Raw genomic sequence first — 115,343 nt, 5'->3', positions numbered from 1 at the left:
GTACCGCAGGTTCAGCTCATGAAACTGCTTCCGCACGCCGATCATGGCCAGCGCGTTCTTGACGACTGCGGACATGTTCCCCGGTTTCCTGTTCCTGCAGCAGATGAGACCTGATACCCGGCACAGTTTGTTCTTCCCGCCGGAAATTCAGTATAAAGGTGGGCCTGTCCCGTTCCGGCCATGGTAGCCCGGCAGCGCCGCAAAAAGTGTCCTTGGTGAAAGGTATAATACGAACAGTTGTTGCATCGAGGTGCATCATGGGTGTGCGAGCAAAAAGTTCGGGGGGATTTTGGAAGCATCACGGGTAGCAGTCATCGTCGAGGATGACCGCGACATACGGGACCTTATCGAGGCTGTTCTGATTCAATCTGGCTTCGAGGTCCATGCTGCCGCGAGCGGTGAAGAAGGCGTGCATGCCGTGGAGAAACATGACCCGTCCATCGTCACTCTGGATCTTGGCCTGCCGGATATGGACGGGTTCGAAGTAGCCCGACGGATCCGTCTCTTCAGCGATAGCTACATCATCATGCTCACCGCACGCGCCGAAGAGCTTGATACCTTGCTGGGGCTGGAATCCGGCGCCGATGACTACATCACCAAACCCTTCCGCCCGCGCGAACTGCGGGCCCGCGTCGCAGCGATGCTCCGTCGGCCACGTATGGGCGACACTGGTGCGTCTCCCATGGGGCAGACACCGGTGCCAGCCGCCCCGGCCAACGGATCAGAGCAGCCGGAAAGCAATGGCCAGACTCAGATAGCCGAACCAGCGACTAATGGAAACCCGCCCGGCACCTACTTGCACAACGGGCTTCTGCTGAACCACCAAACGCGAACTACCGAGGTCAACGGCCAGGAGATTGAGCTCACCCGCACCGAATTCGACCTGCTCCACGCGTTGATGGAAAGCGGGCGAGTGGTGCGCACGAAGACGGACCTTGTGCGCCGGCTGCGCTACGAGGACTATGACACCGGCTCGTTCATCAGCGACGCCGATATGCGCGCTATCGAAGTCCACATCGGTAATCTGCGCAGGAAACTGGGCGATAACTCGCGTGAGCCGCGGTGGCTGGAGACCGTTCGCGGAGTCGGTTACCGGCTAGCCCCCAAGACTCTCCGCTAACCGACCCCGCTGTATCCGGGCGTCTGGCTTTGCCCTCCCACGCCGGAGTATCTGACGCCGTTCAGTTCCTCTGACGCTCTGCTTTTGCTTCCAGGTAGTCCAGCCGTAGCTGGGCCATGGTGGCGCGACCACACGCAGTGATTTCTTCCAATAGGCTCAACGTGCAGGAAGTCCTGATGTCCTCGCCCAGACGAAGTAGCATCGCTTGCAGGTTTGCTGCCAACTGGGACAGCCTGCCGGCGCCGGCCATCGCACTGGATACCTTCAGGCTCAGGACCACGTCCATGGCAGCCTTTGCATCAGAAGCCTGGATAGCCTGGCATAGCCGCGCATGTCGTTCGTCCCAAATGCAGATGAAGTTCCGGACGAATGACCGGCATCTCTCTTCATCCTCAAGCTCAGCCGCCAGCTGACGCAGCGTCTCCAGAGAGACTAGCGGCGCAACTTTCGGCATACCGCTACCGCCCTTCTGCCAGTCAATTGACCGCCCGCACTTGTTCCCTGACCCTGTAGTTCGCTACGAGGATCATCGTGCCTTGCCATACTCAGGATGCACGGCAAGAAAGACTCAAGATCGGCTCAAGATTGCTTGACGTGCAAACTTCCTCCAAATCTTGAGGAAATCTTCCGGTTTTCTTTCATGTTCCCAAAAGCGATTCTTGAGCCAGCCCTAGCAAGGTGAATTAAGTCAGCAATAAAACGAGTGTTGGGGCTAAACATGAACAAGATGACAAAGGGTGCGATTGCGACCGGGGTGGGAGTAGCACTGCTTCTCGGAGGCGGCGGAACTTTGGCCGTGTGGAATGACAGTGTGGGCACCGACGCGGGGACGATCACCGCGGGCAATCTTGATCTTGAAGCGAGGAGCGGTGTCTGGACCTCCGCACACGACCCGAGCACAGAAATCGATGTCAAAAGCTACAAGGTGGTTCCAGGAGACGTCCTGACCTACACCCAAACACTAGACGTGACACTAGCTGGTCAGCGGATCAACGCTGTGATCGAGGTGATTGGGGATACAGTCACGGACTTTGAGGCGTCAAACATCTCTGTACGGAATCTACAACTGTCGGATTCTGACGGAAACCGGATAGCACAAATAAAGAAATCCGGCGAAGTTACGGCGTCGGCGTCGTTTAGGTTCAGCCCCAAAACCGGTGACGAGCTGGGTAAAGGCCGAGACGATGTCGAAGCCGTTTACGACTTCAGCAAGGTCCAGTACAAACTCAGGCAGGTAGCACCGTAGTAGCGCTCGAGTTACTCGGCCGGCATAGGAACTGGGCCGTAACACCTCTCTCGCGTAAGGGACATCAACATGGGGACCAAGTCCATAATGAAGGCCAGTGCTCTCCTCGCTGCCGCCATCGTGCTTGGCTTCTTGACGGTCCAGGGGACCTATGCGCTGTGGAACAAGATGGTGCCGGTGGGGGCCGGCACCATCCAAGCAGCGGATTTCCGTGTGAGCCTGACTGATCTGAGCACTGGCGTTCCGATTGATATGACAGACAGCGCCGGGACTTCAGCGCTGGTGTCTTTGAAACCAACCGGCAGTCCTTCGCCAGGGAAACCTGCGTATGCAGGGGTCAGGATCTCTAACGTCACAAATGCTGGCTCGGATTTCGCGGTCCGGGCCAGCACCGGCGACGTGAGCATTACCAATGTTGCGCCCGGCCTCTCGGGGCTGCTGTCAGTCAACATGCAGGCCGTGCCGATCGAAAAAACGAACTGCTCAGCGGAAGACTTTGCCGGCATATCGTCCTCGGGCTCTGCCACTGCCACCATCAGCAAGAACAGCTCAGCTGTTTTTTGTTTTCAGATCCTCATGACCGGGGACGCGCCAGGTGGCGGTTCGGCTCGCGTCGACGTCCCCATTATTGTGAACCAGCTCTGAACGGAACATCATGACAGCCACCTATGTTGAGGCGAAGCCACATCAAATAAAGCACTTCCTCGGCAAGGCCATAGGCTTCGTGGCGCTCTGTCTGGCCCTGCTTGCGGCCGGGACTCTGATCGTCATCCCCGCAGCTACGGGCTCACAGCCGTATACCGTACTGACGAATTCGATGGCTCCGAAGTATCCACCGGGCACATTGATGATCGTGAAGCCAGCCGACTTCGGTTCCCTGAGACTCGGCGACGTCATTACCTATCAGCTAGACTCCGGGAAACCAGAAGTCATCACACACCGAATCGTGTCCGTCGGGGCAAATCAGGAAGGCGATCGGACTCTCATCACGAAGGGCGACAGTAACTCTGTCGAGGATGAAGTTCCAGTCCAGGAAGTTCAGGTCAGAGGAAAACTTCTATACGCCGTTCCGTACGTGGGGTGGGTATCCAACTGGATGGAAAGCGGTAATCGTGACGGCCTGGTCAAATGGCTGGCTGTAGGGCTAATCGCTTATGGAATGTACAGTATTGCTCGCGGTACCCGGGACTCCCGCCGAAAGAAGAAAGCATCTTGAGCGCTCAGGGCGGGCCATTGCCTTATCGCCTTCGACGGATGCCGGGCTTTAAAGGCGCCGCTGTCGTGTTCTGCCTGGTTGTCCTCATGGGTCTTGGCGGAACATGCGCCGTCGCAAGGTGGTCCCAGTTAGCGACGGTAGGCATCGAGATTGTGACCGAAAGTTGGTCTCCAACTTGTACGGTCTCCACTGACGGAACGACGTTCACGATTCAGTGGGCACAAGTTCCGGGAATTGAGTACGTCCTTGAGGCCGTCTGGATGAACGGCGAGGGGCATGCACCACCTGGTCAGCAGAAGCCCTTCGATTTTGTACCGATAGATTCCGGAACTGGTCTGATGACACTGCAGCTAACACAGTCGGATCTTGACTTGAAGAGCGGCTGGAGGGTTCGCGTGACAGGTGGATCTGCCGGGGAGGAAATGTTCGTCTTCAACCTGACTCAATCCGGAGGAACCGGAGCATGCGCGTAGGAGCTTGTCAGCCAACTCAGTTGGGATCTAGCTGCGGCCCTCGCCCTCAAACACGTCGGGGATGCCGTCCTGGTCGGTGTCCGCCGTCTCGATTTCCTCGACCTTGCGGTAGTGGCGGTTGCGGGCACGCAGGATGACGGTGGCGGCCAGCGCGGAAACCAAGGATCCGGTCAGCACCGCCACCTTCGCGTGGTCGTGATGCTCGGAGCCGAGGGCGAAACTAAGGTCGTTGACTAGCAGCGATACCGTGAAGCCAACGCCAGCGAGAATCGCGATGCCGAAAACGTCGATCCACTTCAGGGTCGGGTCCAGATTGGCCTTGCTGAGTTTGGTCAGGGTCCAGGTGGTCAGCATGATGCCGATCGGCTTGCCGACAAACAAGCCGAGGATGATGCCCAGGGCAACGGTATCCGTGAGGGAGGCACCGAATCCATCCCAGCCGCCCAATGCGACGCCGGCGGAGAAGAATGCAAACACGGGAACGGCGAAGCCCGTGGAGAGCGGGCGGAAGCGGTGCTCCAGCTGCTCGGCCAGGCCCGGGCCAGCATCCGGGCCGCCGTCCTTTTTGCTGCGCAGCACCGGCACCATGAAGCCCAGCAGCACGCCGGCCACGGTGGCGTGCACACCGGAGGAGTGCATCAAGGCCCACGTGATGATGCCCAGCGGGAGCAGGATGAGCCACGCCGCGATGTGGTTCTTAGCGAAGAACTTTGCGTACTTCTGCGTCAGGAACGCGAACAGCGCCAGCGGGACAAACATCAGGAGCAGGAACGGGACGTGGACTTCTTCGGTGTAGAAGAAGGCGATGATGGCGATGGCAATGAGGTCATCCACCACAGCCAGGGTGAGGATAAAGATGCGCAGCGCGCTGGGCAGGTGCGAACTGATGACGGCGAGTACAGCGACGGCGAAGGCGATGTCCGTAGCCGTGGGAATGGCCCAGCCACGCAGCGCCTCGGGGCCGGCTGCGAGGTTGACGATCACATAGATGAGGGCCGGAACTGCCACGCCGCCGAAGGCCGCGGCGATAGGCACGATTGCTCGGCTGGGGGAGCGCAGGTCGCCTGCGACGAATTCCCGTTTGAGCTCAAGTCCGGTGAGGAAGAAGAAGATCGCCAGCAGACCGTCGGAAGCCCATTTCCCGATGCTCAGGTCCAGATGCCAGGGCTCGTAGCCGATCTTGAAGTCGCGGATGTCGAAGTAGCTGTCCGCGGCGGGGGAATTGGCCCAGATCAAGGCTGCCACCGCGGCAATCAGCAGCATGATGCCGCCGACGGTTTCCTTGCGCATCAGATCGCTGAGCCGGACGTATTCCGGATAGCTGCCGCGGCTAAGAATGGTCTTCTTGCCGTTTCCGGGGGCGGGGTTAGTCACTGGTTCTCCAGACGATTCTTGACATCACGGACGTACACGACGACCAGACTTCCCGTCACACCGTGAGCCAGTTTACATCCCAGCACGTGAGGTGCGTCATCTGTTACTAACTCAGCAGGACACTGCAAACGACCGGGACGAATGGCAAGCTGCGGGGCAAATTGACTTGCCTTAACGAGCTGAGCGCACAGCCTAGCTGTAGGTGCCACCGGGTTTTCGGCCAGAGCCGAGCACCGGAGTTCTCCTGCAACCAAAGGCTGTGCGCCCAGGTGTGTGGGGCTGTGAAGCCTGGACTTAGCGGGAAGTGTTGAGTTCTTCGTGCGAGTCCGAGCGCCCAAGGATTTCCTTGGGGATGAAGAATGCGAGGGCAAAGAGCAGCAGCCCGATGCCGAAAGCAGGAATGGCGCCGATCTGGGGCTCCAGGCCAAAGGCGACCAGGCTGGCGCAGAAGAGAACCATCATGATGACGAAGGTGATGATGTTGCTGACCAGGTGGCCTTCGCCGGAATGGGAACGCTGCTTGGGGGTTGCCATGGAACTGATTCTCCTCGTTGATGCCGTGCTAAAAGAAGTGCCCAAAATTGAGCGGATTAGTATGCGGAAGTAGCTTGCTCACCGTTAACAATAGCCACTGATGAGCTCGCTCCAATTCTCGTGGCACCGGCTTCGAGCATCGCGCGGGCGTCCTCGAGTGAACGGATGCCCCCGGAAGCCTTGACTCCGAGCTCCGGACCGACCGCCTTGCGCATCAGAGCAATGTCTTCAACGGTTGCCCCGCCGCCGCTGAAACCGGTGGAGGTCTTCACGAAATCCGCGCCCGCCTCGGCCGCGACCTCGCAGACCAGGGTCTTCTGTTCGTCGGTGAGGAAATGTGTTTCCAGAATGACCTTCAGGGCTGCCCCGCCGGCGTGTACGGCATCGGCGACGGCGGCGACGTCCGTGTACAGCGAGTTGCGGTCATTGGCGCGGGCTGCGGCGATGTTGATCACCATGTCGATTTCGTCCGCGCCGTCCAGATTGGCACCGCGGGCCTCGTAGACCTTCACATCGGTGGGAGTGGCTCCGAACGGAAATCCGACGACGGAGCAGGTCTTTACACCGGAACCCTTGAGCGTGCTGTGCACCAGAGCAGTCCAGAGCGGGTTGGTGCAGACCGAGGCGAACTTGTGCTCCACGGCCTCCTTGCACACGGCAAGGATGTCTTCGCGGGAAGCGTCCGGCTTGAGCAGCGTGTGGTCAATGTAGGAGGCAATCCCGGACATAGTCACTCTTTCGACGGCTTGTTCTGGAGCTCCCATCTTTGCATAGAAGCACTGCCCCCGCATGGGTCCCGGCGAGTCGCCCGCGATGGCGGTGAACCGGTGCTCCGGCAGGCCGGAAACGGGCGTGCCGGTAGGTTCCAGAGGCGAACACGTGGTGAGATATTGGGATGACACCTACCGCGGACTCACCGGCCGGCGGCGAGCCTGGCCCTGTGGCGCTGGTCGCGGGATGTTCCGACGCGCTGGCGGGCATCCCGGCGGCGCTGCGTGCAGCGGGCATCTCGGTGGCGGACACCGCCGGGGTTGCGCGAGCGGCACCGGATGTCGCCGTCGTTGCCGTGGGTCCGGATGGAAACGGAGCCGACGTGCTGGCCGGGCTGTCAGCCGAATCCGCCGAAGGAACCGGCGGACACCTGCCGGTCATCCTGCTGGCCGGCGAGGGCATGTCCGCGGAGGAAATAGCGGCTCTGGACGTCGCCGATTTCCTGATGGGACCTGCGCCGGAACAGGAACTGGTCCTGCGGATCCGCACCTTGCTGCGGCGGACCAAGCAGCAGCAGCGCCGGCGCGAGTCTACCGCGCAGTTGCGCCAGCGCACCCGGGCGATTTCGGCGGCAATCCGTTCATCAAACGACCCGCAGTTCATGGCCGAACAGGTGATCGCCGGTCTGAGTGAGACTTTCGGGGCCGACCGCAGCTGGATCCGAACTTTCGGCGACGAACGCGTCCCGACGCTGGAAATGGGCTGGGACAGCGACGGCATCAGTGCCTCCGCACCCGCCCTGCCCACGGAGGAGGCCGAGCGGCTGGCAGCAATGCTGTGGGAGGAGGAGACGGTCCTGGCCGTGCCGGACCACGACGGCGCGGAGTTGCCCGATTTAGAATCCTTGAACACAGCGGCCGGCAAAGACGGGCTCAAGACCTCCGTAGTGGTGCCGCTTGGCCACGGCGGTAAAGCCTTCGGGCTGCTCTGGCTCGCCGGAATAGCCACCGCCCGCGAATGGGCGCCGATCGAGCTGTCGCTGATCCAGCACGTCGCCGGTAACCTCGCCCACGGCCTGGTGCAGGGCCAGCTCATCACCGCCCAGCGGCAGGTGCTGAACCGGGTGCGCGAACTGGACCAGGCCAAGAGCGAATTCGTCGCCACGGTCAACCACGAACTGCGCACCCCGCTGAGTTCGATCATCGGCTACCTGGACATGATCATGGACGACGGCGTGGGCGAACTTCCGCACGAAACAGCCAGAATGCTCGAGATTGTGGATCGTAATGCCCACCGTCTGAACGGCCTCGTTGAGGATGTGCTCACGCTCTCCAGAAGCGACGCCGGAAACATCCAGCAGTCCATCCGGCCGGTCAGGCTCTCCGCTTTACTGCAGTCCGTCCTCAGCACGCTGGCGCCTGCGGCAGCGGCCGGCCGGATTGACTTGAGCCTTCGGGAGCCGGCTTCGGACGTCCAGGTGGACGCGGACCACGAACAGCTGGAGCAGGTGTTCGTGAACATCATCTCGAATGCGGTGAAGTTCACGCCCGCCGGCGGCAGGGTCATCGTCGACATCAGCAGCAGCGTGAGCGACGCCGGGATCCCGCGGGCCTGCGTCAGGGTACGGGACACCGGTATCGGCATCCCGCCCGACGAGGTGCCCAAGCTGTACGGCCGCTTTTTCCGTGCGTCAAATGCCACCGCCGCAGCCATCCAGGGCACGGGGCTCGGCCTGTCCATCGTGCAGGACCTGGTGCACCAGCACGGCGGGGAACTGCACATTTCGTCCCGGCTGCATGAAGGGACCACGGTCTCCGTCCAGCTGCCTGCGCGTCGCTGAAAGCGCAACCGTCTGAGGTAGCGACTGAAGGTAAAGGTTTCACATAAACTGGTGACGTACGTTGCCACGTCGAAGGGGAACCCATGGACTCCGCACCCGTTGAGGACCCGCGGCTGCAGCAGTTGGTCGAGGGTGTCGTCAAGCTGGCCGCGGGCGATCTCAGCGCCAGGATCCAGCCTTCCGAGGAACGGGATGATATCGACGCCGTCATCACCGGCGTCAACCTGCTGGCCGAGGAGCTCCACTTCATCTACTCGGACCTCGAACAGCGCGTCGAGGAGCGTACCGCGGCGCTGATCGAGGCGCAGTCCAAGCTGCAGCGGATGGCGATGACGGATGCGCTCACCGGGCTGGCCAACCGCTCGACACTGCGTGACCGGACCCGGGAGGCGCTGGCTGCGGCCGAGGGCGGGAAACGAGCGCCTGCCGTGCTGATGCTGGACCTGGATTCGTTCAAGCCGATCAATGACAGCCTCGGCCACAGTGCCGGGGACGAAGTCCTGGTGGAGGTGGGCCGCCGGCTGTGCTCGGCCGTCCGGGACACGGACACGGTGGCCCGGTTGGGCGGGGACGAGTTCGCCATTCTCATTCCGGAGGCCACCAAGCAGGATGTCGAAGCGATTGCGGACCGCGCGCTGCGGGCGCTGCAAAGCAGCATCACTGTGGGCACAGTGAACGTTTGGGCGATGGCCAGCATCGGGGTGAGCATCGGCGCCGAGGGGACATCGGCCGCGTCCCTGCTCCGCGATGCCGACGTTGCCATGTATGAGGCCAAATCGCGCGGCCGGAACAACGTCCAGGTCTTCCACCCGTCCATGCTCCATGCCACGCAGCAGCGCTCGCGCACAGCCGCCGAGTTGCGCAACGCCATTGAGAACGGTGAACTGCTGCTGTACTACCAGCCCGTAGTGGAGCTGGCGACCGGCAGGATCATCGGCATCGAGGCGCTGGTCCGCTGGGTGCATCCGACCCGCGGCATGATCATGCCGGAGAGCTTTATCCCGGTGGCCGAGGAAACCGGGCTCATTGTAGATCTGGGCAGGTGGGTCCTGCAGGAGGCGCTGCAGCAGCTTAAGTCTTGGAACGACGTCGTACCCTTGCCTTCGCAGCTCAAGCTCCACCTGAATCTTTCGGCAGCCGAGCTGATGCGGAACGACCTGCTGGAGGACATTGCAGGGTCGCTGGAGCGGCATGGCATCGACCCGGGGCGGCTGGTTTTCGAGATCACCGAGACCGTCCTGATGACCAGGGAAACCGAAGAGGCGCATGTGCTGGGAAAAATCCGTGGACTGGGCGTCGGGCTGCAGATCGACGACTTCGGCACGGGTTATTCCTCCATCAGCTACCTGCGCTCGCTGCCCGCCGACACGGTGAAAGTGGACCAGTCCCTGATCGAGGGGATGGACAACGACGCCGGTCAGCAGACCTTCGTGGCGGCCGTCCTGCAACTGATCGCGTCGGCCGGGCTGCAGGCCATTGTCGAGGGCATCGAGACGGCGGAGCAGGTTGCCCAGTTGCGCCGGCTGGGCTGCCGCTTCGGCCAGGGCTATTACTTCGGCAGGCCCGTCCCGGCGGAAGAAACCGTGGCTTTACTCAATTCACCGCTGCCGTCTGCGTAAGGTAACTTCATGCCAAATATCTGGGACTCGGTTCTGCTGCTCCCCAAACTTGCCCGTCTGGCTTCCCGCGTACCCAAAAATCCGCACCATGCGTGGGAAAACTATTGGGCGGGCATCACCCGCACCGGCAAAGACGGCGAGGTCCTGTGGGACGCCGCCGCCGAGTCCGAGCGTTTGAGCTATCTGGCGCCCATCAAGGAGCACTTTGATCCGGCGTTGCCGGTGGTCGACGTGGGCTGCGGCAACGGCACCTTCACGCGGTGGCTGGCCTCCCTGTTCCCGCAGGTGCTGGGCGTCGACGTTTCCGCCAGCGCCGTCCGCCGTGCCCAGGCCGAGGCCGAAGCGGAAGATATCCGCGATGTGGAGTTCGCGGCGATGGACGCGGTGGCCGACGGCGCCGGGGACCTGCTGCGCGAGCGGCTTGGCGGCTCCGCCAACGTGTTCCTCCGCGGTGTGCTGCATGTGCTCAAGCCGGAGGAACAGGCACGGCTGGCGGCGAACCTGCACACTCTGGTGGGGGAGCAGGGCCGCGTGTTCCTCGCCGAAACCAACTTCCAGGGCAACCGGTTCCAGTACGTGGGCCACCTTGGAGCCACCCGCCGCGGCATTCCACATCCGCTGCGGCGGGCCATCGAGGGGTTGCCCATGCCCGGGCACTTCGGCCAGCCGGAACTGTCCGAGGTCTTTCCATCCTCGGAGTGGCAGCTGCTGGCTGACGGGCCAGCGGTCATCGAAGCGGTGGCGATGAAACAGGACTCGGTGACGGAGCAGATTCCAGGCTACTTCGCCGTCCTGCAGACCAACTGAACCCTGGACCTCACTGCCGCCGCTGATGCGAGTGGGGCTCAATTTACAGAGCGGACATCAACGCGCAATCCGTCCGGGACACCGTCTCCGTAGCGTTGCTTTACATCAACGAGCAACGGAGGAAACATGTCCTACGTCAAACCGGAACAGGCAGTCGAGGCAGCCGTCGCGGCGGGCAAGGCCAAGGCCGAAGCAGGCAATCTGCAGTTGCTGATGCGCGGGGTTCTCGGCGGGGCGATCCTGGCCTGCGCCACCACGCTGGCCCTGGCTGCGGCCGGCCAGACCACCGGAATTGTCGGTGCGTTCATCTTCCCGCTCGGCTTTGTGATCATCGTCATTCTCGGCCTGGAGCTGGTAACCGGCGCGTTCGCCCTCATCCCGCTGGCGGTGTACCGGAGGCAAGCCACGGTTTCGGACATGCTGCGCAACTTCGCCGTCGTCATCCTTGGGCACCTGGTCGGTTGCCTGGGATACGCGGCGGCCTATGTCGCGGTGATCACCCGGATGGGAACCTCCGACGCCGATCCGATGATCGCCACGCTGGTCAACCTCGCGGAGGCCAAAACGCTGGCGTACGCAGAACTGGGCAGCGCGGGGTTTACGCTCGTGTTCATCAAGGCCGTCCTGTGCAACTGGATGGTCACGCTCGGGGTGGTCCTGGCGATGACCTCCACCTCCACCGGCGGCAAAATCCTGGCGATGTGGCTGCCGATCACGTGCTTCTTCGCCCAAGGCTTTGAGCACGCGGTAGTGAACATGTTCGCGATCCCCGCGGGCATGATGCTGGGCGCCGACGTGGGTGTGGGGGACTGGTGGCTGTGGAACCAGGGACCGGTGCTGCTCGGCAATTTCGTCGGCGGCATGCTGCTGACCGGGTTCGCGCTCTACCTCGCACACCTGCAAACCCCCGCTGTGGTGCCGCCGCTGGAGCTGCAAGAGGAGCGGGGGAACGGGCTGGCGGAGCAACTGAGCGAACTGGAGGAAGAACTGGAAACAATGGCATCCGCCCAGGGCGAGCCGGCCAAACACTGACGCGGCTGCGCGGCTCAGCCGCGTCCGGGCCCAGCCTCGTCCTCGCCGCCGCGCCCAGCAGTGTCCTCGGCTTCCCTGGCCTCCTCCTCGGCCTCTTGCCGGTGCTGCTCGAGCTTTTCCTCGGCCTCGCGCCGCCGCTTCGCCACGGCCCGCGGGTCGTCGACGGGCAATGCGCCGTCTGGCTTGGCAGGCCCGGCATGTGAGCTCCTGTCATGCTCCCGGCGGCTGTAACCCGAGGTTTTCGGTTCGTTTTCGTTCATGTGCGCATAGTTCCACATTCGTTACGCCGGCAAAAGGGCGTGTGCATAGAACGAGAGGTGGTCTCTGACTCCGGGCCGTTCGCGGCCGGGTGCTCCCGGGGCTCCGCGCGGTGTCGGCCCGGCGCACCCGGAGTCAGAGCTTTTTGCCGGCCAGGAGCTTGGCCGCCGCTGTTCCCCGCGCACCGGCGCAGTTCTTCGTGTAGGTGCCGAAGATGAGTTTGCTGTTCACACCCATCCTGAAGGCCATGCAATCCGCCGCCTGTTCTATCCCGCCGGTACCGGTGGTTTTGTAGATCTTGTTCAGCTTGGCCCGCAGCGTGCCCTGCTGCGACGGCGGGTAGAGGCTGAACTCGCGGATGTGCGCGCATTCGTGCAGGGCCGCATATTTCAGCAGGTTCCCCGCGGGCCGGCGGGCTACATTCATCCGCAGCGACGTGCTGTAGGTGTAGCTGCGCAGCCGGTCCTCTTCCAGGATGATCACGTTGGGGCAGTATTTCTTGACTTGGTTGTAGACGGTCCTCTTATAGCCCTTGTACGACCTGGGGTTCTCGTGCCGCAGCGTGACGTGCTTCGATTCCCACCGGGCTTCCTTGCCGCTGGCGTTGACCACCAGGCGGTACTTCTTCTTGACGGTGGCCGCGGTGTGGGTGGTCCGCACGGTGGCAGCAGTGGAGCCGGTCTTCCCGGCCTGCTTCTTCCACGTCAGCTTCTGTAGCGTGATCCACTTGCCGTTCCGCGATTCCTGGAGCACACCAGTCCGGTTGGTCTTGATGTTCTTCAGGACATACTGCTGTGAGAAGCGTTTATAAGAGGCGACGTACCCGCCGGCATTGCTGAACAGCGCCTTCGAGTTCGAGCTTCCCACGGCGATCACGGAAGTAGCAGGCGGGGCGGCGTTCGCCGGCGCCGCGGGAAGCATCACTCCCACGGTGAGGGCACCGGCAAGCAGGGCAGTCGAGCAGCGTTTCACATCGAGATCCTTCTCGAGTGACGGACAAGACCCTACTGCCCCGCTGAAGGAACTGCCCGCGAATGATTATGGATGAGTCTCCATCGTCGATGCACCGCAAACGTGGGTCAACGCCCCAATAATGGGGGCCCGATTTTGAGTATTCCGGGGTCAGCCCTGTACTGCCGGCTCCTGCAGCACCCAGAAAATGGCGCCGTGCGGATCCTGCAACATGGCCATCCGCCCCACGCCCGGAATGTCCACCGGTTCCCGCAGGACCGTACCGCCGCCCTTCTGCGCAATAACGACGGCGGCGTCCGTGTCTTCGGTGCCGAAGTAGACCTCCCAGCGCGGAGACTTGTCCTCGGTCTCGGGCTCCTTGAAACCCGCCACATACATTCCCGCGGCCTTGAGCATGGTGAACGTGCCGCCGTCGACCTGCTCCTCGTGTGCCTCGCCGCCCAGCACATTGAGGTAGAACGGAACGGCGTGGTCCCAGTTGTCGGCTGCCAGTTCGTGCCAGACGATGGTACCAGGCTCGTTGATCAGTCCGGCGCCGGTGTGCTGCCCGGACTCCCACAGCAGCAGCGGCGTCCCGACACCGTCCTCGATGGCGGCCATGCGGCCGGACCCGGGGACGTCCGTGGCCGGCATGACGATGAGCCCGCCGGCCGGAATCACTTTCTCCAGCGTGGCATCAAGGTCATCGACGGCAAAGTAGGTGTTCCAGGCCGTCGGCACTCCCGCTTCTACTGCTTCCGGGGTCTGCCCGGCAATGGCGGCGACGGGAACGCCGCCGATCGTGGCCGTGGCGTAGCTGCCCTGGGCCGAACTGGTGCTGTCCGTGTACTGCCAGCCGAACAGGGCGCTGTAGAACGTCTTGGACGCACCCGGATCCGGCGACTGCAGGTCGACCCAGGCCGGGGCACCCTGCGGAAACTTCTCGACTGTGCTCATGGCTGCTCCTATGATCGGGCGGCTGATGTTGCAGTTCCCGGCCAGTCTAACCGCGCGCACGGACAGGATGATGCCGGAAGGATGACAGCGGTCTGCCGCTTGCCTTGGGAAGCGCAGAAGGTGGGGCGGACGCACACCTATCTTTCCGCCGTCGTGCGTGATAGCAAGGAAAGTAACCTTATTATTCAATGCAGGCGCGGCTGTGCGTGTTGTAGCGCGTGGGCGCACAGACCCGGGCGCCTGCCGGACAGGGAGGCACATCATGGCAATTCAGCGTGACCTGATCATCGGCGGAAAGCACGTTGCCGCCGCATCCGGCAAGACCACGGAGGACATCAATCCCTACACAGGCAAGCCCTATGCCACGGTGGCTGCCGCCGGTGTGGAGGACATGACCCGCGCCGTCGACGCCGCCGCCGGCGCCTTCGATCAATGGGCGGGCATGGCACCCAGCGCACGGCGGAAAATCTTCCTGCGGGCGGCCGACCTCCTCGAGGAACGCGCCGAAGACGGCGTCTCCCTGATGGCCGGCGAAGTGGGCGGGGTGCGGAGCTGGGCGCTGTTCAACATCGGCCTGGCCGCGAACATCCTGCGCGAAGCGGCGGCAGCGACCACGGCTCCGCAGGGCGATGTGCTCGCCACGGATATGCCCGGAGCGTACTCGCTGGCTGTCCGGCAGCCGTTCGGCGTGGTGGGTGCGATGTCGCCCTGGAATGCGCCGTTCATTTTGGGCATCCGGGCGGTAGCGGTTCCGCTGGCGGTAGGAAACACGGTAGTGCTGAAGCCGAGCGAGGACGCGCCGCTGTCCTGCGGACTGTTCCTGGCCGACGCGATGCTTGACGCCGGGATCCCCGATGGGGCGCTGAATGTGGTGACCAATGCGCCCGAGGACGCGGCCGACGTCGTTAGCACCATGATCGCCGACGAGCGCGTCCGCTGCGTGAACTTCACCGGTTCCACCGCCGTGGGCCGGAAGATCGGCGTGCAGGCGGCCGAGCACCTGAAGCCTGCGATTCTGGAGCTCGGCGGGAAGAACAGCCTGGTGGTGCTCAAGGACGCCGATCTGGACTATGCGGTGAACGCCGCGGCCTTCGGGTCCTTCATGAACGCCGGACAGATCTGCATGTCCGTGGACCGGGTGGTGGTGGACAAGAGCCTGGCGGCCGAGTTCACTGAAAGGTTCGCGGCGAAGGTCTCCGGGTTGCCGACCGGTGATCCGACCGACCCGGAGACCGTGATCGGGCCGGCGGTCAACGCGAAGTCCGCGCAGCGCCAGTACAGCCTGATCGACGACGCGCTGGCCAAGGGTGCAACCGCGGTGGCCGGCGGCCACAAGCTGGAAAACTCGCTGGTTCCCGCGACCGTGCTGACCGGGACGACACCGGACATGAAGATCTACCACGATGAGATCTTCGGCTCCGCGACGACCGTGCTGGAGGCCGACAGCCCCGAGCACGCGGTCGAACTGTCCAACGACACCAAGTACGGACTGACCGCGGGCGTGATCACCGAGAACATCCACGAGGGCCTGAAGGTGGCGCAGCGGCTGCGCACCGGAATTGTCCACGTGAATGACCAGCCGGTGGCGGACGAGCCGATGGCCCCGTTCGGCGGCGTGCAGAACTCCGGTTACGGCAAGTTCGGCGGGCAGGCCGGGATCGATTCGTTCAGCGAGGTGCGCTGGGTGACGATCCAGCAGTACGGCCACGCGCAGTACCCGTTCTAACGGCAAGTGCCTCTTCTTCTTTCGGTTAGATAACGAGTGAAACGAATGATCGGTAAATCCTTCCATCAACCTGTCCGGCAGGGTAAAGTGTGCCTGTTGTCACTATGAGGATAGTGAACTATGACTCCCTGGAAAGGGGACAAAATGCCGCATGAGGTGGCGATGCTGCGTACCGGCGAGTCGGTGGCCACAGGGCCGTCCGACAGCACGTTGGAGCTTGGCGAATTTCTTGGCGCCCACGGGGAATGCCTCCTGCAGGAAATCCAAACCCTGCTGGCGGAACTCGACGGCAAGGTCACCCGGTACACCTGGCTGAAGTCTTCCCAGGACGCGCCGAAGGAACAGCGGGCCGAGAACATGCGCTCCCTGGCGTTCATGCAGACGGCGTTGGAAGACATCACCGCCACGTTGGTCGGCATTTCAGTGAGTTCCCAGAGCGGTCCGGGCCTGGAAACTACCGGCAAAGTCTCCAGCTGGGGCTGAGCTTTCCTTTAGTTGGCGTCTAGTCCGTCCGCTGGAGGCACGGGCTAGACGTTGAGGCGGTAGCCGCGCTTGATGACGGTAGCTACCAGCGACGGATCTGGCAACGCCTGGCGGAGCCTGCTGATCGCCATGTCGAGCGCGTGCTCGCCGGGTGCTTCGGGCAGACACTCCTGCAAGGCCTCGCGCGGCAGGACTGCTCCACCGGCGGCGGCCAGCGCGCGGAAGATCGTCAGGGGCGTGGGGGACAGGTCTACCCGTTCGCCATCCAGGATGACCGAGCGGCCGCGGATCTCAAGCTCCCCGAGGGCCGTGTTGAAGCGTTGGATCTGATTGCGGGACAGGTGCTCCACCACCAGCCGAATGAGCGCGCCCATCCGGTACCGCTCCGGCATGATCGGCCGGACGCCCGCATCCTCCAGTGGCTTGGCAGTGACCGGTCCCACCGCGGCGGCAACGACGTCGTGCTTGAAGGCGGCGACGAGCGCGTCAAAGAGACTCAGCTCATGCGCGGTGCTCCACAGGGCGTCCACCGCCGGGGCACTGGTAAAGGTGACCACGTCCAGTTGCCGGGCAATGACCGCCTCGATCAGCCGGCCTACCTTGCCCTCGGCACCCTCCGGCTTGATCCAGCGGTAGGGAGTGACAGTCAGGACAGTGGCGCCGGCGTCGCGCAGCCGGGCCAGCTGTTCGGCGTCGGTATAACCGTGCAATTGGATGGCGACGGTGAGCCCTTCCACCCCTTCTTCCAGCAGCATGTCCACCACTGTGGCGGTGCGTTCGTCGTGACTGATGCCGGCATCGTCGAGTCCGGCCGCCCGCACTGCGCCGCGAGCCTTGGGACCGCGGACGAAGATCCGCGACGTCGCGAGGATGTCCATCAGGTCCTCGCCCAGGCCGTGGGCGTCCGCAGCCTCGCACCAGCGGCGCATGCCGTAGGCCGTGGTGATCAGGGTGATGTCGGGGCGGGCGTTGAGAATGGCGGCAGTGTCCTGCATCAGCAGATGGTCTTCCTCCACCGGGGCGATCCGCAACGCGGGGGCATGCAGGACCTGGGCGCCGCGACGTTCCAGCGCTGAGATGAGGTCCTCGGCGCGGCGGTCGGAGGTGACGCCGACGCGGAAGCCGGCCAGGGCGTGCGCGTTGGGCAGCTCCGCCACGTTGCGGAGTCCCTGGTCCGGCGGTTGGATAACGTCCTGGCCGGGAGCGGGAGCGGGGGCAGCAGCAGCGGTGCCCATCATGCTCCCAGCGTGTCGGCGAGCTCGGCCAGCTTGCCGGCGGTCTCTTCGCAGCCGTTGGCCAGCCGCACCACTTCACCGATGACCAGGATGGCCGGCGGTTTCACTCCGGCTGCCCCAGCGGCCGTGACGATACCGGTCAGGGTGGAGATGGTGGTGCGTTGCGAATCGCTGTAGCCGCGCTCGATTACTGCTACCGGCATGTCCGCCTTCATCCCGGCGCGGCGCAGTCCGGCGGTGAGCTGGGGCAGGGTTCCGACACCCATCAGCACCACCACGGTTCCGCCGAGACCGGCGAGGTGATCGTATTCAGCGTCGGCCAGTGGGGCGTGCCCGGAAACAACCGTGAACAGGCGGCTGACTTCGCGGTGCGTCACCGGAATGCCGGCGGCGGCCGGGACCGAGATGGCGCTGGTGATACCGGGGACCACGGTGACCGGGACATTGGCCTTGGCGCAGCTGATGACTTCCTCGCCGCCGCGGCCGAAGACGAACGGGTCGCCGCCCTTAAGCCGGACCACATTGTTGCCCTCCTGAGCGGACTCGATCATCAGCCGTTCGATCTCGCGCTGCGTGACTTTATGGTGCCCGGGGCGCTTGCCGACGTCAATCAGCTCGGCCCCCGGCGCGTACTCGGCCAGGTTCCGGTGCGGGGCCAGCCGGTCAAAGAAGACGACGTCGGCCTCCCGCAGTACCTGCCATGCCCGCACCGTCAGCAGGTCCTCGGCACCGGGACCGCCGCCTACCAGGGTGACCTGGCCGCCGGGTGCTGCGGCTTCCTCCCGGGACAGGAGCAGCCCCCGCCGGCGGCAGGTTTCCGGCAACGCCGACCACCGGATGTCGCCGTCGTCAATAGCCACCACCAGGGCTACGCCGTCGAGCATTTCCGGCTTGTAAGCAGCGGGGGAGGACAAGGTGCGGACGGTGGCACCGGCGGCACGGTAGCGGCGGACGGCACGCCGCGCAGCCTCGGGAGCGCCGGAGACGAGGACCGTGTAGCCGGTCAGATCCGTATTCGTGAACATAAGGCTTCTCCTTCAGGGGCGGGCGTGGGCGGCGGTTACTGTGCAGTGCGGACAGGGATCGAGGAGCCGAGCAGCACCGGGCCCCCGCCGGCGGCTGCAGCGGCACGTTCGTCCTCGGTTGCGGGGCGGATCATGCCGCGCTCGCTGACGTTGGAGATCGAGTTGTCCTGCTGATCCGGCGCGTTCACAAACGAGCGAAAACGCCGCAGCCGGTCCGGGTTTTTCAGCGTAGCGGCCCACTCATCCTCGTAGTTATCAACGTGACGTGCCATTGCTGCCTCGAGGTCATCAGCGATCCCGAGGACGTCATTGATGACGACGTCCTTGACATGTTCGATGCCGCCGTCCAGGTCTTCGACCCAGCGTGCCGTGCGCTGCAGCCGGTCCGCCGTGCGGATGTAGTACATCAGGTAGCGGTCGATGTATTTGACCAGCGTTTCGTCGTCCAGGTCCTTGGCCAGCAGCTGGGCATGTGCCGGGTTAGCCCCGCCGTTTCCGCCTACATACAGGTTCCAGCCGTCCGCCGTGGCGATCACACCGACGTCCTTGCCGCGGGCCTCGGCACACTCCCGGGCGCAGCCGGAAACGCCCATCTTGAACTTGTGCGGGGCACGCAGTCCCCGGTAGCGCAGCTCCATCCGGATGCCCATCGCCACCGAGTCCTGCACGCCGAAACGGCACCAGGTGGAGCCGACACAACTCTTCACATTGCGCAATGCTTTGCCGTACGCCTGGCCCGACTCGAAGCCCGCTTCCACCAGTTCCTTCCAGATTTCCGGCAGCTGCTCCAGCCGGGCGCCGAACATGTCGATCCGCAGGGCGCCGGTGATCTTGGTGTAGAGCCCGTACTTCTCCGCCACGCGGGCGATCACGCCGAGCTTCTCCGGGGTGATTTCGCCGGCGGGGATACGCGGGACCACCGAGTAGGTGCCGTTCTTCTGCATGTTGGCCAGTGCACGGTCGTTGGTGTCCTGCAGCGTGCCGCGGCCGCCGTCCAGGGGGTATTCGGTCAGCTGCGACGCGAGGATGGAACCGATGGCGGGCTTGCAGATGTCGCAGCCCAGCGGGGCACGCGTTGCCGTGGTGCCGTCCTCGAGCTCCAGTTCCACCGGAGTGCCGAAGCGCAGGAAGATCTCCTCGGCACTGGTCAGCTCCAGGGCGCGTACGGCTTCGAAGAGCTCCGCGCGGGAGAGGGCGAAATGCTCGCACAGGGCTTTGGAAACCGTGATGCCGTTCTTAGTCAGCTCGGTTTCGAGCAGCCTCTTGAGCATCGGCACACACGAGCCGCACTGGGTGCCGGCGCGGGTGCAAGCCTTCAGCCCGCCGAGGTCCTGCACCGGGTCCTGGCCCTTGCAGGCGCCGCAGCCGTTGACCGCGTCCCGGATGGAGCCGGCCGCCACGTTGTTGCACGAACATAGGATCGCGTCGTCCGGCAGCTCTGTGTCCGGGGCGTCCCCGCCGCCGGCAGCGGAGAGGTACGCGCCGGGTTCGGCGGGCAGCTCGCGGCCCAGCAGCGGGCGCAGGCTCTGGTACGGCGCGGCGTCGCCAACGAAGATGCCGCCGAGCAGGGTCTTGGCATCGTCGGTGGTGACGATCTTTTGGTAAACGCCCCGGGCCGGATCCGCGTAGACGATTTCCAGCGCGTGCTCGGTCGTGGCAAACGCGTCGCCGAAGCTGGCCACGTCCACGCCGGAGAGCTTGAGCTTCGTGGCTGTGTCGAAGCCGGCGAAGGTGGCCTGCCCGCCGGACAGCCGGTCCGCGACGATCTCCGCCATGGAGTTCGCCGGCGCCACCAGTCCTACACACAGGCCGCCGAAGTTGGCGACCTCGCCCACGGCCCAGATATTCTCGACGTCGGTGGCGCAGGTTTCATCGATCACAATGCCACCGCGGGCGCCCATCCGGAAGACGGGAACGAAGTCCTCATCGCCCAGCTCCACAGGCGTGCCAGCAGCCCGGCTGGCGGCCTCCTCGGCTTCGGCCTTGGCGCGGTTGTTGATGGTGCGCGCCAGTTCGTCGCGTGGGCGGACACCGATGGATACCACCACCATGTCCGCCGGGATGATCCGGCCGTCCGCCATTTCGACGCCGGTGACTACCGGTTCGCCATCCGCGCCGGGCCCGGCCAGGACGGCCTTGGGGAAAACGCCGCCATGGACTTCCAGGCCCTTTTCGGCGACGAGCCGGCCCATGGCCTGGCCCGCGCCCTCGTCCAGTTGCGTGCCCATCAGCCACTTGCCGCCGTCGATAATCACCGGCTTTGCGCCGAGGCTCTGCAGCCCGGCCGCCGCCTCAAGTCCCAGCAGCCCGCCGCCGATGGTCACCGCGTTGATGGTGCGGCCGTGCTTTTTGGTCAGCTCGGCGACTTGTTTGTTGATGCCCCGGACATCCTCCAGCGTGCGGTACACACTGGTGTGCTCGCTGCCGGGGATGGGCAGGGTGGCGGCGTTGGAGCCGGTGGCCAGCACCAGTTCGTCGTACGGGTGGCGGCCGCCGCCTGCCGTGATGACTTCTTTGGCGGCCAGGTCCAGATCCACCGCACGTGCCCCGGTAACCAAGGTGACGCCGTCGTTCTCCCAGAGGTTATTGTCGCCCAGCGTGAGGTCCACGTCCGTCTCGGTCAGCGCCTTGCTCAGCGCCACGCGGTCGTACGGCAGGTGGACTTCCTCGGTCAGCACGGTGATGGCCGTCCGGCCGGCGGCGACGGCGTTCCGGGCGCACATAGCCTCGACGAAGCGGTGCGCAGCGGGGCCGCCGCCGATGACCACTATCCGGCGCGATGCAGTGGATCGCGGTGCAGTGGATTCCAACTGGTTCATGGGCCTACCTCTGGTTAGGGTGCAGTTTCCTGGCGCCGGCCTGAGAGTCGTGGACTGCTTGAGTCTCTGCGGACCGCAGATTCCGGAGCGTTGCGTTCCAGCCTAGGAGCCCGCCGTTGCGCCCTAATTTCCCTGCTGTTTCCCGCAGTTGACTTTTCCCTGGCCATTTCCGGGGGAGAACGTGAAGAATCCGAAATCTGCCCGAAACATACGACGGCGGGGCGTCGCCTTCCGCTCAATTTGGCCGTTCGGCACGGCGGACCGGCGCATCACAAGTGCCTTTCCGGGGCGGTGAGAAGCGTTTTACCAAGCCGAAACAGGGCCGAGGGCCGGCTGAAACACGGGCTCCGTAGCGTGGTAGCCATCGACAACCGATCCAACACCGAACGGGGTTCATGATGACCGTACTTACTGCTCCCGAGATGCACCTTGCCGCGGATGCCCTCGACTGGCACACCGTCTGCCGCGTTGCCGATCTGGAAGTTGGCTGGGGCGAGGCCGCGCTGATCGACGGCGAACAGGTGGCCCTGATCAAGGTTTCCGCCAGCGAGATTTACGCGGTTGCCCACCGCGACCCGGCCACCGGCGCCCACGTCATGGCCCGGGGGATCGTCGGCAACAAGGGCTGGCACCGGACCCTCGCGTCGCCCCTGCATAAAGAGGTCTACGATTTGTCGACCGGGGAGTGCTTCACCGATCCCGCCTTGTCCCTGCGCGTCTACCCGGTCCGGCTGCGCGATGGCATGGTGAGCGTTGGACTGCCGGCCCGCGCCGCCGTCGGAATCGCCGCATGACTGCCGCCGGTGTGCTGAGCAACCTCGACTGTGAACCGTGGGGTGGATTGGTGGATGTTCACGCCGTGAAGTTGCTGGTGGCGGCGTCCCACGGCACCAGTTCGCCGGCCGGCCAGTCAGCCATTGGCAACCTGGTCCGTGCCGTGGCCCGGAGCCGGCCGGACTTGAGTGTGGCGGAGGCATTCGTGGACGTGCAGCAGCCCGACGTTCCGACCGTGCTGCGCGGGCTGGCCGAACACGCACGGATCGTGCCGCTGCTGCTCTCCGCCGGCTACCACGTCCACGTTGACCTGGACGAGGCCGCCGCCGGAAACGACGGCGCATCGGTGACCCGTGCCCTTGGTCCGGACCAGCGTTTGGTCAAGGTCCTGGCCCGCCGACTGCAGGAAAGCGGTCTGAGGCGGGGCGACCGCGTCATCCTCGGTGCGGCCGGCTCCACCGATGCGCGGGCCGTGGCCGACTGCGAAACTACGGCGCGCATGCTGGGGAAGTACCTCGGCATGAAGGTGGCTACCGGCTACATCTCCGCTGTGCAGCCTGAACTGAAGTCAGCCGTCGCCGTCGAACGCGCCCGAATCGCCAAGCGGCGCCTGGCCGGCAGGAACGCCCGCGTGGTGGTGGCAACCTACCTGCTGGCTCCCGGGTATTTCGCCTCGCTGGCTGCCGGCTGCGGAGCCGACATCGTGACAGAGCCGCTGCTGGTGGCGGATCAGGAACCGCCCGCCGAGCTGGTCAACCTGGTGCTGGAGCGGTTCACCCGCGGCTGAGGCCAAGTTCATTCCGGGCGCACCGAAGCGCACCCGAACGCTACAACCCGAGGGCGTCGCTGATGTCTTCCTTGATGGTCTCCAGTGTGCCGCGGACTTTGTCATGCATCCCGGGCAACTCATCGGCACCGTCCACGGGCTGAACCACCTCGATGTAGCACTTGAGCTTCGGCTCGGTCCCGCTGGGCCGGATGATGACCCGCGAGCCGTCCCGGGTCAGGTACTGCAGCCCGTCGGTTGGCGGCAGGTCCGCGCTGCCTTCGGCAAGATCCAGCGTCGAGTCCACCGGCGAACCACCGAACGACGACGGCGGGTTCTCACGGAGCCGGTGCATCATGGCGCCCAGCAGATCCAGGCTGCCCACCCGGACGGAGAGCTGGTCGGTCGCGTGGATGCCGTGCGCCAGATGGAGCTCGTCGAGTTCGTCGCGGACGTCGCGGCCCTTGGCGATGGAATCGGCTGCATACTCGGCAACCAGCAGGGAGGCGGAAATACCGTCCTTGTCCTTGACCAGGTCCGGAGCCACACAATAGCCAAGAGCCTCCTCATAGCCGTAGGACAGTCCGGGCACGCGCGAGATCCACTTGAAGCCGGTCAGCGTCTGCACGTGTGCGATGCCGTGCCGTTCGGCGATCTTGCCCAGCAGCCGCGAAGAGACGATGGAGTTGGCGAAGACCGGCACAGCGCCGCCGGCAACCTCGCCTGCGAAACCAGTGCTCCCCGAAACCGCGTCAACGGCGTCGTTCGCGGAATCCATGTCCGCCTGCGCCCTCAGCCGGTCTGCCATGTGGGTGCCCAGCAGGGCACCCACGTCGTCGCCGCGGAGCATGCCCCACTTGCCGGTTTCCGGCCACTTGACGGCGACGGCGGCGCGGTCCGCATCCGGATCGTTGGCGAGCACGATGTCCGCGTCGGTCCGCTCGGCGAGCTCCAGCGCCAGGTCCAGCGCGCCGGGTTCCTCCGGGTTCGGAAAGGCCACGGTGGGGAAGGTCGGATCCGGCTCGGCCTGCTCCTCCACCAACGTGACGTCTTCAAAACCGGCCCGCCGCAGTACGTTCAGCGCGGTCTTTCCGCCGACGCCGTGCATCGGCGTCAGCACGATCTTCAGCCGGCGGGACGGAAAATGGCGCGGATCGGCCAGTGCGGTGACGGCGTCCACATAGGCGTCCTCGATGGAATCGGGTTCCCCCGAGGCCGGCAGCACGGTCCAGCCGTCCTCGGCCAGCGCGATGCCCTCCAGTCCGTCGAACGCGGCAATCTCGGCGGCAATCTGCTCATCCGCCGGCGCCACAATCTGCGCGCCCCGGCCACTTTTCTCCACGGCACGCCCGCCCAGGTACACCTTGTAGCCGTTGTCCTGCGGCGGATTGTGGCTCGCCGTCACCATCACCCCTCCGTCGCACTCGAGGGCACGCACCGCATAGGCGAGAACCGGCGTCGGAAGCGCCGACGGCAGCAGGAACGTCTCGATGCCGGACGCGGTGAAGATGGCCGCGGTCTCCTGCGCGAAAATGTCCGAATTGCGCCGGGCGTCATAACCAACGACGGCGCGTGGCCGGCCATGGGTGCCGACCTTGGCTACCAGGAATCTCGCCAGCCCTGCGGCCGCATGGCGCACCACTACCCGGTTCATCCGGTTCGGCCCGGGCCCAAGCGCCGCCCGCAGTCCGGCGGTGCCGAATTCGAGCCGGCCGCTGAAGCTGTCCGCCAGTTCCTGCCGGGCCGCGGATCCGGTCTGGCCTTCCTCGCGGGTCCGTTCCAACAGTTCGCGGAGTTCCTGCACGGTCTGCGGGTCCGGATCCTGCGCCATCCAGGCTTCGGCTGCGGCGGTGAGGGAAGCCAGCGGATCCTGTTCGGAGTCAGTCAATGGGGTTACCTAGTCCTCTTAGAGCTTGGCGATGATGTCGGCCAGCAAGCGCGAGATGCGCGCTCCGGCGGCTTGCCCGGCTTCGATCACTTCCTGGTGGCTGAGCGGGACCGGGCTGATGCCGGCGGCCAGGTTCGTGACCAGCGAAATGCCGAAAACTTCCATCCCGGCATGTCGGGCCGCGATCGCCTCCAGCGCAGTGGACATGCCCACCAGGTCCGCGCCGATCCGCTTGGCGTACTGCACTTCCGCCGGCGTCTCGTAGTGCGGGCCCGTGAACTGCGCGTAGACGCCCTCGTCCAGGCTCGGGTCCACCTCTTTGGCCAGCGCGCGGATGCGCGAGGAGTAAAGATCCGTCAGATCCACGAACGTCGCGCCTTCAAGCGGCGACCTGGCCGTGAGGTTGATGTGGTCGCTGATCAGGACCGGCGTGCCGGGCTTCCAATCCGGGTTGAGGCCGCCGCAGCCGTTCGTCAGCACAAGCGTTTTCGCGCCGGCGGCCGCTGCGGTGCGTACGCCGTGGACCACCGCGCGTACACCTTTGCCCTCGTAGAAATGCGTGCGGGCGCCGAGTACGAGGGCCCGCTTGCCGTCCGGAGTCAGCACAGACCGGATAGTGCCGACGTGGCCCTCGACCGTCGGGGCGGAGAAGCCGGGAATGGACCAGGCGTCCAGGGTGTGGGTGGTCTCGCCGATCAGCTCGGCGGCCCCACCCCAGCCGGAACCGAGCACCAGCGCGACGTCGTGGTTCTGCACGCCGGTCTGTTTGGCAATGTACGAGGCGGCCGCGGAGGCAAGTTCAAACGGATCAGTAGTCACACAGATAACCTACCTGCTGGCCGCCGCGGGCTCCATAGCTCACGCCGTATGCCGCCGTCGTCTGGCTATTACTGGCGTTTCTGGTGCCGGTCGTCGCCGGGAACAGCTCGAGTGCTCAGGGCTTCAAACCGGGCAGCAGCCGCGACAGAACGGTCAGGTCCGTCACGGAAGCATGGTCCGGATGGGAGAGGAAGACACCCACTTCTTCGGCAAGTGACTGCGCATTAACCAGCCGCACGGGAAGCCGGCCCGGCTCAATATAACCGTCATGGTTCTCGATATAGGGGGAGCGCGGATCTCCCGCAGCGGTATGGACGACAACCCAACCATGCACTTCGCAATCGGGGAAAGCGGCGGCCATTTTCGCTACGGCATAACCGAACTTCAGCTGGTTCAGCTCCTTACCGCTGCGGAAGAGGGTCCGGTTGTCCCACCAGTAACTGCCTTCGCGCCATTGCTTCGAGTCGATCAAGGCGATCCGCTTGCCGGCTACCATCACGTGGTCGATGTCCGCGTGCCTGCTGCCCGGCCACTGCATGCCGTGCAAGAGTCGCGCGGCCGGCATCAGCGGAAGCAGCGTTTCGGCCAGAAGTGCGTGAGTTGCGCGTTCGCCCTGCCTGCCCAGTTCTGCCTGCCGCTCGCCGAAGCGGGCGCCGGAGAGTACGCGCCCCGGCTCACCGAAAACCTGGTTCATGGCGATGTCCCGGGGAACCAGCTTGTCGGCACGGACACGCGATCCAGGCAGACGGAAAAGAGCAACGACGGCGGACAGCACCAGGCCAAGGCCTGCCGCACAAATCATGACCGACACAAAGCTGGCGACGCCGTAGCTGATGCCGCCTGACGATTCTTGCAGGAAGCTCAACCCGAAAACGACAACCGCGAGAACTAGTCCCACCTTTAAAGTCGTGGGCATGATCTTTGCGGGCCACACGCGTCTGTCGGTTTTCCTCAGGATACTTTTGCCGTAGGCCGGACGGAACGAGGCCTCAGCGACCGGTGCCTGGGCGAAAAGCATCTGGCTGACATCAGCCTTTGCCTGTTGCGTTGAGCCAGGCTGCTGCGCCGGCTCATACGAGGCAGAGCGTTTTGCCGGTCTGCGCGCCGAACCGGAAGGGGACTCCTCGACACCGCGTAGGAAGCGATCATATTCTTGACGCGATTCGGCGGCGGTAAGCACCTCATAGGCTAACGTCACTGCCATGAAAATGCCCGAATGCCCGCCCCTGTCTGGATGAGCTGTTCGTGCAGCACGCCGATACGCCTTCCGGATTTCTTCCGTTGAAGCGTTCTGCGCCACGTCCAAAAGGTCGTAATGCGTGACAGAGCTGTTTTTCATTTTCCCCCCGGTATCAACTCGACCGATCTTATGCGAGGACTTCAGCCGTTGGATAAACGGTTCAACGAGGAACTTCTTTCCTAGTCTGGCCGTAGGTACCGATGGCATCCCGTGCGGCGATCAGGTTGAGTGGCGTGATCAGGTGCGACAGAATGGCGAGTGTGACGAACCAAATTGATTTCAGCGCCCCCCGTCTGGTGATCCTGGGCGGCGGCCCGGGCGGATACGAAGCCGCCATGGTGGCCAACTCACTCGGTGCGAAGGTGACCGTCATTGAGCGCAAGGGCATGGGCGGCTCGGCCGTGCTCACCGACGTTGTGCCCTCCAAAACCCTGATTGCGACGGCGGACGCCATGCGCCGCGTCGTCGGCGCCCACGATCTGGGTGTGCGGTTCGACGAGGGCTCCCGCGCAGCCTTTGTCGACCTGCAGACCGTCAATTCGCGCCTGCTCAAGCTTGCCGAAAGCCAGTCTTCGGACATCCACCGCGGGCTGGAGCGCGCCGGCGTCCGGGTCATCATCGGCAACGGCCGGCTGGCAGATTCGAACACCATCACGGTCGAAACCGAGGCGGGCACGGAGACCATCGACGCGGATGCCGTGCTGGTCGCCACCGGTGCCACCCCCCGCGAGCTGCCCTCGGCCAAGCCGGACGGGGAGCGCATCTTCAACTGGACCCAGGTCTACAACCTGACCGAAATTCCGGAGCACCTCATCGTGGTCGGTTCCGGCGTCACGGGCGCCGAGTTCGCCTCCGCCTACCGTATGCTCGGCACCAAGGTCACGCTGGTCTCCTCGCGCGACCGCGTGCTGCCCGGCGAAGACGCGGACGCCGCCGAGGTGCTGGAGGAGGTCTTCGCCCGCAGCGGGATGACCGTGCTCTCGAAGTCCCGTGCCAACGCCGTGGAAAGGATCGACGACGGCGTCCGGGTCACGCTGAACGACGGACGGATCGTGGACGGCTCGCACTGCCTGCTGGCGGTCGGCGGCGTTCCCAACACCTCGGGCATCGGGCTGGAAGAGGCCGGCGTGGCGCTGTCGGAAAGCGGCCACATCCAGGTGGACGGCGTCTCGCGCACCACCGCCTCGCATATTTACGCTGCCGGTGACTGCACGGGCGTCTTCGCCCTGGCTTCCGTGGCGGCCATGCAGGGCAGGATTGCGGTGGCGCACCTGCTGGGCGATTCGGTGATGCCGCTGAAGCTCAAGCGGGTTGCCTCCAACATCTTCACCAGCCCGGAAATCGCCACTGTCGGTGTGACCGAAGAGGACATCGCGGCCGGCAAGTACCAGGGGGACGTGATCAAGCTGTCGCTGAACACCAACCCGCGGGCCAAGATGATGAACGTGACGGAGGGCTTCGTGAAGATCATTGCCCGCCGCGGTTCGGGCACCGTAATTGGCGGCGTCGTGGTGGCCCCGCGCGCCTCCGAGCTGATCTTCCCGATCGCGCTGGCCGTGACGCAGAAGCTGCACGTGGATGACGTCGCCAACACGTTTACCGTGTACCCGTCGCTGACCGGCTCCATCTCCGAGGCCGCACGCCGGCTGCACGTCCACCTGTAACACCGAACCTGCCCTGGTCGCGGAACTGCCGGCCGACATCTGTTCAAGCACGCGCGGATCTTCCCGATAAGGTTATGTCCGGACGGCAAGCGCAATTCATCTGACGAGGGGCGGGGCGGGTGCACAGGCGGAACAAGATTCTCAAAAACAAGACGTTGCAGAATGTGGGGCTGGCGGTCCTGCTGCTGGCCACGCTGGCGGCATTCGTCTACGCCTTCCTGCCCAAGCCGCCTGCAACGCCGGTGGGCGGGACAACCCAGCCGGCGGAAGCCACGCCGTCGTCCGCTCCAACGGAAACCACCACGGCCAGCCCCTCGCCGTCCGCCACGGCCACCGAAACCGAGGAAGCCGAGCCGCCCGTTGCGGCCTTCCTGGGCGATTCCTACACCGAGGGCATCGGCGCTTCCAGCCAGGAGAACCGCTGGAGCACGCTGGTGGCGCTGGAGCTGGGCTGGGAAGAGATGAACCACGGAATCTCGGGCACCGGCTACGCCATCAATGCCCAAGGTCCGGGATACCTGGACCGGCTGGATGACGTTATCGCGGACAATCCGGATGTGGTGGTGGTCTCCGGCGGGCAGAACGATTTCAGCACCTACCGGTTCGATCCGCAGGGCACGCTCCAGGCCATTTCCAACGTTTACGAGGAGCTGCGCGCAGAGCTGCCCGACGCCGAAATCATCGCCGTCGGCCCGTCCACGCCAAGCGCCGCGGACCAGACCGTCTTTGCCCTCGATGCCGCGGTGCAGGAAGCGGCGGAGAGCGTCGATGGCACCTATGTGAGCCTGCTGGATCCCGATGTGTTCACGCTCGAGATGATCCAGCCGGACGGAGCCCATGTGGACGACGCCGGCCACGCGGCGATTGCCGAACGGGTAATCAACGCGGTGGAGTAAAAGGGCTGCGGACCGGACCAGGTCCTCTCCGCCTTGCTGAACCTAGGCCCGGCTGAACCTAGACGGTTAGGACCTGAATGAGCCGCCAGCCTTCCGGAATCTGCTGTTCCAGGGCGATTTTCGCCTCGGCATAGTCAACTCCTTCGGCTTCAATTTCCTTGATTTCCACCGGTTGAATTTTCCCTATTACCTTGACCACAAGGCCAGACTAGCCTGTTCCGGCGGCGGTTCGGGGGAGCGGCGCAGGTGGTTCCGGTCACCCCACCGGGGCGCACTCATTCAGCCGAGATGCTGTTGCCGGAGCCCTCGTCGTCGATCTGGGGGTTACCGGCGCCGAAGGTGACCTGATTGCCTTGTCCTTCGAGGGCGATCTTGCCTACCTCGTCGGCATGCAGCGTGTTGTTGCTGCCCTCGGCCCTCAGCTCGGCAGCTTTCTCCACCGTGACACTGTTCCGCGGCCCGTCGACATCGATTTCACTGACCGATTCGGCGCGCACCGTGGTGCCGGAAGACAGGATGTCGATTTCCTGGCAATGGCCCGTGACCGTCAGGGTAATGCCGTTGGCCAGCACTTCGATCTTCCCGCCGCCGTCACAAACCAGTTCCACATCCGCGTCGGCCAGCGTGAGCTTGCGTTCCCGGCCAGGGGACAGGATCGGCTGCGCCAACGCGGTGCTGCCCGCCGACGGCGTGGCGGGGGCCTCAACCGCAGCGGGAGCCTCGGCCGTGGCGCGGTCCTCAGCCGGCGCAGGTGCCGCCGGCGCGGGCGCCGAGCCGTGCACAGCGCTGCCGATCGGGGTAGCGGTGTCCGTCGTGGCGTTCGCCGTACAGCCGGACATCAGGAGTACGACGGCGGCAAGACCCACCACGGTGCGCAGGGCGGGCTGGTAATTCATCGGACACTCCCTCGATCAGCGTGCGCGATGGACGCCCGTCCGCTGAGGCCGGCGGAGCCATCGCCCTACCCAGAGGCTAGCCCATGCGGGTTGGAAAATAACTGCAACGGCACAACCCGACGGCGATATCCGGCAACTCTGCGCCGCCGTCGGTCAACCGCCGTCGTTATTTGCCCAGGCCGGCCCGGCGCAGCGCTTCCGCCATCGCGGTGTTTCCCGGAGCCGGTTCCTTGCCGTTGTCCCGGCCTCGCGGCGGATTGGGACGGCCGCCGCGCGAGTTGCCGCGGGATTCCCCGCGGTCACGGGACGGGCCGGGCCGGCCACCCTTGCCCGGGCCACCGTTGCCTGACGAACCCTTGTCTGCGGAGCCGTCCCTGCCTGCAGCTGCGCGTCCGCCCTGCTTGGCACCGGCTTCGTCGTCCAGTCGCAGGGTGAGCGAAATGCGCTTGCGGTCAGGATCAGCCTCGAGCACCTTGACCTTGACCACCTGGCCGGACTTGACCACTTCGTGCGGATCCGAGATGAACTTGTTGGACATGGCCGAAATGTGGACCAGCCCGTCCTGATGCACGCCGACGTCGACGAAAGCGCCGAACGCGGCCACGTTGGTGACGGTCCCTTCCAAGATCATGCCCGGAACCAGATCGGAGATCTTCTCCACACCCTCGGAGAACGAAGCCGTGGTGAACGTGGGCCGCGGGTCCCGGCCGGGCTTCTCGAGTTCGGAGATGATGTCCTGCACCGTGGGCAGGCCGAAGGTGTCGTCCACGAAGGTCTGCGGGTCCAGCGTTGCCACTGAACCCACGCCGCGCGGCACGTCGGCAGCTGCGGCGCCGGCGGCCGAAAGGATCTTGCGGGCCACGCCGTAGGCTTCGGGGTGCACGCTGGAAGAATCCAGCGGCTCGGCGCCGCCGGTGATCCGCAGGAAGCCGGCACACTGCTCAAACGCCTTGGCGCCCAGCCGCGGCACCTTCTTCAGATCCGCGCGCTTGGCAAACGGACCGTTCTCGTTCCGGAAGGACACAATGTTTTCGCTGAGCAGCGGGCCGACGCCGGCCACCCTCGCCAGCAGCGACGGCGAAGCGGTGTTCACGTCCACACCGACGGCGTTCACACAGTCCTCCACCACTGCGTCCAGCGAACGCTCCAGCTTGGTGGCGGTGATGTCGTGCTGGTACTGGCCGACGCCGATGGATTTTGGATCGATCTTGACCAGTTCGGCCAACGGATCCTGCAGCCGGCGGGCAATGGACACTGCACCGCGGATCGAGACATCCAGCTCCGGCAGCTCGGCCGAGGCCAGGGCGGACGCCGAGTAGATGGAGGCCCCCGCCTCGGAGACCACCAGCTTCTGGATCTTCTGCTTCGGCGCCAGCAGCTTGATCAGTTCGGTGGCCAGCTTGTCCGTTTCGCGGGAGGCGGTGCCGTTGCCGATCGCCACCAGATCCACGTTGTGCTTTTCGGACAGGCGGGCCAGGGTGACCAGCGAATCGTCCCACTTCTTGGCCGGCGGGTGCGGGTAGATGGTGTCCGTGGCGACCACCTTGCCGGTGCCATCGACAACGGCGACCTTCACGCCGGTCCGCAGGCCCGGATCCAATCCGAGCGTGGCGCGGTTCCCGGCGGGGGCGGCCAGCAGCACGTCGCGCAGGTTGGCCGCGAAGATCCGCACGGCTTCGTCCTCGGCGTCGGTGAAGAGGCGCACGCGCAGGTCGATCGCGAGCTTGACCAGAATCCGGCGCCAGCCCAGCTGCGCCGTCTGCATCAGCCACTTGTCCGCTGGGCGGCCCTGGTCAGCGACACCGAGTTTGTAGGCCACCGCGTTTTCGTAGCGGCCGCGTTTAGCAGCGAACTCTTCCTTGTCCGAGGCGTCGCCCTCGACAATGTTCAGGTCCAGCACGCCTTCTTTCTCGCCGCGCAGCAGCGCCAGGACACGGTGCGACGGCAGGCCGGACGGGACCTGCGCGAAGTCGAAGTAGTCGGCGAACTTCTGCCCCTCGGACTCCATGCCTTCACGCACCTGGGCGCGGACCAGCCCCTGCTTCCAGAGCCGCTCGCGCAGCTCGGTGACCAGATCCGCGTCCTGGCTGATCCGCTCCACGAGGACGGAGCGAGCCCCGGCCAACGCTTCGGCCGCGTCGTTGATGGCATGCCCGGAGTTCAGGTAGCCGGCTGCTTCAGCCTCAGGCTCAAGTCGAGGGTTTGCCAGGAGGGCGTCCGCCAGCGGCTCGAGCCCCGCCTCGCGGGCGATCTGCGCCTTGGTCCGCCGCTTGGACTTGAACGGCAGGTAGATGTCTTCGAGCCGGGCCTTCGTGTCCGCGGCCTTGATGCTCGCCTCCAGCTCGGCGGTCAGCTTGCCCTGCTGCGCAATGCTTTCCAGCACCGAACGACGGCGGTCCTCGAGTTCGCGGAGGTAGCGCAGCCGTTCTTCCAGGTCACGCAGCTGGGCATCATCGAGCGTGCCGGTGACTTCCTTGCGGTAGCGGGCGATGAACGGCACGGTGGAACCGCCGTCGAGCAGCTCCACGGCGGCCTTGACCTGCCAGGGCTTGACGCCGAGTTCTTCGGCAATCTGGGCGTAGATCCGGGCGTTGAGCTGGTCCGGATCAACCGGTTTCAAAGCGGGGCTGGCGGCGGGCACTGCGGAGTTGGGCGTTTGCGTCACCCGATCCATTTTGCCGCATCCGGGCGGCAGCGTGGGAAACGGTGGCGGCGTTGGAGCGTCACTGCTCGTCAGGGTAGTAAAAGCCGTAGTCGTCATACGGATCCCGCCAGGCCGATTCGTCCCGGGTAATGCGTCTAACGTCCGACGCCGGAACCCACTGGGTGCGCATGGAACCGTTTTCGTCCACCCACTTGAGCTGGACCGTGTTGCGGTCCCAGGAAATCGCCTTCGCATCCACGGTGTCCTCGGCGCCGGCGCCGATGCGCGCGCGCACGTAGGGCTCACGGCGGTAGGGCGCCCGGGCGACTTGTCCGCGCTTAACCGGGCGTCCGCCGTCGTTCCTTGCGTACTCCCTGGCGGTCACAACATCCACTTTATTCACGAACGCGAGCATGGCAGCCGGTTCGGACACTATTCGTCCGGACCGGAGGCCATCCAGCGAATCCCTGTTATTCCCAGGGCGAGGCACTAGCATGGGGCCAACTGCCAATCATCGGACGTGGGGATCCAATGGGACTAAAACGAAAATGGCGCCGTTTGAGCGACGCAAAGAAGCGGAACATCGCCAATACTGTGGTGGCGGTGCTGGCCGTGCTGGTGCTGGCCGCGGTTGCCTACGCCATGCTGGCGTAAGTGCCGCCGGTCCGGGCGAGGCCTGACTGCCGGTTCGGGCGATGCATGGAGGCCGACGGTCCGCCGCAGTGTTCAAGCGGTCCGGCGCGCTTCGATCCTGCCGGAGACGAGGAACAGTGCGCCTGCGCAGAGGCAGCAGCCAAGCATCAACAGGGCCATGGGAACGGCTGTGAAGCCTCCGCCGATGCCGGCCAGCGGTGTGACCAATGCGCCCAGCACGAACTGGGAGGCGCCCAGGACGGCTGAGCCTTGGCCCGCGGCCTGCCGGACCGTGCCGATGGCCAGGCTGGTGGTGTTTCCCATCAGGAAACCCGAGCAGCTGATGGCGAAGAAGATGGGGATGGCCGCCCAGATGGCTGGCGCGCCCGTCATGACCAGGACGAAGATGCCTCCGGTCATGAACAGCTGTGCCATCAGGGCCGCGGCGATAATGCGCCGCACGACGAAGCGGCGGATCAACCGGACCGAGATCAGGCCGCACGCCATCATCCCCAGCGCGTTGACGGCCGCGGCCGTGCCGTAGCCGATGGCGCTGAAACCCATCAGGTTCTGGTAAACAAAGGACGAAGCCGAAATATAGGAGATGATCACGCCGAAGGTAAAAGCGAACTGGAGCACGTAGGCCGGGAACAAGCCTCCCTTGAAGGCCCGCCGGACCACCTCGCCGGCGGCAAGCAGGGCGGCCTTGTCACGGGCATGGGGAGGATGGGTTTCGCGGACCACCAGCAGGACGCCGCCGAGCATCACCGCGAAGATTCCTGCAGATACCCAGAAGATGCTGCGCCAACTGCCGGCGGCGAGCAGGACGCTGCCCAGCAGGGGAGCCAAGACCGGAGCCAGGCTGGAAATGGTCAGCAGCAGGGTGAAAGCCCGCGCCGCCCCGAGACCGGCATTAAGGTCCGAAATGATGGCACGGCCAATGACGATTCCGGCCGCAGCGGCAAAACCCTGGACAAAGCGGGCTCCCACCAGGAACCAGATATCCTGGGCCAGCGCCGCGGCGATACAAGCGACGACGGCGATGGCGACGCCGACCATGAGCGGCCGGATGCGCCCGTACCTGTCGGAGAGCGGGCCGAACGCCAGCTGTCCGAGCGCGATGCCGAGCAGCAGCGCCGTCAGAGTGAACTGGGCGCCGGAGGCACGCACGCCAAGGTCGGTGGCGATCATGGGCAGCGAAGCCAGATACATATCGGAGGACAACGGCGCCGCGGCGGCCAACAGCGCAAGGACAGCCAGCAGCGGTCCCGACATGGCCGGCGTCGTACGTTGTACAGTCATGGCCATTATCCAAACACGCTCCGGCAGTAAACCATGGCTGTGTGACGCACAGACGGAGACCGGGAAGCTCAAGGGTATTTCGGCGCCGCCTGTCCAGCGCTGTCCATATATTGGAACAATGTCCGGATGCTGGACGAAGAGGCGTAGAATTTTCCGCGGTAATCATTCGTTTTCATCGAAAGCCGACACCATGTCTTCTGCAGCACCAGCCTCAACAGGTGCGTCCAAGGCCCCGGTCAACTCCCGCGGCCGCGTGATCGTTGCCAGCCTTATTGGCACGTCTGTTGAGTTCTATGACTTCTACGTCTACGCCACGGCCGCCGTGCTCGTTTTCCCGGCCTTGTTCTTCCCCGGGGCCGATGCCGCCACCGCGCTGCTGAGTTCGTTCGCCGTCTTCGGCGTCGCCTTCATCGCGCGGCCGCTCGGGTCCATTGTTTTCGGGCACTTCGGCGACAAGTTCGGCCGCAAGGGCACGCTGGTCGCCTCGCTGCTGACCATGGGCATCGCGACCTTCCTGATCGGCTGCCTGCCCACCGCGCAGATCACCGGCTGGTCGTTCTGGGCTCCGGCCCTGCTGGTGGTCCTGCGCTTTGCCCAGGGCCTGGCCCTTGGCGGCGAATGGAGCGGGGCCGCACTGCTGGCCACCGAGAATGCCCCGGCGAATAAGCGGGCCATCTACGGCACGTTCCCTCAGTTGGGCGCCCCGATCGGCTTCATCATTGCCAACTCGCTCTTCCTGGTCCTTAGCCTGAACCTGAGCAATGAGGCGTTCATGTCCTGGGGCTGGCGCATTCCGTTCCTGGGCAGCGCCGTGATGGTCATCATCGGCCTCTGGGTCCGCCTGAAGCTGGTGGAAACCCCGGCCTTCCAGAAGGTCGTGGACAAGGGCGAGGTCACCAAGCTGCCGCTCGGCCGTGTCTTCAAGTCCAGCTGGCGCCAGCTCATCCTGGGCACCTTCATCATGCTGGCCACCTACGTGCTGTTCTACCTCATGACCACCTTCACGCTGTCCTACGGCACGGCCGCCAAGTCGGTCGACGACGCGGCAGCGGCCGCCGCCGCAGCCGGCAAGGACTTCGACCCCTCGGCGTTCACCGCCGGCCTGGGTTATGCCCGGAACGACTTCCTGCTGATGCTGATCATCGGCGTCGTCTTCTTCGGCATCTTCACGATGGTGGCCGGACCGCTGGCAGAAAAGTTCGGCCGGCGGAAGACGCTGATCTGGGTATCGCTGGGCATCGTGGCCTTCGGCTTCCTCTGGGTTCCGCTCTTCGGCGGCGGCTTCGCCGGCACTATGCTGCACCTGATCATCGGCTTCACCCTGATGGGCCTGACCTTCGGACCCATGGGTGCAATGCTGCCCGAGCTGTTCCCGACCAATGTGCGTTACACCGGATCGGCAGTGGCCTACAACTTCTCCTCGATTCTCGGTGCCTCCGTGGCCCCGTTCATCGCGGTGGCGCTGTGGCAGGCGGCCGGCGGCAGCACCTTCCTGGTAGGCATGTACCTCAGTGGCGCGGCCGTTGTAACGCTGATCGCCCTGTTCCTGACCAAGGAAACCAAGGATATGGATTACGAGGGCCTGAGCAGCTGATTCCCCTCAAAGAAAGCCCGCGGTTCCAACAGGAACCGCGGGCTTCTTTCAGTTATGAATTCGGCTGCCGTTAGTGGACTTCCTTCCGTTTGGTGATGAAGCCCCAAATCAGCAGTACGATGACGGCGCCGGCGATGGCAACGAGCCAGCTCTGGATGCTCCAGAATTCTTCCAGTCCGACACCGAAGATGGCGCTGCCGACCCAGCCGCCCAGCAGGGCGCCGATGACGCCGAGTACTAGGGTTGCGATCCAGCCGCCGCCTTGGTCACCCGGCAGGATCAGCTTGGCGATAGCGCCCGCAATTAGTCCGAGAATAAGAAAAGCAAGAAAACCCATGATGCTCTCTCCTTACGGTGATCAATGGTCCCCCGACGGGATTGCCGGAGAGTGTCCCTTACCAATTCCCACGGTACAACAAAGCATGCTTATTGTATTGTCTTTTTGCCAAAGGAATTTATAGCCGGTAGGGTCTCCGCTGCGCGCGCCGGCTCCAAGACAAGGGAAGTGTCCGCAACTGGTAGCTGCGGACACTTCCCTTAGGCATCAGGTCTTGCGCGTCGTGCGCTGTGTGCGCTTACGGTGCCGCCTGAACCTCATCCGCAGTCGGTTCGGAAACCAACTGGACGGGGGTTCCGTCGCCTCCGGTGTAGGTGACGACCACCTGAACAGTGAAGCCGACTTCAGCTTCGCCGAGCAGGAAATTGCCGGTCGTTCCATCCTGGGTAGTGGCTGCTTCGCCCGTGTCGGGGTCAACGACCTGGAGTTCGAACCGGACGTCCGTGACCTCTGGATCGGTAATCTCCACCGATGCGTTCACCGTCTGTCCGTCCACGAGGTTGCCCACGTTGAGGTTGACCGTACCGCCAGGCAGTTCAACCGGTGCTTCCACGCCGTCGGAGACGTCCACCGTTTCATCGCTGAACTGCAGTTGCTCGATGTTGCGCAGAATGTCCTGGCGAATACCCGGATTATCAACACTAGTGACCCGGATGGCGCCATCGGAAAGCTGCTCAATCTCGAACTCTTCGCGGGTTTCCGCGTAGACGACCGTATCGGTGGCATCAGCCTGGTTGGCGTCAGCGCCGACAACGCTACGCTCAATGAACAGATCTGCCGGGCTAATGGTCCGGTTGAAGATCCGTTCCGAGAAGGCCGAGATTGACTTGGCCGTTTCGGCTACTGCACCGCCGGCAGGCCGCCAGACAACGTTGACGTCCAGCCATGCGTCGCCGTCGACAAAGTTGCGTCCGAGACGGGGTTCGACGAGGTCGCTGCCCGGACCGGCTAACAGGATGTTGTTGTTGAAATCATCCGGTGTGGTGGGCTGGCCGTCGAGGAACGGCAGGGCGTATTCGGGAAGTTCGCCACCACCTAGCAGGTCGCGAAGACCGGCGATCCGGTCCAGGTTTTCCTGGGTCATGCGGTGACCGTACCCGAGGGTGCCGATGTCCGGAGCGACGAGATCATCTTCCGATTGGGACCCGCGGATAACGTCGTTGCTGTTCCAGCCGGCGACTGCTTCGACGCCGAGGTACCTGTCGCGGATACCCGACTCGACTTCGGGAACGATCTGCAGCCTGTCCATGTCGACCCTGGCAGGGAACCTGTTGTCCTTGAAGGTCACCCAGTCGAAGCCGAGCATGCCGCCGAACCGCTCCGTTCCCGTGCCGGCGATCATGATGTCGTCGCCGCCTTCGGCATCGTGGTCGGCGTTGCCGGAGCCGCCGTTGAGGACGTCGTGCCCGCCGTGCCACAAGGCAGGATCGTTCATCATGGTGTTGCTCAGATCGCCGACCAACAGATCGCTGCCGCCCGGACCGCCTTCAATCCAATCGTCCCCTTCATCGCCGCGGAGGTTGTCCGGGCCGGTGGAGCCAAGAATGAAGTCGTTGCCCAGTCCGCCAAACACCGTGGAATTGTCCTGGCCGCCGAGGATGAAGTCCTGTCCGGATCCGCCGAAGAGCAGGTCCGCAACGCCGGGTCCACCGCTGAGGGCGTCGTTTCCGGCCTCACCCTGGAGCCTGTCGTCGCCGTTGAGATCGGTCAGGATGTCATCTCCATCACCTCCCATCAGGGCATCGACGCCGTCGTCGCCTTCAATCCGGTCATTTCCGGCACGGCCCCAGAATGAGTCATCGCCGATGCCGCCCCGGAGACTGTCATTGCTGTCCGTTCCCTGCATGGTGGTATGTTCGCCACCGGTAAACCGGGACCATCCGTCCAACGATTGCAGCCCGGCGGCGGCGAGATCCGCTGCCGGCTCGGTCAGGTCGAAGGTCGCCTGGGCTGCAGCGAAGACGTCGTGCGGCAGCTTGTCTGCGGAAGTGTTCCGCAGGATCAACTGGGAGAACGAATTGGCTTCGAGCGTGTGGAACAAGGAGTTGCCCAGGTTCCTGGTCAGGTAGTAGAAACGGTCGCCGTTCTGCAGGTTTTCCAGCTGCTGTTCGAACACCACATTAAATGTGGTGCCGAGCATGCCGCCGAAAACGAACGGCTTTTCAGCCATGCCGCCCATCCAGAAATCGATGTCGTTGACACCGGTATCTGCGGCCGGAGCGGTCATGAACGCCTCGTCCTCGATGAGCACCGCCGCCGCTGCACGTTTTCCATCCAGCGTGTCAACGTCCAGCGAGGGGTGGATTCCGTAGGCGGCCACGAAGTTCAGGATGGACTCCGGATTCTTCATCGCCAGCCGGAAGTCTTCCCAACTGGTGTACGGGGCAAGTTCCGGATGCCGCGAATCTTCGTAGAACGTTTGGCGTGCCACCTGTAGTGACGGAACCCCGGTCTCGCGTGCCCGCAGCATATTGATCGTGGCCAGGTCCAGCGGCAGCCCCAGCAGTTGGTTGCGCAGCGTATCGGTCACGAATTCGTCGATGGCGTTTGCCGTTTGATGCGTGGTGCCCCGGATGATGGAGCCGGCAGCCTCATCCGGTGACAGCGCAGTACCGTCCGGAGCTGTCAGGTAACCTTGCGGGTTCAGGAAGCCGTCGAAGAGCGGCATGTCCTCCATCTCGCCGTTGACCTCGCGCCGGATGTCCTCGGTCAGCAATGAATGCCCAAACCGGTAGACCACGTGCGCGAATTCCGCGACGATGGCCGGGTCAACATCCGGCATGTAGGAATTCTCGTTGAGGGTCGTGGCATCGATGTTCGGCTGGATCCGGCGGGCAAACTCTTCGAAAACGAGGTGCTGGTATTGCATCTCGGTGAAGAAGCGTGCCGCCTGGAACAGCCGCTCACCGTAGTCCCACATGCCGTCCTCGGCCATGTAGCGGTCCCGAAGTTCGGCAGGCGCCTCGTTCTGCAGGAAGTCGTCGACCTGGTCCATGACCCGGTTGTGCTCTGAATGGAACACGTGGTGCACCGCGGTCAGGGCAATGTTCTCGTTGCCGCGTCCGTCGCCGGTGGCGAAGTGGCTGCCCAGCAGCTCGGCGTCGTAACCGCTCGGCGGATTCGGCGTCGCGCCATGTGCAATGTCGTCCAGGAAAGCCTGGTTCACACGGACCACGTTCTCCGGCACGTCAACGCCGCCATTGGCCGGATCGCCTTCAACCATGGTGCCGTCTTCGAGAACCAGTTGCGGATAGCCGTTTGGGCCCGGAACAAAGTGGCCGTACGGATCCATCCGCAGCATCGGTACGTTCAGGACGTCCATGTCCGTCAGGTTGATGCCGAGGACGGTACGGGCCTGGTTCTTGACGTCGTTCCAGGTAGCCAGGCCTTCACCGCCGGCACCGTTGAGCAGTTTGCCGGTGACCTCGGGTCCGTTTGTTCCGGCCACATACTCCCGGAGGAACGCCTGGTGCGAGGGGTGCGATGTGTAGGTCTGGTTCTGGTCGACGAACGGTGTGGTGCGGTTGGTGTGCTCCTGGCTGCCGTCCTCGCCGATGGTGGCGCGGGAGAGGGTCAGGAAGTTGGTACGGGAGCCCTCGACATACAGCGGATCATCCGGCTGCAGCGGGACTACGATGGTGCCGTTGCCGCCCTTGGATACCTGGTCCAGGCCGTGGTCGAAGAACTGCCCAAAGAACGTAAAGAAGCTTGTTACGGAGGCCGAGAGACCCTCATCTGTAGCAACGTCGGGAATGAAGATTTCGGAACCCCCGACCAAGCCGGCCAGTTCGGCTTCCACTCCGGCGCTGACGGCCATCGGGCCGCCGAGGACAATGGCTTTCTTGGCCTTGAGCCGCTGCAATTCGGCAGCGACACTGGCCGGGACTGCCCCGCTCTTGGGAACCAGCAGGATAGGCGCACCCCGCTTCCCCGCGGCAGGCGAACCGGAAAGCGCATCCGGGAAGTTCTCCCCGGTGCTGAGGTAAACGGTGTCCACGCCGGATGCGTAGTGTTCGGCCGAGATCATCGCGGCCGTGTCATACAACGTGATTCCGCCGATCCGGGTGACGGTGGAGGCGGCCCGGCTGTTCAGTTGGTTGAAGACCGGATCGCTGACCGCCTTTGGCCCGCCGAGAACAACAATCTCGGAGGGATTCAACCGGTCAAGTTCGGTGGCGGTGGACGCAGGGATGCCGTCCCTGGTGACCAGGAGGACGGGATTGCCGTCCCTGGCCGCAGGGGCGGCGGCGGCCAACGCGTCGGGGAAGTTCAGGCCCGTGGCGATGAACACCTTGGACGCACCATCGGGATGGTTGGCTCGACTGATGGCTGCCGCGGTGTCGTAGCGGGTTGTCCCGGCCTGGCGGGTCACCGTTCCTGCCGTGAATTGCTGGAGCGTGGCGGCTACATTGGCTGTGACCGCCACATCGCCGCCGACAACCACGATCCGCTGCGGCTGGAGCCGGGCGAGTTCGGTCCGGATGGACGCGGGAATGCTGTTTGAATTGACCAGCAGCAGCGGTCCGCCGTTGGCCATGGCTGCCGGTCCTGCTGCCAATGCATCAGAGTAATCATCTGCCCGGGCTATGTAGGTCACCGGGACGCCCGGGTTGTAGTTGGCCTTGCTGATTTCGGCGGACGTGTCGAACAGCGTGGTGCCATACGTTCGGCTGAATGCGGTGCCGTCAACGAGGCCGGATCCTTCAATCCGCTCGGACACTGCCACTGCGGCAGGGTTGTCGATGGTCTCGTCGACGATCAAGTTGCTGATGATGCGCGGTTCTGCGTCGTAGACGAATTCCCCGTCGGTGCTCTTGTACGATGTCGGCGTCCCCGGAGCGCCGCCTGGTGCGCCGCCGCCGGGAATCGGATCGGCATCCTTGAAGTCGGCCGGAAGCAGCCGCGGAAAATCCTTCCCGCTTGTTCCGTAGCCGTCCTGGCCGGGCATGAGGTTGTTCCAGCGACCGTCAACGGTCCGCAGCCCGAACGGCAGGGTCGGTGAACCCACGCAAGGGTCGCCGTCGACATCGTAATGTGTCTGTTCGGCGATGTTGAAGGTGGCGCCGGCCTGGCACAGCGGAGATGAATCCTCGTCTTCAACAATGGTGTCCTCGGCGTGCGCTTCGGATATGTCGATCTGCTTGATAATGAACTCCAGATCACCGGTGGTGACATTGAAGTCCTGACCCGGCGGCGGTGCCGCCGCAGCTTGGCCGGGGAGCATCACCCCGGATAAGGCCACCGCGCTGCCGGTGGCCAATGCTGCCAGTTTGGTCCTCGTTTTGCGGCGCGCTGAAATGTGCCGCGGACTCTTGTCCATCGTGTGTCCCCAATTCCAAATGGACCCGCTCTTTGCGCGAAGCCTCCCCAAACGGCCGGGCCGTCCGGTGCGAGTGGATGGAGCCGCTGTGCCGTCTGTGCGAGCCTTACACCAGCACCCTTGGAAAAAGTTGAGGCCCTAGTCGGAGCGTAGTTCGGGGAGTCCACACGCAATCAGCCGCTGATGTTGGCGGCGGGTACAGCTCCGCCGCTCGGTCGCTTAACCAGCGGTGCCCGGTCCTCAACGGAACCGGGCACCTGGAATGGAGCTGCTAGGGGGCAAAACCCGATACTGCTAGCCGGGGGAATGCGGCCGACACCGGGCTGGCTAGTCGATAATGGCGGCCAGCACGGCGCCGGCAGAGACTGTGGCGCCCGGCTTCGCCGTCAGTTTGGAAACGGTGCCGGCCTTGTGGGCTGTCAGCGGCTGCTCCATCTTCATGGCCTCAAGCACGACGACGAGATCGCCTTCCGCGACGGTGTCGCCTTCGCTGACGGCCACCTTCACGATGGTGCCCTGCATGGGCGAGGACAGATCGTCCCCGCTGGCCGCCGCGCCAGCCGAGCCGCCGGAACGTCCGCGGCCGCGCTTGGGCTTGCCGTTGGACTTGGTGGCGGATCCGCCGGAGGTATTCAGGCCTGCGGGGAGCACAACTTCCAGCCGTTTGCCGCCTACCTCAACGGTCACGCGCTGGCGCTCGCCGCCGTCGTCGTTGGTTGTTGACGCCGCGGCATCAAAGGCGGGAATCCCGTTGACGAACTCCGTCTCGATCCAGCGGGTGTGGACCTTGAAGGGCTCCAGCGGGTCCACCGGGGCGAAGTCCGGGTCCGCCGTCACGGCGCGGTGGAAGGGCAGGACGGTCGGCATGCCGCCGATCTCCATCTCCTCCAGGGCGCGGCGGGCGCGCTGCAGGGCCTGGTTGCGGCTGGCGCCGGTGACCACGAGCTTGGCGAGCAGGGAGTCGAAGTTGCCGCCGACCACTTCGCCGGCTTCGACGCCGGAGTCCACGCGCACGCCGGGGCCGGTGGGCAGTTTCATCGATTCCACGGTGCCCGGAGCCGGCATGAAGTTGCGGCCGGCATCCTCGCCGTTGATGCGGAACTCAAAGGAGTGGCCGCGGATCTCGGGATCGCCGTAGCCCAGTTCCTCGCCGCAGGCCAGCCGGAACTGCTCCCGGACCAGGTCCACGCCGGCAACCTCCTCGGAAATGGGGTGCTCAACCTGCAGACGCGTGTTGACCTCGAGGAAGGAGATCGTGCCGTCCTGGCCGACCAGGAACTCGCAGGTGCCTGCGCCCTGATACTTGGCCTCAAGCATGATGGCCTTGGACGCTTCATACAGCCGGTAGTTCTGGTCCGCGCTCAGGAACGGGGCGGGTGCTTCCTCGACGAGCTTCTGATTGCGGCGCTGCAGCGAGCAGTCGCGGGTGGAAATAACGACGACGTTGCCGTGCGCATCGGCGAGGCACTGGGTTTCGACATGCCGGGGTGCATCGAGGAACCGCTCGACGAAGCACTCGCCGCGGCCGAACGCTGCCGTGGCTTCGCGGACCGCGGACTCGAAGGCCTCGGGGATCTCGTCCCGGTCGCGGACCACTTTGATGCCGCGGCCGCCGCCGCCGTAAGCGGCCTTGATGGCCAATGGGAGACCGTAGGTGTCCGCGAAGGCCAGGACCTCGTCCACGCCCTGCACCGGATCCGCGGTGCCGGGAACCAGGGGAGCGCCGACCTTCTCGGCGATGTGCCGGGCCTGGACCTTATCGCCGAGTTTGGCGATAGCGTCGGGGGAGGGGCCGATCCAAATCAGCCCGGCGTCGATGACCCGCTGGGCGAAGTCCGCGTTTTCGGCGAGGAAGCCGTAGCCGGGGTGCACGGCGTCGGCACCGGAGGCGGCGGCCACTTCGAGCAGTTTGTCCATGGCCAGATAGGACTCCGTGGCGGTGCTGCCGCCCAAGGAGTAGGCCTCGTCGGCCAGACGGACATGCAGCGCATCCCGGTCAGGCTCCGCGTAAACGGCGACGGAGGCGAGGCCTTCATCCCGTGCGGCTCGGATTACGCGGACGGCAATTTCACCACGGTTGGCGATCAGTACCTTGGTGATGCGCTGGGTCATTCAAAGCTCCTTCTATCCTTGAGGAGCCTAGCGCGGTTTTGCGGTTTTCGCCCATGAAGCATGCCATTTCTGCGTGTATGGGTGTGATTCTTTGTAGGGGTTCTACAAATGGGTGGTGCTGGGAGCTGGTGCTGGTGCCTCCTCCCGCCCGGAAGCTGCGATCCCACTGTGACGCTAATCCCTCAGTGCCGATTCACCGTTTTAGGTACCGCCGGCCGTTCGCCTCCTGTATACCTGTCGGTAACCCGTAGGGAGAATCAAGCGCGCCGAAGCGGTGCCCTTGGGAGCAAAGGATGACAGTGGGGGACGTGTATTTGGGGCAGTCTCTGCCAGTTAGCCTGGGTGGCCGTTACAAGCTTCAGGAACTGATCGGGAGGGGCGGATCTGCGGCGGTCTATAGGGCCGTGGACGATGTGCTGGGCCGATTCGTTGCGGTTAAGGTCTTCCGCCCTGATGTCAGCGACGAAGGGGAGCTGCGGCGTCAGGAGGCAGAAGTACAGCTGCTGTCGACATTCAACCACCCCGGCCTGGTGGCTGTTTACGATGCGGGGAGGGAGGATTCATCCTCTGATGGGACCCGCTCCTTTGTGGTGATGGAGCTCGCGCAAGGCAAGGACCTGCGAAACCGGCTTCGGTTGGGGCGGTTGGAGGCCAGGGATGTAGCAAGGATCGGTCACCAGCTGGCGGCAGCACTTCACTATGTCCACGTTCGAGGTGTGATCCACCGTGACCTCAAACCCGCGAACATCATGCTCGCGTTCGATGAAGACACTGGTGAAGCCCGGGCCAAGCTCATGGATTTCGGCATTGCCCGCGTCATGGAAGGAACACGCCTGACCGCCACCGGGCAGACTGTCGGAACCGCAACCTACCTGAGCCCGGAGCAGGCCCAGGGCGGGGCACTGGGAACATCCAGCGATATCTACTCCCTCGGACTGGTCCTGTTAGAGTGCCTGACCGGTCACGTCGAATTCCCCGGCAGTCCGGTCGAATCGGCCGTGGCCCGCCTGCAACGCGGACCGGTTATCCCAGCGGAGACCGGCCCCGGATGGGTTCGCATTCTGTCGAAGATGACTGCAATGGATCCAGCCGCCCGGCCGGACGCCGCCGAAGTAGCTGCCGCGCTCACCGACCTGGATAACACGGCGGGGGAGCCGGAGCCCGCCCTGGAGATGCCGGAGAGCAGTACGGCAGCCATGCCGGTTTCCCTTGGGGCAAGACCTCTGCGGTCACGGACCACGCGCAAGTTTGCCGCCTGGACCATCGCTGCCGTCCTCGTGCTCGCTGGTATTGCGGTCCTTGTACCTTCGCTGGCGTCCAGTCCGCAAGAGGCTCACACGTCTGTCCCGACACCATCGCCGGCCCTGACCGGAGAGCTCGAAGAGCACATGCGGAACCTTGAACGGAACCTTGTCCCATGAAGAAGCCACAGGGTATTCGCCGTTTCGCAGCTGCTGCGGCAGTTTCTGTCATGCTGCTCGGCAGCGCCTGCACTGCGCCGCCACAGCTGAATGCAGGAGCCGCCGAAAGAATGCAGACCCACGCAGCCGAGGTACGGACCGCCGCGGCAGCCGGGGATTATGAGAAAGCGATCGAGGGACTGGGCGACCTGACAGAGGAATTGAGACAGGCAGCCGCGGACGGCGACGTCTCTTTCGCTCGCTACCAGAGCATCGAAGCGGCCATCGAGCAACTCAGCGCGGACCTTGCAGCGGAACTGGCTGCTGCATCGACTCCTTCGACTCCTTCGGAACCGCCGAACCCTGAAACAGAAGCGGCTGCGCCGGAGGCGCCGAACAGTGTTGGGACAACGGAGCCGACCCAGGGGCAACCGGTTCCTCTTCCGCCGGCCCCGGTGCACGCACCACCTCCCACGGTCTTTGCCCCGGATCTTTCCGAAACCTCGCCCGTGCCGCCCGAGCCGAACAGCGGCCAGGGAAACGGCAACAATCAGCAGGACAAAGCACTTCCAGGACAGGGCAACAACGTCAACAAGAAGGACAACGGAGCCGGCCGGGACGATGCAACAAGCCCGGGCGGATCAGGCGGTGACGGGAACAACGGAAGGGCTGGGACAGGTCCCGGTTCCGGCCAGGGTAAGGGCAACTCCGGCAGGGACGCTAACTGATTCCCGCGGGGACGATACACGGGCCAGATCGCCCGGGTGGCAGCCGTCTGTTATTGTCCCCAGAGGTCCGTAATCTGCACGTTGGCACTCGCCAGCAGGTGGCGCAGGGTGGAAACCGAAAGACCGACGACGGCGTGCGGGTCGCCGTCGACGCGCTCGATGAAGGCTCCTCCCAGTGAGTCGATGGTGAAGGAGCCGGCTACCTGAAGCGGCTCGCCGGTGGCGATGTAGGTGTCGATCTCTGCATCGCTGAGCTGGGCGAAGTAGACGCCAGCTGACGCAACCGCACCAATGGTGGCGCCTGATCCAACGGTGCTGTCTAAGGCGACATCCTCGTCGGCATCCGCAGGCACATCCCTGCAGTCGACCAGCCAGTGCCCGGTGTGCAGCACGCCGTGGCGGCCGCTCATCCGGTGCCAGCGCTCGCGGGCAATCTCAGGTTCGTACGGCTTGCCGTGTGGTTCGCCGTCGAGCTCGAAGACGGAGTCGCAGCCCAGAACCAGCGTCCCCTCCGCCTCGGGCAGGCTGGCGACGGCTTCAGCCTTGGCCCGAGCGAGCAGCAAGGCGGTGTCGTGCGGATCGGTCAGCCCATAGCGCGCTGTCACAGCATCCTCGTCTACATCGGACACGAGAATGCTGTGGGCGATGCCGGCGTCGGTGAGGAGTTTGGTCCGGGCAGGGGAGGCGGAGGCGAGAATCAGGCGCAAATCAGTCACGCCCCTAAGCGTAATGCCCGCGTCCGCAAGGCCCGCATCGGCCGGCGAAGAACGCCGTCGCTTCTGCCGCCGCCCGGCAAGCAGCGCACAAACCGACATATCCAATGTTGATTTATCAACATGCCGCTTCGGACCGTATGATCTCCCCGGGGATTCTTCCGGCTGCCTTCTTGCACCACAGAGTGGCGAAGGCAGCGGAATGGGCCGGTGCACCGTCGGGGGCTGCATCGTTCCGGGACCGGTGGATCGTTGGGGGATACACCGTTCCTGAACAGCAAAACGCTCGGCCGGAGGCACATCCCGGCCGAGCGTTTTCTTGTTCGTACTGCTGTACCTAGCGCAACGGGTCAGCGATTCGAGTCGACCAGGTCTTCCTCACGACGTCCGGTGGGAACCCCGGCAGACTCAGCGCCGGTTTCAAACCGGTCCACCCCGTCCGCGTCCACAGCGGCGTCGTCGGTAAACGGATCGCCGGTGCGCTTCGCGTTGTAGAGGTCCAGATCCAGAATGCCCTGGCGCTTGGAGACAATCGTCGGGACCACGGTCTGGCCGGCCACGTTGACCGCGGTGCGGCCCATGTCCAGGATCGGGTCAATGGCCAGCAGCAGGCCGATGCCTTCCAGCGGCAGGCCCAGCGTGGACAGCGTCAGGGTCAGCATGACGGTGGCGCCGGTGGTTCCGGCCGTCGCGGCGGAGCCAAGCACGGCCACCAAAGCGATCAGCAGGTAGTGCGTGAAGTCCAGCTGCACACCGAAGAACTGGGCGACGAAGATCGCGGCGATCGCCGGGTAGATCGAGGCGCAGCCGTCCATCTTGGTCGTCGAGCCCAGCGGCACGGCGAAGGACGCGTAGGCCCGCGGCACGCCCAGGTTCCGCTCGGTCACCCGCTGGGTCAGCGGCATCGTGCCCATGGAGGAACGCGATACGAAGGCCAGCTGGATGGCAGGCCACGCGCCGGAGAACCACTGCTTGACGGACAGCCCGTGGCTGCGGATCAGCACCGGGTAGACCACAAAGACCACCAGTGCCAGGCCCACGTAGATGGTCAGCGTGAACATGGCCAGCGAACCCATGGTGTCCCAGCCGTACGTGGCAACGGCCTTGCCGATCAGGCCAACGGTGCCGATCGGGGCAACGCGGATGATCCACCACAGCACCTTCTGGATCACGGCCAGAGCGGAGGCGTTGAGCTTCAGGAAGGGTTCGGCGGGTGCGCCCACCTTCAGCGCGGCGATGCCGACGGCGATGGAAATGACCAGGATCTGCAGCACATTGAAGCTGACGCTCGTGGTCACGTCGCCGGACTCGGCCACCTTGGTGCTGGCTTCCAGCCCCAGGAAGTTGCCCGGGAAAAGGCCGGTCAGGAACGCCCACCAGTCACCGGTGCGACCGGTGTACTCGCCGGGCACTTCGCCGGCAGCGCTGGCGCCGGGCTGCATGACCGTGCCCAGCACCATGCCGATCACCACGGCGATGAACGCGGTGATGGCGAACCAGAGCAGCGTGTTCCAGGCCAGCTTGGCGGCATTGGAGACCGCGCGAAGATTGGCAATGGAGCTGACCACGGCGGTGAAGATCAGCGGCACGACGGCGGCCTTCAGCAGCGAGATGTAGCTGGAACCGATTGTCGTCAGGGTCTCGGTGAGCCAGTTCGGTTCGCCGGCGGCCGAGTCGCCCATGTTCTTGGCCACGAGGCCAAGGATGAGGCCGGCAATCAGCGCGGCGATGATCTGCGGGCCGAAGGCGGTGGCCCACGAGGGCAGTCTCCGGGCCTGTTTTTCGGGGCTGGTAGCAGTAGTCACTCGAAGACCATAGATGGCGCCTATACCAAGCAAAAGGCAGCGTTGCGAAATATTACACCGACGTACGACGGCGGGCCGTCACCTTTCCTGGTACGGCCCGCCGATACGTGGGTTATGTGAAGTTATTCCCGGAGCCCGTGTGAGGAAGATCGCCGGCAGGGGTGTTCTCGCTGTAACTGGATGCGGCCCTACGCCTCTGACGGAGCAGCGACTTCGCCCAGCAGCGCGCGGCGCAGGGTGTCCAGCCCCACCGAGCCCAGGTTCAGGGCTTCGCTATGGAAGCGCTTGATGTCGAAGGACTCGCCCTCGCGGCGGCGGCGCTCGTCCCGGATCTGCTCCCACAGCCGCTGGCCCAGCTTGTAGGAGGGCGCCTGCCCCGGCCAGCCCAGGTAGCGGGTGAACTCGAAGTTGAGCTGGCCCTCGCTGATGGCAATGTTCTTTTTCAAGAACTCGTAGCCTTTCGCCGGCGTCCATGTCCCCGATCCCCAGCGCGCAGGTACCTCGAGTTCCAGGTGGACGCCGATATCGAAGACCACGCGCGCAGCGCGCATGCGCTGGGCATCCAGCATGCCCATCTTGTCGCCCGGATCGGCCAGGTAGCCCAGGTCCTCCATCAGCCGCTCGGCGTACAGCGCCCAGCCTTCGCCGTGGCCGGACACCCAGCAGATGTTCCGGCGCCAGTTGTTCAGGAGCTCGCGGCGGTAGGTCGCCGTCGCAATTTGGAGGTGATGGCCGGGCACGCCCTCGTGGTAGACGGTGGTGGTTTCCTTCCAGGTGGTGAAGGTGTCCTCGCCCTCGGGCACGGACCACCACATGCGGCCCGGGCGGGAGAAGTCGTCGGACGGCCCGGTGTAGTAGATGCCGCCTTCCTGCGTGGGCGCGATGCGGCATTCGAGCCGGCGCATCGGTTCGTAAATGTCGAAGTGGGTGCCGGACAGCTCCGCCACCGCGCGGTCCGAGAGCTTCTGCATCCAGGCCTGCAGGGCATCCGTGCCGTGCAGCTGCCGGGCCTCATCCGCGTCCAGGGCGGCCATGGCCTCGTCGATGGAAGCGCCCGGCTTGATCTGCCCGGCCACGGCTTCCTGCTCGGCAATGATGCGGTCCAGTTCCTCCACGCCCCACAGGTAGGTCTCTTCCAGGTCAATCGTGGCGCCCAGGAAGCGGCGGGACATCAGCGAGTAGTGCTCCCGGCCGACGGCGTCCTTCTCCGGCGCTTCCGGCAGCAGCTCGTTTTCGAGGAACGCAGCCAGCGAGGCATAGGCATGGGAAGCCGTCTCGGCCCCGGCGGCCAGCCGCTTGCGCAAGTCTTCCGGCAGGCCGGCGCCGCCGCTGGCCGTCATGGACCCGCCACCGTTCTGCTGGGCGCCGCCGTCGTCAATCCGGGCGGACGCGGCCAGCGAATGGAAGAAGCCGTCCTCGGCGGCGTACGCCCTGGCCTGCTCGATCACGGTGCGGATCTGGCGCTGGGCCGCCACCAGTCCGCGTTCCTTCGCCGCGCGCAGGGAGCTGGCGTAGCCGCTGATGGCGTCCGGCACGTTGCCCATCCGGCCGGCGATGTTGTTCCAGTCCTCCGCAGTCGCCGTTGGCATCAGGTCGAAGATGGCGCGGATGTCCTGCGAGGGCGAGGCAATGTTGTTCAGGTCCGCCAGATCCAGGCCGGACTCGTGGATCTCCAGCTCCAGCCCCAGCCGCTCGCGCATGGCATCCAGGGTCACCCGGTCCACATCGTCCGTCGGCTCCAGATCTTCCAGCCGCCGCAAAGTCTCGCGGGTGCACTCGGCCAGCGCCTCGGCGCCGGCGGGGGAGTAGTCCGGGTACTCGGTCTCGTGGCCGGGAATGCCTAGCGACGTGGCGAGCGAGGGATTCATCTCCAGCAGCGACTCGGTGAAGGAGTCTGCCACGGCGTCGATCGCGGAGGGGCTCCGCACGGCCGTGTTCTCCAGTGTGGTTTCTGATGTCTGGTTAGTCACAGACCGAGCCTACCTGCCATCAGTTGCCTACGGACACTGCCTGTGGGTTTCCGGGCACTTCCGTGACGAGATTGTGCCCGGCGCAGGGCTGTTGTTTGCCTGCGGGTGAACGTAGGTTGAAAGGACGGGGCCGGCCGGAGCAGCACGGTTGGGAAGACAAGAGGATGGTGCAGGGATGTGCGCAGAGGAACGACGGCGGCGCTCGCCGTGCTCGGGCTGGTGCCGGTTTTGACGCTGGCCGGGTGCGGTGCGCCGGAACCGGAACTGCTGGCGGCGGACGGGGTGGAGCAGCAGTCGGTGGCCCTGCAGGAGTACCCGGAAGCCGTGGCCTCGCTGCAGGATGCCACGCTCAAACTTGGCGCCGCCATGCTCGCCTGCCGGCCGGAGGTGAACCAGGTCACCAGCCCCGCGAGCTTGCTCTATGCGCTCGCCATGCTCCGCACCGGAGCCGGCACCACGACGGCGGCGGAAATGGACGAGATCCTCGGCCTGCCTGCTCGGGACCGGGACCAGGCGATGAACGCGCTGCTCAAGGCGTGGCAGGAGCACGACGGCGATCCCGGCTCCGTGGACGAGGACGAGCCTCCGGCCACCCCGCTGCTGCACCTGGCCAACGGGGTGTTCGTCGATGCGGGCACGCCCACCGGCGAGGAGTACCTGGCCCGACTGGCGGAGCACTACGGCTCAGGCGTGTATCCGGTGGACTATGCGGATCCGGCCACCAAGGACAAGCTGGACGCCTGGGTAGACCACCATACCGGCGGCCGGATCACAGAAGCGCCCGGCGAGTACGACAAGGACAACACACTGACCCTGCTGAACGCGGTGTACTTCGCGGCGGCCTGGGCGGATCCGTTCTCGCCGTCGTCAACCAGCACGGACGACTTCACCCTGCTGGGCGGGGAAGTAGTCCAGGCCGAACTGATGGGGAAACTGCTGCGCGCGGGCTATGCCCGCGGCGAGGGCTGGCAGGGCATAGACCTTCCCTATAACGAAGGCTTCCTGATGCGCCTGGTCCTGCCGGATGAAGGTTCGCCGGTGCTGGATGAAGCAGGGCTGGCCGCGGTGAACCGGGTGATGGCTTCCGCGGAGCCGGCGATGGTGTCGCTGGGGCTGCCGAAGTGGGAGCACGAGTACACCCTGGACTTGCTTCCGGTGCTGCGCGGCCTGGGCCTGGCGGAGACATTCGGCAAGACGCCGGACTTCGAAGCCATCCAGCCGGAAGCCCGAGTCACCGGAGCAACGCAGCAGGCCAACATCACGGTGGGAGAGAAGGGCACCGTGGCGGCAGCCGTGACGCAGCTTGATGTGATGGCCACCTCGCTTCCGCCGGAGCCGGACGTGGAACTGGACTTCAACCGCCCGTTCCTTTACCAGATCATCCACGCGGAAACGGGGCTGCCGCTCTTCCTGGGCACGGTGATGGATCCGCGCTGACCGGAGGGACGGACGGAAGGTAGGCGATCCGCCGTCGTTAATCGTGGCCATGACGGAGACTCAGCGGTAGCCGGTGGTGTCCGCTGGGTTGTCCGGATCCTGGACCTCGCGCATGTACCGCCAGGCATCGGGCTGGCTGCCGTCCAGGTCGGTGAAGCCGTAGACCTTAGCCAGCTCGCCGCTGGAGAGCGACTTCCCGTTCCAGCGGGAGACCTCGGGATCCTGGGCCAGCGCCGCGACGGCCCTGCCCACGTAGCTCGGGGTCTCGGAAATGGCGAAGTGCGGGATGCGCCCGGTGGCATCGCGCCAGTTCGCCTCGGTCACGCCGAATTCGTCCAGCATCGCTTCGGACCGCAGCCAGCCCGGGGTGAGCGAGAGCGCCGTGGCGCCGTGCGGCTTGAGGTCGTGCGCCAGCAGGAAAGCCATCCGGTTCACAGCGGCCTTGGCCAGATCGTAGAAGAACGAGGCCCGGTAGTTCTGGGCGTTGTACTCGTCCGTACCGTCGGTGACTTCGATAGCCAGCCCGCCCGGCTGCCGAATCAGGAGCGGCAGGGCGAAGTGGCTGGTGATGGCGTGGGTGTCCACGCCAAGCCGGAGCATGTGCAGGCCGATATCCAGCGTGGACTCCCACACCGATTTGTCCCACTCCATGGTGGTGGCGCCCCAGATGTCGTTGACCAGAATGTGCAGGGCGCCCTGCTCGGCGTCGATACGGGCCACCAGATCGCGCACTTCATCCGGCACGAGGTGGTCCACCCTGACCGGGATCCCGTGGCCGCCGGCCTCCTCGACCAGCTGCGCGGTTTCCTCGATGGTCTCCGGACGGTTCATCTCCGACGGCTGTTCCCGGGTGGTCCGCCCGGTGACGTAAACGGTGGCGCCGGCCGCGCCGAGTTGGACGGCGATTCCCCGGCCCGCGCCCCTGGTCCCTCCGGCGACGAGCGCAATTTTGCCTGCCAGCGATGCTTGCATGCGGCCGACGTTAGTCCTGCGGAGGTTACTCCGGCAAGTACGGGAGTTCGTCGCCGAGCAGCGTCCTGCTGATCGCGGCCAGTTGGCGGACCTGCTCTTCGTCGAGACGGTCAAAGACGGCGGCCCGGACGGCGGCGACATGGCCCGGCGCGGCGGCAGCGATTTTGGCCACGCCGGCTTCGGTGATGCGGGCCAGCACCACGCGGCGGTCGTTGGCGTCCATGGCCCGGGTGACATAGCCGTCCTTTTCCAGCCGGGCAACAATCCGGGAAAGCCGGGACTGCGAGGTATTGGTCAGCTCCGCCAGTTTGCTCATACGGCATTCGCGGGTGGCGGACTCGGAAAGCATCGCCAGCACCATGTAGCCGGCGACAGTCAGATCCTCGTCGCGCTGCAGCTGGGACTCCAGCGTGGCCGGAAGCCGGAACATTAGCGAGGCAACGGCCAGCCATGCTCTGCGTTCCTCGGGATTCAACCACTGCGGCTCTGTCATGGGACAACTCTACCGGGATTTCATTTGACGCTTCAAATGATTCCATCTACATTAGTTTCGATTGCAAGTAATCAACGCAAGGAGCAACATGACCACGTACGCAGTAACGGGAGCAACAGGCGAACTGGGTGCGCTCGTGATCGATGCCCTGCTGGAACGCGAGATCGAAGCGGCAGCTATTGTCGCCGTCGTACGCAATACGGCGAAGGCAGCCGGTCTGCAGGAACGCGGCGTGACGGTCCGCGAGGGCGACTATGACAAGCCGGAAACCCTGGCTTCGGCACTGGCAGGCGTGGATACGCTCATGTTGATCTCCGGCAGCGAGGTCGGCCAGCGCGTCCGGCAGCACGGCAACGTCCTGGAGGCTGCCAAGGCCGCCGGCGTGAAGCGGATTGCTTACACCAGCGTGCTGCGGGCGGATACCAGCGGCCTGGCCCTGGCTTCGGAGCATAAGGCCACCGAGGCCCTGATCCGCGAATCCGGCATCCCGTTCACGCTGCTGCGCAATGGCTGGTACATCGAGAACTACACCGGTCAGCTGGGGCAGTATCTGCAGGCCGGTGCGGTCATCGGCGCCGCCGGCGACGCCAGGATTGCCGCCGCCACCCGTGCCGACTTTGCCGAGGCAGCGGCCGTGGTGCTGACCGGCGAGTGCCATGAGAACACCGTCTACGAACTCGGCGGCACGCCCTTCACCATGGGCGAGTTTGCCTCCGCCATCTCCGAGGTGGCCAGCCGGAGCGTCGACTACCGCAACGTCAGCCTGGACGAGTACAAGCAGGGCCTGCTCGGCGCCGGCCTGGATGAGGGCATGGCAAGCTTCCTCAGCGCGCTCGAGGCCAACACGGCCGCAGGCGACCTCGATACCGAGAGCGAGGACCTGGCGAAGCTGATCGGCCGTCCCAGCACGCCGCTGGCTGAAGCGGTGCGGGCGGCACATACTGCCTGATCCACGGGACTCAGTCCTGCACAAAGACCGGAGACCGGCAGCGCGTTGGGGGTTGCCGGTCTCCTTTTTACCTGAAGGCGCCGTTTACCTGAAGGTGTGTCGCCAGGCGCCGGGGCCGTGCTGAACTACCGGGCGCAGCAATTCACGACGGCGGGAGCTGCGGCCGCGCGCTTGGCCGCCGGTTTCCTCTTCGGTAGCGGAGGACTGCAGCGCAAGAACGACGGCGGTCAGCGCCGCGAGTTCTTCGGCGCTGGGATTTCCTTTGGCAACAGTGAACAACGGGGCCTGCTCGGCCTGGGCCTGGGCTTCTGCATGCATGCGTTCCTCTTTTCCGGACCAGCGCGTGGCGGCCTGGTCGGGGCTGGACCAGCGGGTATGGCCCGTGGCGGCTGTGCTCGCCGGGCGGATGTGTGTCCTGGCGTGGGCGGCGGTCACAGCGGGATGTTTCCGTGTTTCTTGTGCGGCATGGTGGCGCGCTTGTCGCGCAGCGCCCGCAGCCCGCGGACAATCTGCAGCCGCGTGTCGGACGGGGCCACCACCGCGTCCAGATAGCCGAGCTCGGCGGCCTGGTACGGATTGAGCAGTTCTTCCTCGTACTGGGCGACGATCTCCTGGCGGCGGGCTTCAACGTCGCCGCCTTCGGCCTGCACGGCGGCCAGATCCCGGCGGTAGAGAATGTTGACCGCGCCCTGGGCGCCCATGACGCCGATCTGGGCGGTGGGCCAGGCGATGTTCAGGTCCGCGCCGAGCTTCTTCGAACCCATGACAATGTAGGCGCCGCCGTAGGCCTTGCGGGTGATGACGGTCAGCTTGGGCACGGTGGCTTCGGCGTAGGCGTAGAGCAGCTTCGCGCCGCGGCGGATGATGCCGTTGAACTCCTGGTCCTTGCCGGGCAGGAAGCCGGGGACGTCCACCAGCGTCAGGATGGGAATGTTGAACGCGTCGCAGTGCCGGACAAAGCGGGCGGCCTTCTCCGAGGCATTGATGTCCAGCGTGCCGGCGAACTGCATGGGCTGGTTGGCGACGACGCCGACCGTGTGCCCCTCCACGCGGCCGTAGCCGATGATGACGTTCGGTGCGTAGAGGGACTGCATCTCCAGGAAGTGGCCGTCGTCCATCACATGCTCGATGACCGCGCGCATGTCGTACGGCTGGTTGGCCGAGTCCGGGATGAGCGTGTCCAGCTCAAGGTCCGCCTCGGTGGTCTCCAGCACTTCGTCGAAGTCCAGCAGCGGGGCTTCGGTGAGGTTGTTCGAGGGCAGGAAGTCCAGCAGTTCCCGGACGAACTCGATGGCGTCGGCTTCATCGGCGCCCAGGTAGGTGGCGGTGCCGGTGGTGGAGTTGTGCTGCCGTGCGCCGCCGAGGGTCTCCATGTCCACTTCCTCGCCGGTGACCGTCTTGATCACGTCCGGGCCGGTGATGAACATGTGCGAGGTCTTGTCCACCATGACCACGAAGTCCGTCAGTGCGGGGGAGTAGGCAGCACCGCCCGCACACGGGCCCATGATGAGCGAGATCTGGGGAACGACGCCGGAAGCGGCCACGTTGTTGCGGAAGATGTCCGCGAACATGGCCAGCGAGGCGACGCCTTCCTGGATGCGGGCACCGCCGCCGTCGTTAATCCCGATGACCGGGCAGCCGTTGCGCAGCGCGAACTCCTGGACCTTGACGATCTTTTCACCGTTGACCTGGCTCAGCGAACCGCCGTAGACGGTGAAGTCCTGGCTGTAGAGCGCCACCAGCCGGCCATCAACCGTGCCGTAGCCGCTGACCACGCCGTCCCCGAGCGGCTTCTTCTTCTCCATGCCGAAGGCGGTGGAGCGGTGTGTGGCCAGAGCGTCGAACTCCACAAAGGAGCCCTCGTCCACCAGCAGTTCGATGCGCTCGCGGGCGGTGTGCTTGCCACGGGCATGCTGCTTCTCGATGGCTTCGGCGCCGGAGGGCTGCATGGCCTGGGCCTGCCGGCGGCGGAATTCCGCGATCTTGCCGGCAGTGGTCGACAGATCAAGATCTGTTTCGAGGCTCATGAAATCTCCGGATTCTGCGCGCTTGGCGTTGCTGGTGGCGGTCTCGGTGTGCCCGCGGGGAGGCGTTAAGTAGGTTTCGTACAAAAAGTCTGCCGACCGCGGCACTGTTTCACCAAGTCTAGTAAGCGCCGGTGGGTCAATAGCTGTAGCAATCCTACAATTTCGCGCACGGACATTTTGCCGCCCGCGCGTCCGGTGCCTAAACGGCCCGCTCTGCGTAGGATGGATTCATGAGCCAGAGTTTTTCCGACGTTGACCGACCGGCGCTGGATTTTGATGGACTCAGTGATGCGCTCTGTGCTCCGCTGGGACCCTACCGGAAGCTGGAACTGGTGGAGTCTACCGGCTCCACGAACTCCGACCTGGCCACCAAGGCCGGCGGAGACAAAGTGGGCTTCTCCGATCTGAGTGTCCTGGTAGCCGAAGAGCAGACCCAGGGCCGCGGCCGGCTGGACCGGCAGTGGACCGCCCCGCCGCGCTCCTCAGTGATCGTCAGCGTGCTGCTGCGCCCGTTCAACCACGCCGGCAACCCGGTGCCCACGCAGAGCTACGGCTGGTTCTCGCTCCTGGCGGCCATGTCCCTGGCCGAGGCGCTGGGCGAGTATGCCCAGCTGGAGGCCAAGGTCAAGTGGCCCAATGACGTGCTGGTCAGCGGCCGGAAGATCTCGGGCATCCTCGCGCAGATGGTGAGCTACCCGGACGGCACTCCGCCCGCCGTCGTTATTGGCAGCGGTGTTAACGTGACCCTGGGCAAGGATGACCTGCCCGTTCCCACGGCCACCTCCGTTGCGCTGGAAAAAGGTGCGACGACGGACCGCACCATCCTGCTCATGTCCTACCTGCGCGTTTTTGCCCAGCGTTACCGCCAGTTCTGCAACGTCAACGGGGACCCGAAGGCGCAGTGGAAGGACGGCACCACCCTGCTGTCCCGGCTGCAGAAGGTCATGGTCACGCTCGGCCAGCAGGTGCGTGCGGAGCTGCCGAACGGCGGGGAGATCATCGGCGAGGCGTTCGGGCTGGACAGCTTCGGCGCGCTCAAGGTGCGGGAAGCGGACGGCACGGAACATGTAGTGTCCGCCGGCGACGTCGTACATCTGCGCCCCTACGAAGGTTCATGATTTGCCCCACTCAACCACCCCGGTCCCGGAGCTGCGGTGCGGCTGAAACTGGACCCGGGGGAGCGGGTCATTGTCATCACCCGGCCCCAGGCAAGGCGCCTGTTCTGGCCTGCCGTGGCGTTCCTGCTGGTGCTGGCCGCCGGCGGTTTCGGCGCCGGCTGGCTGAGCCGGGAAGACCTGCCCGACTGGCTGGCGGACTGGCGCACGCCCCTGCTGCTGATCGGGCTGCTGCTGGCGGGCAAAATGTCGGTGCTGCCGCTGCTGCGCTGGCTGGGCACCAGGTACCTGCTGACCAACCGGCGGCTGATTGTCCGCCAGGGCTGGGGCAAGCGGCGCGAGCACCAGCTGCTGCTGGCATCGATCTTCGGGCTGGCCACCGAGCAGAGCCTGCTGCAGCGGATGCTGCGCAGCGGGCACTTGCGGGCGGACGTGGGGTACGGGCGTTTTTCGGTGCTGCCGGACGTGCCCGAGGTGGTCCGTTTCCGTTCACTGGTGGTGAAGGCGATCGAGGACCTGCCGCGGACTGCAATGTTCGATGGCGTAGACATGGAAAGATTGCATGAGATGGAATACGGCGAGGAAGGTTGGCAAGGCGATGACCAGCAATAGCGAGCAACGGGAACCGGAGCCGCTGACGCTGTCCATGCCCAGGATCGTGCCCAAGGAAGAGGTCCGCGCGGTCCAGGCGGATGTGCGCGAGGACCCGCAGCCGAACAAGGTGAACCGGCAGGCGGTCCGGGACCTGGAGGTGCGGCTGCTCGGTTCCGAACGGACGATGCGCCGCCGCGAGGTGGCCGCCGGGGCCGGGGTGTCCCTGCTCTCGGCGCGCAAGATCTGGCGCGCGCTGGGTTTTGCCAACCTCGGCGACGAGGACGTGGCGTTCACGCAGGCTGACCTGGAGGCGCTGACCACCATTATCGACATGGTCCGCGACGAGCGCCTGACCGAGGAGGCAGCGATCTCCATCACCCGGTCCATCGGCCAGATGACGGACCGCATGGTGGTCTGGCAGGTGGAAGCCCTGGTGGAGGAGATGGTCCACCAGATGCGGATCACCGACGCCGAGGCCCGCAAACGCCTGGTCACCGAACTGCCCAACCTGATCGAATCGCTGGAAAAGGTGCTGCTGTACTCCTACCGGCGCCAGCTCAACGCGGCGGTGGCCCGGCTGACCGTCCGGGCCGAGGCCGGCCTGGGTGCTGCCGGGGAGCACGACGACGATTCGATGCCGCTGCTGCGCGCCGTCGGGTTCGCGGACCTGGTCTCCTATACCAGCCTGTCCCGCCAGATGAACGAGAAGACGCTGGCCCAGCTGGTGCAGCGGTTTGAGAACAAGTGTGCGGAAATCATCTCCGTGGGCGGCGGCCGCCTGGTCAAGACCGTTGGCGATGAAGTGCTCTACCTGGCATCCACGCCGCACGCCGGCGCCGAGATCTCGCTGGCCCTGGCCAAGGCGATGGCCGACGACGACCTGCTGCCGAACGCCCGGGTGGGCATGGTCTGGGGCGGCATCGTCTCCCGCCTGGGGGACATCTACGGCCCCACCGTGAACCTCGCCTCCCGGCTGACTGCGTTGGCGGAACCGGGCACGGTGCTGCTGGATTCGACCACCGCGGCCACCCTGGCCGGGGACGAACGCTTTGTGCTGATGCCGCAGAAAGTCCGCACCATCCGCGGTTTCGGCGAGATCCACCCGGTGACCCTGGCGCACGGCACGGGCACCGGCCTGATTGTGGACTGACCGCAGTGTGGGCCGGCGGGACCATGGCCGCAACGCCACACGTGGGTAGTTCTGCCCATCGGCGCAGGTTTACCTCAATCGGTTAACCTGCCATAGTCAGACACGGATAAAACCGAAGATGAGGATCCTTGGCGCGCCCAGGTACGGGCGTCCGCGCGCAGGACAATAACGGGGAAGAACTACTTTGCGAAGGCAGCAGATTGTTTGGGCGTAACCGGCGCAGGAAGGCCGTCGCTTCGACCACCACTTTTTCGGTTGCCACCGCGTTGGTGGTCGGCGGTGCCCTGTACTACGAAGGCTTCCCTACCGCGGACGTCGACCTTAACGACGGCGGCGTCTGGGTCACCAACAACAGCGCCAACATGGTGGGGCACCTCAACTACCCCTCCAAAACGCTCGACGGCGGATTCCTCGCCAACAGCACCGGCTTCGACGTGATGCAGAACGCCGGCACCGTCTTTATGGAAAACCAGGACCAGGCCATGCTGAGCCCGGTCGATGTCGCGGAGATGTCGCGCGGGGCCGAGCAGCAGCTTCCCGGTAGCGCCGACGTCAGCTTCGGCGACGAGCTGCTGGCCATCACGGACAAGGTCAAAGGCCAGGTCTTCATCAGCCCGGCGGCCGAACTGGCGTCCTTCAGCGAGGAAACCGCCGAACCCGTGGTCGCCGGTGCCAAGGGGTCCGTGGCCACGGTCGCGCCGGACGATACCGTCTTCGTGGCCAACCCGGACGCCAACGAAATCTACACCTACCGCGTGAACGACGAAGGCGTGCCCGAACGCGTCGAAACGCAATCCGCTGAGCACCTCGACGAGACGGGGGACGTTCAGGTTGCCGCAGTGGGCGACAAAGTGGTGGTGCTCGACGCCGAATCCGGTACGGTGTTCCTGCCCGGCGGCCGCAGCGTGGAACTGCCCGGACTGGACGGGGCGAGGCTCCAGCAGAGCAGCAAGGGCAGCGACTTCGCCGCCATCGCCACCGAGACCGACCTGATCAAGCAGCCGCTCGACGGCTCCGATGCCACCCGCACCCCGATCGGGGGCACCGGCACGCCCGCCGCCCCGGTCCAGCTCAATGGCTGCCTGCACGCCGCGTGGTCCGGCGCCAACCACTACATCCGCGACTGCGGCAACGACGCCGACGACCTCGTCCAGCCGATCAAGGGGATCGGCTCCAACGCCTCGCTGGTGTTCCGGGTAAACCGTGACGTCGTCGTACTTAATGATGTCAACGCCGGCAACGTCTGGCTGGTGCTCGAAAACATGCAGCTGGTGGACAACTGGAGCGATCTGATTCCGCCGGAGCAGGAGAGCGACGAAGAGGACGAGGACTCCGCGGACGAGAACCCGATCAACACGCTGCCGGACCGGACCGAGGAGAACCGGCCGCCGGTGGCGCAGGATGATGACTTCGGGGTCCGGGCCGGGCGCACCACCACGCTGACCATTCTGGACAATGACTCGGATCCGGACGGGGACGTGCTCACCGCTTCGCTGAGCGGGAATCCGCCGTCGATCGGCACGGTCCAGAGCATTTACGAGAAGACCGGGCTGCAGATTGTGATAGACGCCGGCGCCTCGCCGGGCCGGCACAGCTTCGAGTACGAGGTCAATGACGGCCGCGGCGGCACGGACACCGCCACGGTGAACATCACCGTGCGCGCAGAGGGCAGCAACGAGCCGCCGCAGGCCAAGCGCAAGACCAGCATCCTGCTCGAGCAGGGCCGGGAGATCAGCCAGAACATCCTCACAGACTGGATGGACCCCGACGGCGACGACCTGTTCCTGGTCAGCGCCGAAAACACCGCCGACGGCGACCTGGTGCGCACCCGGCCGGACGGGCTGCTGACGTTCCAGGACGTGGGCAAGACCTACGGCAAGAAGGAAGTGAAGATCCAGGTCTCGGACGGGATCGAGACGGTCGCCGGCACGGTCATCGTGGACGTGCGGCCGCCCGGGGCGCTGCCGCCGGTGGCGAACGCGGACCACTTCTTCACCACGGTGGGCCAGGAAATCCAGATCTCCCCGCTGAAGAATGACCTGGACCCCAACGGTGGGCAGCTGCGCCTGGCCAAGGTGGAGCCGGTGGGCAATGCCGCCGCGGTGCCGGACTATGATGCGAGCACCATCAAGTTCAGCGCCGAAACCCCGGGCGCCTACTACCTGACGTACCTGGTGACCAACGGCCCGGCCAGCTCCACCGGACTGGTGCGGGTGGACGTCGGTGCTACCGCCGGCGATGGTGCTCCGGTGGCGGTGCGCGATGTGGCGCTGCTGCCGCAGAACGGCCAGGTGCTGGTGGACGTGCTGGCCAATGACAATGACCCGGCCGGCGGTGTGCTGGTGGTCCAGGGCGTGGAGTCCGGCGCCTCTGAGGTCAGCGTGGAGGTGCTCAACCACAACATCCTGCGCGTCACCGATGTGAAGGGCCTGAACCAGCAGACCACCATCACATACACGGTCTCCAACGGGTTCGCCTCCGCCACCGGCGAGGTGAGCATCATTTCGGTGCAGGGCCCGGACAAGCTGCTGCCGCCGCAGGCCGAGAACGACACCGCCACCGTGCGCGCCGGCGACGTGGTGACCGTGGACGTGCTGCACAACGACAGCCACCCCAACAATGACGAGCTGACCCTGGTGCCCGAACTGGCCGAGACCGTGAACAAGGCCGACGGGGAGATTTTCACCGCGGGGAACTCCGTGCGCTTCATCGCCGGCGACACGGCCAAGACCGTCTACGCGGTGTACGAGGTGGTGGACTCGGCCGGGCAGAAGGATTCGGCGGAGATCCGGATCAACATCATCCCGCGCGATGACGAGTCCAACTCCCAGCCCGCCCCGAAGAACCTCGAGGCCCGCGTGATCGCCGGCGCCACCGTGCGCATTCCGATTCCGCTCAACGGGATCGACCCGGACGGGGACTCGGTGTTCCTGCAGGGGATCGACCGCGCGCCGCAGCAGGGCGCCGCCGTCGCAGGCCCCAATTACATTGACTACACCGCCAGCGAGCAGGGCGCCGGAACGGACACCTTCACCTACCTGGTCAAGGACCGGCTCGGTGCCACCAACACGGCGACCGTGCTGGTGGGCATCGCACCGGCACAGGAGACCAACCAGAACCCGATCGCGCTGGATGACGGTATCGTGATCCGGCCGGGCAAGTCCGTGGCCGTGGACGCGCTGGCGAATGATTCGGATCCCGACGGCGATCCGATCCAGCTGGACCCGGACAAGATCGCCGGCGAACCGGCGTCGCTGAACGCCGCCGCTAACAAGGGCCGCGTGCAGTTCACCACGCCCGAGGAAAAGGGCACGGTCAACGTCCGTTACACCGTGGCCGACGGCCGGGGCGGCTCCGCCGTGGGGACCGTGACGGCCGAAGTGCGCCGGGATGCCCCGCTGCTGGCGCCCGTTGCCCGGGACGACAGGGTGGAACCGGTGGACACCAAGGGCAAGACCGCCGTCGACGTTCCCGTGCTGGAAAATGACGAGGATCCGGACGGCGTAGCCGAGGACATGGACGTCCTGATTAACGGCAACTACCCGACCGCGTCCGTCACCGCGGGCGGCGAGGTCAACGTCGAACTGACGGAGAACGTGCAGCTGATTCCCTACACCGTGCGCGACGTCGACGGTCTGCAGGGCACCGCGGTGATCTGGGTTCCGGCGCTGGGCGAGCAGTACCCGACGCTGCGCGACACGGCCCCGGTCGACGTCACCGCCGGGCAGGAACTGGTCCTGGACCTGGCGGACCGCGTGGAGGTCCGCGACGGCCGCACCCCGCGGATTACGGTGGTGGACAAGGTCTCCGCCATCGGCACCAGCAACCACGACTGGGTGCAGGACCCGCAGACGCTGAGCTACCAGGCGGACCTCGACTATGCCGGCCGCGGCTCCATCACCTTCGAAGTGACGGACGGCTCGGGCCCGGACGATCCCGAGGGCCTGAAGGCCACGCTGACGATCATGACCAACGTCATCCCGGACGAGAACCGCAACTTCCCGCCGGAGTTCACCACCGGCAACCTGGACGTGGCCAAGGGCGAGGACGCCGTGTCCTACAACCTTGCCCCGCTGGTGACCGACGCCAACCCGGAAGACCTGGAGAACCTCGAGTTCACCCTTGTAGGCGGCGCGCCGGAAGGCTTCGCGGTGAACCTCGACGGTGGCGTCCTCAACGTCTCCGCCGAGGCCGACATCGAAACCGGGGCCACCGGCGTCGTCAATGTCTCCGTGACCGACGGTCGCTCCGACAAGGTCATGAGCCGGGTCACCGTGAGCGCGACGGCGACCACCCGGCCTGCGCCGGTGGCCAACGACGACGAGATTCCGGAGGCGGTGCAGGGCGAGCCGGTCACTGTGCCTGTACTGGAGAACGACGTCAACCCGTTCCCCGACACGCCGCTGAACATCGTGAAGGCGACGGCCGGCAACGGCGGCACGGCGCAGGTGCAGGGCGAGAACATTGTGGTCACGCCCGGGGCGGACTTCTCCGGCACCATGAACGTGGAATACACCGTGGAGGACAGAACCAAGGAAGGCTCGCGGCAGTCCAGCGCCAACATTTCGCTGGTGGTCAAGGGCCGGCCCGAGGCGCCGACCACGCCGCTGGTGGACTCCGTCCGCGACCAGACCGTCGTGCTGTCCTGGGGCGCCCCGGCGGACAACGGTGATTCCATCACCAACTACCGGGTGGCGGGGACCGGCGGCTTCAGCCAGGACTGCCCGACCACCACGTGTACGCTGACCGGCTTGACCAACGACGTCGAGTACACCTTTACCGTGGTCGCCGAGAATAGCGTCGGTGAGTCGGACGCCTCGGCGGAGTCCGCCGTCGCACGTCCCGATGTGCGACCGGAAGCGCCGGCTGCTCCGCAGCTGAAGTTCGGCGACAAGTCGCTGGACATCAGCTGGGAACCGCCGGTCAACGAAGGCTCGGCCATCGAAAGTTACACGCTGGAAATCTCGCCGGCACCGCCGAGTGGCCAGTTGCAGAAGACCGGCCTGACCGGTACCGCCTACACCTGGGAAGGGCTGGAGAACGGTCAGGCCTACGAGGTACGGGTCCAGGCGCACAACAAGGCGCCCGAACCCAGCGAGTTCAGTCCGTACTCCGCCAAGGAAGTGCCGGCCGGACCACCGGCAGCTGCCGCGGCACCGAGCACCGAACGGGTGAAGTCGGTGGGGGAGCAGAGCCAGCTGAAGGTCAGCTGGAGCGCCCCGGGCAACAACGGCGGCGAGATCCTCGACTACACGGTGCGCGAGTACCAGGGCGGGGACCTGCAGCGGACGTTCCCGCCGGTCAACGCAACATCGCAGACGGTGACCGCGCCGAACTCGGAGACGGACTACACCTACACCGTCACCGCGCGGAACAAGGCCGGCGACGGCGAAGCCAGCCCCCAGTCCAACGCCCGCCGGGCGGTGGGCGCCCCCGCGGCTCCCACCGGGGTGTCGCTGAAGGAAGCCAACACCGGCGGGGCCGGCCGGGCGGTGACAGTCTCCTTCAACGAGCTCACCACTGCCCAGCGCAACGGCGCCCGGGCCGGCGAAGTCAGTTACCGGGCAAGTTTCAGCGACGGCCGGTCCATGGCCATCACCAACGGCCAGAAGGTCGGCGGCTTCACCAACGGCACCGCCGTCACCGCCCAAATTACGGCCGTGGCCAACAGCGACGGCGCCAGCTACAACAGCCCCGCCAGCGCCAAATCCGGCGCGGTAAAGCCGTACGGCGCGCCGGGCAAGCCCAGCGCCTCGGGCAAGGGCCAAAGCGGGGAGACAACCAATCCGCAGGTCACTCTTAGCTGGGGGCCGCCGAACACGTCCACCCACGACGTGGACAAGCTTCAGATCAATATCGACGGCAAAGGCTGGGAGAACGTCGCGGGCCGTTCCGGCAGTCGCACGCTTAACGTGGCCCATGACTCGAATCACACGATCAAGGTGCGGGCTCTAAACTCGCGCGGCGATGCGGGCATCGTGGCTTCCGCCTCCGCCAGGAGCGGGACGAAACCCAAGCCCAAACCGCCAACTTCTTGGCAGGTCGTCGTCGGAGGAAGCGGCACCGACCTGCAGACCAATCACCGAACGTGCATGGAGAGTCAGGACGGGAGCAGCAACAACTTTAACAACGGTGAATGCAGGAATGATCACTGGGCGGACTGGGGCAGCACTATCACTGTGGACTGTTATGTCGTGTGGCCCAGCAAGAACTGGTACAGGCAGTCAAGCGGCGGGAAGAACAGCGGCATGGTGATCAAGGGCCTTCATATCCACGAGACCGGTAAGGGCGGCAACATGGGCGCCAGTGCACCAGCCGGCATGCCTAGGTGCAACGGCTAGAAAGCGTCGAATCTGGTTGAGGTGAGCCCACTGCGGATCTCCTCGTACGGATCCGCAGCTGTCCTCGCCTCAACTTCTTTTGACTGATCAGAAGGGAGGTGGGTCGTTTTTGATGGTGCCGTCCCACGGCGGTGCTTGTTTTGGGCGGAGCCGTTGGCGGTGGTTATCGGGCAGATTATGCAAAACCGTATCGGGGTATGCCGGTGGGCTGGTGTCGCGGAAATCGCCTGGCCGGGTGGTGTATTTCTGGTTCCCAGGCGTGGTGGTGGTGAATTCGCCGGGACCGGTTTGAATTATTTTCCAACCGGCGTGGGACTTGAGCCGGTGCAGCGATTTACACAGCGGTCCGAGATTGATGTAGTCGGTTTCGCCGTGGCCGCCGTTTCCGTGGTACTCGATCGTGTGGTCCAATTCGCAGTCTCTCGCGGGCGCGGTGCAGCCTGGTCCGGCACAGACAGGGTCGCGGTGTCTGACGGCGCGGGCCAGATCCGCTGGCGGTTTGTAGGTGGTTTTGCCGTAGGAAAGCACGGCCCCGGTCTCCGGGTGCGTCAGGATCCGGTGGAACGAGGGCGCGTCCTGGCACAACCGCCGTGCCACGTCGGCGGGAATCGGCCCGTATCCTTCCAGCGTGGCGGGTTCTTCGTCCAGTCCCAGAAGCGTGAACACGGGCACCGTGAGGGCGACTTCTGGGCGGATGCCGGCGGCGGGGCCTGTGTCCATGCCTGCGTGCAGGAGCAAGTCGGCGAACACATCGGCGCGCAGCTGGCCCACGGTGCGGGTCTCTGCCTCCGTCTGCAGATTGCGGGCAGCATCGGTGAGCCGGTTGAGGATGGCCAGCCCGGTCTCTGCGGACACTCGGGCGCGCAGGGTGACCATGCCGTCGTCATCCGGTTCCAAGCACACGTTGCGGCGCTTAAGTGCCCGGGCATGGCGTTTGGCCAGGGAGTCCGGGTCGCGGGATTCGCGTTCTTTCTGCGCGGCATAGCGCAGTTGCCCGGTCGTCTGCTTCCCGGCTTTGGCGAGCAGAGCTTGTTCGTATCCCGGTTTCTGTCCGTCGGGCAGGGTATCGCCCTGCCGTACGATGACGGTCGCCTGGTCCAGGTCCATTTCCCCAGCGGTCAGCGCGGCCAGCGTGCCCGGGTAATGTGTACACAGCTCGCGCGCCTGCTCGAGGGTTTGCCTGCCCTCCCGCTCGGTTCTCCGGTACAAGCAGGCGAGTTCCTCGGCCGCGGACTGATCAGCCAGATCCTGCAGTGGGCCGGTCAACTCCGGGCCGGCCGCTGTACGCGGCGGCGGGAGTTGGGCGAGCGCCGCGTCGCCGACGCGCGTGGCCAGACGTGCCATGCTGGCCTGAACCCAAGCGACCAGTCGCCGGCCCGCTACCAAATGCTCGACCGCCGCTTGGTAATCCAACGCGTCCACCCCCGCCAAGGCCGAAGCATCACTGGCGGCGCCACTGGCTGTGTCGGCGTCAACAGCGCCGGCAGCGTTGGTGGTGCCTGATGTGTTGATGGTTCCGAAGAGACGGAACCATTCGCCAGGACCGCCGGCGGCGATCCTGCTAAGACGGTGGGCGTAATACTCCTCGTGATCTTCGGTGAACAGTTCGGCAGGGACATCGCCGAGTTCCTCCGCAGGTCCCCAGCAGACCGGTACCGGCCCGAACAGCGGCGGGCACGCCCATTCGGGTTCGCGGTCCCACGGAGCGAAGTCATCGAACCCCACCTCGGCGTCGTACAGTAAAGGCTCTTCCGTGGGCCGCGGGATGTCCTGTTCGGCCAGCGGATCCGGACCGTACTCCGACAGCGCCGGATCCGGGTATCTGGCTTTGGCACTCAGCTCCTCCATGGCCCTGGCCTGCGCGCGCAGTTCGTCCATGTCTTTGGCCATCGCCGGGCTCCGCGGCGGCAACCCGGCGGCAAGTCGTTCGCGTGCCTCTTTTCGGCGCCGCTTTATCCAATGCGCAACATTCTCCCGCAGCTTCTCCTGCGTTCCCCGGTAATGGCTCCAGCCATCCTCGCGGCGGACCACGGCCTCACGTTCTCGATCCCGGGGCCGCCGGCCGTCACACACCATGGCTGGGACATCCTCCTGCATGGGAAGCTGCCCGCCAGATGCGTGTCCGTCTGCCGTGGATCCAGGATCCGGTGAGTGTTCTTCTGCTGCCATGACTCCAGTCCATCACCTGCCTCTGACAATCAAGAGGCATAATCCACCCAGGTACCCGCGTACGGAGAAAATTCTTAAGAAATCTCTTTTTCGAGTGTTCTTCCTTGGATGTTTCCGGGCCAGGGATCGGAACGGACGTTTAACCAGTAGCCGGCCGCCATGGCCTTTGTCGGCGGCACACTCATTCCCAAGGCGCCGATACCAGCCTGAGCAATGACCTGGCCTGGTGGTTACCGATCCGGCGAAGGGACTGGTCTAGGCCATAGACCCGGCAGCCTGCGGCGTTTACCCCGGACGGCCTGGAGCCCGTGCATACCGCTACCTCCGGAGTCACCGCGGTTGCCGGTCCGGATCAGACCACCAAATCAGCCGAGCCGGAGTCAATGATCCTGACCACGGTGGAGCTCGACGAACAGTACCTGCCCACCGGGACGAACAGCAGGGAGATTCCCCAGCTACGTGGTGCGGATAAACTGCAGCTGGCAGCCGTGGGACCAAGCAGTGGTCCTCGACGCCGCACCGGGACTGGCCTTTAACGGAGCCGGCCGGCAGCTTGAACTCGGTGCGGGTAATTCATCCACTCTCCAGGGCGAACAGGCGGCCGTTAGTGCTGGCGGGCTTTATCAACGGGGTGTCCACTTCGGTGACGTTCCGCGCAGTGTCGAGAGCCAGCGGCACCGCCGTGAGTGGTTCCGGCGCCACGTCCGGTTCCGTGCTGCCTTACGGCAAACCGCTGTCGCCCAGAGTGCAGGGCCACGATGCCCCGAAGGGCTCGCAGGACGTCAAGTTCACCTGGGAGACTCCGGTGGCCAACGGGAAGGACATGGACCGGATCGAATGGCGCCACATCGCAACCACTTACCCTTGGGATGACCCGAACCCGGACCGTGCCGGAAACCTTGCGCCGAGAGCAGGGAGCAAGACGATCAAGACCAGCTGGGACAACTCCACAACCTTGGAATTCCGGGTGTGCGATGTCACCAACATCTGTTCGGACGGCGTTATTGTCCACGGCAGGACCGGTTCGGCGCCGGGCGGGTAGCCAGTGCCGCGCTGCTATGGGTAGTTCTCCCCGTGGCAGCGTTTAACCTGCCGGTTTACACTTACTGGGGTGGCAAGGGGGCCGCGGGTCCCGGTTCCGGGCAAAAATTAGTCTCTCAAAGGTCTCTCAGCGGTGAATTTCAAGGGTTTCGGCAAGGCGCGCAATGCTGCCTTCCGCCGTAAGGGCATGCCCGCCACCGCCTTTTCCGTAGTGCTCGCCGTGATCGGCGCCGGCATCTTCCTTCACCCGGGCACCGACACCGCAGACGTGGACCTCAACGACGGCGGCATCTGGGTGACCAACAAGTCCCAGTCCCTGGTGGGCCACCTGAACTACCAGTCCCAACTGCTCGACGGCGGCTTCAAGCCTCCCAGCGCTAACTTCGATCTCCAGCAGGAAGCGGCGACGGTGCTGCTGCAGAACCTGAACCAGAATGCAGTCAGTACGGTAAGCGTCGCCGAGATGATCCACGGTGCCGAAAACCAGCTCCCCGGTTCGGCCAAGCTGTCCCTGGGCACCGGTGTCGCCGCAGTCAGCGACCCGGCCTCCGGGCAGGTCTGGGCCGTCGCCGCGTCGGGCCTGGATTCCTTCACACCGGAAGCCACGCAGCCGCTGGCCGAAGACGCACCTGGCGCCGTCGCCGTCGTTAGTAACAGCGATACGGTCTATGTAGCGGATCCGGAGGCCGGCAGGCTGACCGGTTACCGCGCCCCCGAGGGCGGCGGCATGTTGGAGGAAGTCTCCGCCCAGGAGCTACCGGGGATCAAGGACGCGGACGGGCTGCAGCTGACCACCGTGGGCGATGAACCGGTGCTGCTGGATCCGGCCAGCGGCATGCTGTATCTGCCCGCCGGCAAGGCGGTGGAGCTGGAGGATGCGCAGGACGCCAGGCTGCAGCAACCCGGTGACGCCAGCAACAGGGTGGCCATTGCCACCGCCAACGGCCTGCTCGCCCAGCCGCTGGACGGCGGCGAAGCCCGGCTGACTGAAATCCGGAACCCCGCGCCGCCCATCGCACCGGTGCAGGTGGCCGGCTGCATCCACGCCGCATGGACTTCCGGCGCCGGCTACCTGCGCGATTGCACGGACGACGCCTTCGACCTGGCGCAGCCCATCCCGTCCCTGTCCGCCCAGTCCGAGCTGGTGTTCCGGACCAACCGCGACGTGGTGGTGCTCAATGACGTCAACGCCGGCAACGTGTGGCTGGTCAACAAGAACCTGCAGCTGGTCAACAACTGGGGCGACCTGATCCCGCCGAAGGGCGACGACGAGGACGACACCACCGAGTCCGCGGACATTACGGCCGCCACGCGGCTGCCGGAGCGCCTGGAGGAAAACCAGGCGCCGGTCGCCGTGGCCGACGAGTTCGGCGTCCGCGCCGGCCGCACCACCGTGCTGCCGGTGCTCTTCAACGACTCGGACCCGGACGGAGACCTGCTCACGGTCACGGTCAACGGCGACCAGCCCGCCACCGGGACCGTCCAGCGGATCTACCAGGGGACCGGCCTGCAGATTGTGCTGCCCGAGGACGCCACCGGTTCGTCGTCGTTCGCCTATGAGGTCAACGACGGCCGCGGCGGCACGGACACCGCGCAGGTCAGGCTCCGCGTGGTGCCGGAGGGTTCCAACGCGGCGCCGGAACAGAAGCGCGAGACCATCCTCGCCGTCGAATCCGGGCAGAGCCTGAGCCGGAACGTGCTCACGGATTGGCTGGACCCGGACGGCGACGACCTGCTGCTGATGGGCGCGGTGGCCGAGGATGCGGGGGACATTGTCCGCACCCGGCCGGACGGCGTGCTCACCTACCAGGACGTGGGGACCTCCGACGGCGAGAAGAAGGTCACCATCACGGTCTCCGACGGCCGCACCAGCACCACCGGCGAGGTCACGGTGGAAGTCAAACCGCGCGGCGAGCTGGCCCCGGTGACCAACCCGGACCACGTGCGCGCCACGGTGGGCGAGGAGGTCACCATCTTCCCGCTGCGCAACGACGCGGACCCCACCGGCGGCTCCATGCGCCTGGCCAGTGTCGGCGAGGTGCCCAATGCTACCGTGCAGGGGAATTACGACGTCGGCACCGTCACCTTCAGCTCCGCTGCCGCCGGCACTTACTATCTGGAATACCTGGCCACCACCGGCCCCACGAGTTCCCCGGGGCTGATCCGGGTGGAGGTCACCGAAGCCGAGCAGGGCAGCGGCGTGCCCACCGCCGTGCGCGATGTGGTGCTGCTGCCCTCGCGCGGCGAAGCGCTGGTGGATGTGCTGGCCAATGATTCGGATCCGGCCGGCGGCGTGCTGGTGGTCCAGTCCGTTTCCGTGCCGCGCGACGCCCCGGTGGACGTGGCCGTGCTGAACCACTCCGTCCTGCGCGTCAACGATGCCCGCGGCCTGAACTCGCCGCTGACCATCACCTACACCGTCTCCAACGGCTCCGGCAGCGCCACCGGCGAGGTGGCCATCTTCCCGGTTCCCGCGCCGGCCAAGCTGCTGCCGCCGCGGGCCAACAATGACGAGGCGGTGGTCCGGGCCGGCGACATCGTCAACATCCCGGTGCTGGAGAACGATGAACATCCCAACGGCGCTGCCCTGACCCTGGACACCGAACTGGTGGAAGCCCCCGCCACGGCGGACGGCACCATCGCCATTTCCGGCAACCAGCTGCGGTTCAAGTCCGGGCCGGAGGCTACGGGTGGGAAGACAGTCACCGCCGTCTACCGCATCAGCGGACCGGACGGCCAGGTGGCCAGCGCGCAGGTGCGGATCCGGATCACCGAACCGGACACCGCGAGCAACGCCCGTCCGGTGCCGAAGAACCTGACCGCCCGGGTGCTCGCGGGCAAGACCGTGAGCATCCCGGTACCGCTGGACGGCATCGACCCGGACGGGGACTCAGTCAGCCTGGCTGGGCTGGAACGCGCGCCGACGCTGGGCACCGCCGTGATCAAGGCCGCGGCCATCGAATACACCGCCGGCAGCGGCTCCACCGGCACGGACACCATCAGCTACGCGGTCCAGGACCGGCTCGGCGCCCGCTCCACCGCGACCATTTCCATCGGCATCGCTCCGTCCTCGGACGCCAACCAGCCGCCCAACGCCGTCGACGACGAGGCGAGCGTGCGTCCGGGCCGCAACCTGTCGGTGGACGTGCTCAAGAACGATTCGGACCCCGACGGTGACCGCATTGCCTTTGCCGCCGACGGCCTCGGCTCGGACGCGGACCTCCAGCTGAGCCTGCGGGAGGGACGCCTCCGGATTGCTGCCCCGGAAACGGAAGGCACCGCCGTCGTTCGCTATAGCATCACCGATGGTCGCGGCGGCACCTCCACCGGGACGCTGACCGTGACGGTGGATCCGGACGCGCCGCTGCTGCCGCCGGTGGCGCGGGATGACCGGGTGGCGGTGGCGGAGACCACCGGCAAGGACCAGGTCAGCGTTCCGTTGCTGAACAATGACGAAGATCCCGACGGCGACCTGGGCGAGTTGGCCATCAGAATCGACGACCCGGCCGGCGGCGCTGCCGTGGCCGAGGACCGGACTTTGACCGTGCCCGTCCGGGCCGACACGCAGATCATTGCCTACACACTCGAGGACGTGGACTCGCTGACCTCCACCGCGTTCGTGGTGGTGCCCGGGAACGGGGACCAGCGGCCGGCGCTGAAGGAACAGCAGCCGCTCAAGGTCCGCTCCGGTGAACCGCTGAGGCTGGACATCGGGCAGCTCGTGGCGGTCCGCGAGGGCAGGACGCCGCGGCTGACCCAGGATGACAAGGTGGCCGCGGTGGCCGGCTCGGCGCGGATCGACGGCGCCACGGGCCTCACCTTCACCTCCAACGACGGCTACGCCGGTGCCGCGTCGGTCAGCTTCGAGGTCACCGATGGCTCCGGCCCGGATGATCCGGATGGGCTGACGGCCACGCTGACCGTGCCGATCACGGTGCTCCCGCTGCCGGAGCAGAATGCGCCGCCCACCCTGAGCGCCAACTCGCTGCAGGTGGCGCAGGCCGGCGAGCCGGCAACCCTGGACCTGCGGGATGCAGCGAGCGATCCCGATCCACAGGACGCCGATGCGCTGGAGTTCGCGGTGACCGGTGGTTCCGTCGAGGGCGTGGACGTGTCCATCGACGGCAGCGTGCTCACTGCCCGGGCACAGAACAACGCCGCCAAGGGTGCCGAGGGAACCATCAACGTCAGCGTCACCGATGGCAACCACGATCCGGTGTCCTCCACCGTGACCATCAGCGTGGTGGCCACGGACCGCCCGCCCGCCGTGGCGGTGGACGACCTGGTGCCGGACGCGCACCAGGGCGAGACCGTCACCGTTCCCGTGCTGGACAACGACTCGAACCCGTTCCCCCAAACGCCGCTGAAGCTCCTCAGCGCCCAGCCGCAGGACGGCGGGCAGGGCAGGGTGGCGGTCAGCGGCGACGCTCTGGAGATCACGCCGAACGAGGACTTCGTGGGCACCATGGGCGTGGTCTACCGCATTCAGGACGCCACCGAGGACCCGGACCGCGAGACCGAAGGCCGCGTCACCCTGACCGTGAAGGGCAAGCCGGACGCGCCGAGCACTCCGCGCATGGTCAGCGAGGGCAACCAGACCGCCGTGCTGACCTGGGAAGTGCCGGCGGACAACGGTGAACGGATCACCTCCTACACAGTGTCCGGCGGCGGGTTCAGCCAGGAGTGCGCGGCCAACACCTGCACGCTGGAGAACCTGACCAACAACCAGGAGTACAACTTCACCGTGACGGCCACCAACGCGGTGGGAACCTCCGAGGCGTCGCCCGCGTCCGGCGTTGTCCGTCCGGATGTGAAACCCGAGACCCCGGCCGCGCCGCAGCTGGTCTTCGGCGATGGCGCGCTGACGGTGACCTGGCAGACGCCGGCGTCGCAGGGCTCGCCGGTGGAGTCCTTCAACCTGGAGATCTCGCCGGCCCCGCCGGTGGGCGAGCTGCAGAAGAACGGCGTCACCGGGAACTCGCTGGTCTGGGCCGGACTGGCCAACGGAACCGCCTACAAGGTGCGGGTACAGGCGAACAACAGCGCCTCCACACCGTCCGACTGGGGCGCGTACTCCGCCGAGGAGATTCCCGCCGGCGTGCCCGGGGCCCCGTCAACGCCCACCGCCACGCGGACCACCAGCGCGGTGAACGAGGGCTCGATCGACGTGGCCTGGACCGCCCCGGCCAACACCAACGGCGCCCCCGTGGAAGCGTACGACCTGCGGATCTTCGAGAACGGCGCGCCGGCCGGAACCCGCAGCGGGCTCCCCGCCGGAACCACCGGCCTGTCGCTGACCGGGCTGAAAACCGCCGGCAGCTACACCTTCGACGTGGTCGCGCACAACAAGGCCGGCGCGGGGGAGCGGAGCGGCCGCTCTGCCGCCGTCGTTCCTTACGGTGTTCCGCACCAGGTGCAGGGCGTGACGGCTGCGGCCACCGGGGCCAACGAGCAGGTCAAGCTGGACTTCGCCGCGCCCTATAACAACGGCAGCGCGATCACCGGCTACGAATACGCGATCGACGGCGGCGGCTGGCGTACCTTCGGCGGTCCGGGCAGCACGGTCTCGTCGCCGACCAACGGGCAGAACCACACCTGGAAGGTCCGGGCACTGAACGCCGGCGGTCCCGGCGCGGCGAGCCCGGGCTCCAACGCCACCAGCGCCTACGGTCCGATCACCGATGCCTCCAACCTGGCCGCCTCCACAGCCGGGCCGAAAGTCACGTTTACCTGGAACGCCAACTGGCAGGCCTACGGCAACGGCCGGAAGATCACCGGCTCCTCGGTCACCGTCAATGGCCAGGCGGTGAACGCGGGCGCCGGGAGCTGGACCAGCCCGGAGGAAGCCAACAAGTCCTACACCATCACGGTGACCGTGAGCCGGTCCGACGGCAGCAGGAGCTTCAGCCGGACCCAGGTTGTGCCGCCGGCCGAGATCACGGGGATCTATCGCGGCGATAGGGTGAATGTCGACGGGAGGTCCGGCTGGCACTACGTCATTGTGGAATACCGGAACTTCCCGCAGGGCACGCGGGATGTCTGGTGCCGGGCGAGCGATACCAACCTGGATCCGAACTACGGGCGGGCGCCGATAGGATTTGCCCATAGCGGCAGGGTCCAGACCAAGTGCATCGCGAAAATCGATTCCGCCGAACCAGGTGCCATCACCATGTCCGTGGAAGGAATGGGAGATTTCCAGTTCTCCAACTGGAGCGGCTGACGGCCGGCTCCGCACAACAAGTCCCAACCGAGTTATTTCCGCCCTGTACAAGAGAAAGACACAAACCCCATGACGATGACAGCAGAGCAGGCCGAATGGTTCGCCGGGACGTTCGAGAAGCTGGTCGGCAACGTCGGCCAGGCCGTGCTGGGCAAGCCGCACGTGGTCAAGCTGATCCTGACCGCCATGCTCGCCGAAGGGCACGTGCTGCTGGAGGATGCACCGGGCACGGGCAAGACCATGCTGGCCCGTTCGCTGTCGGCCACGGTGCAGGGCACCAACTCGCGCATCCAGTTCACGCCCGACCTGCTGCCCTCGGACGTCACGGGCATCACCATCTATGACCAGAAGACGCAGAACTTCGAGTTCCACAAGGGCCCGATCTTCGCCAACGTGGTGCTGGCGGACGAGATCAACCGCGCCTCGCCCAAGACGCAGTCCGCGCTGCTGGAGGTCATGGAGGAATCCCGCGTGACCGTGGACGGCGTCACCTACGAGGCCGGCCGGCCGTTCATGGTCATCGCCACCCAGAACCCGATCGAACAGGCCGGCACCTACCGCCTGCCCGAGGCCCAGCTGGACCGCTTCCTGATCAAGACCTCCATCGGCTACCCGGACCTGGCCTCCACCGTGGAGCTGCTCGGCGGGAGCACCACGCGGGACCGTTCGCTGGCGCTGAAGCCGATCATCACCACCGCGGCCGTGACCGACATGGCGGATCTGGCCACCACCAACCACGTGGACATCGCCGTACTGGAGTACGTCTCGCACCTCTGCGACGCCACCCGCACGGCCGACGAGACGCGGCTGGGCGTGTCCGTCCGCGGCGCCCTGGCGATGGTCCGCGCGGCCAAGGTCTGGGCCGCCGTCCACGGCCGGAACTACGTGCTGCCGGACGACATCAAAGAACTGGCCCCCGTGGTCTGGACACACCGTTTCGTGATGGATCCCGAAGCCGAATTCGCCGGCGCCACCCCCGAGGCCGTGCTCAAGCGGGTGCTGGCCGAGGTGGCCGCGCCGCAGCAGCGCAGCGTCTCGGTTTAGGCAACGCGGATTTGGGGAGTTCGATGTCCACGACAAAAGCGGGTGGCGGCCGCGTCCTGCTCAAACGCCTGCTGCACAGGGCCGCACCGGAACGCAGCAGCAAACTGCACCCGGCGTCGCTGCTGAAGCTCGCCAGGGAGACGGCCGCGTTGACAGGCGAGTTCCTGGCACCGCATTGGCAAAGAACGACGGCGGTGCACGCCAAATACGTGCAGCCAACCGTTTCCATCGTCTCGCCGCTGGGCTGGATCGTGCTGGTTGCCGCCGTGCTGTTGTTCACCCTCGGCGCTGCCTACGGCTGGGCCGAAGCCAAAGCCGGCGGCCTGATGGCGGTGTTGTTGCTTCTGATCGCCGTCGGCTTTGTGCTCGGGCGATCCTCCTATGGCGTGAAACTGGACCTCGCCCGCACCCGGGTGGCAGTAGGGGACCACGCCATCGGCAGCGTGGAAGTGACCAATACGGATCCAAAGCCTTTGCTGCCGGCCGCGCTGGAACTGCCGGTGGGCGCCTCCACCGCGGTGTTCCACCTGCCGCGGATGAAGCCCGGCCAAGTGCACGAGGACCTTTTCACCATCCCCACCCAGCGCCGCGCCGTCATCGTGGTGGGCCCGGTGCGCTCGGTGCGGGCGGATCCGCTGGGACTGCTGCGGCGGCAGATGATGTGGACCGAACCGACCGATCTGTTTGTGCACCCAAAGACCACCGCTCTGATCGGTTCCGCCTCCGGCTTCATCCGCGACCTGGAAGGGCTGCCCACCAGGGACCTCTCCAGCGCGGATGTGTCCTTCCACGCGCTGCGCGATTATGTTCCCGGCGACGACCGTCGGCATATCCACTGGAAGACCACCGCCCGCACCAACGAGCTGATGGTCCGCCAGTTCGAGGAAACCCGCCGCGCACACCTGGCCGTCGCCGTCTCCACGAACACCGAGGAGTACACCAGCGAGCATGACTTCGAACTCGCCATCTCGGTAGCCGCCTCCATCGGGCTGCAGGCCATCCGGGAGCAGCGCAACCTCTCGGTGCTCACGCAGCAGGGGCCGCTGAGGACCGAGACCGGGCGCAACCTGCTGGACGAAATGACCCGGATCGAGGGCCGGCCGCAGCGCGCGACGGCGGTGGACCTGGCGCGGACCGCGGCCGACACGGTACCGAATGCCTCAGTCTTCTTCCTGGTGGTCGGCGAACACGTCACCGCCACGCAGTTGCGCCGTGCCGCCGCTGCCGTTCCGCCCGGCATCCGGGCCTTCGCCATCCGCTGCGCCCATGGGCTGGACGCGGCGAAAGCCTCCATCGGCGATCTGACCGTCCTCTCGCTGGGCAACCTCGACGACCTGGCCATCATTCTGCGAAAGGCTGCCGCATGAGCGCCCCCGACAGCCCCGGGAACGAACCCAGGCGCAGCCGCCGTCGTGCCGCTCCGCCCCGGGAAGGCACCGAGCGGGCCTCCGCCACGGGGGAACGCGCCGCATCACGCGACCGCGGATTGCCCCCGCAGGAGCGCGGACTGGTGCTGCCGCGATCCTGGCAGCACCTCGGGATTGATGCCGCCGTGCTCACCCTGCTGCTGGGGATGGGCGTGCTCGGCTTCCACAACGTCTTCGCGGGCGAACCGCGCTATCTGGTCGCCGGGTTCGGCGGCATCGTGGTCGGGCTCGGCCTGGCCCTGGCCTGCGCCTGGTACCGGTTGGGCCTGCTGGCCACCGCGACCGCCGGGCTGCTGACGTACGTGCTGCTCGGCAGCGCCTTTGCCGCGCCCACCCAGGCGATTGCCGGCGTCGTACCTTCGCTGGAATCCCTGCGCACGGTCCTCACCGGCTTCATCTTCGCCTGGAAGGACATTCTGACCGTCGCCGCGCCGGTGGGTGTCAACGGGGGCATGCTGGTGGTCCCGTTCCTGGGCCCGCTGGCCGCGGCGCTGCTGGCCGGCACGCTGGCCTGGCGGGTCAAGACCCCGTACTGGACCATCCTGCCCGTGACGGCGATGTTCATTCTGGGTATCGCGTTCGGCACCAATGCGCCCACGCTACCGCTGCTGCGCGGCGTGCTGCTGGTGGCCGGGGCCGTATCGTGGCTGGCCTGGCGCCGGCACATTTCCCGCACCGACAGCACCGCGCACGTCTCCGCCAATCCGCAGGCCGCCGACGCCGCCGCCCACCGGACCGGCGTGCTCCGGCGGCTGGGGCTGGGCGCCGGAGTGCTGGTGCTGGCGACGGCAGTTACCGCGCTGGCCGGCCCCGCGCTGACCGCAGGCGGTGAGCGCAAGGTGCTGCGCGACGTCGTTGTTCCCCCGGTGGAGCTGTACGACTACCCGTCGCCGCTGATGGACTTCCGCCAGTTTGTGAAGGACAAGTCCGAGGACACGCTCTTCACGGTGCAGGGCCTGCCGCCGGGGGAGCGGGTGCGGCTGGCCGCGCTGAATACGTACGATGGCGTGGTCTACAACGTGAATCCGCAAAGTGGCGGCAACTACGCGCCCGTGGGCGATGCGCAGTCGCTGGGCAACGTAGACGGCGACGGCGGAAACCCGAACTCGAACACTGCGCAGATGACGTTCAGCATCGCCGACTACAACGGCGTGTGGTTGCCTGCCGGCGGCCAGCTCAACGGGGTGGCGATGGACGGGCCGCGGGCCGACGAGGTGGCCGGGTCCCTCTATTACAACGAGGACTCCGAAACCGCGCTCTCCACCCGTTACATCCGGCCCGGGGACAACTACTCGGTCAACGTGTCCTTCCCGGCCAAGCCGGAGGACGGGCAGCTGGCCCAGTACGATTTCGCCCCGCTGAACCTGCCCGAACCGGAGCAGGTGCCCAACATCATCGGCACCAAGGCAAATGAGCTGGTGGGCGATGAAACCGTGCCGATCGAGCAGGTCCGCCAGCTGGAGCGGAGCCTGCACGAAAACGGCCTCTTCTCCAACGGCAAGGAGGACGAGGCGCGCAGCCTCTCCGGGCACAGTGCCAGCCGCATGACCACGCTGCTGGACTCCGAGCAGATGATCGGCGACGATGAGCAGTACGCGGTGGCGATGGCGCTGATGGCCCGTCACCTGGGCATTCCCGCCCGTGTGGTGATGGGGTTCTACCCGGATCCTAGCATCGAGCGCACCGCCGGACAACCGGTGGAGATCAAGGGCAAGGACGTCCACGCCTGGGTGGAGATCGCGTTTACCAACGCCGGCTGGGTGGCCTTCGATCCGACGCCGGACAAGGACAACGAGCCGACCCCGCCGCAGCAGCAACCGAAGTCGACGCCGAAGCCGCAGGTGCTCCAGCCGCCGCCACCGCCGCAGGAACCGGCCGAGCTGCCGCCGGACTCCGCGCCGGAACCGCAGGACGCGGAGCAGAACGAGAAGGGCTTCTGGGAGCAGTGGGGCTGGCTGATCAGCGCGATCGGTGTGGCCACGATTCCCCTGGTGATCCTGCTGAGCCCGCTGCTGCTGATCGCCTGGCTGAAACTGCGACGGCGCAAACGCCGCGCCGCCGAAGGCTTGCCCAGCACCCGGGTCAGCGGCGGCTGGAGCGAGGTCATGTCGCTGGCCACGGACATGGGCGCCAGCGCCAATGCCAAGGCCACCCGGCGCGAGCATGCCTCGGAGCTGGCGGACGCGTTCCCCGCGGCCTCCGGCACGACGACGGCGCTGGCGAACCGGGCAGACGCAGCGGTGTTCGGCGGCGTGGAGCCCACCGAGGTGCAGGTGCGCGAGTACTGGGACATGGTGGAGAAGTCGCTGGACGAAATCGGCTCGTCGGCGGGCTTCTGGAAACGCCAGCGGGCGCGGTTCTCGCCCCGCTCGCTGGTGGCCGAGGCGCGCTTCCGGCTGTCACAAAAGTTCGGCAAGGGCGTGTCCGGCCGGTCCTTGGGCAACGCCGGGAGCACAAACCGTAAAGTAGAGTCACGCACCGAGGAACAACACAAGGGAGTGAGCCATACGTGGCAGCAAGACTGAACCTCGTCAGCGCCTCTGCTGGCAAGCGGGTCGGCGCGTGGCTGATCGATAAACTCCCTCCCGCCGTGCTGGTGGGACTTGGCTACGGGGTGGGCATGGCGGGGCTGCTGGGTGCAGCCGGTTCCGGCACTGACGAGGCCGTGGCCGCCGCCGCAGCTGGCCTGTTCCTCTGGCTGGGCATTACCTCGTTGCTGGCCCTGGCCTACGGCATCTGGAAGTGGGGCTGGGAAGCGCGGACGGGCAAGACCCCGGGCAACGTCCTGCTCGGGCTGCGGACGGCGAATGAGGACGGCAACGCCCCCGGCTGGGCAGCCATCTTCATCCGCGGCCTGATCATCGCCGTCGGCGGACTGGTCCCGGTTGTCGGAGCCGTCATCGTGGTCATTTCCAACCTCTGGGACGCCAACCACCAGCGGCAGGGCTGGCACGACAAGGTGGCCAAGACCCTGGCCCTGGACGTGAATGCCGGCCGCGACCCACTGACCACCGGCGGCCTCTACGGCCACAGCACGTTCACACCGGCCGGCGGGCCGGCGGGCGCTCCGCAGCCGAGTTTTGTCGGCGCCCCGGCCGGCGGTCCTGGCTTCGGACAAAGCTCGCAGTCGCCGCGCTTTGACGACAATGCTGCGCGATCAAGCGGCATCATCTCCGGCATCCCGGGCTTCAGCGGGCCTCCCGCAGTCAGCAGCCCCGCCGGCGCCACCGCAGATAGGTCGGCCGTGCCCGCGGATACCTCTGCCGCACCGGCCAACACGGCACCAGCCGCGCCGGAGGTATCCGAAAGTTCGCCCGCTGGCTCCGCGCCCATGCAAGCACCGTCGTCGCACGTCGACGACGAGTTCGCTAACACCCGCATCCGCGCCGCCGCACCAGCGCCCGCGGACCCCGGTTCCGTCCAGGAACCGGCCGGCCTCAACATCCGCTTCGACGACGGCCGCGAGGTCGCCATCGAATCCAGCGCACTGATCGGCCGCAATCCGGCCGCCGCGGCAGGAGAAGAAGTGGACCAGCTGATCGACTTCGCCGATCTGGACCGCTCCGTTTCCAAGACGCATCTGGAACTGCGCGTCGAGGGCGGCATTGTCTGGGTCAATGACCGCAATTCAACCAATGGCAGCGCCGTGACCGGACCGGACGGCGTGCGCCAGCAGCTTGTCCCCGGTGCACCGGTAGCGGCCAAGTCAGGAGCAACCGTGGAGTTCGGCGACCGAAGCTTCGTCATTGGTCAGGCATGACCCAGGACAAACCGAGCCATATCGACAACATCAGGCTCACAGTCGGATCGGGCACGGACCGCGGCCTGCGGCGTGAGCTGAACGAAGACTCCTTCACCACCGCGTCGCCGCTGTTCGCCGTGGCCGACGGCATGGGCGGCCACGAGGCAGGCGAAGTTGCCAGCCGGATCTGTGTGGAGACGATGACGGACTACGTCCGCCGCCATGAGCTGGGAGCGGCCGAGCTTCAGCAGCTCATTGCCGACGCCGACCGGCGGATCCGGGCCGCTGCGGGCTCGCGCGCCGGCACCACGGTCACCGGCGCGGCGCTGGTGGCGGAACGCGGCGTGCCGTACTGGCTGGTGTTCAACGTGGGCGATTCGCGGACTTACCGGCTGAACCAGGGCAGGCTGGAGCAAATCAGCGTTGACCATTCGGAAGTCCAGGAACTGCTGGAGGCCGGCCGGATCACCGCCCAGGAAGCGCTGGTCCATCCTCGCCGCCACGTCGTGACCCGTGCCCTGGGGACCGGCGACGATTCCGAACCCGACTTCTGGATGCTTCCGGTTGAGCCCGGGGACCGCATGCTGATTTGTTCCGATGGTCTTACCTCAGAAGTCAGCGACGAGCACATCCATGCCATCCTCAGCTCTACCGCTCGCCCGCAGGATGCTGTCCAGGCGCTCATCCAGGCCGCACTGTGCTCGGGTGGTCGGGACAACATCACCGCGATCGTTGTCGATGCCGCCGACCTGGCGCAGGACGCCGCGCAGGCAGCGACCGCGCCGCGTACCGAGGAAGAAGAGACGGATACGTTGCCGCGGCTGGTGCCCGGCGGATCCGGGCCGGCGGGTCAGCAGGAGCAGATCTGATGGCAGCAATTACCTACTGCCCGGGCCCCTGGCTAGGGCTGGTCCGGGGTGGCACCATCGTGCTGCTGGAACAGAGCACCCGCGAAGATGTGGTCATGGCCGTCTGGGAGGTCTTAGGTGCGCAACCGGCGCCGGAATCCGTGCTTGGTGCCGTGGTGAGCGGCTATGGCATGGACCTGGCTTCCATACCGCAGTTCGCCATCGTGTCCTTCCAGGATAAGCTGCATGCGATCCTGCGCGGCGACGTGGTCCTCAATAGCGACGGCGTGGGGACCTCGGCGGAACTTTCCGGCGAGGGCGTCACCACCTGGACGGAGCGCCTGCTGCCTGCCCAGGAGCTGTTTGACCTCGTGATCAATGACGGCCGCGACGGCGAGGGCCGCTGGCTTCCACTGGCCGAAGGCATCGTCCAGCTGGGCGGCATCCGCGTCGGCGTGGACACAGCCGCCAGGCCGGCTGACCCAGCGGCAGGCCAAGCCGAATCGGCTGAACCTGCTGTCCCAATGTCGAGGCACGAGGAACTCAACGTTCCGGAGGGCATCGAAGTCACCGGCATCTACGATCCTGATGACCTGGACGAGGCGGAGGACTTCGAGGATACGGTCATCCATACGAAGGCCCAGCGCGCCAACCTGCCGCCATCTGCGGCGGTCCCGCCGGCGGAGAACAACGTGACTGCGGGTCCGGCCCCGTCTCTGGCCGCCCCTCCACAGCAAAGCGGCCCGGCTCGGCAAGTCGGCCCGGTACAGCAGTCCGCCCCTGCACGGCAGTCGGCCCCGGCAAGCCTGATCGATTCCGTGCCGTGGCTGACGCCGTCGGCCTCCGCCCGGGCCCGGGCTGCCGAATCAGCTACGGCTGAAGCTGCCCAGGATCTGCGCGCGGTGAACCAGGTGGACCGAACAGCCGAGGCAGCCGAGGCAGCCGAGGCACCCGAGGGCGACCATGACGGGCAGACCCTGCTGCGCCGCGACCTGCCGCTGGCGCCCAAAACCGCGCCCGCTCCAGTTCCGGATCCGGCACAGCGGCCGGCCACCGGCGCGATGGTGCTGGCACGAGTCTGCCCGCAGGGGCATGCCAACCCGCCCACCAGTTCCAACTGCAGCATCTGTGCCGCCGGACTTGCCGACGATGCCAGCCAGGTGCAGCGTCCCAGCCTGGGCAGGATGCGGCTCTCCACCGGAGAAGTCATCGAGCTTGACCGTCCGGTGATCGTCGGCCGCCAGCCCTCGGCCTCGCGCGTGCAGGGCAACGGCATGCCGCGCCTGGTCCAGGTGCGCAGCGTCAGCGGCGACATATCGCGTTCACATCTGGAGGTGCGGCTGGAAGGCTGGCACGTCATGCTGTGCGATCTGAAAGCCACCAACGGCACCATGCTGATCCGCGGGGGCCAGCCGCCGCGACGGCTGGGACAGGGCGAGTCCACGATCCTGCTCGACGGCGACATCGCGGACCTGGGCGACGGCATTTCGCTGCGGTTCGAGGACCTGCCGTGAGTTCCAAGCGTCCACCCGCACCACCGCCCGCGATCGAGGGCTACCGGTACGTCAGCGTGCTCGGCTCCGGCGGCTTCTCTGACGTCTATCTCTACGAACAGGACCGGCCTAAGCGCAAGGTTGCCGTCAAGGTCCTCGTCGCGGACCTGAAGACCCAAGGCGCGCGCCGCCGCTTCGAGTCCGAAGCGAACCTGATGGCGCAGTTGTCCACCCATCCGTTCATCGTGACCATTTACGAGGCGGATATTACCGGCAGCGGCCACTCCTACCTGGCCATGGAGTATTGCTCGCGCCCGAGCCTGGACGCGCGCTACCGCACCGGCCCGCTCGGTGTAGATGAAGTGCTCTCGCTCGGCATCCAGGTGGCCTCCGCGGTGGAAACTGCCCACCGGGCCGGGATTGTGCACCGGGATATCAAACCGGCCAACATCCTGGTCACGGACTACAACCGGCCCGCGCTCACCGACTTCGGCATCTCCGGCACCACGGACAGCGTCGACGACGATGCCGGCATGTCCATCCCGTGGTCCCCGCCCGAAGCGTTCCACGGCGAGGGTGCCGACGGCATCAAGATCGACATCTGGGCTCTCGGCGCCACGCTCTACACCCTGCTGGCCGGCCGCTCGCCCTTCGTCCGGCCCGGCGGGGACAACTCGCAGCGCGAACTGATGAACCGGATCGCCACGTCACCCGTGCCCTCGCTACGCCGCGCCGACGTGCCTGAATCGCTTGAACAGGCTCTCGCCACGGCGATGGCCAAGGCTCCGTCCTCGAGGTTCCCCACGGCCCACGCCTTCGCGCTCGCGCTGCAGCGGATCCAGGCGGAGCTGAACCTTTCGGTCACACCGTTCGAAGTGCTCGAGGAAGCCCCGGGGGATGAACTGCCGCAGGAGGACGGCGGGGAAGCCACCCGGGTGCGCCAGGTGGTCTCGATCGATCCGGACGCGACGACCAACTCGCCCACGGTTTTCCGCCCACGCTTCCCGGAGCGTTCCAACAACCCGGATGACCGCACGGTCCTGCGGCCATCTCGCCGCGAAACCGAGGAGTCCGGCGGCAGCAGCCACGGCGGCCAGGCCGGCGGCTGGGTTCCGTCGCCGCCGGAGGGCGTGGAAAACACAGCGTACGACGGCGGAGCCGCCACCCAGCCCACCGTCGGCTTTGGTGACGCTCACCACCAAGGTGGGGACACCGCCGTCGTACCTCGGCGCCGGAAGAATCTGGTCGGGATTATCGGCGGAGCCGCCGCAGTGGTTGTCCTGGCCGTGGCGGCCGTGCTGGTAGTCACTGCGCCGGAACCGGAAGCGGCCGAATCGCAGCCGCCGGTCAGCCAGCCGCCGTCGAACGCCATCGAGGGCCTGTCCGGAAATGTGGTGGCGCCGGAAGAACTGGCGGGCAAAGTGGACGGGGACGAGGCCGTCTTCTCCTGGACCAATCCAGACAAGCGCGACGGCGACCTGTTCATCTGGACGCCGGTGACCGCGCTGGGCAAGGGCGAGCCGCAGCGGACACCGGATCCGGGCGTGAGCATCCCGCTGGCCGAGAACGACCGGACCTGCATCGAGGTGGTAGTGCTGCGGGCCAACGGAAAGTCATCGGACCCGGTCCGCGGCTGCGCCGACTAACCTAGGAGCAAACAACATCGTGCCCACGGCCGGCTCAGCGGCTGTTAGATGTTGCACGATCAAACGAGCGACCAAAAGGGGGACCTGCAGTGGCCGAAGTCAGCATCGAGTTCTGCGGTGAATGGTACGACGCGGGGGACGACGACGTATTCAGGATCGGCCGCGAAGGCGATCTGGAAATCGACGACAATCCGTATCTGCACCGGAAGTTCCTGGAGATCTGCCGCTACGAGAACATCTGGTGGCTGGCAAACGTCGGCTCGATGATCTCGGCCACGATCGCCGACACCAGCGGCGGCATGCAGGCCTGGCTGGCGCCCGGCGCGCGGATTCCCATGGTCTTCAGCCAGACCAACGTGGTCTTTACTGCCGGACCGACGACCTATGAGCTCTCGGTGCACGTCAAAACGCCGTCTTTCCGGCAGGAAGCACGGGACCATGACACGGTGGGGGAGACGACCATCGGCCCGGTAATCTTCACAGATTCGCAGAAGGCACTGATTTTGGCGCTGGCCGAGCCCATGCTCAAGCGCGACGGCACCGGCCTGAGCTCCATCCCGTCTTCCTCACAGGCAGCGGCCAGGCTGGGTTGGCCGCTGACCAAGTTCAACCGGAAGCTGGACAACGTCTGCGACAAGCTGGACCGGGTCGGTGTGGCCGGGCTCCGGGGAGGCGGCGGGAAGCTGGCCACAAACCGGCGCGCACGGCTGGTCGAACATGCGGTCACCTCCCACCTGGTCACCGCTGCGGATCTGCCGCTGCTGGAGACCCAGCGGGATCCCGAAGACTGACCGGATGATCGCGCCGGTTCCCGGCGATGGCCTGCGCTTTAGGGCAAGATAGTTCCGTGAGCAAAGTGGAAGCGCAGGCCAATGAAATCCCCAGTGACGCCCTCCGGGACGAGTACGAGCAGCTGACCGAGGACGTCCGGCGTTTCCGCTACGCGTACTACAACGAGGATGCCCCGCTGGTATCCGACACCGAGTTCGACAGGCTCTACCGCCGGCTGGAGGAGATCGAAGCGCTCCACCCGGAGATGGTGGCCAACGATTCGCCCACGCAGGAGGTCGGCGGCGAAGTGTCCGCGGCCTTCACACCGGTGCAGCACCTGCAGCGGATGTACTCGCTGGAGGACGTGTTCTCCCTCGATGAGCTTCAGACATGGGTCAGCCGGGCGTCGTCGTCGGTTGAAAAACTCGGCCGCGCGCAGGAACTGAAGTGGCTCACCGAGGTCAAGATCGACGGCCTGGCCGTCAACCTGCTCTACCGCGACGGCGAACTGGTGCGCGCCGCCACCCGCGGCGATGGCCACACCGGCGAGGACATTACCCACAACGCGCTGACCCTCAAGGACATCCCGCGCCGGCTCAAGGGCAAGAACCTGCCGGCCGAAGTGGAGATCCGCGGCGAGGTCTTTATCCCTTCCAAGGCGTTCCTGGAACTGAACGAAAAAATGGTGGAAGCCGGCAAGGCGCCCTTCGCCAACCCGCGCAACGCCGCCGCGGGATCCTTGCGGCAGAAAGATCCCGCCCTGACCGCGCAGCGGCCGCTGAGCATGTTTGTCCACGGCATCGGCGCCCGTGAGGGCCTGTCCGCGGGCAGCCAGTCGGAGACCTACGCGCTGCTGAAGGAGTGGGGCCTGCCCACCAGCCCCTACTTCAAGGTGCTGGACAGCTACGAGGAGGTGCTGGAATTCATCCAGCATTTCGGCGACCACCGGCATGACCTGCTGCACGAGATCGACGGGATAGTCATCAAGGTCGACGACTTCGGGCTGCAGCGCGGCCTGGGCCACACGTCCCGGGTGCCGCGCTGGGCCGTGGCGTACAAGTACCCGCCGGAGGAAGTCCACACCAAACTGCTGGACATCCAGGTCAACGTGGGCCGCACCGGCCGGGTGACGCCGTACGGGGTGATGGAGCCGGTGAAGGTGGCCGGCTCCACCGTGGAGATGGCCACCCTGCACAACCAGGACGTGGTGAAGGCAAAGGGCGTGCTGATCGGGGACACCGTGGTGCTGCGCAAGGCCGGGGACGTGATTCCGGAGATCGTGGGACCTGTGGTGGCGCTGCGGGACGGCTCCGAGCGCGAATTCGTGATGCCCACCGAATGCCCGTCCTGCGGGACGCCGCTGGCGCCGGCCAAAGAAGGCGACGTGGACATCCGCTGCCCCAACGCGCGGTCCTGCCCCTCGCAGCTGCGTGAACGGGTGTTCCATCTGGCCGGCCGCGGTGCGTTCGATATCGAGGCGCTCGGTTGGGAAGCGGCGATCGCCCTCACCCAGCCGGCCGAACCGGAGCAGCCGCCGCTGACCACTGAGGCCAACGTCTTCGACCTCACCCCGGAGATGCTCGCGGATGTGAAGATCGCCCGCGAGAAGAAGTCCAAGGGCGTGGCAACCGGCGAGATCGAACTGGTGCCCTACTTCTACACGAAGGGGACGCCCAAGAAGCCTTCGGAGCCGAGTGCCAATACGCGCAAACTGTTCACCGAGCTGGAAAAGGCCAAGGGCCAACCGCTGTGGCGGGTCCTCGTTGCCCTGTCCATCCGGCACGTCGGGCCCACCGCATCGCGCGCGCTGGCGACGGCATTCGGCTCCATGGAGGCCATCCGCGCGGCATCGGAAGAGCAGCTGGCTGATGTAGACGGCGTCGGACCGATCATCGCCCGCGCTCTCATCGAGTGGTTCGAGGTGGACTGGCACCGCGAGATCATCGACACCTGGGCCGCGGCAGGCGTGCGGATGGCGGACGAGGTGGATGAGAGCAAGCCCCGGACTTTGGAGGGGCTGACCATTGTGGTGACCGGCTCGCTGGAAAACTTCAGCCGGGACGAGGCCAAGGAAGCCATCATCAGCCGCGGCGGCAAGGCTTCCGGCTCGGTGTCGAAGAAGACGGACTACGTGGTCGCGGGGGAGAGCGCCGGGTCCAAGCTGGACAAGGCCGAGCAACTGGGTCTGCACGTGCTGGACGAGGATGGCTTCGTTAAACTGCTGGAAAACGGACCCGATACAGCTATTGGCGGCCCGGCGGCAACCGGCTCAGCTGAATCCGGATCCGAAGGTGCCGACGCAGACTGAAGCGAACGCGCGAACTGCGCCGAAGGGAGGGATGACATGGATCGTGACGGTCAGCCGGGTACGCCGGTCAGCTGGCAGGCCATCATGGCCGCGCTGGCCAGTTCGAGGCTGCGGGAGCTCTATGCCGCCTTCGTCTTGGGCCAGGAGCCTGCCCTTTCGGCCAAGGAACAGCAAAAGCTTGTCGATTCCTCTTTGCTGAACGACGACGGCGGACGGCTCATGGTGAACGAGCACGCCTTTAAGGCAGCGCTGGCCGGTGCCCGGCGTCCGGAGGCCGAAGGGGCGGAACGCTTCCTCCTGACGGGCCGGATCGAGGGGTTGCCCAAGCGGGCGGCGGACCGCCTGAAACTGTTCGAGTTCCTGATCCCGCAGATCATCGATCCTGATACGACGCTGACGGAAAAACAGCTGAATGCGAAGCTCGCGGTTTTCACCGATGACGTGCCCCTGCTCCGGCGCGCCTTGGTGGACTATGGGTATCTGGACCGGGAGCGGGACGGCAGCGCCTACCGCCGCGCCCGCTGATAGTTCCGGTAACAGCGGGCGGCTACCGCCCGCCTGTGAACACATCGCATCCGCCGGGCCATTGAGCGCGCGGAAGCCGGATGGCACGATGGAAGGGTGAGCGGCCGTGAATGAGCTCTTCGCCGATGGCTTCCCCTGGTGGCTGATCTGGGTTGGATTCGCCGTCTTTTCCGGCGCGGGCCAAAAGTTTTCCCACAGCAGGAAGCGCCACCGCAGGAAAACCGAACGCCGGCAGGCGGAAGCACGCGCGGAAATGGAGCGGCGCCGGCAGATCAAGGCCTGGGAGGCGCAGCGCCTCAGCGACATCGAAGCCCTGATGGCGGACCATGACAGAGTCAACGCCCGCTGGCTGGAGTACGAGCTGGATGTCGGCAAGCTGATCGACTACCCGATGATGTCCGACGTGCGCGAACCCCTGACCGTGGACTTCCTGCGCGCCAAACGGGCGGCAGACGCGTTGCGGCCCGGCAGCGCCGCCGACATTACGACCGACGCGCGGCTGGTGGAATACCGCGACGCCGTCCGTGCCTTCGAGCTGGCTTTCGAGATCGCCGAACGGGAGGCCCGGCGGATCAAGGACCAGCACTTCAGCGGCCCCGAACGCCAGCGGCTCAACACCGCCAGAAGGCTGCTCACGCTCGCTGTTGATGAGGCGGCCACGGGAGCCGAACGCCAGCTGGCCTACCTGCGGGCGCGCAAGGAGCTGGACGGCCTGCTCGCCCTGCCGGAGGAAGCCATCGCCGCGCTGGAGCAACGAGTCGCGCCGCAGCTGGCCCCGCGGGCACAGTGGCCTGAACCACTCCGGTAGCCAGCCACCGCCAGTGGTGAGGCAGAATTGATAGGCGGCGGCCGCCGTCGTACTTCCAATTGACCCTTGAGGACTGCATTACCTGATGAGCATCACCATCCGCCCGGCCACCGAAGCCGATTACGACGACGTTGCCCGGATCACGCGGGAGGCCTACGTCCACGGCGGGCACATCGCCGAGGGCGACGGCTACCTGGACATGCTCGGTGATGTTGCCCACCGCGCCAGGCACGCCATCGTTTGGGTCGCCGAGCTGGACGGCAAGGTTGCCGGCTCCGTAGCGCTGACTTTGGAGGGGCAGGAGTACTCGGACATTGCGCGTGCCGGGGAGCTGGAGTTCCGCATGCTGGCGGTGGATCCGGCGATCCAGCGCGCCGGGATCGGCCGGGCCATGGTGGAGGCCATTGTCGACTACGCCCGCACGGTGGAGGGCGTCCACTCGGTCAGCCTCACCAGTATTGAAAATATGACCAACGCGCACCGGCTGTACGAATCGCTGGGCTTCGAGCGGATCCGCGAGCGGGACTGGAAGCACGAGGACACCGGGCTGTTCGTGTTCGTCAAGATACTGGAATCCTGAGCACCGGGCCAAGAAGTAGACTGTTTCTAGAAAACCCAATCCATTCGCGTAGGAGACTCATGTCTGAGATCAATCGTGAGGCCGTGGCGCATCTGGCGCGGCTGGCCCACATTGAGATGACCGCAGGAGAGCTGGACAAGATGGCCGGCGAACTCGATGTCATCGTTGACTCGATCAAATCCGTCCAGGAAGCAGCGGGGCCCGATGTGCCCGCCACTTCGCACCCCATCCCGCTGGCCAACGTGTTCCGTGAGGACGTTGTCGGCGAGACCCTGACCCAGGAGCAAGCGCTCTCCGGTGCACCGGATTCGGCCGACGGCCGCTTCAAGGTCCCCGCCATTCTGGACGAGGAGTAAAGACATGAGTGAACTGACCCGACACAGCGCTGCCCGGCTGGCGGAAATGCTGGCCGCCAAGGAAGTCACCTCCGTGGAGGTCACCCAGGCGCATCTGGACCGCATCGCCGAAGTGGACGGCAACATCAACGCCTTCCTGCACGTGAACACCGAGGAAGCGCTGGCCGTTGCCGCGGACGTGGACAAGGCCCGCGCGGCCGGTGAGGACCTGCCGGCGCTGGCAGGTGTGCCGATTGCCATCAAGGACCTGATCGTCACCGTCGGCCAGCCCACCACGGCCGGCTCGAAGATGCTCGAGGGCTGGATGAGCCCGTACGACGCCACGGTGATCAAGAAGATCCGTGCCGCGCGGATGCCGATGCTGGGCAAGACCAACCTGGACGAGTTCGCGATGGGTTCCTCCACCGAGCACTCCGCCTACGGCCCCACCCGCAACCCGTGGGACCTGGGCCGCATTCCCGGCGGTTCCGGCGGTGGCTCCGCGGCCGCCGTCGCCGCGTTCGAGGCCCCGCTCGCGCTGGGCACGGACACCGGCGGCTCCATCCGCCAGCCGGCCGCGGTCACCGGTTCGGTGGGCGTGAAGCCGACCTACGGCGGGGTTTCCCGCTACGGCGCCATCGCCATGGCCTCCTCGCTGGACCAGATCGGCCCGGTTTCGCGTACGGTGCTGGACTCCGCGCTGCTGCACGAGGTCATTGGCGGCCACGATCCGCATGACTCCACCTCGCTGACCGATCCGGTGGGCTCGCTGGTCGAGGCCGCGAAGACCGGAAACGTTGCCGGCATGAAGATCGGCGTCATCAAAGAACTGCAGGGCGAGGGCTACGACGAGGGCGTGCTGGCACGCTTCCACGAGTCGCTGGACCTGCTGCGCGACGCCGGCGCCGAGATGGTCGAGGTCGCCTGCCCCAACTTCAAGTACGCCCTCGGCGCGTACTACCTGATCATGCCCTCTGAAGCTTCCTCCAACCTGGCAAAGTACGACGGCGTCCGGTTCGGTCACCGGGTACTGCCGGCCGAGAGCCCGCTCACCATCGAGCGCGTCATGGGCGCCACTCGTGCCGCCGGCTTCGGCGATGAGGTCAAGCGCCGCATCATCCTGGGCACCTACGCGCTGTCCGCCGGGTACTACGACGCCTACTACGGTTCGGCGCAGAAGGTCCGCACCCTGATCCAGCGGGACTTCGACGCCGCGTTCGCCCAGGCCGACGTGCTGATCTCCCCGACCTCCCCGGTCCCGGCGTTCAAGCTGGGGGAGAAGCTGAATGATCCGCTGGCCATGTACCTGAACGACGTTGCCACCATTCCGGCCAACCTGGCCGGCATCCCGGGCATCTCCATTCCGGGCGGCCTGGCCGACGGCCTGCCGGTGGGCATCCAGTTCCTGGCCCCCGCCCGCGAGGACGCCCGCCTGTACCGCGCCGGCCACGTGCTGGAAACCTTGCTTGAGGAAAAGTGGGGCGGCCCGCTGCTGTCCCAGGCCCCCGACCTTCGCCAGTTCAGCGGCGCCGAAACCACTTCAGGAGCCAAATAATGTCTGCTGTCACGGAAGAGATCCTGTCCTTCGAAGAGGCCATGGAGAAGTACGATCCGGTGCTCGGTTTCGAGGTCCACGTGGAGCTCAACACCAAGACCAAGATGTTCTCCTCGGCGCCCAACGTGTTCGGCGATGAGCCCAACACGGCCATCACCCCGGTGGACCTGGGCCTGCCCGGCGTACTGCCGACGGTCAACAAGGCTGCCGTGGAGTCTTCCATCAAGATCGGCCTGGCCCTCGGCTGCAAGATCGCCCCGTCCTGCACCTTTGCCCGGAAGCAGTACTTCTACCCGGACACGCCCAAGAACTTCCAGACCTCGCAGTACGAGGATCCGATCGCTTTCGACGGTTCCATCGACATCGAGCTCGAAGACGGCACCGTCTTCACGGTGGAGATCGAGCGCGCCCACATGGAAGAGGACGCCGGCAAGCTGACCCACATGGGCGGCGCCACCGGACGCATCCAGGGTGCGGACTTCTCCTTGGTGGACTACAACCGCGCCGGTGTGCCGCTGGTGGAAATCGTGACCAAGCCGATCGAGGGTGCCGGCTCCCGGGCCCCCGAACTGGCCAAGGCCTACGTTGCCGCCATCCGGGAGATCGTCAAGAACCTGGGCGTTTCCGACGCCAAGATGGAACGCGGCAATGTGCGCTGCGACGCCAACGTCTCGCTCCGCCCGTACGGCCAGGAAAAGTTCGGCACGCGTTCGGAAACCAAGAACGTGAACTCGCTGCGCGCCGTCGAACGTGCCGTGCGCTTCGAGATCCAGCGCCACGCTGCGGTGCTGGACTCGGGTGAGAAGGTTGTCCAGGAGACCCGCCACTGGCACGAGGACACCCGCTCCACCACCTCGGGCCGGCCCAAGTCCGACGCCGACGACTACCGGTACTTCCCGGAGCCGGACCTGCTGCCGGTGGTGACCACCGAAGAGTGGATCGAGGAACTGCGCGCCCAGCTGCCCGAGCCGCCGGCCGAGCGCCGCAAGCGCCTGAAAACGGACTGGGGCTACTCGGACGCGGAATTCCGCGACGTGGTCAACGCCGGCGTCATGGACGCCATCGAAGAGACCATCGCCGCCGGTGCTTCCGCCGCGGTGGCCCGCAAGTGGTGGATGGGCGAGGTCTCGCGCCGCGCCAAGGAAGCCGAAGTGGATCCGGTGGATGTCGGCGTCACGCCCGAGCTGATCGTGGAGCTGGACAAGCTGGTCCAGGCCGGCAAGATCAATGACAAGCTCTCCCGCCAGGTACTCGACGGCGTCCTCGCCGGCGAGGGCACCCCGGAAGAGGTCATCGAAAAGCGCGGCCTGGCCGTAGTGTCCGACGACGGCCCGCTGCTCGAGGCAATCGACGCCGCCCTGGCCGCCCAGCCGGATGTCGCGGAGAAGATCCGCGGCGGCAAGGTGCAGGCAGCCGGCGCGATTGTCGGCGGCGTCATGAAGGCTACCCGCGGCCAGGCCGACGCCGGCCGCGTGCGCGAGCTGATCTTCGAACGCCTCGGGGTCCAAGGCTAGCCGTCCCGCTTTCCCTTTCCCTTTTCCCTCACCTGATCGAGTAAGCAGATAACGCCCTTCCGACACCCCGGAAAGGGCGTTATCTGCTCCTTGGAGGGAAAATGGTCCCATGCCCCTCATGCCCGCCGCGGACATCGATGTGACCGAGCCGCTGGTCCGGCGCCTGCTCACCGAACAGTTCCCCGACCTTGCCGGACTGCCCCTGCGCCTTGCCGCCAACGGCTGGGACAACGCCATCTTCCGCCTCGGCAGCAACCTGGCGGTCAGACTGCCCCGGCGCGAGGCCGCCGCGCACCTGATCGAGCACGAACAGCGGTGGCTGCCCCAACTGACCCGCGGCCTGGCCATGCTTACACCGACCCCGGTCCGGTGCGGGACGCCGTCGTCGTTCTTCCCCTGGCGTTGGTCCGTCACCCCGTGGATTCAAGGTACGACGGCGGCCGCGCAGCCCCTTTCCGCCCGCCGGGCCTGGGCCACGGAGCTGGCCCGGTTCGTGGACGGCTTCCAGCAGCCCGCTCCCGCTGACGCCCCCGTCAACCCCGTCCGCGGTGTGCCCCTGAGCACGCGGGACGAACATGTCCGGCGGCGCCTGGCAAGCGGACTGGTTCCCCGCGTCCGTGAGGTGGACCGGCTCTGGGGCACCCTCGCCGCGCTGCCGCCGTGGGAAGGACCTGCGCTGTGGCTGCACGGGGACTTGCACCCGGCCAACCTCGTCATCCAGGCAGGGGCGCTGGCCGCGGTGATCGACTTCGGCGATCTGACCGCCGGGGATCCCGCCACTGATCTGGCCGCCGCCTGGCTGGTCTTCGACGCAGAGGGCCGGCGGTTGTTCATGGAGTACCTTAACGCCCGCCGCGACATCGGCACCGGTACCTGGCACCGGGCCCGCGGCTGGGCGCTGGTCATGGCCACGGCGCTGCTGGCGCATTCCGATGACAACCCGGCCTTCCGGCAGCTGGGCCTGGACGTGCTGCCCCAGGTCCTCGACGGCTAATCCCGCCGGAGGCTTGCCGGCTTTAGGCGACCACGATAGGGCTGCTGGCGCGGCGCACGCCTTGTGCGACGATGTCCGTGAAGAACCGCAGATGTTCCTCGGCCATGCGGGCCGCGCTGAAGTAGGTCTCAGTGACCTGGCGGCACCGTCGTCTGTCCAGGGTGTCCGCCTGCTGGAGCGCCACGGCGAGCTGGTGGTTTCCGCGGCGCAGGAATCCCGTTATACCGTCCTCAATGATTTCCGGGGCGGAGCCGCGCAGGGTGGCGATGACCGGTGTACCCGTGGCCATGGCTTCGATCATGACCATGCCAAAGGGCTCGGGCCATTGGATGGGGTTTAGCAGGGCGATCGAACTGCCCAGCAGCTCGTACTTCTCCGGGGCCGTCAGCTCGCCCAGGAATTCGATGGGCGGCTTCAGGCGCGGCCTGATGGCCGCGTCGAAAAAGTCGCGCTCTTGGTTTTCCATCACCCTCGCGGCGATGCGCAGCGGAACCCCGGCTTCGCGGGCTATCTCGATCGCCTGCAAGGGGCCTTTGTCCGGATGCATCCTTCCGAGGAAGCAGGCATAGCCGCCGTCGCCGTCTCCCAGCGGAACAGTAGACGCGTCGATCCCGTGATGGATGACTTGGCGGACCGAAACTTCAGGAGCCGAGACCGCCTGATGCCGGGAGATAGCGATCAGCGGTGTGTGGGCTGCGATGGCGCGGTAGAGGGTGCGGAACGCTCCCGTCAAGGGGCCGTGGGCGGTGGTAACCAGCGGGATGCCCGGCGGCCGGTGGCGCGACAGAGGCCCGGCGAGCGTGTGGTCGTGGATGATATCGACGCCATCCAGCGCCTCATGGGCTAGGACCACATGGGTCAGTTCGTCCACGGCCGCGCCTAAGGTGCTGATCTGCCGTGCGGGCAGTCCGCAAACTTTCGGTACCGGGCAGCCGCTGTCTTCGGCGGCCACCAGGCTGACGTCATGGCCAGCAGACATGAACTCCCGGGCCAGGGAATCGATGACGGCCTCGATGCCCCCGTAGCCGCACGGCGGGACAGGGATCCATGGTGGGGCGACAATGCCGATGCGCATGTGGTGCTCCTGCGCTAGTTCCCGGTGTTGGTTACGTAGACGTCCAGCAGATCTGCCAGCGGTTTGCGCGGTTTTCGGTGCAGCTCGATGGATTCCGGAATGCCATCCACCTGGGTCTGTCCGTCAGCCACGGTGACGGAAATGCGGGCACCTGCCAGCGGCAGGTTGGTGACGTGGAGGGGCCCCAGCTCCGCCGGAATCTGCGGTGCCAGCCACAGTCCGTTGTGCGTCATGCACGGATCGAACCTCAGCAGCACCCGCATGAGATGTACGGGCGCGGCCGCGGCCCAGGCCTGCGGCGAGCAGGATGTCGGATAGGCCACCGGCACCGGATACGTTTCCCGATCCAGCCCGCAGAACAGCTCCGGCAGTCGCCCGCCGAACTGGGTAGCCGCGTCAAACAGGGCCAGGGCAATACGAGTCGCCTCGTCCATGAAGCCGTAGCGCATCAGGCCGGCGGCGATGAGCGCGTTGTCATGCGGCCACACGGATCCGTTGTGGTAACTGGCCGGGTTGTAGGCACCCATATCCGACGCCAAGGTACGCACGCCCCAGCCGCAAAACATTTCGGGGGACATCAGCCGCCGGGCCACCAGCGGCGCCTTGTCATTGTCCACGATTCCGCTCCATAGGCAGTGCCCCATGTTGGAAGCGCAGGAGTCCACCGGGCGCTTATCGTGGTCCAGGGCGATGGCGAAGTAGCCGCGGTCCTCGAGCCAGAACCGGTCGTTGAACGCCGTTTTCAGGTCGGCCGCACGGGAGCCCCAGTGGGCCGCCAGCTCATCGTCGCCTGCACTCTGTGCCATTAGTGCCCGGCTGATGTAGGCCGCATAGACGTAGCCCTGGACCTCGCACAAGGCGATCGGAGGCGAGGCGAGTCTTCCATCGGCGAAATTGACCCCGTCCCAGGAATCCTTCCAGCCTTGGTTCAGCAGTCCCTTGTCAGTCGCCCTCGCGTACTCCACGAACCCGTCGCCGTCAATGTCGCCGTACTGCGTGATCCAATCCAGAGCCCTGTCGACGGCGGGCAGGAGGGATCCTTTGACCTCGGGCCAGAAGCCCCAGCGGGTCAGCTCGCCCGCCAGCGTGACGAACAGCGGCGTTGCGTCGACAGATCCGTAGTAAGCGTTGTCGCCGCCGAGCAGCTGTCCGGCACTGGCGCCGAAGCGGACTTCGTGGAGGATCTTTCCGGGCTGTTCCTCGCTGCGCGGGTCCACCTCGGTGCCTTGCCGCTCGGCCAAGGTCTGCAATGTGCCGAGGGCCAGTGACGGATCAAGGGGCAGGGTCATGAAGGATGTCAGCAGTGAGTCCCTACCGAAGAGCGCCATGAACCATGGCGATCCTGCCGCCACCACAACGCGGCCGGGATGATCCGGGTCGAAAATGCGCAGGGACCCGAGGTCAGCCTGGCTCTGTTCGAGCACCTTTTCGAAGTCCTTGTTTTCCATCCGGGCCAGCGGAACGTTCCTGCGCCATTCCATCAGCCGTTCCTCGGGCAGGGTTGAATGCACCTGCTGACGTGGGTTGACGAGGTCCTCCACGGAACGGTTCCGGTCCATATCCGGCAGGGCCGTGAATGATCCAGTCCATTTCTGCTGCGGGGGGATCACAACGCTGTAACTGATGCGGTTTCCCGCGATCTCGGCGCCCTCCGCGGCCACGACTATTCTGGCGGTGATCGGCAGCCCCTCGGACTCGATGATCAGGTTGTCCGTGTGCCGCTCGGCCGGCTGAGCGTGGGCAACCTCCTTTAGTCCCGCTTTCACCTCGAACAGGTCGGCGAAATCCGCGCCGATGGTCAGCTGGACCTGGCAGGCCGCGGGTTCCCTGGAGTGGTTGGAGACGGTCACGTCCTCGTGGACCCCGTGGTTCAGGCTCCGCCGGCGCTCGACCAGCAGATTGCTGTCGGCGAGGCCGTCCGTCCGCTCGGCCCGGCCGATAAAGACGGCGCGGTAAGGGTCGTAAAGGATGGCTTCCAGCGGCTCGACCGGCCGGCCGTTGACGGACAGGGACCAGGTCGAGATGAACCGCGTGTCACGGTAGAAGAAACCGTGCGGCCGTTCCGGATTCATATCCCCATTGGCGAAGGAGATACAGAAGGACGTTCCCTGCAGGAGGGTCACGGCGCCTTCGCCGGCGGAGCCAGCGGTGTTTTCTTCACTCCACCCGGTCATGACGGGGCCATTCCGTATGCCCGGGCTCTGAAACGTCTATCCACTGCGAGCCGGATCAAGCAGGCCGAATGAACAATCACGCGCAACTTGCCGTCCACAGCATGCTCCGTTGCCAGGTAGGTTTCCTCTACCCCCACTATCATGGAAGCACCAAAACCGACCGGTGGAAAGACCTCCGCTGAAAGTCGGAAAAGCCCCGTTCAGGAGGCGCCCGAACGGCGGCCGCGCCGCGAGGCACGGCCGCCGGCGGCCCGTAAATCCGTTAATAACTCAGTTCGCGGCGTCGATCAGGGCAGACCGGATCAGGAACCGTTTGCCTTCCGGAGCCTCCACCGAGAACCCGCTGCCGCGGCCGGCAACCACATCTACCGTCAGATGGGTGTGCCGCCAGTAGGCGAACTGTTCCCGCGACATCCAGAAGTCGATCGAACCGCACCCGGGCAACTCGAAGACCCCCATGAGCACATCCGCTTCGGCGGTGATGAACTCGCCGGCCGGATAGCACATGGGCGAGGAGCCGTCGCAGCAGCCGCCTGACTGGTGGAACATGAGCGGCCCGTGGATTGCCCACAGCTTCTGCAGCAGTTCCACCGCGGCCGGTGTCAGCGCGACCCGGGAGAAGTTTTCCCCGGGTATCGCTACCGCAGCGTTGAGATTGGCGAGATTGGCCACGGTTAAAAGAAACCGAGCTTGTTCTCGTTATAGCTGACCAGCAAGTTCTTGGTCTGCTGGTAATGGTCGAGCATCATGGCGTGGTTCTCGCGGCCGATGCCGGAGGACTTGTAGCCGCCGAACGCTGCCCCGGCCGGGTAGGCATGGTAATTGTTGACCCACACCCGGCCGGCCTGGATTTCGCGGCCGGCGCGGTAGGCCACGTTGCCGTTGCGGGACCAGACGCCGGCGCCCAGACCGTAGAGCGTGTCGTTGGCGATCTGAAGCGCCTCGGAGTAGTCGTTGAACCGGGTCACGGAGACCACCGGACCGAAGATCTCCTCCTGGAAGATGCGCATGTCGTTGGTGCCCTCGAAGATGGTCGGCTTGACGTAGTAGCCCTCGGCCAGGTCGCCGTCGAGGATGTTCCGCTCGCCGCCGGTGAGGAGCTTCGCGCCTTCCTGCTTGCCGATGTCCATGTAGGACAGGATCTTCTCCAGCTGGTCGTTGGAGGCCTGCGCGCCCATCTGGGTTGCGGAGTCCAGCGGGTTGCCCTGGATGATCTTCTCCGTGCGGGCCAACGCGTCCGCCATGAACGAGTCGTAGATGGAACCCTGGACCAGCGCGCGGGAGGGACAGGTACAGACCTCGCCCTGGTTGAAGGCGAAGAGCGCGAAGCCTTCGAGTGCCTTGTCGTAGAACGCGTCGTTTTCGGCGGCGACGTCGGAGAAGAAGATGTTCGGGCTCTTGCCGCCGAGCTCCAGGGTGACCGGAATCAGGTTCTGGCTGGCGTACTGGCTGATCAACCGGCCGGTAGTGGTCTCGCCGGTGAACGCGATCTTGCGGATCCGCGGGCTGGACGCCAGCGGCTTCCCGGCCTCGACACCGAAACCGTTGACCACGTTCACCACGCCGGGCGGCAGGATATCGGCGATCAGTTCCATCAGCACCAGGATGGACGCCGGAGTCTGCTCCGCAGGTTTAAGTACGACGGCGTTTCCGGCCGCCAGCGCGGGGGCCAGCTTCCAGACGGCCATCAGGATCGGGAAGTTCCAGGGGATGATCTGGTCGACCACGCCGAGCGGCTCGTGGTAATGGTAAGCGGTGGTGTCGTCGTCGAGCTGTGAGAGCCGGCCTTCCTGCGCGCGGATGGCGGAGGCGAAGTAGCGGAAATGGTCCGCGGCCAGCGGGATGTCGGCTGCCAGGGTCTCGCGCACGGCCTTGCCGTTGTCCCAGGTCTCGGCGACGGCGAGCATCTCCAAGTTGTCCTCGATCCGGTCCGCAATCCGGTTCAGCACCGAGGCGCGCTCGGCCACCGAGGCTTTGCCCCAGCCCGGTGCGGCCTTATGCGCGGCGTCGAGGGCCAGATCGATGTCTTCGGCGGTGCCGCGGGCTATTTCACAAAAGGTTTTGCCGGTTACAGGGGAGATGTTCTCGAAGTACTGGCCCTTGGCCGGGGCGACCCATTCGCCGCCGATCCAGTTCTCGTAGCGGGACTTGAAGCTGACCTTGGAACCATCCTGGCCCGGCTGTGCGTAAACAGTCATTGCTAACTCCTTCAGCGTGGTTTGAGCGCGTCATCGTCGACTCCCGCTCATGATCCACAGCCTAGGCGGCGCAACGTTGCACCAAGGTTGCACGGCCTAATGGGCCTGTGACCGGCGGCGGCGTAGCCACGGCACTGGGAGCATGTTACTCCGGCCGGCGCGGGGTCCCGGCCGAGTATCCCGCCGCCGAGCCGGGCGTTCCCGATGCCGGTTCTCCCCAGCCGGCGACAGGTTGCGGCCGGGCGAAGAAGAGCGTCACTACGGCACCAGCCAGCGCCACCGCGGCCGGCAGGAGGAGGGACTGGGCCATCGCCGTCGAAAATCCTGCATGCAGGAAGTCCGGCAGGACCGCGGCGCCGGCCTCGGCGTGGGCGCCGGAAACAGTTGCACCGCGGGGCAGCTCCTCGGCGAGCCGGGCCTGCATCAGGGCTGCGATGGAGGCGCTGCCCAGCACCGCGCCGATCTGGCGGGTGGTGTTGTAAACGCCGGAACCAGCCCCGGCGTCGGCCGGCCGCAGGTTCCTGGTGGCGGTGGTGGACATGGGGCCCCACACGCAGGCGTTCGCCAGTCCCAGCACCGCGGCGGGCAGCAGGAGCAGGCCTACCGCTGTTGTCGGCGTCATGAGCAGGGCGTACCAGATAAGGCCGCCGGCCATGAACACCAGCCCCGCTGTTGCGAAGTACTTCGGATTGACCCTGTCGATGGTTCGGCCGACCAGCGGCGCCAGAGCGGCGGAGATGATGGCGGTGGGCGCGAGCATGAGTGCCGACTGGGTGGGGGTGAGGCCGCGGACGCTCTGGAAGAAGAAGATCAACGGCAGGGACATGCAGGTGACGGCGAAACCGACCGTGGTGATGCCGCCGTTTGCCAGCGAGAAATTGCGGTCCCGGAAAATCTTCAGGGGCAGCAGCGGTTCCTTCCGGTTCCGGGACTGCCACACGACGAACGCGGCCAGGATAAGGAACCCGGCGAGGATGAGGCTCCAGACCGTGATTGGCCCGGCAATCGTTGACCAGTGGTAGGTTTCGCCTTGCTGGATGCCGAAAACGAGCAGGAACATTCCGGCGGCGCTGAGCAGCACGCCGGCCAGATCAAAGGTGTGCGCATGCGTGGGCAGGGCAGGGACAAAGCGCCAAGCCATCAGGAAGCCCAGCAGACCCACCGGGATGTTGACGAAGAAGATCCACTCCCAGCCCAACGAGTCCACCAGCAATCCGCCGAGGATGGGACCGGTCAGCGCGGCCAGTCCGGCCACCGCGCCCCACATCCCCATCGCGGCTCCGCGCCGGTCCGGCGGGAAGATCCGCGTGATGACGGCCATGGTCTGCGGCGTCATCATGGAGGCTCCGACCCCTTGGAAGACGCGTGCCAGGATCAGCATCTGGATGTCATTGGCGAAACCGCACCAGGCCGACGCCGCCGTGAACAGCACGAGTCCGGTCAGGTACAGGTTCTTCGGCCCGAAGCGGTCGCCGAGCCGGCCGGTGATCAGCAGCGGCACGGCATAGGCCAGCAGGTAGGCGCTGGTCACCCAGATGACCGAGTTGATGTCGGTCTGCAGGCCGCGCATGATCGCGGGGTTGGCCACCGAGACAATCGTGGTGTCCACCAGGATCATGAAGAACCCGATGACCAGTGACCAGAGCGCGGGCCAGGGGCGGCTGACGTTATCCACCGCTGGAACTTACCACGGCTCAGCGCAGTTCGGCCTCGAGCCGTTCAAGATGGGCGACGACGGCGGTGCGCCTCGGCGAGCGCGCTGGCAGCACGCGCAGGGCGCTGAGCCAAGCCTCGGCGTCGTACTCTGCTTCCGGCAGTTGCAGGTAGCGCAGCAGCGTTTCCGCGGAGGCATCGCTGAGCACGGCTTCGCGGAGGTTGGCGCTGACCTCCTCGCGGAAGCGCACGATACCGGGGGCCTCCGAATTGGGCAGCAGCGTACCTTGGTAAATGTTCAGGGCCAGGCGGTGGGCACCGCGCTGCAGGTAGTTGAGGACCTGGCGGGCGTCGAGGATCAGCTCCTGCGGCAGCCGGTACGGGCGGGACTGCGGAACCGCGTCCGGGTTGGCCGATCCGATGAGTTTGCGCAGCCGGACCATTTCGGCACGCAGGGTGGTGCTCTGGGCATCCGCATAGAGTAGGTCGGCGAGTGCGTCGGCGGTCAGGCCGCGCGGATGCAGGGCGAGCAGCGTGAGGATCTCCGTGTGGCGCAGGGACAGGTCCAGCGTGTTGCCCTCCAGGCTCAGCTGGCCCTGTTCCCGGCCGGTGATGGAAAGCGTGTTGCTGTAGAGCCGGGGCCGCGAGGTCCGGCCCGGGGCCTGAGCCTTGCGCAGCGGCTTGGCTGTGGTTGTGGGATGTGCCTGCCCGCGCTGCAGGCGTTCGATGCGCAATTGCGCCTCTGCCGCGGCCACCGTGGCCTGGACCAGGGAGAGCGTGTGCGGCGCGACAGCTTCTTCGCGGCCGGTGATGTCCACGACGCCGAGCACGGCGCCCGAATCAGGATCGCGGACCGGGACGGCGGTGCAGCTCCATGGGTGGACAATGCGGCTGAAGTGCTCGGCCCCGGAGATCTGCACCCCGCGGCCCAGCGCCAGTGCGGTGCCCGGGGCGCTGGTGCCCACGGTTCCTTCGGACCAGTCGGCGCCGGCAATAAAGGTCATTTTCTCGGCCTGGCGCTTCAGCCTGGCATCTCCGTCCACCCAGAGCAGCCGGCCGTTCTCGTCGCCGACCGCTACCAGCATTCCGGTGTCATGGCTGGGCAACACCAGGAGGCGGTGGATGACGGGCATGATCGCCGCCAGCGGGTGGCTCAGCCGGTACTCCTCCAGCTTCTCGTCCACCAGATCCACCCGTGCCAGCGCGTCTTCCGGGTCAGGGACCAACGTCATGGAGCGTTCCCAGGATTCGCGCACTACCTGTCGCAAGCCGGACAACGTGGCGGTGCCGGCGCGGGGCATCCTGCGGACCGCATCGTCGAGGAGTTCGTGGGCCGCGTAGGCCTGTTGCTGGACTGGCCCCGCGGTCGATCGGACGTGGGAATGCACCATTGCTCCACTCGTTAAGTTCAGCCACCGGGATTCAGGGTTCAGGACAGCTCAAGAAAATTAGGTGGCGTGCCTCACAGTCTATCCAACGGCGCAAGTCGGGCGCCGCCGTCGTTCTCTGTCTGCAGCGCCACGGTGAAGCCAGCCCGCCCGTAGCGTCCGCTCACGCCGGGATGAGCCGCAGTGGGAGGGATTCCCAGCCTTTGAGCGTGTTGTGCAGGTACGGGACCGGCTCGCCGGCCAGCTCCAGACGTTCGACGTGCTCGGCGAGCCAGCCGAGCACCACTTCCATTTCCAGCCGCGTGATGGGCTGGCCTACGCAGCGGTGGATGCCGTTGCCGAAGGCGATCATGCTGGCGGCGTCGCGCTCGACCCGGAACTCGCCGGCGTCCAGGCCGAACTGCGCCGTATCCCGGTTGGCTGACCCGAGGAAGAGCACAATCTTCGTATCCGCTGGAATCGGGATGCCGCGGAACACCGTGTCGGCGCTGGTGGTACGGAAGAAGGACTGGAACGGCGAATCGAACCGGAGCACCTCGTCGATGGCGAACTTGACCAGTCGTGGATTCTGCCGGAGCTTGGCCCACTCGTCCGGATGCTCGGCCAGGAGCTTCAGTGCGTTCCCGAGCCCGATCACGGTGGTGTCCAGCCCCGCGGAGAGCAGCGCCCGGACCAGCAGCGGCGCCGCTTCCGCACTGATGTCCCCGGCATCGGCGCGGTCCCATAGCTGTGCACCGAGCCCGCCGGGTACCAGTTTGGCGCGTGTGGTGTGGTCCATGACCCATTCAAAGGTGCCGGCGCCCTGCTCAATGAAGTGCTGCTGGCGTTCGTCCTCCGGACCGAAGTAACTGAAACTCATGGCGCCCTGGCTGATCAGGTTCTCCGCCCGGCCCTCGCGCGGAATGCCCACCGCGTCGCCGAAAACCCTCAGGGGATAGACCTGCGCCAGGTCCTGAACGCCGTCGATCTCCCCGCGTTCCAGCGGTTGCGGCAGCAGCTGTGCGGCGAAGTCCTCGAAGCCGGCGCGCAACGCACGCGTGCCCTTGGGCGAGATGACCGATGCCATGGCTTTGCGCAGCTGGGTGTGGACGGGCGGGTCCGAATCCAGAATGCCCTGCGGCTTCCAGGACGGCTCCTTGTGCAGGTTCTTCGGCCCCACACCGGCACCGTTGATGAACGTCTGGTGGTCCGCCAGAATGTCCCGGCATTCCTCGTAGCGGGCGAACGCCAGCACGTTGTACTTCTGCAGGTAAACCGCCGGTCCGGCCGCACGCATCCGCTCGAACAGCGGGTACGGATCCGCCAAGTTCTCGTCCGAATACGGGTCATCGCCCAGCACCTGGACACCCGGGTACGCCAGCACTTCGGTCACATCGGCCTCACTTTCTCTGCAGTCCTGTTGACAAGCTATCGCCCAAACGCCCCGATCACTAGCGGCAACCGCCCCATGTTGATAACTCACGACGTCGGCCGCCACCCGCCGTCGTTAGCTTGCCGCCGTTCATCGCCGCGACCGGATTCAATGTCCCAACTGTCCTACCGCTTAAGTAGAGTGGTTCCATTGCGTGACCGCGGTCACGCAGGCGGCCGGCGATCCCGGTCCGCCCGCAGGCCGCGGCAATCCGAATCGGAAGGAAGTGTCAGTGAAGGCGCTGTTCAAGTCCGGGCCACAGGCCGGCTTCGAGCTCGTTGACCGTCCCGAGCCGCGAACCGGCGAGGGCGACGTCAAGATCAAAGTAGTGACCACCGGAATCTGCGGGACGGACCTGCACATCCAGGCATGGGATCCGTGGGCGCAGGAGAACATTCCCACGCCGCTGATCCCCGGGCACGAGTTCTACGGCGAGGTGGTCGAAACCGGCAGCCTGGTCCGGGACGTCCAGATGGGGGACCTGGTCTCCGGCGAGGGGCATATTGTCTGCGGTACCTGCCGCAACTGCCGCGCCGGCCGGCGCCAGATGTGCATCCGGACCGTCAGCGTCGGGGTCCAGCGGGACGGGGCCTTCGCGGAGTACGTGGTGATTCCGGAGACCAACGTCTGGGTGCACCGCGATCCGTCCATCACCCCGGAGCTCGGCGCAATTTTCGATCCGTTCGGCAACGCGGTCCACACCGCCCTGAGCTTTCCGCTGGTCGGCGAGGACGTGCTGATCACGGGCGCCGGGCCGATCGGACTGATGGCGATCGCCGTTGCCCGCCACGCCGGGGCCCGCAACATCGCCATTACGGACATTTCCGCATCCCGGCTGGACCTGGCCAAGCGGATGGGCGCGGACATGACCATTGACGTCAGCCATGAACGGATGGCCGAGGCCCAGGAGCAACTGCGCCTGACCGAGGGCTTCGACGTTGGGCTGGAGATGTCCGGACGGGCCAGCGCGCTGCGCGAAATGATCGACAACATGACCCACGGCGGGCGGATCGCGCTGCTGGGACTGCCCACCGAAGACATCGCCATCAACTGGGGCAAGGTGGTCACGCACATGCTCACGCTCAAAGGCATCTACGGGCGGGAAATGTTCGAAACCTGGTACGCGATGAGTGCCATGCTGCAATCGAACCCGGTGCTGCACGAAGCCATTTCGGGTGTCATCACGGACGTGCTGCCGGCCGCCGAGTGGGAAAGGGGCTTCGAAACCGCCCGCCACGGCACCGGCGGCAAGGTTGTCCTCGACTGGAGAAGGATCTAAGGAGCTTCGCATGTACTCTGCCCTCAAGGACCAGCTGGCCGCGGAACTGGACGAGATCCGGGCAGCCGGACTATTCAAAGCTGAACGCCGGATCAGCTCCCCGCAGTCCAGCCACATCAGTGCCGGCAGCCTGGACGGCCCGGCCCGCCAGGTGCTCAACTTCTGCGCCAACAACTACCTCGGTCTGGCCGACCACCCGGACATGATAGCCGCGGCCAAGTTGGCGCTGGACGAGCGAGGCTTCGGCATGGCCAGCGTGCGCTTCATCTGCGGTACGCAGGACATTCATCTGGAGCTCGAACGCCGGGTCTCGGAATTCCTCGGCACGCAGGACACCATCCTGTTCTCCTCCTGCTTCGATGCGAACGGCGGCGTCTTCGAGTCCCTGTTCGGTCCGGAAGATGCCATCATTTCGGACGCGCTGAACCACGCGTCCATCATCGACGGCATCCGGCTCTCCAAGGCGGCCCGGTTCCGCTACGCCAACCGGGACATGGCGGAGCTGGAAGCCAGGCTGCAGGAAACAGCGGCAATGAACGACGGCGGCGGGGCGCGGCGCCGGATCATCGTCACCGACGGCGTCTTCTCCATGGACGGCTACCTCGCCCCGCTCCAGGACATCTGCACGCTCGCCGAGCAGTACGATGCGCTGGTCATGGTGGATGACTCGCACGCGGTTGGCTTCATGGGCGCCACCGGTGCCGGCACGCCTGAGCACGCCGGGGTGTCGGACCGGGTGGACATCTACACCGGGACCTTCGGCAAAGCCCTGGGCGGCGCCTCCGGCGGCTACGTTTCGGGGCGCGCTGAGATCGTGGCGATGCTCCGGCAGCGGGCCCGGCCGTACCTGTTCTCCAACTCGGTGGCCCCGGTGATTGTCGCCGCCACGCTCCGGGCGCTGGAGCTGGTGCGCGAATCCGCTGAGCTGCGCTCCCGGCTGCAGGAGAACGCGGCGCTCTTCCGCCGCCGCATGGCCGATGAAGGGTTCGAACTGCTGGCCGGAGAGCACGCGATCATCCCGGTGATGTTCCACGACGCCGTGCTGGCAGGCAAGGTGGCGGAACAGATGCTTGCCCACGACGTCTACGTGACCGCCTTCAGCTATCCGGTAGTTCCCCAAGGCGCCGCCCGGATCCGCGTCCAGCTTTCCGCAGCCCACAGTACGGACGACGTCGAAGCGTGCGTGCGCGCGTTCGTCGCCTCGCGTGATGCAGTAGGCAGGTAGGCCAGGGAGCATGCAGCCGGATGCCGTGGGGGAGTTCTGGGCCTGGTGGGAAGCGGAGGCCGCCCGGCACATTGCGCAGGGCGCAGAGGGCTACGCCGAGAACTACGTCAAGCAGCTGGGCCAGCGGATCGCGTGGATCGATCCGGGCCTGGCCTGGGAGCTTGGCCCGGGAGCGGCGGCGGAACACGAACTGGTCATCTTCCCCGACAGTCCCGAGCACGCGGCCCTGGCGCGGCGCGTGCTCAAGGCGGCTCCGGCGCCGGACCGGCACTGGGAGTATGCGGATGCCCGCCAAGCGGCCGCACGCATCGAGGACCTGACGCTGGGGGTCGGCGGCGAAGATTTCGCCGGCGAGGACTTCCGGGTGGGCCTGATGCGCAACCGCTATTCGGCGGACATTTCGGTCTACCACCCGAAGCTGGGCCGGCTCCCGGAAGACAAGCGACTGGTTCCGGTGGCCATCATGCTGGACCATGCCATCGGCCAGCAGGACGTGAACGCATGGATCGGAATCATCGAACCGGTGCTGCAGCCGCATCCGGAGGGCATCCCGCTGAGCGACCTGCCGGCCGTCGTGCAGCAATTGCGTGCCGGCGCGTTCGACGGGCACGGCGAGCCCATTTGGGAGGAGCTGCACGGCCGCTCGATCGAGGACCGCCCCATTACCGCCTACGTGCAGGTTCCGCTGGTACCGGCGTTCTGGCCCGACTTCGACCAGCATGTGGCCGTGCAGCTCGGCTACGCCCAGATCCTCGACGACGGGCTCCCGGGCGAGGAATCGGGGCGCCGGCTGCAGGCGATGGAACAGGCGCTCGCCGAAGCGCTCAACGGCAACGGCCGGCTGGTTGCGGCCGAAACAACGGACGGCCGCCGGATCCTGCACTTCTACGTGGATTCGACCACCTCCGCCGGTTGGGACCTGGAAGCGGCCGCGGCGGCCTGGGAAGAGGGACAGACCGGCGTCGGTGCGGAACTTGATCCCGGGTGGTCCGGCGTCAGCCACCTAAGGATCAGATAGGACGCGTGAGAACATAGCACCATGCCCCTGACCTGCGACGTTCTCATCATTGGCGGCGGAATCGCCGGACTGTCCCTCGCCTCGGCGCTCGCCGGCCGGGCCACCGTCATTGTGGCTGAGGCCGAAGCCGCACTGGCCAGCCACACCTCGTCCCGGTCAGCACGCCAACTGATCCCCAGCTACGGCCCGCCCGCCATCCGCGAACTCACCGTGCGCACCCTGGCGTTACTGCGCCGCACCGAGCAGGAGACCGGGCGCCGCTTCCTGACACCACGCAGCTTCCTGCTGATCGGCGACGAAGCACAGGTCCGCGAGCAGGCGAGCAGCCACATGGCATTCATCAGCCACGCCGAAGCCATCAAACTCAGTCCCGAACTCAGGCCCGGCTCGTTCGAGGCAGCCGGGCTGGACACCACCTCTTTCGGCTGCGACACGGATCTCCTGATCGAACACCACCGCACGACGGCGGAGGCCGCCGGGGCCCGGATTCTCACCAATGCGCCGGTCACCGCTGCTGTTCGCGGCGACGGCGACGGCGGGTGGGAGGTCCAGGCAGGTGCGCGGACCATTGTGGCGGACACTGTGGTCAACGCCGCCGGTGCCTGGGCCGACAACGTCGCCGCACTCTTCGGGGCAGCGCCGCAGGGGCTGGTTCCATACCGGCGGACCGCCGCGGTGGTGAAGGTGGCACGCCCGCTGTTACCCGAACAGCCGATGGTAGCCACCGCTGACAACACCTTCTACTACCGGCCGGAGGGGGACCAGGTGCTGATCTCGCCGTCGGAAACCGAGCCCAGCCGGGCCGAAGACGCCCGCCCGCGCGAAACGGACATCCAGGCGTTGGTGGAAAACATCAACTCGGCCACCACCATGGGCATCGAAGTCGTGGACCGCGCCTGGACAGGACTGCGCACCGAACCCGCGGACGGCCATCCCGTGGTCGGCTTCGACGGGCAGACGGCCGGCTTCTTCTGGCTCGCAGGCCAGGGCGGGTACGGCTTCCAGACGTCCGCGGGCCTCGCCGAACTGGCCGCCGGACTGATTCTGGACGGCACGGCCGACGGTACCGGGGTATCCGGTGAGACCATCGCGGCCCTCGGCCCCCGCGTCGTACGCTCTGATGACGTTTCGCGGCGCGGTCAGCTGGCGGCCATGCCGGCGAAGGTCCGGTAGTAGCGCAGGCCGAGTTCGCGCGCGCCGGCAGAGTTGAAATGGATGCCGTCGTTGGCACCGTTGGCGCCGGCCGGCCCCTCGACGAAGGCGGTCTGCGGCCGGTGGGAGGGGATGGAACGGTGCACCGCGTCGATGGGGCCGCGGATCTTCTTGTCCGCGGCGATCCATTCGGGCACCATGCCGCCAATGAGGAACGGGACCGGGCCCAGCTCCGCGCGGTACAGATCGATAACCTGCAGCAGCTTGCGCCGGTACCAGTCCTGGCCCACTTTGGGCAGCGCGTCCGATTCGCCCTGGTGCCACAGGATGGCCACCAGCCGGTGCGAGGGGTTGAGCGCGAGGGCGCGGACGCACGCATCCAGGCCCCGGCGGGCCAGATTCACTGAGGCAGTCGTGTTGTACGGGTCCCAGGAATAGTCTGCGTTGCCGGTGATCGAGGTGCCGCCGAGGGCCGCCGGCACCAGCAGCACCTTGCGGTCCGCCGCTTGGTTGAGCCAGAGCTGCCGGGCAAATTCCATCCCGGGGCCGATGGTGGGCGCTCCGTCGCGCAGGTTCTGGGTGACGTGGAACAGCGCGTCGGCGGCCGGAATCACGGTGCCGGTGTGCGGCCCCGAGCCGGCGAACTGGTCGATGCCCTCCAGCCTGATGTCAATGGCCGGATCATAGGGCAGTCCCGAACCTTGCATGTTGGACTGCCCCAGCAAGAGAACGACGTCGGCGCCGGACTTGCGCGGGTCCGTGCGGCCATTGCCCGCAGCAGCTCCGGCAACATCTTCTGCGCTCTGGAAAACTTGGCCACCGGCGGGCTGGGAGGGGTTGTGCAGGTTCGCCAGTGCCCGGTGGGTGGCTGATTCCGGGTCGGCGATCAGCCGGGCGATGTCCTCGTCGGAGGGCAGTGCCAGGCTACCCGGCAGCGGACTGCCCGGGCGGGCGGCGGCGTTTGCCGCTCCCGCCCCGAGGGCCCCGGAACCAAGACCAACCGCGATGATGGGGGCGGCGCGGCGGAACAGCGTCCGGCGGCTGGGACTGGGAGGGCTTTCAGAGCCGGATTGTTGCGCCGTGGCAGGCTCGTCCGTGCCCATGCTCGCGTCCCCCTCCAGGCCGGGCGCCGGCGGGCTCACCCGCCGGCTGGCAAAATTACTCCGATCAGTTTAGCGCCGACCCGAGCTCCTGCTGCACGGCCTCGATCAGCACGCCGCTGTCCACCAGGACACGCACGGCTTCGATCTCGGGGGAGAGGTAGCGGTCCGTTCCGGGGCCTTCGACCACCTTGCGGATTTCGCGCCGGACAGCGGTGACGGCCGCGGCGCTTCGCGAGGAGTCCAAGCCGCCGTCGCGCATGTCCAGGGCGCGGGCACTGGTGAGCAGCTCGATGGCCAGCACACGCGTCAGGCCATCCAGCGCCCGGCGCAGCTTCAGCCCGGCGGACCAGCCCATGGAGACGTGGTCTTCCTGCATAGCGGAGGAGGGGATGGAGTCCACCGAGGCCGGGTTCGCCAGCCGCTTGAGCTCGGAAACGATGCCCGCCTGGGTGTACTGCGCGATCATGTGGCCGGAGTCGACGCCGGGATCGTCGGCCAGGAACGCGTTGAGCCCGTGGCTGCGGGCCTTGTCCAGGAAACGGTCCGTCCGCCGCTCGCTCATCGAGGCCAGGTCGGCCACGGCGATGGCGAGGAAGTCCAGGGCATAGCCGACCGGCGCCCCATGGAAGTTTCCGTTGGATTCCACCCGGCCGTCCGGGGTGACCACCGGATTATCGATGGCGGAGGACAGCTCGTAGCCGGCCACGGATTCCACGTGCGCCAGCGTGGACCTTGCGGCACCGTGCACCTGCGGGGCGCAGCGCAGCGAGTAGGCGTCCTGCACGCGGGTGAAGCGGTGGCCGTCGCCATTATCGGACGACTTCTGCTCGGCGATCAGGGGCGAGCCGTGCAGGATCCGGCGCATGTTGGCCGCGGCGGCGATCTGCCCGGGGTGCGGGCGCAGCGCGTGCAGGTCCTCGGCCAGCACCGAGTCAGTGCCCAGTAGGCCCTCGATGCTCATGGCGGCAGCCAGGTCCGCGGTCTTGAGCAGCAGATGCAGGTCCGCCGAGGCCATGATCAGCATGCCCAGCATCCCGTCCGTGCCGTTGATCAGCGCCAGGCCTTCCTTCTCCCGCAGTTCCACCGGCTCGAGCCCAGCGGCAGCCAGCGCCTCAGCGGCAGGCACCAGTCCGCCGTCGTTATTCCGAACCTCGCCCTCGCCCATCAGCGCCAGGGCGCAGTGTGCCAGCGGCGCCAGGTCCCCGGAGCAGCCGAGCGAGCCGTACTCGCCGACCACCGGGGTGATGCCGGCGTTGAGCATGGCGGCATAGCCTTGCGCCACCACCGGACGGACCCCCGTGCGGCCGGTGGCCATGGTGGAAAGCCGGTTGAGCATCAGGCCGCGGACCACCTCGCGGTCCACCTCGGTGCCGGAGGAAGCGGCGTGGCTGCGGATCAGGCTGCGCTGGAGCTGGGTGCGCAGCTCGATGGGGATCTGCTTGGTGGCAAGGGCACCGAAGCCCGTCGATACGCCGTAGTGCGGCTTGTCATCGGTGACCAGCGCGTCGATCACCGCGCGGGACTCCGCCATGGCGGCCAGGGACTCGGCGCTGAGCTCGATCGGTGCACCGTGGCGCGCGACGGCGATGACTTCCTCCGGCCTGAGCGGTCCGGTGGAGATGGTGACGGGCTGAAGCTGGGACATGGTGCCTTTCATCGAAGGTGCGGTGGCGGGGGCGGCGTGGGTGGCGGGGGCGGACACGGCTACTTGGCAATCAGGGCATCATAGTCCGGCTCGTTTTCCAACACTCCGTACTTCTGGGCCGCGGTGCCCAGTTTCTTCAGTCCGTCCATGTTGATCTCGGGATACCACTTGGACATTTCCACGGTCTCGGCCAGTTCCGGGGTGATCTTCGCGTAGTCCTGGATGATGGTGCGGACCTCGTCCTCATTTTCCATCGCGAAGGTGAAGGACTTTTCCAACGCGCGCTGGAAGCGTTCCACCAGCTCCGGGTTTTCCTGCAGGGTCTGCTCGGAGGTGAAGTAGAAGGCCGAATCGAAGTTTTCGGTCAGATCTGTCATGGGGCTGGCCACGATCTCGCCGCCGGCTTCCAGGATCTGCGTGCGGAACGGTTCGGTGGTCCAGGCCGCGTCAACGTCCCCGCGCTCCAGCGCTGCGGGCATGTTGGGATACGGCATCTCCACGAAGTTCACATCCTGCGGATCGCCGCCGGCTTCTTCGATGGAGTTGCGGATGGTCACGTCGGCAAAGTTGTTCAGGGCGTTGACCGCCACCGTCTTGCCCACGAGGTCCGCGGCGGATTCAATGCCGCTGTCCGGCATGGCGGCCACCTCGGTAACGTCCTTGCCCGGAACGTTCGTTGAGCTCGAGCCGTTGGAGACCACCTTCACCGGCAGCGTCTTGTCCTGGGCGATCAGCAGCGAGACAACGTTGGAGTAGCCGAACTGGTACTCACCGGTCATCACGGCCGGCACAATCGCCGCGCCGCCCTGGGCCAACTGGACGGAGAGCTGGATGCCTTCGTCCTCGAAGTAGCCCTCCTGCATGCCCAGGTAGATGGGGGCGACGTCGGTGATGGGGATGAGTCCGACGCTCACCTGGTCCAGGCCTTCCTGGGGTGCGGCGCCATTGGAGTTCGGGGCGTCCTCGGGAGCCGACGGGCTGCCTGATCCGCAGCCGGTCAGCGCCAGAAGACCCGTGAGGGCAGCGGCGGACGCGCCCGTCAAGAAGGTGCGGCGTTGGGTGGTGGATCCGCGGAAGGGCTTTTCCATGGGAGTTTCTCCAGTTCTGCCGCTGAATGGCAAGGCCATTTCAGACAGTAAAATATATGGGCTGATAGGGAAAAGGTACAGAGCGATCGAGCTGGCGTCAATGGTCGGGTGAAAAAGGGGCATTGCCACTAGATGAAATTGATGTTTTACTAAGTGCAACGTCAGTGAAACGACGATCCCGACCGGAAAGGCACTCCATGGTGGACACCACTACAGAGACCGCTGCGGCGCCGGACGCCACAACCCGAGCCGCCGACCGTGCCCTGGGCCTGCTGCGCGTTGTCTGCGAGAACGACGGCGTCAAACTCGCCGATGCGGCCAAGGCGGCAGACCTTTCGGCCAGCACCGCGCTTCGCTTGCTGAGGACCCTGGAAGCGAACGGCTTCGCGGCCAAGCGCGAGGACGGCCTGTACCGGCCGGGCTTCCGCATGGTCCAGCTCGGCGTCCAGGCCTTGAGCCATGAATCACTGGTCGCGACCAGCCAGGATGCCTTGCGCTCACTGGTCGCCCGGACGGGCGAATCCGCCTACCTCAGTGTGGCGGCCGGCAGCACCGACGGGCTGTACCTGGCTATCGAGGAAGGCACGCACACCGTGCGCCACATTAACTGGGTAGGCCGCACGTTTCCCATGGTCGGCAGCGCCGCCGGGGAAGCGCTGCAGGGGTCGGTGGCACCCGGGTCCTTCGCCGTCGTGGCCGAAGGCGTCGAGCCCGACATCACCGCGGTGGCCGCCCCGGTGATGGCCGGTTCCAAGGTGGTCGCAGCCCTGAGCATCGTCGCGCCGAGCTACCGCACTACCGCTGAAGCCGCGCAAACCTTCGGCGCCCTGCTGGCCGCCGAAGCCGGCCGCGTCTTTGCCGCCCCAGGCGGGGACGCCGCCGTCGTTAGTCCCCGACCTTCCTAGCTTGTTCCTAGCCTGACAGCCGGATAACTACCCGCTTCCATCAGAGAAAGAGCCTTCAGAAATGACCTTCACGCAACACGATCCCTCCCGCACCGTCCGCGCCCCCCGGGGCACCGAGTTGACGGCCAAGAGCTGGCAGACCGAGGCTCCGCTGCGGATGCTGATGAACAACCTGGATCCCGAGGTCGCCGAGCGCCCCGAGGACCTGGTGGTCTATGGCGGCACGGGCCGCGCGGCCCGCAGCTGGGAGGCCTACGATGCGATTGTGCGCACGCTGGAGACCCTGGAGAAGGACGAGACCCTGCTGGTCCAGTCCGGCAAGCCGGTGGGCGTTTTCCGTACCAATGAATGGGCGCCGCGGGTGCTGATTGCCAACTCGAACCTGGTGGGGGACTGGGCCAACTGGCCGGAGTTCCGCCGGCTCGAGGCCGAAGGGCTGATGATGTACGGCCAGATGACCGCCGGTTCCTGGATTTACATCGGTACCCAGGGCATCCTGCAGGGCACCTACGAAACCTTTGCTGCCATCGCGGACAAGCGCTTCAACGGCTCCCTGGCCGGAACGCTGACTCTGACCGGCGGCTGCGGCGGCATGGGCGGCGCGCAGCCGCTGGCCGTGACCCTTAACGGCGGAGCGTGCCTGATTATCGACGTCGACGAGACACGCCTGCGCCGCCGCGCTTCCAAGCGCTACCTGGACGAAGTGGAAACGGATCTTGACGCCGCGTTGGCCAAGGTCATGCGTGCCAAGGAGGAGAAGCGTCCGCTGTCCGTGGGCTACGTGGGCAATGCCGCCGCGGTGTTCCCGGAGTTGCTGCGCCGGCACCAGGCCGGCGAGATCAGCGTGGACATCGTCACCGACCAGACTTCGGCACATGACCCGCTGAGCTACCTGCCGCTGGAGTACTCGGTGGAGCAGTGGGACGCCGAGGCCAAGGCCGACCCCGTGGGCTTCACCAAGAAGGCACAGGAGTCGATGGCCCGCCACGTGCAGGCGATGGTCG

87 protein-coding genes and 1 pseudogene (1 of these 88 running past the window's edge) are annotated in these 115,343 nt (G+C 66.0%); 48 read left to right on the top strand and 40 right to left on the bottom strand.

Going from position 1 to position 115,343, the window contains the following annotated elements:
- Positions 1-75: the start of a sensor histidine kinase gene (locus HGO92_RS11925; RefSeq protein ID WP_169995042.1), read on the bottom strand. The gene continues 1,644 nt to the left of window position 1, outside the view; only the first 75 of its 1,719 coding nucleotides appear in the window; its start codon is at positions 73-75; the stop codon falls past the left edge of the window.
- Between the two features lie 214 nt (positions 76-289).
- On the opposite strand from HGO92_RS11925, the gene HGO92_RS11920 reads away from it, so the two are divergent.
- On the top strand, positions 290-1,120 hold the full coding sequence (locus HGO92_RS11920) for a response regulator transcription factor (protein ID WP_169995040.1): 831 nt from the start codon (positions 290-292) through the stop codon (positions 1,118-1,120).
- Between the two features lie 61 nt (positions 1,121-1,181).
- Here the strand turns inward: HGO92_RS11920 and HGO92_RS11915 are convergent, their stop codons facing one another.
- A complete protein-coding gene (locus tag HGO92_RS11915) occupies positions 1,182-1,574 on the bottom strand; it encodes an Hpt domain-containing protein (RefSeq protein WP_169995037.1) in 393 nt (130 codons plus the stop codon).
- Between the two features lie 264 nt (positions 1,575-1,838).
- Here HGO92_RS11915 and HGO92_RS11910 point away from each other — a divergent pair, with 264 nt between their 5' ends.
- From HGO92_RS11910 to HGO92_RS11900, 3 genes are all read left to right on the top strand, one after another.
- The gene (locus HGO92_RS11910; protein ID WP_169995035.1) at positions 1,839-2,366 is read left to right on the top strand and encodes an alternate-type signal peptide domain-containing protein; all 528 of its coding nucleotides are present in this window, start codon (positions 1,839-1,841) and stop codon (positions 2,364-2,366) included.
- A 69-nt stretch (positions 2,367-2,435) separates the two neighbouring features.
- Positions 2,436-3,011, top strand: a complete 576-nt coding sequence (locus tag HGO92_RS11905; protein ID WP_169995033.1) for a hypothetical protein — start codon at positions 2,436-2,438, stop codon at positions 3,009-3,011.
- Between the two features lie 10 nt (positions 3,012-3,021).
- On the top strand, positions 3,022-3,582 hold the full coding sequence (locus tag HGO92_RS11900) for a signal peptidase I (RefSeq protein ID WP_169995031.1): 561 nt from the start codon (positions 3,022-3,024) through the stop codon (positions 3,580-3,582).
- A 500-nt stretch (positions 3,583-4,082) separates the two neighbouring features.
- Here the strand turns inward: HGO92_RS11900 and nhaA are convergent, their stop codons facing one another.
- The 3 genes from nhaA to deoC all read right to left on the bottom strand — a co-directional run bounded on the left by nhaA (position 4,083) and on the right by deoC (position 6,691).
- Positions 4,083-5,429 (bottom strand): Na+/H+ antiporter NhaA, encoded by a 1,347-nt coding sequence (nhaA, locus tag HGO92_RS11895; protein ID WP_169995029.1) that lies wholly within the window; start codon positions 5,427-5,429, stop codon positions 4,083-4,085.
- Between the two features lie 294 nt (positions 5,430-5,723).
- On the bottom strand, positions 5,724-5,963 hold the full coding sequence (locus HGO92_RS11890) for a hypothetical protein (RefSeq protein WP_074698728.1): 240 nt from the start codon (positions 5,961-5,963) through the stop codon (positions 5,724-5,726).
- 56 nt (positions 5,964-6,019) lie between these two features.
- A complete protein-coding gene (gene deoC, locus HGO92_RS11885; protein WP_169995027.1) occupies positions 6,020-6,691 on the bottom strand; it encodes a deoxyribose-phosphate aldolase in 672 nt (223 codons plus the stop codon).
- Positions 6,692-6,858: 167 nt separating this feature from the next.
- On the opposite strand from deoC, the gene HGO92_RS11880 reads away from it, so the two are divergent.
- The 4 genes from HGO92_RS11880 to HGO92_RS11865 all read left to right on the top strand — a co-directional run bounded on the left by HGO92_RS11880 (position 6,859) and on the right by HGO92_RS11865 (position 11,972).
- Positions 6,859-8,514, top strand: a complete 1,656-nt coding sequence (locus HGO92_RS11880; protein ID WP_169995025.1) for an ATP-binding protein — start codon at positions 6,859-6,861, stop codon at positions 8,512-8,514.
- An 83-nt stretch (positions 8,515-8,597) separates the two neighbouring features.
- Positions 8,598-10,133 (top strand): putative bifunctional diguanylate cyclase/phosphodiesterase, encoded by a 1,536-nt coding sequence (locus tag HGO92_RS11875; RefSeq protein ID WP_169995023.1) that lies wholly within the window; start codon positions 8,598-8,600, stop codon positions 10,131-10,133.
- A 9-nt stretch (positions 10,134-10,142) separates the two neighbouring features.
- Positions 10,143-10,940 (top strand): class I SAM-dependent methyltransferase, encoded by a 798-nt coding sequence (locus HGO92_RS11870; RefSeq protein WP_169995021.1) that lies wholly within the window; start codon positions 10,143-10,145, stop codon positions 10,938-10,940.
- Positions 10,941-11,066: 126 nt separating this feature from the next.
- The gene (locus tag HGO92_RS11865) at positions 11,067-11,972 is read left to right on the top strand and encodes a formate/nitrite transporter family protein (RefSeq protein WP_169995020.1); all 906 of its coding nucleotides are present in this window, start codon (positions 11,067-11,069) and stop codon (positions 11,970-11,972) included.
- Between the two features lie 14 nt (positions 11,973-11,986).
- On the opposite strand, the gene HGO92_RS11860 is transcribed toward HGO92_RS11865, so the two are convergent.
- The 3 genes from HGO92_RS11860 to HGO92_RS11850 all read right to left on the bottom strand — a co-directional run bounded on the left by HGO92_RS11860 (position 11,987) and on the right by HGO92_RS11850 (position 14,138).
- A complete protein-coding gene (locus HGO92_RS11860; protein ID WP_169995018.1) occupies positions 11,987-12,232 on the bottom strand; it encodes a hypothetical protein in 246 nt (81 codons plus the stop codon).
- A gap of 133 nt (positions 12,233-12,365) precedes the next feature.
- Positions 12,366-13,202 carry a hypothetical protein gene (locus HGO92_RS11855; protein WP_169995016.1) on the bottom strand — a complete coding sequence of 279 codons (837 nt, stop codon included), beginning with the start codon at positions 13,200-13,202 and terminating at the stop codon, positions 12,366-12,368.
- Between the two features lie 150 nt (positions 13,203-13,352).
- On the bottom strand, positions 13,353-14,138 hold the full coding sequence (locus HGO92_RS11850; RefSeq protein ID WP_169995014.1) for a VOC family protein: 786 nt from the start codon (positions 14,136-14,138) through the stop codon (positions 13,353-13,355).
- A 262-nt stretch (positions 14,139-14,400) separates the two neighbouring features.
- On the opposite strand from HGO92_RS11850, the gene HGO92_RS11845 reads away from it, so the two are divergent.
- Positions 14,401-15,864 (top strand): aldehyde dehydrogenase family protein, encoded by a 1,464-nt coding sequence (locus tag HGO92_RS11845; RefSeq protein ID WP_169995012.1) that lies wholly within the window; start codon positions 14,401-14,403, stop codon positions 15,862-15,864.
- Positions 15,865-15,984: 120 nt separating this feature from the next.
- Positions 15,985-16,347 (top strand): hypothetical protein, encoded by a 363-nt coding sequence (locus tag HGO92_RS11840; protein ID WP_169995010.1) that lies wholly within the window; start codon positions 15,985-15,987, stop codon positions 16,345-16,347.
- A gap of 44 nt (positions 16,348-16,391) precedes the next feature.
- Here HGO92_RS11840 and HGO92_RS11835 read toward each other — a convergent pair whose 3' ends face one another.
- Genes HGO92_RS11835 through nirB form a run of 3 tightly spaced genes read right to left on the bottom strand, consistent with a single transcriptional unit; the run spans position 16,392 to position 21,426 of the window.
- The gene (locus HGO92_RS11835; protein WP_240974581.1) at positions 16,392-17,585 is read right to left on the bottom strand and encodes a uroporphyrinogen-III synthase; all 1,194 of its coding nucleotides are present in this window, start codon (positions 17,583-17,585) and stop codon (positions 16,392-16,394) included.
- Positions 17,582-18,607 (bottom strand): uroporphyrinogen-III C-methyltransferase, encoded by a 1,026-nt coding sequence (cobA, locus tag HGO92_RS11830; RefSeq protein WP_169995008.1) that lies wholly within the window; start codon positions 18,605-18,607, stop codon positions 17,582-17,584. The genes HGO92_RS11835 and cobA overlap by 4 nt, the downstream gene beginning before the upstream one ends.
- A 35-nt stretch (positions 18,608-18,642) precedes the next feature.
- The gene (gene nirB / locus HGO92_RS11825) at positions 18,643-21,426 is read right to left on the bottom strand and encodes a nitrite reductase large subunit NirB (RefSeq protein ID WP_169995006.1); all 2,784 of its coding nucleotides are present in this window, start codon (positions 21,424-21,426) and stop codon (positions 18,643-18,645) included.
- Positions 21,427-21,824: 398 nt separating this feature from the next.
- On the opposite strand from nirB, the gene nirD reads away from it, so the two are divergent.
- Together nirD and HGO92_RS11815 are read left to right on the top strand one after the other, a co-directional pair.
- Positions 21,825-22,220 carry a nitrite reductase small subunit NirD gene (gene nirD / locus HGO92_RS11820; RefSeq protein ID WP_169995274.1) on the top strand — a complete coding sequence of 132 codons (396 nt, stop codon included), beginning with the start codon at positions 21,825-21,827 and terminating at the stop codon, positions 22,218-22,220.
- Positions 22,217-22,987: a sirohydrochlorin chelatase gene (locus HGO92_RS11815; RefSeq protein ID WP_169995004.1), complete on the top strand. Its 771-nt coding sequence runs from the start codon at positions 22,217-22,219 to the stop codon at positions 22,985-22,987. The genes nirD and HGO92_RS11815 overlap by 4 nt, the downstream gene beginning before the upstream one ends.
- A 40-nt stretch (positions 22,988-23,027) precedes the next feature.
- On the opposite strand, the gene HGO92_RS11810 is transcribed toward HGO92_RS11815, so the two are convergent.
- The 4 genes and pseudogenes from HGO92_RS11810 to HGO92_RS24740 form a co-directional block, all read right to left on the bottom strand.
- Entirely contained in the window at positions 23,028-24,797 is a 1,770-nt protein-coding gene (locus HGO92_RS11810; protein ID WP_169995272.1) for a phospho-sugar mutase, read from the bottom strand.
- A 75-nt stretch (positions 24,798-24,872) separates the two neighbouring features.
- Positions 24,873-25,673, bottom strand: a complete 801-nt coding sequence (locus tag HGO92_RS11805; protein ID WP_169995002.1) for a purine-nucleoside phosphorylase — start codon at positions 25,671-25,673, stop codon at positions 24,873-24,875.
- Between the two features lie 115 nt (positions 25,674-25,788).
- A complete protein-coding gene (locus tag HGO92_RS11800; protein WP_240974580.1) occupies positions 25,789-26,589 on the bottom strand; it encodes a nuclease-related domain-containing protein in 801 nt (266 codons plus the stop codon).
- A 240-nt stretch (positions 26,590-26,829) separates the two neighbouring features.
- Positions 26,830-27,012: pseudogene (locus HGO92_RS24740) on the bottom strand (J domain-containing protein); the annotation flags it as partial.
- A gap of 161 nt (positions 27,013-27,173) precedes the next feature.
- Between HGO92_RS24740 and HGO92_RS11795 the strand changes: the two are divergent.
- Together HGO92_RS11795 and HGO92_RS11790 are read left to right on the top strand one after the other, a co-directional pair.
- Entirely contained in the window at positions 27,174-28,577 is a 1,404-nt protein-coding gene (locus HGO92_RS11795; RefSeq protein ID WP_169994998.1) for an NAD(P)H-quinone dehydrogenase, read from the top strand.
- A 119-nt stretch (positions 28,578-28,696) separates the two neighbouring features.
- A complete protein-coding gene (locus tag HGO92_RS11790) occupies positions 28,697-29,473 on the top strand; it encodes a GDSL-type esterase/lipase family protein (RefSeq protein ID WP_169994996.1) in 777 nt (258 codons plus the stop codon).
- Positions 29,474-29,748: 275 nt separating this feature from the next.
- Here the strand turns inward: HGO92_RS11790 and HGO92_RS11785 are convergent, their stop codons facing one another.
- The 4 genes from HGO92_RS11785 to HGO92_RS11770 all read right to left on the bottom strand — a co-directional run bounded on the left by HGO92_RS11785 (position 29,749) and on the right by HGO92_RS11770 (position 34,948).
- The gene (locus HGO92_RS11785; protein WP_169994994.1) at positions 29,749-30,369 is read right to left on the bottom strand and encodes a DUF3060 domain-containing protein; all 621 of its coding nucleotides are present in this window, start codon (positions 30,367-30,369) and stop codon (positions 29,749-29,751) included.
- Positions 30,370-30,535: 166 nt separating this feature from the next.
- Positions 30,536-33,034 carry a Tex family protein gene (locus HGO92_RS11780; RefSeq protein ID WP_440915775.1) on the bottom strand — a complete coding sequence of 833 codons (2,499 nt, stop codon included), beginning with the start codon at positions 33,032-33,034 and terminating at the stop codon, positions 30,536-30,538.
- Between the two features lie 58 nt (positions 33,035-33,092).
- Entirely contained in the window at positions 33,093-33,416 is a 324-nt protein-coding gene (locus tag HGO92_RS11775; protein ID WP_169994990.1) for a hypothetical protein, read from the bottom strand.
- A gap of 323 nt (positions 33,417-33,739) precedes the next feature.
- Positions 33,740-34,948 (bottom strand): Bcr/CflA family efflux MFS transporter, encoded by a 1,209-nt coding sequence (locus HGO92_RS11770; protein WP_169994988.1) that lies wholly within the window; start codon positions 34,946-34,948, stop codon positions 33,740-33,742.
- Positions 34,949-35,138: 190 nt separating this feature from the next.
- On the opposite strand from HGO92_RS11770, the gene HGO92_RS11765 reads away from it, so the two are divergent.
- A complete protein-coding gene (locus tag HGO92_RS11765; protein ID WP_169994986.1) occupies positions 35,139-36,542 on the top strand; it encodes an MFS transporter in 1,404 nt (467 codons plus the stop codon).
- Positions 36,543-36,612: 70 nt separating this feature from the next.
- Here HGO92_RS11765 and HGO92_RS11760 read toward each other — a convergent pair whose 3' ends face one another.
- The 3 genes from HGO92_RS11760 to HGO92_RS11750 form a co-directional block, all read right to left on the bottom strand.
- Positions 36,613-36,879, bottom strand: a complete 267-nt coding sequence (locus tag HGO92_RS11760) for a GlsB/YeaQ/YmgE family stress response membrane protein (protein WP_169994984.1) — start codon at positions 36,877-36,879, stop codon at positions 36,613-36,615.
- A 238-nt stretch (positions 36,880-37,117) separates the two neighbouring features.
- Positions 37,118-42,139: a peroxidase family protein gene (locus HGO92_RS11755; RefSeq protein WP_169994982.1), complete on the bottom strand. Its 5,022-nt coding sequence runs from the start codon at positions 42,137-42,139 to the stop codon at positions 37,118-37,120.
- 387 nt (positions 42,140-42,526) lie between these two features.
- The gene (locus HGO92_RS11750) at positions 42,527-44,311 is read right to left on the bottom strand and encodes an acetyl/propionyl/methylcrotonyl-CoA carboxylase subunit alpha (protein ID WP_169994980.1); all 1,785 of its coding nucleotides are present in this window, start codon (positions 44,309-44,311) and stop codon (positions 42,527-42,529) included.
- A 293-nt stretch (positions 44,312-44,604) separates the two neighbouring features.
- Between HGO92_RS11750 and HGO92_RS11745 the strand changes: the two genes are divergently transcribed.
- Both HGO92_RS11745 and HGO92_RS11740 read left to right on the top strand, forming a co-directional pair.
- Positions 44,605-45,732 carry a serine/threonine-protein kinase gene (locus tag HGO92_RS11745; protein WP_240974579.1) on the top strand — a complete coding sequence of 376 codons (1,128 nt, stop codon included), beginning with the start codon at positions 44,605-44,607 and terminating at the stop codon, positions 45,730-45,732.
- Positions 45,729-46,439: a hypothetical protein gene (locus HGO92_RS11740; RefSeq protein ID WP_169994978.1), complete on the top strand. Its 711-nt coding sequence runs from the start codon at positions 45,729-45,731 to the stop codon at positions 46,437-46,439. Before HGO92_RS11745 ends, HGO92_RS11740 begins: the two co-directional genes overlap by 4 nt.
- A 50-nt stretch (positions 46,440-46,489) precedes the next feature.
- Here HGO92_RS11740 and HGO92_RS11735 read toward each other — a convergent pair whose 3' ends face one another.
- From HGO92_RS11735 to HGO92_RS11725, 3 genes are all read right to left on the bottom strand, one after another.
- Positions 46,490-47,155: a Maf family protein gene (locus HGO92_RS11735; protein ID WP_346768935.1), complete on the bottom strand. Its 666-nt coding sequence runs from the start codon at positions 47,153-47,155 to the stop codon at positions 46,490-46,492.
- 347 nt (positions 47,156-47,502) lie between these two features.
- Positions 47,503-48,957, bottom strand: a complete 1,455-nt coding sequence (locus HGO92_RS11730) for a cation:dicarboxylate symporter family transporter (protein WP_169994976.1) — start codon at positions 48,955-48,957, stop codon at positions 47,503-47,505.
- 188 nt (positions 48,958-49,145) lie between these two features.
- On the bottom strand, positions 49,146-50,927 hold the full coding sequence (locus HGO92_RS11725; RefSeq protein ID WP_169994974.1) for a DUF885 family protein: 1,782 nt from the start codon (positions 50,925-50,927) through the stop codon (positions 49,146-49,148).
- 177 nt (positions 50,928-51,104) lie between these two features.
- Between HGO92_RS11725 and HGO92_RS11720 the strand changes: the two genes are divergently transcribed.
- Complete coding sequence (locus HGO92_RS11720; protein WP_346768934.1) at positions 51,105-52,364, top strand: serpin family protein; 1,260 nt, start codon at positions 51,105-51,107, stop codon at positions 52,362-52,364.
- A 60-nt stretch (positions 52,365-52,424) separates the two neighbouring features.
- Here the strand turns inward: HGO92_RS11720 and HGO92_RS11715 are convergent, their stop codons facing one another.
- Positions 52,425-53,336, bottom strand: a complete 912-nt coding sequence (locus HGO92_RS11715) for an SDR family oxidoreductase (RefSeq protein ID WP_169994972.1) — start codon at positions 53,334-53,336, stop codon at positions 52,425-52,427.
- 25 nt (positions 53,337-53,361) lie between these two features.
- A complete protein-coding gene (locus HGO92_RS11710; protein ID WP_169994970.1) occupies positions 53,362-53,829 on the bottom strand; it encodes a MarR family winged helix-turn-helix transcriptional regulator in 468 nt (155 codons plus the stop codon).
- Between the two features lie 88 nt (positions 53,830-53,917).
- On the opposite strand from HGO92_RS11710, the gene HGO92_RS11705 reads away from it, so the two are divergent.
- Positions 53,918-54,778: an SDR family oxidoreductase gene (locus HGO92_RS11705; protein WP_169994968.1), complete on the top strand. Its 861-nt coding sequence runs from the start codon at positions 53,918-53,920 to the stop codon at positions 54,776-54,778.
- 84 nt (positions 54,779-54,862) lie between these two features.
- Here the strand turns inward: HGO92_RS11705 and HGO92_RS11700 are convergent, their stop codons facing one another.
- Entirely contained in the window at positions 54,863-55,213 is a 351-nt protein-coding gene (locus tag HGO92_RS11700; RefSeq protein WP_346768933.1) for an acyl-CoA carboxylase subunit epsilon, read from the bottom strand.
- Positions 55,210-56,805: an acyl-CoA carboxylase subunit beta gene (locus tag HGO92_RS11695; RefSeq protein WP_169994966.1), complete on the bottom strand. Its 1,596-nt coding sequence runs from the start codon at positions 56,803-56,805 to the stop codon at positions 55,210-55,212. The genes HGO92_RS11700 and HGO92_RS11695 overlap by 4 nt, the downstream gene beginning before the upstream one ends.
- A gap of 230 nt (positions 56,806-57,035) precedes the next feature.
- On the opposite strand from HGO92_RS11695, the gene HGO92_RS11690 reads away from it, so the two are divergent.
- From HGO92_RS11690 to HGO92_RS11675, 4 genes are all read left to right on the top strand, one after another.
- Positions 57,036-57,923: a biotin--[acetyl-CoA-carboxylase] ligase gene (locus HGO92_RS11690; protein ID WP_169994964.1), complete on the top strand. Its 888-nt coding sequence runs from the start codon at positions 57,036-57,038 to the stop codon at positions 57,921-57,923.
- A 36-nt stretch (positions 57,924-57,959) separates the two neighbouring features.
- Positions 57,960-58,532 carry a PH domain-containing protein gene (locus HGO92_RS11685; protein ID WP_169994962.1) on the top strand — a complete coding sequence of 191 codons (573 nt, stop codon included), beginning with the start codon at positions 57,960-57,962 and terminating at the stop codon, positions 58,530-58,532.
- A complete protein-coding gene (locus HGO92_RS11680) occupies positions 58,519-59,664 on the top strand; it encodes an adenylate/guanylate cyclase domain-containing protein (protein ID WP_205834442.1) in 1,146 nt (381 codons plus the stop codon). The genes HGO92_RS11685 and HGO92_RS11680 overlap by 14 nt, the downstream gene beginning before the upstream one ends.
- Before the next feature lie 200 nt (positions 59,665-59,864).
- A complete protein-coding gene (locus HGO92_RS11675) occupies positions 59,865-66,005 on the top strand; it encodes an Ig-like domain-containing protein (RefSeq protein ID WP_169994960.1) in 6,141 nt (2,046 codons plus the stop codon).
- Positions 66,006-66,092: 87 nt separating this feature from the next.
- On the opposite strand, the gene HGO92_RS11670 is transcribed toward HGO92_RS11675, so the two are convergent.
- Positions 66,093-68,174, bottom strand: a complete 2,082-nt coding sequence (locus HGO92_RS11670) for an HNH endonuclease signature motif containing protein (RefSeq protein ID WP_169994958.1) — start codon at positions 68,172-68,174, stop codon at positions 66,093-66,095.
- A gap of 308 nt (positions 68,175-68,482) precedes the next feature.
- Here HGO92_RS11670 and HGO92_RS11665 point away from each other — a divergent pair, with 308 nt between their 5' ends.
- The 19 genes from HGO92_RS11665 to HGO92_RS11575 all read left to right on the top strand — a co-directional run bounded on the left by HGO92_RS11665 (position 68,483) and on the right by HGO92_RS11575 (position 95,025).
- Positions 68,483-68,710, top strand: a complete 228-nt coding sequence (locus HGO92_RS11665) for a hypothetical protein (RefSeq protein ID WP_169994956.1) — start codon at positions 68,483-68,485, stop codon at positions 68,708-68,710.
- Positions 68,711-68,781: 71 nt separating this feature from the next.
- Entirely contained in the window at positions 68,782-69,216 is a 435-nt protein-coding gene (locus HGO92_RS11660) for a hypothetical protein (RefSeq protein WP_169994954.1), read from the top strand.
- 132 nt (positions 69,217-69,348) lie between these two features.
- Positions 69,349-75,435, top strand: a complete 6,087-nt coding sequence (locus HGO92_RS11655; RefSeq protein ID WP_346768932.1) for an Ig-like domain-containing protein — start codon at positions 69,349-69,351, stop codon at positions 75,433-75,435.
- 69 nt (positions 75,436-75,504) lie between these two features.
- Complete coding sequence (locus tag HGO92_RS11650) at positions 75,505-76,479, top strand: AAA family ATPase (protein WP_169994952.1); 975 nt, start codon at positions 75,505-75,507, stop codon at positions 76,477-76,479.
- A gap of 23 nt (positions 76,480-76,502) precedes the next feature.
- Positions 76,503-77,846: a DUF58 domain-containing protein gene (locus tag HGO92_RS11645; protein ID WP_169994950.1), complete on the top strand. Its 1,344-nt coding sequence runs from the start codon at positions 76,503-76,505 to the stop codon at positions 77,844-77,846.
- The gene (locus tag HGO92_RS11640) at positions 77,843-80,431 is read left to right on the top strand and encodes a transglutaminase-like domain-containing protein (RefSeq protein ID WP_240974578.1); all 2,589 of its coding nucleotides are present in this window, start codon (positions 77,843-77,845) and stop codon (positions 80,429-80,431) included. Before HGO92_RS11645 ends, HGO92_RS11640 begins: the two co-directional genes overlap by 4 nt.
- Complete coding sequence (locus tag HGO92_RS11635) at positions 80,416-81,666, top strand: RDD family protein (RefSeq protein WP_169994948.1); 1,251 nt, start codon at positions 80,416-80,418, stop codon at positions 81,664-81,666. Before HGO92_RS11640 ends, HGO92_RS11635 begins: the two co-directional genes overlap by 16 nt.
- Entirely contained in the window at positions 81,663-82,517 is an 855-nt protein-coding gene (locus HGO92_RS11630) for a PP2C family protein-serine/threonine phosphatase (RefSeq protein ID WP_169994946.1), read from the top strand. The genes HGO92_RS11635 and HGO92_RS11630 overlap by 4 nt, the downstream gene beginning before the upstream one ends.
- Positions 82,517-84,010, top strand: a complete 1,494-nt coding sequence (locus HGO92_RS11625; RefSeq protein WP_169994944.1) for an FHA domain-containing protein — start codon at positions 82,517-82,519, stop codon at positions 84,008-84,010. The genes HGO92_RS11630 and HGO92_RS11625 overlap by 1 nt, the downstream gene beginning before the upstream one ends.
- Positions 84,007-85,635 (top strand): protein kinase domain-containing protein, encoded by a 1,629-nt coding sequence (locus HGO92_RS11620; protein ID WP_169994942.1) that lies wholly within the window; start codon positions 84,007-84,009, stop codon positions 85,633-85,635. Before HGO92_RS11625 ends, HGO92_RS11620 begins: the two co-directional genes overlap by 4 nt.
- Positions 85,636-85,724: 89 nt before the next feature.
- On the top strand, positions 85,725-86,426 hold the full coding sequence (locus HGO92_RS11615) for a hypothetical protein (RefSeq protein ID WP_169994940.1): 702 nt from the start codon (positions 85,725-85,727) through the stop codon (positions 86,424-86,426).
- Between the two features lie 26 nt (positions 86,427-86,452).
- Complete coding sequence (ligA, locus tag HGO92_RS11610; RefSeq protein ID WP_169994938.1) at positions 86,453-88,714, top strand: NAD-dependent DNA ligase LigA; 2,262 nt, start codon at positions 86,453-86,455, stop codon at positions 88,712-88,714.
- A 36-nt stretch (positions 88,715-88,750) separates the two neighbouring features.
- Positions 88,751-89,239 carry a DUF2087 domain-containing protein gene (locus HGO92_RS11605; protein WP_169994936.1) on the top strand — a complete coding sequence of 163 codons (489 nt, stop codon included), beginning with the start codon at positions 88,751-88,753 and terminating at the stop codon, positions 89,237-89,239.
- Between the two features lie 106 nt (positions 89,240-89,345).
- The gene (locus HGO92_RS11600) at positions 89,346-90,047 is read left to right on the top strand and encodes a hypothetical protein (protein WP_169994934.1); all 702 of its coding nucleotides are present in this window, start codon (positions 89,346-89,348) and stop codon (positions 90,045-90,047) included.
- An 85-nt stretch (positions 90,048-90,132) separates the two neighbouring features.
- Positions 90,133-90,627: a GNAT family N-acetyltransferase gene (locus HGO92_RS11595; RefSeq protein WP_169994932.1), complete on the top strand. Its 495-nt coding sequence runs from the start codon at positions 90,133-90,135 to the stop codon at positions 90,625-90,627.
- A 59-nt stretch (positions 90,628-90,686) separates the two neighbouring features.
- Complete coding sequence (gene gatC / locus HGO92_RS11590) at positions 90,687-90,983, top strand: Asp-tRNA(Asn)/Glu-tRNA(Gln) amidotransferase subunit GatC (RefSeq protein WP_074698618.1); 297 nt, start codon at positions 90,687-90,689, stop codon at positions 90,981-90,983.
- A 4-nt stretch (positions 90,984-90,987) separates the two neighbouring features.
- Positions 90,988-92,517, top strand: a complete 1,530-nt coding sequence (gene gatA, locus HGO92_RS11585) for an Asp-tRNA(Asn)/Glu-tRNA(Gln) amidotransferase subunit GatA (RefSeq protein WP_169994931.1) — start codon at positions 90,988-90,990, stop codon at positions 92,515-92,517.
- The gene (gene gatB, locus HGO92_RS11580; RefSeq protein WP_169994929.1) at positions 92,517-94,031 is read left to right on the top strand and encodes an Asp-tRNA(Asn)/Glu-tRNA(Gln) amidotransferase subunit GatB; all 1,515 of its coding nucleotides are present in this window, start codon (positions 92,517-92,519) and stop codon (positions 94,029-94,031) included. Before gatA ends, gatB begins: the two co-directional genes overlap by 1 nt.
- A 109-nt stretch (positions 94,032-94,140) precedes the next feature.
- Positions 94,141-95,025 carry an aminoglycoside phosphotransferase family protein gene (locus tag HGO92_RS11575; protein ID WP_169994927.1) on the top strand — a complete coding sequence of 295 codons (885 nt, stop codon included), beginning with the start codon at positions 94,141-94,143 and terminating at the stop codon, positions 95,023-95,025.
- 22 nt (positions 95,026-95,047) lie between these two features.
- Here the strand turns inward: HGO92_RS11575 and HGO92_RS11570 are convergent, their stop codons facing one another.
- The 7 genes from HGO92_RS11570 to HGO92_RS11540 form a co-directional block, all read right to left on the bottom strand.
- Positions 95,048-96,100 (bottom strand): glycosyltransferase family 4 protein, encoded by a 1,053-nt coding sequence (locus tag HGO92_RS11570; protein ID WP_169994925.1) that lies wholly within the window; start codon positions 96,098-96,100, stop codon positions 95,048-95,050.
- 14 nt (positions 96,101-96,114) lie between these two features.
- A complete protein-coding gene (locus HGO92_RS11565) occupies positions 96,115-98,274 on the bottom strand; it encodes an amylo-alpha-1,6-glucosidase (RefSeq protein ID WP_169994923.1) in 2,160 nt (719 codons plus the stop codon).
- A 270-nt stretch (positions 98,275-98,544) separates the two neighbouring features.
- The gene (locus HGO92_RS11560; RefSeq protein WP_169994921.1) at positions 98,545-98,946 is read right to left on the bottom strand and encodes a DUF779 domain-containing protein; all 402 of its coding nucleotides are present in this window, start codon (positions 98,944-98,946) and stop codon (positions 98,545-98,547) included.
- Between the two features lie 2 nt (positions 98,947-98,948).
- The gene (exaC, locus tag HGO92_RS11555) at positions 98,949-100,472 is read right to left on the bottom strand and encodes an acetaldehyde dehydrogenase ExaC (RefSeq protein WP_169994920.1); all 1,524 of its coding nucleotides are present in this window, start codon (positions 100,470-100,472) and stop codon (positions 98,949-98,951) included.
- 145 nt (positions 100,473-100,617) lie between these two features.
- Positions 100,618-102,147, bottom strand: a complete 1,530-nt coding sequence (locus HGO92_RS11550) for a DHA2 family efflux MFS transporter permease subunit (protein WP_169994918.1) — start codon at positions 102,145-102,147, stop codon at positions 100,618-100,620.
- Between the two features lie 19 nt (positions 102,148-102,166).
- On the bottom strand, positions 102,167-103,516 hold the full coding sequence (locus HGO92_RS11545) for a GAF domain-containing protein (protein ID WP_169994917.1): 1,350 nt from the start codon (positions 103,514-103,516) through the stop codon (positions 102,167-102,169).
- Between the two features lie 160 nt (positions 103,517-103,676).
- Positions 103,677-104,885 (bottom strand): cytochrome P450, encoded by a 1,209-nt coding sequence (locus tag HGO92_RS11540; RefSeq protein WP_346768931.1) that lies wholly within the window; start codon positions 104,883-104,885, stop codon positions 103,677-103,679.
- Positions 104,886-105,156: 271 nt separating this feature from the next.
- Between HGO92_RS11540 and tdh the strand changes: the two genes are divergently transcribed.
- From tdh to HGO92_RS11520, 4 genes are read left to right on the top strand one after another with little or no spacing between them, the layout of a single operon-like run.
- Positions 105,157-106,203 (top strand): L-threonine 3-dehydrogenase, encoded by a 1,047-nt coding sequence (gene tdh, locus HGO92_RS11535; protein WP_169994915.1) that lies wholly within the window; start codon positions 105,157-105,159, stop codon positions 106,201-106,203.
- A 10-nt stretch (positions 106,204-106,213) separates the two neighbouring features.
- Complete coding sequence (locus HGO92_RS11530; protein ID WP_169994913.1) at positions 106,214-107,428, top strand: glycine C-acetyltransferase; 1,215 nt, start codon at positions 106,214-106,216, stop codon at positions 107,426-107,428.
- Between the two features lie 10 nt (positions 107,429-107,438).
- Complete coding sequence (locus HGO92_RS11525; RefSeq protein ID WP_169994911.1) at positions 107,439-108,446, top strand: DUF695 domain-containing protein; 1,008 nt, start codon at positions 107,439-107,441, stop codon at positions 108,444-108,446.
- A 21-nt stretch (positions 108,447-108,467) separates the two neighbouring features.
- Positions 108,468-109,619, top strand: coding sequence for an NAD(P)/FAD-dependent oxidoreductase (locus HGO92_RS11520; protein ID WP_169994910.1), 1,152 nt, complete (start codon positions 108,468-108,470; stop codon positions 109,617-109,619).
- On the opposite strand, the gene HGO92_RS11515 is transcribed toward HGO92_RS11520, so the two are convergent.
- The 3 genes from HGO92_RS11515 to HGO92_RS11505 all read right to left on the bottom strand — a co-directional run bounded on the left by HGO92_RS11515 (position 109,586) and on the right by HGO92_RS11505 (position 113,434).
- Positions 109,586-110,701, bottom strand: a complete 1,116-nt coding sequence (locus tag HGO92_RS11515) for a sialate O-acetylesterase (RefSeq protein WP_169994908.1) — start codon at positions 110,699-110,701, stop codon at positions 109,586-109,588. The two genes, HGO92_RS11520 and HGO92_RS11515, sit on opposite strands and share 34 nt — an antisense overlap.
- 64 nt (positions 110,702-110,765) lie before the next feature.
- On the bottom strand, positions 110,766-112,346 hold the full coding sequence (gene hutH, locus HGO92_RS11510; protein WP_169995255.1) for a histidine ammonia-lyase: 1,581 nt from the start codon (positions 112,344-112,346) through the stop codon (positions 110,766-110,768).
- Between the two features lie 59 nt (positions 112,347-112,405).
- Positions 112,406-113,434 carry an ABC transporter substrate-binding protein gene (locus HGO92_RS11505; RefSeq protein WP_169994907.1) on the bottom strand — a complete coding sequence of 343 codons (1,029 nt, stop codon included), beginning with the start codon at positions 113,432-113,434 and terminating at the stop codon, positions 112,406-112,408.
- Positions 113,435-113,631: 197 nt separating this feature from the next.
- On the opposite strand from HGO92_RS11505, the gene HGO92_RS11500 reads away from it, so the two are divergent.
- The gene (locus HGO92_RS11500; RefSeq protein ID WP_169994905.1) at positions 113,632-114,339 is read left to right on the top strand and encodes an IclR family transcriptional regulator; all 708 of its coding nucleotides are present in this window, start codon (positions 113,632-113,634) and stop codon (positions 114,337-114,339) included.
- A 61-nt stretch (positions 114,340-114,400) separates the two neighbouring features.
- On the top strand, positions 114,401-115,343 hold a 943-nt coding region (gene hutU, locus HGO92_RS11495; RefSeq protein WP_169994904.1), incomplete at its 3' end, for a urocanate hydratase.

The sequence above is a fragment of the Crystallibacter degradans genome, from assembly GCF_012952295.1.
In the GTDB taxonomy this organism is placed as follows: domain Bacteria; phylum Actinomycetota; class Actinomycetes; order Actinomycetales; family Micrococcaceae; genus Crystallibacter; species Crystallibacter degradans.
This window is presented reverse-complemented; position numbering and strand designations above follow the sequence as displayed.

Excerpts from the sequence above, each read along its gene's own strand:
- HGO92_RS11915 (WP_169995037.1), bottom strand. The coding sequence starts at position 1,574 with ATGCCGAAAGTTGCGCCGCTAGTCTCTCTGGAGACGCTGCGTCAGCTG.
- HGO92_RS11910 (WP_169995035.1), top strand. The coding sequence starts at position 1,839 with ATGAACAAGATGACAAAGGGTGCGATTGCGACCGGGGTGGGAGTAGCA.
- HGO92_RS11905 (WP_169995033.1), top strand. The coding sequence starts at position 2,436 with ATGGGGACCAAGTCCATAATGAAGGCCAGTGCTCTCCTCGCTGCCGCC.
- HGO92_RS11900 (WP_169995031.1), top strand. The coding sequence starts at position 3,022 with ATGACAGCCACCTATGTTGAGGCGAAGCCACATCAAATAAAGCACTTC.
- HGO92_RS11890 (WP_074698728.1), bottom strand. The coding sequence starts at position 5,963 with ATGGCAACCCCCAAGCAGCGTTCCCATTCCGGCGAAGGCCACCTGGTC.
- deoC (WP_169995027.1), bottom strand. The coding sequence starts at position 6,691 with ATGTCCGGGATTGCCTCCTACATTGACCACACGCTGCTCAAGCCGGAC.
- HGO92_RS11880 (WP_169995025.1), top strand. The coding sequence starts at position 6,859 with ATGACACCTACCGCGGACTCACCGGCCGGCGGCGAGCCTGGCCCTGTG.
- HGO92_RS11875 (WP_169995023.1), top strand. The coding sequence starts at position 8,598 with ATGGACTCCGCACCCGTTGAGGACCCGCGGCTGCAGCAGTTGGTCGAG.
- HGO92_RS11870 (WP_169995021.1), top strand. The coding sequence starts at position 10,143 with ATGCCAAATATCTGGGACTCGGTTCTGCTGCTCCCCAAACTTGCCCGT.
- HGO92_RS11865 (WP_169995020.1), top strand. The coding sequence starts at position 11,067 with ATGTCCTACGTCAAACCGGAACAGGCAGTCGAGGCAGCCGTCGCGGCG.
- HGO92_RS11860 (WP_169995018.1), bottom strand. The coding sequence starts at position 12,232 with ATGAACGAAAACGAACCGAAAACCTCGGGTTACAGCCGCCGGGAGCAT.
- HGO92_RS11850 (WP_169995014.1), bottom strand. The coding sequence starts at position 14,138 with ATGAGCACAGTCGAGAAGTTTCCGCAGGGTGCCCCGGCCTGGGTCGAC.
- HGO92_RS11845 (WP_169995012.1), top strand. The coding sequence starts at position 14,401 with ATGGCAATTCAGCGTGACCTGATCATCGGCGGAAAGCACGTTGCCGCC.
- HGO92_RS11840 (WP_169995010.1), top strand. The coding sequence starts at position 15,985 with ATGACTCCCTGGAAAGGGGACAAAATGCCGCATGAGGTGGCGATGCTG.
- HGO92_RS11835 (WP_240974581.1), bottom strand. The coding sequence starts at position 17,585 with ATGATGGGCACCGCTGCTGCTGCCCCCGCTCCCGCTCCCGGCCAGGAC.
- cobA (WP_169995008.1), bottom strand. The coding sequence starts at position 18,607 with ATGTTCACGAATACGGATCTGACCGGCTACACGGTCCTCGTCTCCGGC.
- nirB (WP_169995006.1), bottom strand. The coding sequence starts at position 21,426 with ATGAACCAGTTGGAATCCACTGCACCGCGATCCACTGCATCGCGCCGG.
- nirD (WP_169995274.1), top strand. The coding sequence starts at position 21,825 with ATGACCGTACTTACTGCTCCCGAGATGCACCTTGCCGCGGATGCCCTC.
- HGO92_RS11815 (WP_169995004.1), top strand. The coding sequence starts at position 22,217 with ATGACTGCCGCCGGTGTGCTGAGCAACCTCGACTGTGAACCGTGGGGT.
- HGO92_RS11810 (WP_169995272.1), bottom strand. The coding sequence starts at position 24,797 with ATGGCGCAGGATCCGGACCCGCAGACCGTGCAGGAACTCCGCGAACTG.
- HGO92_RS11800 (WP_240974580.1), bottom strand. The coding sequence starts at position 26,589 with ATGCCCACGACTTTAAAGGTGGGACTAGTTCTCGCGGTTGTCGTTTTC.
- HGO92_RS11785 (WP_169994994.1), bottom strand. The coding sequence starts at position 30,369 with ATGAATTACCAGCCCGCCCTGCGCACCGTGGTGGGTCTTGCCGCCGTC.
- HGO92_RS11770 (WP_169994988.1), bottom strand. The coding sequence starts at position 34,948 with ATGACTGTACAACGTACGACGCCGGCCATGTCGGGACCGCTGCTGGCT.
- HGO92_RS11765 (WP_169994986.1), top strand. The coding sequence starts at position 35,139 with ATGTCTTCTGCAGCACCAGCCTCAACAGGTGCGTCCAAGGCCCCGGTC.
- HGO92_RS11760 (WP_169994984.1), bottom strand. The coding sequence starts at position 36,879 with ATGGGTTTTCTTGCTTTTCTTATTCTCGGACTAATTGCGGGCGCTATC.
- HGO92_RS11750 (WP_169994980.1), bottom strand. The coding sequence starts at position 44,311 with ATGACCCAGCGCATCACCAAGGTACTGATCGCCAACCGTGGTGAAATT.
- HGO92_RS11745 (WP_240974579.1), top strand. The coding sequence starts at position 44,605 with ATGACAGTGGGGGACGTGTATTTGGGGCAGTCTCTGCCAGTTAGCCTG.
- HGO92_RS11740 (WP_169994978.1), top strand. The coding sequence starts at position 45,729 with ATGAAGAAGCCACAGGGTATTCGCCGTTTCGCAGCTGCTGCGGCAGTT.
- HGO92_RS11715 (WP_169994972.1), bottom strand. The coding sequence starts at position 53,336 with ATGCAAGCATCGCTGGCAGGCAAAATTGCGCTCGTCGCCGGAGGGACC.
- HGO92_RS11710 (WP_169994970.1), bottom strand. The coding sequence starts at position 53,829 with ATGACAGAGCCGCAGTGGTTGAATCCCGAGGAACGCAGAGCATGGCTG.
- HGO92_RS11705 (WP_169994968.1), top strand. The coding sequence starts at position 53,918 with ATGACCACGTACGCAGTAACGGGAGCAACAGGCGAACTGGGTGCGCTC.
- HGO92_RS11695 (WP_169994966.1), bottom strand. The coding sequence starts at position 56,805 with ATGAGCCTCGAAACAGATCTTGATCTGTCGACCACTGCCGGCAAGATC.
- HGO92_RS11690 (WP_169994964.1), top strand. The coding sequence starts at position 57,036 with ATGAGCCAGAGTTTTTCCGACGTTGACCGACCGGCGCTGGATTTTGAT.
- HGO92_RS11680 (WP_205834442.1), top strand. The coding sequence starts at position 58,519 with ATGACCAGCAATAGCGAGCAACGGGAACCGGAGCCGCTGACGCTGTCC.
- HGO92_RS11670 (WP_169994958.1), bottom strand. The coding sequence starts at position 68,174 with ATGGCAGCAGAAGAACACTCACCGGATCCTGGATCCACGGCAGACGGA.
- HGO92_RS11650 (WP_169994952.1), top strand. The coding sequence starts at position 75,505 with ATGACGATGACAGCAGAGCAGGCCGAATGGTTCGCCGGGACGTTCGAG.
- HGO92_RS11645 (WP_169994950.1), top strand. The coding sequence starts at position 76,503 with ATGTCCACGACAAAAGCGGGTGGCGGCCGCGTCCTGCTCAAACGCCTG.
- HGO92_RS11640 (WP_240974578.1), top strand. The coding sequence starts at position 77,843 with ATGAGCGCCCCCGACAGCCCCGGGAACGAACCCAGGCGCAGCCGCCGT.
- HGO92_RS11630 (WP_169994946.1), top strand. The coding sequence starts at position 81,663 with ATGACCCAGGACAAACCGAGCCATATCGACAACATCAGGCTCACAGTC.
- HGO92_RS11625 (WP_169994944.1), top strand. The coding sequence starts at position 82,517 with ATGGCAGCAATTACCTACTGCCCGGGCCCCTGGCTAGGGCTGGTCCGG.
- ligA (WP_169994938.1), top strand. The coding sequence starts at position 86,453 with ATGGCCTGCGCTTTAGGGCAAGATAGTTCCGTGAGCAAAGTGGAAGCG.
- HGO92_RS11605 (WP_169994936.1), top strand. The coding sequence starts at position 88,751 with ATGGATCGTGACGGTCAGCCGGGTACGCCGGTCAGCTGGCAGGCCATC.
- HGO92_RS11595 (WP_169994932.1), top strand. The coding sequence starts at position 90,133 with ATGAGCATCACCATCCGCCCGGCCACCGAAGCCGATTACGACGACGTT.
- gatC (WP_074698618.1), top strand. The coding sequence starts at position 90,687 with ATGTCTGAGATCAATCGTGAGGCCGTGGCGCATCTGGCGCGGCTGGCC.
- gatA (WP_169994931.1), top strand. The coding sequence starts at position 90,988 with ATGAGTGAACTGACCCGACACAGCGCTGCCCGGCTGGCGGAAATGCTG.
- gatB (WP_169994929.1), top strand. The coding sequence starts at position 92,517 with ATGTCTGCTGTCACGGAAGAGATCCTGTCCTTCGAAGAGGCCATGGAG.
- HGO92_RS11575 (WP_169994927.1), top strand. The coding sequence starts at position 94,141 with ATGCCCCTCATGCCCGCCGCGGACATCGATGTGACCGAGCCGCTGGTC.
- HGO92_RS11570 (WP_169994925.1), bottom strand. The coding sequence starts at position 96,100 with ATGCGCATCGGCATTGTCGCCCCACCATGGATCCCTGTCCCGCCGTGC.
- HGO92_RS11565 (WP_169994923.1), bottom strand. The coding sequence starts at position 98,274 with ATGACCGGGTGGAGTGAAGAAAACACCGCTGGCTCCGCCGGCGAAGGC.
- exaC (WP_169994920.1), bottom strand. The coding sequence starts at position 100,472 with ATGACTGTTTACGCACAGCCGGGCCAGGATGGTTCCAAGGTCAGCTTC.
- HGO92_RS11545 (WP_169994917.1), bottom strand. The coding sequence starts at position 103,516 with ATGGTGCATTCCCACGTCCGATCGACCGCGGGGCCAGTCCAGCAACAG.
- HGO92_RS11530 (WP_169994913.1), top strand. The coding sequence starts at position 106,214 with ATGTACTCTGCCCTCAAGGACCAGCTGGCCGCGGAACTGGACGAGATC.
- HGO92_RS11525 (WP_169994911.1), top strand. The coding sequence starts at position 107,439 with ATGCAGCCGGATGCCGTGGGGGAGTTCTGGGCCTGGTGGGAAGCGGAG.
- HGO92_RS11520 (WP_169994910.1), top strand. The coding sequence starts at position 108,468 with ATGCCCCTGACCTGCGACGTTCTCATCATTGGCGGCGGAATCGCCGGA.
- HGO92_RS11515 (WP_169994908.1), bottom strand. The coding sequence starts at position 110,701 with ATGGGCACGGACGAGCCTGCCACGGCGCAACAATCCGGCTCTGAAAGC.
- hutH (WP_169995255.1), bottom strand. The coding sequence starts at position 112,346 with ATGTCCCAGCTTCAGCCCGTCACCATCTCCACCGGACCGCTCAGGCCG.
- HGO92_RS11505 (WP_169994907.1), bottom strand. The coding sequence starts at position 113,434 with ATGGAAAAGCCCTTCCGCGGATCCACCACCCAACGCCGCACCTTCTTG.
- HGO92_RS11500 (WP_169994905.1), top strand. The coding sequence starts at position 113,632 with ATGGTGGACACCACTACAGAGACCGCTGCGGCGCCGGACGCCACAACC.